This window comes from Cellulomonas humilata, assembly GCF_030814415.1.
Taxonomy (GTDB): Bacteria; Actinomycetota; Actinomycetes; order Actinomycetales; family Cellulomonadaceae; genus Cellulomonas; species Cellulomonas humilata_A.
In genome coordinates this window covers 513810-629152 of record NZ_JAUSVB010000003.1, presented here as the reverse complement: position 1 = coordinate 629152, position 115343 = coordinate 513810, and the positions used below count along the sequence as shown (strand labels likewise).

The 115343-nt window shown below is 73.2% G+C and carries 106 protein-coding genes (2 of these 106 cut by a window edge); 29 read left to right on the top strand and 77 right to left on the bottom strand.

All coding sequences use genetic code 11. From position 1 onward, the window contains the following. Together argJ and argC are read right to left on the bottom strand one after the other, a co-directional pair. Positions 1–362: the 5' portion of a bifunctional glutamate N-acetyltransferase/amino-acid acetyltransferase ArgJ gene (argJ, locus tag J2X26_RS13945; protein WP_307493141.1), read on the bottom strand. Its footprint begins 844 nt before the window's first position; only the first 362 of its 1206 coding nucleotides appear in the window; its start codon is at positions 360–362; its stop codon lies beyond the left edge, outside the window. Next, complete coding sequence (gene argC / locus J2X26_RS13940; protein WP_307493139.1) at positions 359–1423, bottom strand: N-acetyl-gamma-glutamyl-phosphate reductase; 1065 nt, start codon at positions 1421–1423, stop codon at positions 359–361. The genes argJ and argC overlap by 4 nt, the downstream gene beginning before the upstream one ends. An 84-nt stretch (positions 1424–1507) precedes the next feature. Between argC and J2X26_RS13935 the strand changes: the two genes are divergently transcribed. The 3 genes from J2X26_RS13935 to J2X26_RS13925 all read left to right on the top strand — a co-directional run bounded on the left by J2X26_RS13935 (position 1508) and on the right by J2X26_RS13925 (position 4591). Continuing rightward, the gene (locus tag J2X26_RS13935; protein ID WP_307493137.1) at positions 1508–2491 is read left to right on the top strand and encodes a quinone oxidoreductase family protein; all 984 of its coding nucleotides are present in this window, start codon (positions 1508–1510) and stop codon (positions 2489–2491) included. Further along, a complete protein-coding gene (locus J2X26_RS13930; protein ID WP_307493135.1) occupies positions 2488–3228 on the top strand; it encodes a DsbA family oxidoreductase in 741 nt (246 codons plus the stop codon). The genes J2X26_RS13935 and J2X26_RS13930 overlap by 4 nt, the downstream gene beginning before the upstream one ends. Before the next feature lie 76 nt (positions 3229–3304). Continuing rightward, positions 3305–4591 carry a TrpB-like pyridoxal phosphate-dependent enzyme gene (locus tag J2X26_RS13925; RefSeq protein ID WP_307493133.1) on the top strand — a complete coding sequence of 429 codons (1287 nt, stop codon included), beginning with the start codon at positions 3305–3307 and terminating at the stop codon, positions 4589–4591. Between the two features lie 55 nt (positions 4592–4646). On the opposite strand, the gene J2X26_RS13920 is transcribed toward J2X26_RS13925, so the two are convergent. From J2X26_RS13920 to infC, 8 genes are all read right to left on the bottom strand, one after another. Then, on the bottom strand, positions 4647–9590 hold the full coding sequence (locus J2X26_RS13920; protein ID WP_307493131.1) for an ExeM/NucH family extracellular endonuclease: 4944 nt from the start codon (positions 9588–9590) through the stop codon (positions 4647–4649). A 196-nt stretch (positions 9591–9786) separates the two neighbouring features. After that, positions 9787–12345 carry a phenylalanine--tRNA ligase subunit beta gene (gene pheT / locus J2X26_RS13915; protein ID WP_307493129.1) on the bottom strand — a complete coding sequence of 853 codons (2559 nt, stop codon included), beginning with the start codon at positions 12343–12345 and terminating at the stop codon, positions 9787–9789. Further along, the gene (gene pheS, locus J2X26_RS13910) at positions 12345–13388 is read right to left on the bottom strand and encodes a phenylalanine--tRNA ligase subunit alpha (protein ID WP_307493127.1); all 1044 of its coding nucleotides are present in this window, start codon (positions 13386–13388) and stop codon (positions 12345–12347) included. Before pheS ends, pheT begins: the two co-directional genes overlap by 1 nt. A 246-nt stretch (positions 13389–13634) precedes the next feature. After that, positions 13635–14276 carry an RNA 2',3'-cyclic phosphodiesterase gene (gene thpR, locus J2X26_RS13905; protein WP_307493125.1) on the bottom strand — a complete coding sequence of 214 codons (642 nt, stop codon included), beginning with the start codon at positions 14274–14276 and terminating at the stop codon, positions 13635–13637. Continuing rightward, positions 14273–15091 carry a TrmH family RNA methyltransferase gene (locus J2X26_RS13900; RefSeq protein ID WP_307493123.1) on the bottom strand — a complete coding sequence of 273 codons (819 nt, stop codon included), beginning with the start codon at positions 15089–15091 and terminating at the stop codon, positions 14273–14275. The genes thpR and J2X26_RS13900 overlap by 4 nt, the downstream gene beginning before the upstream one ends. A gap of 132 nt (positions 15092–15223) precedes the next feature. After that, positions 15224–15607 carry a 50S ribosomal protein L20 gene (gene rplT / locus J2X26_RS13895; protein WP_055921876.1) on the bottom strand — a complete coding sequence of 128 codons (384 nt, stop codon included), beginning with the start codon at positions 15605–15607 and terminating at the stop codon, positions 15224–15226. Positions 15608–15670: 63 nt separating this feature from the next. Next, complete coding sequence (gene rpmI / locus J2X26_RS13890) at positions 15671–15865, bottom strand: 50S ribosomal protein L35 (RefSeq protein ID WP_028046910.1); 195 nt, start codon at positions 15863–15865, stop codon at positions 15671–15673. Positions 15866–15959: 94 nt separating this feature from the next. Continuing rightward, positions 15960–17201 carry a translation initiation factor IF-3 gene (gene infC, locus J2X26_RS13885; RefSeq protein ID WP_307493119.1) on the bottom strand — a complete coding sequence of 414 codons (1242 nt, stop codon included), beginning with the start codon at positions 17199–17201 and terminating at the stop codon, positions 15960–15962. A 259-nt stretch (positions 17202–17460) separates the two neighbouring features. Between infC and J2X26_RS13880 the strand changes: the two genes are divergently transcribed. Beyond that, positions 17461–17829, top strand: coding sequence for a DUF1844 domain-containing protein (locus J2X26_RS13880; protein ID WP_055921878.1), 369 nt, complete (start codon positions 17461–17463; stop codon positions 17827–17829). Here the strand turns inward: J2X26_RS13880 and J2X26_RS13875 are convergent. Continuing rightward, complete coding sequence (locus J2X26_RS13875) at positions 17810–19099, bottom strand: MFS transporter (RefSeq protein ID WP_307493116.1); 1290 nt, start codon at positions 19097–19099, stop codon at positions 17810–17812. The genes J2X26_RS13880 and J2X26_RS13875 overlap by 20 nt on opposite strands. Positions 19100–19217: 118 nt before the next feature. On the opposite strand from J2X26_RS13875, the gene J2X26_RS13870 reads away from it, so the two are divergent. From J2X26_RS13870 to J2X26_RS13860, 3 genes are read left to right on the top strand one after another with little or no spacing between them, the layout of a single operon-like run. Then, complete coding sequence (locus J2X26_RS13870) at positions 19218–19931, top strand: hypothetical protein (protein WP_307493114.1); 714 nt, start codon at positions 19218–19220, stop codon at positions 19929–19931. Beyond that, on the top strand, positions 19928–20662 hold the full coding sequence (locus tag J2X26_RS13865; RefSeq protein WP_307493112.1) for a S1 family peptidase: 735 nt from the start codon (positions 19928–19930) through the stop codon (positions 20660–20662). Before J2X26_RS13870 ends, J2X26_RS13865 begins: the two co-directional genes overlap by 4 nt. 20 nt (positions 20663–20682) lie before the next feature. Continuing rightward, complete coding sequence (locus J2X26_RS13860) at positions 20683–21087, top strand: spore germination protein GerW family protein (protein WP_307493110.1); 405 nt, start codon at positions 20683–20685, stop codon at positions 21085–21087. Between the two features lie 27 nt (positions 21088–21114). On the opposite strand, the gene J2X26_RS13855 is transcribed toward J2X26_RS13860, so the two are convergent. The 11 genes from J2X26_RS13855 to hisD all read right to left on the bottom strand — a co-directional run bounded on the left by J2X26_RS13855 (position 21115) and on the right by hisD (position 32747). Continuing rightward, positions 21115–21846 carry an SseB family protein gene (locus J2X26_RS13855; protein WP_307493108.1) on the bottom strand — a complete coding sequence of 244 codons (732 nt, stop codon included), beginning with the start codon at positions 21844–21846 and terminating at the stop codon, positions 21115–21117. Then, positions 21843–22583, bottom strand: a complete 741-nt coding sequence (priA, locus tag J2X26_RS13850) for a bifunctional 1-(5-phosphoribosyl)-5-((5-phosphoribosylamino)methylideneamino)imidazole-4-carboxamide isomerase/phosphoribosylanthranilate isomerase PriA (protein WP_307493106.1) — start codon at positions 22581–22583, stop codon at positions 21843–21845. The genes J2X26_RS13855 and priA overlap by 4 nt, the downstream gene beginning before the upstream one ends. Further along, positions 22580–23251, bottom strand: a complete 672-nt coding sequence (locus tag J2X26_RS13845) for an imidazole glycerol phosphate synthase subunit HisH (RefSeq protein ID WP_307493104.1) — start codon at positions 23249–23251, stop codon at positions 22580–22582. Before J2X26_RS13845 ends, priA begins: the two co-directional genes overlap by 4 nt. A 70-nt stretch (positions 23252–23321) precedes the next feature. Next, positions 23322–24494 (bottom strand): GH12 family glycosyl hydrolase domain-containing protein, encoded by a 1173-nt coding sequence (locus J2X26_RS13840; RefSeq protein WP_307493102.1) that lies wholly within the window; start codon positions 24492–24494, stop codon positions 23322–23324. A 72-nt stretch (positions 24495–24566) separates the two neighbouring features. Further along, positions 24567–25055 carry a hypothetical protein gene (locus J2X26_RS13835; protein WP_307493100.1) on the bottom strand — a complete coding sequence of 163 codons (489 nt, stop codon included), beginning with the start codon at positions 25053–25055 and terminating at the stop codon, positions 24567–24569. Further along, entirely contained in the window at positions 25052–25666 is a 615-nt protein-coding gene (hisB, locus tag J2X26_RS13830; RefSeq protein ID WP_307493099.1) for an imidazoleglycerol-phosphate dehydratase HisB, read from the bottom strand. The genes J2X26_RS13835 and hisB overlap by 4 nt, the downstream gene beginning before the upstream one ends. Further along, complete coding sequence (locus tag J2X26_RS13825; RefSeq protein ID WP_307493097.1) at positions 25663–26775, bottom strand: histidinol-phosphate transaminase; 1113 nt, start codon at positions 26773–26775, stop codon at positions 25663–25665. Before J2X26_RS13825 ends, hisB begins: the two co-directional genes overlap by 4 nt. A gap of 9 nt (positions 26776–26784) precedes the next feature. Next, positions 26785–27780: an NAD-dependent epimerase/dehydratase family protein gene (locus tag J2X26_RS13820; protein ID WP_307493095.1), complete on the bottom strand. Its 996-nt coding sequence runs from the start codon at positions 27778–27780 to the stop codon at positions 26785–26787. Continuing rightward, on the bottom strand, positions 27777–30329 hold the full coding sequence (locus tag J2X26_RS13815; protein ID WP_307493093.1) for an alpha/beta fold hydrolase: 2553 nt from the start codon (positions 30327–30329) through the stop codon (positions 27777–27779). Before J2X26_RS13815 ends, J2X26_RS13820 begins: the two co-directional genes overlap by 4 nt. Next, positions 30326–31348, bottom strand: coding sequence for a 3-oxoacyl-ACP synthase III (locus tag J2X26_RS13810; RefSeq protein WP_307493091.1), 1023 nt, complete (start codon positions 31346–31348; stop codon positions 30326–30328). Before J2X26_RS13810 ends, J2X26_RS13815 begins: the two co-directional genes overlap by 4 nt. A 76-nt stretch (positions 31349–31424) precedes the next feature. Beyond that, on the bottom strand, positions 31425–32747 hold the full coding sequence (hisD, locus tag J2X26_RS13805; RefSeq protein WP_307493090.1) for a histidinol dehydrogenase: 1323 nt from the start codon (positions 32745–32747) through the stop codon (positions 31425–31427). Between the two features lie 99 nt (positions 32748–32846). Between hisD and J2X26_RS13800 the strand changes: the two genes are divergently transcribed. Then, positions 32847–33065 (top strand): RNA-binding S4 domain-containing protein, encoded by a 219-nt coding sequence (locus J2X26_RS13800; RefSeq protein ID WP_307493088.1) that lies wholly within the window; start codon positions 32847–32849, stop codon positions 33063–33065. A 4-nt stretch (positions 33066–33069) separates the two neighbouring features. Here the strand turns inward: J2X26_RS13800 and J2X26_RS13795 are convergent, their stop codons facing one another. Both J2X26_RS13795 and J2X26_RS13790 read right to left on the bottom strand, forming a co-directional pair. Continuing rightward, positions 33070–33567 (bottom strand): SRPBCC family protein, encoded by a 498-nt coding sequence (locus tag J2X26_RS13795; RefSeq protein WP_307493086.1) that lies wholly within the window; start codon positions 33565–33567, stop codon positions 33070–33072. Continuing rightward, positions 33557–33889 carry an ArsR/SmtB family transcription factor gene (locus J2X26_RS13790; protein WP_307493084.1) on the bottom strand — a complete coding sequence of 111 codons (333 nt, stop codon included), beginning with the start codon at positions 33887–33889 and terminating at the stop codon, positions 33557–33559. Before J2X26_RS13790 ends, J2X26_RS13795 begins: the two co-directional genes overlap by 11 nt. A gap of 65 nt (positions 33890–33954) precedes the next feature. Between J2X26_RS13790 and J2X26_RS13785 the strand changes: the two genes are divergently transcribed. Further along, entirely contained in the window at positions 33955–34521 is a 567-nt protein-coding gene (locus J2X26_RS13785; RefSeq protein ID WP_307493082.1) for a peroxiredoxin, read from the top strand. Here the strand turns inward: J2X26_RS13785 and dnaE are convergent. The 22 genes from dnaE to mraZ all read right to left on the bottom strand — a co-directional run bounded on the left by dnaE (position 34502) and on the right by mraZ (position 59197). Then, positions 34502–38041: a DNA polymerase III subunit alpha gene (dnaE, locus tag J2X26_RS13780; RefSeq protein ID WP_307493080.1), complete on the bottom strand. Its 3540-nt coding sequence runs from the start codon at positions 38039–38041 to the stop codon at positions 34502–34504. The genes J2X26_RS13785 and dnaE overlap by 20 nt on opposite strands. An 83-nt stretch (positions 38042–38124) precedes the next feature. Further along, positions 38125–38607 (bottom strand): GNAT family N-acetyltransferase, encoded by a 483-nt coding sequence (locus tag J2X26_RS13775; protein ID WP_307493078.1) that lies wholly within the window; start codon positions 38605–38607, stop codon positions 38125–38127. Then, positions 38604–39542: an RluA family pseudouridine synthase gene (locus tag J2X26_RS13770; protein ID WP_307493076.1), complete on the bottom strand. Its 939-nt coding sequence runs from the start codon at positions 39540–39542 to the stop codon at positions 38604–38606. Before J2X26_RS13770 ends, J2X26_RS13775 begins: the two co-directional genes overlap by 4 nt. After that, on the bottom strand, positions 39535–40173 hold the full coding sequence (locus J2X26_RS13765) for a signal peptidase II (protein ID WP_307493074.1): 639 nt from the start codon (positions 40171–40173) through the stop codon (positions 39535–39537). Before J2X26_RS13765 ends, J2X26_RS13770 begins: the two co-directional genes overlap by 8 nt. A 20-nt stretch (positions 40174–40193) precedes the next feature. After that, positions 40194–40655 (bottom strand): TraR/DksA family transcriptional regulator, encoded by a 462-nt coding sequence (locus J2X26_RS13760; protein WP_307493073.1) that lies wholly within the window; start codon positions 40653–40655, stop codon positions 40194–40196. 170 nt (positions 40656–40825) lie between these two features. Then, the gene (locus J2X26_RS13755; protein WP_307493071.1) at positions 40826–41509 is read right to left on the bottom strand and encodes a DivIVA domain-containing protein; all 684 of its coding nucleotides are present in this window, start codon (positions 41507–41509) and stop codon (positions 40826–40828) included. A gap of 129 nt (positions 41510–41638) precedes the next feature. Further along, on the bottom strand, positions 41639–41923 hold the full coding sequence (locus tag J2X26_RS13750; protein WP_307493069.1) for a YggT family protein: 285 nt from the start codon (positions 41921–41923) through the stop codon (positions 41639–41641). Positions 41924–41926: 3 nt separating this feature from the next. Then, the gene (locus J2X26_RS13745; RefSeq protein WP_146926146.1) at positions 41927–42421 is read right to left on the bottom strand and encodes a cell division protein SepF; all 495 of its coding nucleotides are present in this window, start codon (positions 42419–42421) and stop codon (positions 41927–41929) included. Positions 42422–42563: 142 nt separating this feature from the next. Next, positions 42564–43340 carry a peptidoglycan editing factor PgeF gene (gene pgeF, locus J2X26_RS13740; RefSeq protein WP_307493068.1) on the bottom strand — a complete coding sequence of 259 codons (777 nt, stop codon included), beginning with the start codon at positions 43338–43340 and terminating at the stop codon, positions 42564–42566. A gap of 7 nt (positions 43341–43347) precedes the next feature. Beyond that, entirely contained in the window at positions 43348–44610 is a 1263-nt protein-coding gene (gene ftsZ, locus J2X26_RS13735; RefSeq protein WP_307493066.1) for a cell division protein FtsZ, read from the bottom strand. 222 nt (positions 44611–44832) lie between these two features. Continuing rightward, complete coding sequence (locus tag J2X26_RS13730) at positions 44833–45834, bottom strand: cell division protein FtsQ/DivIB (protein ID WP_307493064.1); 1002 nt, start codon at positions 45832–45834, stop codon at positions 44833–44835. Then, complete coding sequence (murC, locus tag J2X26_RS13725; RefSeq protein WP_307493062.1) at positions 45831–47252, bottom strand: UDP-N-acetylmuramate--L-alanine ligase; 1422 nt, start codon at positions 47250–47252, stop codon at positions 45831–45833. Before murC ends, J2X26_RS13730 begins: the two co-directional genes overlap by 4 nt. Further along, positions 47249–48385: an undecaprenyldiphospho-muramoylpentapeptide beta-N-acetylglucosaminyltransferase gene (gene murG / locus J2X26_RS13720; protein ID WP_307493060.1), complete on the bottom strand. Its 1137-nt coding sequence runs from the start codon at positions 48383–48385 to the stop codon at positions 47249–47251. The genes murC and murG overlap by 4 nt, the downstream gene beginning before the upstream one ends. Beyond that, positions 48378–49622, bottom strand: coding sequence for a putative lipid II flippase FtsW (gene ftsW, locus J2X26_RS13715; RefSeq protein WP_307493059.1), 1245 nt, complete (start codon positions 49620–49622; stop codon positions 48378–48380). The genes murG and ftsW overlap by 8 nt, the downstream gene beginning before the upstream one ends. Before the next feature lie 19 nt (positions 49623–49641). Further along, the gene (gene murD / locus J2X26_RS13710) at positions 49642–51090 is read right to left on the bottom strand and encodes a UDP-N-acetylmuramoyl-L-alanine--D-glutamate ligase (RefSeq protein WP_307493056.1); all 1449 of its coding nucleotides are present in this window, start codon (positions 51088–51090) and stop codon (positions 49642–49644) included. Further along, positions 51091–52173, bottom strand: coding sequence for a phospho-N-acetylmuramoyl-pentapeptide-transferase (gene mraY, locus J2X26_RS13705; protein WP_307493054.1), 1083 nt, complete (start codon positions 52171–52173; stop codon positions 51091–51093). Further along, positions 52170–53621 (bottom strand): UDP-N-acetylmuramoyl-tripeptide--D-alanyl-D-alanine ligase, encoded by a 1452-nt coding sequence (locus J2X26_RS13700; protein ID WP_307493052.1) that lies wholly within the window; start codon positions 53619–53621, stop codon positions 52170–52172. The genes mraY and J2X26_RS13700 overlap by 4 nt, the downstream gene beginning before the upstream one ends. After that, a complete protein-coding gene (locus J2X26_RS13695; RefSeq protein WP_307493051.1) occupies positions 53618–55195 on the bottom strand; it encodes a UDP-N-acetylmuramoyl-L-alanyl-D-glutamate--2,6-diaminopimelate ligase in 1578 nt (525 codons plus the stop codon). Before J2X26_RS13695 ends, J2X26_RS13700 begins: the two co-directional genes overlap by 4 nt. 49 nt (positions 55196–55244) lie before the next feature. Further along, positions 55245–57143, bottom strand: coding sequence for a peptidoglycan D,D-transpeptidase FtsI family protein (locus tag J2X26_RS13690; protein ID WP_307493049.1), 1899 nt, complete (start codon positions 57141–57143; stop codon positions 55245–55247). Beyond that, positions 57140–57562, bottom strand: coding sequence for a hypothetical protein (locus tag J2X26_RS13685; RefSeq protein ID WP_307493048.1), 423 nt, complete (start codon positions 57560–57562; stop codon positions 57140–57142). The genes J2X26_RS13690 and J2X26_RS13685 overlap by 4 nt, the downstream gene beginning before the upstream one ends. Further along, entirely contained in the window at positions 57559–58566 is a 1008-nt protein-coding gene (gene rsmH / locus J2X26_RS13680; RefSeq protein WP_307493046.1) for a 16S rRNA (cytosine(1402)-N(4))-methyltransferase RsmH, read from the bottom strand. The genes J2X26_RS13685 and rsmH overlap by 4 nt, the downstream gene beginning before the upstream one ends. A gap of 154 nt (positions 58567–58720) precedes the next feature. Then, positions 58721–59197, bottom strand: a complete 477-nt coding sequence (mraZ, locus tag J2X26_RS13675; RefSeq protein WP_055921977.1) for a division/cell wall cluster transcriptional repressor MraZ — start codon at positions 59195–59197, stop codon at positions 58721–58723. A gap of 381 nt (positions 59198–59578) precedes the next feature. On the opposite strand from mraZ, the gene J2X26_RS13670 reads away from it, so the two are divergent. The 3 genes from J2X26_RS13670 to J2X26_RS13660 are packed head-to-tail and all read left to right on the top strand — an operon-like array spanning position 59579 to position 64109. After that, positions 59579–60580 (top strand): AAA family ATPase, encoded by a 1002-nt coding sequence (locus J2X26_RS13670; RefSeq protein WP_307493045.1) that lies wholly within the window; start codon positions 59579–59581, stop codon positions 60578–60580. Then, a complete protein-coding gene (locus J2X26_RS13665) occupies positions 60580–61827 on the top strand; it encodes a DUF58 domain-containing protein (protein WP_307493044.1) in 1248 nt (415 codons plus the stop codon). Before J2X26_RS13670 ends, J2X26_RS13665 begins: the two co-directional genes overlap by 1 nt. Beyond that, the gene (locus tag J2X26_RS13660; protein WP_307493042.1) at positions 61824–64109 is read left to right on the top strand and encodes a transglutaminase family protein; all 2286 of its coding nucleotides are present in this window, start codon (positions 61824–61826) and stop codon (positions 64107–64109) included. The genes J2X26_RS13665 and J2X26_RS13660 overlap by 4 nt, the downstream gene beginning before the upstream one ends. On the opposite strand, the gene J2X26_RS13655 is transcribed toward J2X26_RS13660, so the two are convergent. The 3 genes from J2X26_RS13655 to J2X26_RS13645 are packed head-to-tail and all read right to left on the bottom strand — an operon-like array spanning position 64054 to position 66290. Next, entirely contained in the window at positions 64054–64458 is a 405-nt protein-coding gene (locus tag J2X26_RS13655) for a DUF3040 domain-containing protein (protein ID WP_307493041.1), read from the bottom strand. The genes J2X26_RS13660 and J2X26_RS13655 overlap by 56 nt on opposite strands. Positions 64459–64498: 40 nt before the next feature. Beyond that, complete coding sequence (dinB, locus tag J2X26_RS13650; RefSeq protein ID WP_307493040.1) at positions 64499–65773, bottom strand: DNA polymerase IV; 1275 nt, start codon at positions 65771–65773, stop codon at positions 64499–64501. Between the two features lie 46 nt (positions 65774–65819). After that, the gene (locus J2X26_RS13645) at positions 65820–66290 is read right to left on the bottom strand and encodes an SAV_6107 family HEPN domain-containing protein (protein WP_307493039.1); all 471 of its coding nucleotides are present in this window, start codon (positions 66288–66290) and stop codon (positions 65820–65822) included. A gap of 104 nt (positions 66291–66394) precedes the next feature. Here J2X26_RS13645 and J2X26_RS13640 point away from each other — a divergent pair, with 104 nt between their 5' ends. Continuing rightward, complete coding sequence (locus J2X26_RS13640) at positions 66395–67273, top strand: spermidine synthase (protein WP_307493038.1); 879 nt, start codon at positions 66395–66397, stop codon at positions 67271–67273. 47 nt (positions 67274–67320) lie between these two features. Here the strand turns inward: J2X26_RS13640 and J2X26_RS13635 are convergent, their stop codons facing one another. From J2X26_RS13635 to J2X26_RS13615, 5 genes are all read right to left on the bottom strand, one after another. Next, entirely contained in the window at positions 67321–67524 is a 204-nt protein-coding gene (locus tag J2X26_RS13635; RefSeq protein ID WP_055921997.1) for a cold-shock protein, read from the bottom strand. Positions 67525–67796: 272 nt separating this feature from the next. Next, positions 67797–68732, bottom strand: a complete 936-nt coding sequence (locus J2X26_RS13630; protein ID WP_307493036.1) for a PAC2 family protein — start codon at positions 68730–68732, stop codon at positions 67797–67799. 80 nt (positions 68733–68812) lie between these two features. Continuing rightward, positions 68813–69253 (bottom strand): response regulator, encoded by a 441-nt coding sequence (locus J2X26_RS13625; RefSeq protein WP_307493034.1) that lies wholly within the window; start codon positions 69251–69253, stop codon positions 68813–68815. A gap of 20 nt (positions 69254–69273) precedes the next feature. Further along, positions 69274–70836, bottom strand: coding sequence for a sensor histidine kinase (locus J2X26_RS13620; RefSeq protein WP_307493032.1), 1563 nt, complete (start codon positions 70834–70836; stop codon positions 69274–69276). Further along, a complete protein-coding gene (locus J2X26_RS13615) occupies positions 70833–72014 on the bottom strand; it encodes a PP2C family protein-serine/threonine phosphatase (RefSeq protein ID WP_307493031.1) in 1182 nt (393 codons plus the stop codon). Before J2X26_RS13615 ends, J2X26_RS13620 begins: the two co-directional genes overlap by 4 nt. A 251-nt stretch (positions 72015–72265) precedes the next feature. Between J2X26_RS13615 and J2X26_RS13610 the strand changes: the two genes are divergently transcribed. Together J2X26_RS13610 and serA are read left to right on the top strand one after the other, a co-directional pair. Beyond that, entirely contained in the window at positions 72266–74503 is a 2238-nt protein-coding gene (locus J2X26_RS13610; protein ID WP_307493029.1) for a HelD family protein, read from the top strand. Positions 74504–74584: 81 nt separating this feature from the next. Next, positions 74585–75784: a phosphoglycerate dehydrogenase gene (gene serA / locus J2X26_RS13605; protein WP_307493028.1), complete on the top strand. Its 1200-nt coding sequence runs from the start codon at positions 74585–74587 to the stop codon at positions 75782–75784. A gap of 60 nt (positions 75785–75844) precedes the next feature. Here serA and J2X26_RS13600 read toward each other — a convergent pair whose 3' ends face one another. Then, the gene (locus tag J2X26_RS13600) at positions 75845–76045 is read right to left on the bottom strand and encodes a DUF5302 domain-containing protein (RefSeq protein WP_055922009.1); all 201 of its coding nucleotides are present in this window, start codon (positions 76043–76045) and stop codon (positions 75845–75847) included. Between the two features lie 113 nt (positions 76046–76158). Between J2X26_RS13600 and J2X26_RS13595 the strand changes: the two genes are divergently transcribed. After that, on the top strand, positions 76159–77181 hold the full coding sequence (locus J2X26_RS13595) for an aldo/keto reductase (protein WP_307493025.1): 1023 nt from the start codon (positions 76159–76161) through the stop codon (positions 77179–77181). A gap of 1 nt (position 77182) precedes the next feature. On the opposite strand, the gene J2X26_RS13590 is transcribed toward J2X26_RS13595, so the two are convergent. From J2X26_RS13590 to J2X26_RS13580, 3 genes are all read right to left on the bottom strand, one after another. Continuing rightward, complete coding sequence (locus tag J2X26_RS13590) at positions 77183–79102, bottom strand: S9 family peptidase (RefSeq protein WP_307493023.1); 1920 nt, start codon at positions 79100–79102, stop codon at positions 77183–77185. Positions 79103–79232: 130 nt separating this feature from the next. Beyond that, complete coding sequence (nrdR, locus tag J2X26_RS13585; RefSeq protein WP_307493021.1) at positions 79233–79757, bottom strand: transcriptional regulator NrdR; 525 nt, start codon at positions 79755–79757, stop codon at positions 79233–79235. 415 nt (positions 79758–80172) lie between these two features. Then, on the bottom strand, positions 80173–80571 hold the full coding sequence (locus tag J2X26_RS13580; RefSeq protein ID WP_307493020.1) for a LysM peptidoglycan-binding domain-containing protein: 399 nt from the start codon (positions 80569–80571) through the stop codon (positions 80173–80175). Here J2X26_RS13580 and J2X26_RS13575 point away from each other — a divergent pair. Together J2X26_RS13575 and lexA are read left to right on the top strand one after the other, a co-directional pair. Then, a complete protein-coding gene (locus J2X26_RS13575) occupies positions 80555–80716 on the top strand; it encodes a hypothetical protein (RefSeq protein ID WP_307493018.1) in 162 nt (53 codons plus the stop codon). The genes J2X26_RS13580 and J2X26_RS13575 overlap by 17 nt on opposite strands. A 172-nt stretch (positions 80717–80888) precedes the next feature. Next, positions 80889–81641 (top strand): transcriptional repressor LexA, encoded by a 753-nt coding sequence (lexA, locus tag J2X26_RS13570; protein ID WP_439897855.1) that lies wholly within the window; start codon positions 80889–80891, stop codon positions 81639–81641. A gap of 68 nt (positions 81642–81709) precedes the next feature. On the opposite strand, the gene J2X26_RS13565 is transcribed toward lexA, so the two are convergent. From J2X26_RS13565 to hflX, 3 genes are read right to left on the bottom strand one after another with little or no spacing between them, the layout of a single operon-like run. Continuing rightward, complete coding sequence (locus J2X26_RS13565; RefSeq protein ID WP_307493017.1) at positions 81710–82711, bottom strand: L-lactate dehydrogenase; 1002 nt, start codon at positions 82709–82711, stop codon at positions 81710–81712. 9 nt (positions 82712–82720) lie between these two features. Continuing rightward, entirely contained in the window at positions 82721–84793 is a 2073-nt protein-coding gene (locus tag J2X26_RS13560) for an ATP-dependent DNA helicase (RefSeq protein WP_307493016.1), read from the bottom strand. Positions 84794–84822: 29 nt separating this feature from the next. Further along, positions 84823–86343, bottom strand: coding sequence for a GTPase HflX (gene hflX / locus J2X26_RS13555; protein ID WP_307493014.1), 1521 nt, complete (start codon positions 86341–86343; stop codon positions 84823–84825). A gap of 106 nt (positions 86344–86449) precedes the next feature. On the opposite strand from hflX, the gene J2X26_RS13550 reads away from it, so the two are divergent. Together J2X26_RS13550 and J2X26_RS13545 are read left to right on the top strand one after the other, a co-directional pair. After that, positions 86450–87055, top strand: a complete 606-nt coding sequence (locus tag J2X26_RS13550) for a class I SAM-dependent methyltransferase (RefSeq protein ID WP_307493012.1) — start codon at positions 86450–86452, stop codon at positions 87053–87055. Next, the gene (locus J2X26_RS13545) at positions 87052–88431 is read left to right on the top strand and encodes an MFS transporter (protein WP_307493011.1); all 1380 of its coding nucleotides are present in this window, start codon (positions 87052–87054) and stop codon (positions 88429–88431) included. Before J2X26_RS13550 ends, J2X26_RS13545 begins: the two co-directional genes overlap by 4 nt. Here J2X26_RS13545 and J2X26_RS13540 read toward each other — a convergent pair. From J2X26_RS13540 to J2X26_RS13520, 5 genes are read right to left on the bottom strand one after another with little or no spacing between them, the layout of a single operon-like run. After that, complete coding sequence (locus J2X26_RS13540; protein ID WP_307493009.1) at positions 88380–88703, bottom strand: thioredoxin family protein; 324 nt, start codon at positions 88701–88703, stop codon at positions 88380–88382. The two genes, J2X26_RS13545 and J2X26_RS13540, sit on opposite strands and share 52 nt — an antisense overlap. Before the next feature lie 5 nt (positions 88704–88708). Further along, positions 88709–89665 (bottom strand): diaminopimelate epimerase, encoded by a 957-nt coding sequence (gene dapF, locus J2X26_RS13535; protein ID WP_307493008.1) that lies wholly within the window; start codon positions 89663–89665, stop codon positions 88709–88711. Next, entirely contained in the window at positions 89662–90618 is a 957-nt protein-coding gene (gene miaA, locus J2X26_RS13530) for a tRNA (adenosine(37)-N6)-dimethylallyltransferase MiaA (RefSeq protein ID WP_307493007.1), read from the bottom strand. The genes dapF and miaA overlap by 4 nt, the downstream gene beginning before the upstream one ends. Before the next feature lie 5 nt (positions 90619–90623). Beyond that, positions 90624–91139, bottom strand: a complete 516-nt coding sequence (locus J2X26_RS13525) for a YbjN domain-containing protein (RefSeq protein WP_307493006.1) — start codon at positions 91137–91139, stop codon at positions 90624–90626. 38 nt (positions 91140–91177) lie between these two features. Then, positions 91178–91903, bottom strand: coding sequence for a hypothetical protein (locus J2X26_RS13520; protein ID WP_307493005.1), 726 nt, complete (start codon positions 91901–91903; stop codon positions 91178–91180). A 77-nt stretch (positions 91904–91980) separates the two neighbouring features. Here J2X26_RS13520 and J2X26_RS13515 point away from each other — a divergent pair, with 77 nt between their 5' ends. Both J2X26_RS13515 and J2X26_RS13510 read left to right on the top strand, forming a co-directional pair. Next, positions 91981–92577, top strand: coding sequence for a YbjN domain-containing protein (locus J2X26_RS13515; RefSeq protein WP_307493004.1), 597 nt, complete (start codon positions 91981–91983; stop codon positions 92575–92577). Further along, the gene (locus J2X26_RS13510) at positions 92574–93095 is read left to right on the top strand and encodes a YbjN domain-containing protein (protein ID WP_055922050.1); all 522 of its coding nucleotides are present in this window, start codon (positions 92574–92576) and stop codon (positions 93093–93095) included. The genes J2X26_RS13515 and J2X26_RS13510 overlap by 4 nt, the downstream gene beginning before the upstream one ends. Before the next feature lie 3 nt (positions 93096–93098). On the opposite strand, the gene miaB is transcribed toward J2X26_RS13510, so the two are convergent. Then, positions 93099–94676, bottom strand: a complete 1578-nt coding sequence (gene miaB, locus J2X26_RS13505; RefSeq protein WP_307493003.1) for a tRNA (N6-isopentenyl adenosine(37)-C2)-methylthiotransferase MiaB — start codon at positions 94674–94676, stop codon at positions 93099–93101. Positions 94677–94799: 123 nt separating this feature from the next. Here miaB and J2X26_RS13500 point away from each other — a divergent pair, with 123 nt between their 5' ends. From J2X26_RS13500 to J2X26_RS13485, 4 genes are all read left to right on the top strand, one after another. Continuing rightward, positions 94800–95582, top strand: coding sequence for an amino acid ABC transporter ATP-binding protein (locus J2X26_RS13500; protein WP_307493001.1), 783 nt, complete (start codon positions 94800–94802; stop codon positions 95580–95582). Positions 95583–95634: 52 nt separating this feature from the next. Further along, complete coding sequence (locus J2X26_RS13495) at positions 95635–96510, top strand: glutamate ABC transporter substrate-binding protein (RefSeq protein ID WP_307493000.1); 876 nt, start codon at positions 95635–95637, stop codon at positions 96508–96510. A gap of 80 nt (positions 96511–96590) precedes the next feature. After that, positions 96591–97280, top strand: a complete 690-nt coding sequence (locus J2X26_RS13490; RefSeq protein WP_055922060.1) for an amino acid ABC transporter permease — start codon at positions 96591–96593, stop codon at positions 97278–97280. Further along, positions 97277–98137 carry an amino acid ABC transporter permease gene (locus J2X26_RS13485; RefSeq protein ID WP_307492997.1) on the top strand — a complete coding sequence of 287 codons (861 nt, stop codon included), beginning with the start codon at positions 97277–97279 and terminating at the stop codon, positions 98135–98137. The genes J2X26_RS13490 and J2X26_RS13485 overlap by 4 nt, the downstream gene beginning before the upstream one ends. A 3-nt stretch (positions 98138–98140) precedes the next feature. Here J2X26_RS13485 and rny read toward each other — a convergent pair whose 3' ends face one another. The 6 genes from rny to J2X26_RS13455 all read right to left on the bottom strand — a co-directional run bounded on the left by rny (position 98141) and on the right by J2X26_RS13455 (position 104714). Continuing rightward, positions 98141–99640: a ribonuclease Y gene (gene rny / locus J2X26_RS13480; RefSeq protein ID WP_307492996.1), complete on the bottom strand. Its 1500-nt coding sequence runs from the start codon at positions 99638–99640 to the stop codon at positions 98141–98143. A gap of 136 nt (positions 99641–99776) precedes the next feature. Next, the gene (locus J2X26_RS13475) at positions 99777–100364 is read right to left on the bottom strand and encodes a regulatory protein RecX (protein ID WP_307492994.1); all 588 of its coding nucleotides are present in this window, start codon (positions 100362–100364) and stop codon (positions 99777–99779) included. Between the two features lie 8 nt (positions 100365–100372). After that, complete coding sequence (gene recA / locus J2X26_RS13470; protein ID WP_055922070.1) at positions 100373–101413, bottom strand: recombinase RecA; 1041 nt, start codon at positions 101411–101413, stop codon at positions 100373–100375. A gap of 206 nt (positions 101414–101619) precedes the next feature. Continuing rightward, positions 101620–102396 (bottom strand): MBL fold metallo-hydrolase, encoded by a 777-nt coding sequence (locus J2X26_RS13465; RefSeq protein ID WP_307492993.1) that lies wholly within the window; start codon positions 102394–102396, stop codon positions 101620–101622. Beyond that, on the bottom strand, positions 102393–104468 hold the full coding sequence (locus J2X26_RS13460) for an alkaline phosphatase family protein (protein WP_307492992.1): 2076 nt from the start codon (positions 104466–104468) through the stop codon (positions 102393–102395). Before J2X26_RS13460 ends, J2X26_RS13465 begins: the two co-directional genes overlap by 4 nt. Positions 104469–104480: 12 nt before the next feature. Continuing rightward, positions 104481–104714 carry a DUF3046 domain-containing protein gene (locus J2X26_RS13455; RefSeq protein WP_307492991.1) on the bottom strand — a complete coding sequence of 78 codons (234 nt, stop codon included), beginning with the start codon at positions 104712–104714 and terminating at the stop codon, positions 104481–104483. Positions 104715–104775: 61 nt separating this feature from the next. On the opposite strand from J2X26_RS13455, the gene J2X26_RS13450 reads away from it, so the two are divergent. Next, positions 104776–109647 (top strand): ATP-dependent helicase, encoded by a 4872-nt coding sequence (locus J2X26_RS13450; protein WP_307492990.1) that lies wholly within the window; start codon positions 104776–104778, stop codon positions 109645–109647. A gap of 6 nt (positions 109648–109653) precedes the next feature. Then, entirely contained in the window at positions 109654–110421 is a 768-nt protein-coding gene (locus J2X26_RS13445) for a DNA-formamidopyrimidine glycosylase family protein (RefSeq protein WP_307492988.1), read from the top strand. A 156-nt stretch (positions 110422–110577) separates the two neighbouring features. Here J2X26_RS13445 and J2X26_RS13440 read toward each other — a convergent pair whose 3' ends face one another. The 3 genes from J2X26_RS13440 to pgsA form a co-directional block, all read right to left on the bottom strand. Further along, a complete protein-coding gene (locus J2X26_RS13440) occupies positions 110578–110919 on the bottom strand; it encodes a helix-turn-helix domain-containing protein (RefSeq protein ID WP_307492987.1) in 342 nt (113 codons plus the stop codon). A 276-nt stretch (positions 110920–111195) separates the two neighbouring features. Further along, entirely contained in the window at positions 111196–111669 is a 474-nt protein-coding gene (locus tag J2X26_RS13435) for a CinA family protein (RefSeq protein WP_307492985.1), read from the bottom strand. A gap of 1 nt (position 111670) precedes the next feature. Then, positions 111671–112264, bottom strand: coding sequence for a CDP-diacylglycerol--glycerol-3-phosphate 3-phosphatidyltransferase (gene pgsA, locus J2X26_RS13430; protein WP_307492984.1), 594 nt, complete (start codon positions 112262–112264; stop codon positions 111671–111673). Positions 112265–112319: 55 nt separating this feature from the next. Here pgsA and J2X26_RS13425 point away from each other — a divergent pair, with 55 nt between their 5' ends. Continuing rightward, positions 112320–113642, top strand: a complete 1323-nt coding sequence (locus tag J2X26_RS13425) for a CapA family protein (RefSeq protein WP_307492982.1) — start codon at positions 112320–112322, stop codon at positions 113640–113642. Here J2X26_RS13425 and J2X26_RS13420 read toward each other — a convergent pair. Next, positions 113632–115343 carry the 3' portion of a putative bifunctional diguanylate cyclase/phosphodiesterase gene (locus tag J2X26_RS13420; protein ID WP_307492980.1) on the bottom strand. The gene runs 487 nt beyond the window's last position, so only the last 1712 of its 2199 coding nucleotides appear in the window; the start codon falls outside the window, past its right edge — the gene reads right to left on this strand; its stop codon occupies positions 113632–113634. The genes J2X26_RS13425 and J2X26_RS13420 overlap by 11 nt on opposite strands.

Sequence of the window (115343 nt, the reverse complement as noted above, 5' to 3'; positions counted from 1 at the left end):
AGACCGGTGGAGCAGACCACGACGTCTCCCGCGGAGATCTCCAGGGCGGCGCCGACCGTCTCGGCGGTGAGGTGCACGTCGAGGAAGCCCTCGGACCCGGTGCACACGTTGGCCCCACCCGAGTTCAGCACGACCGCGCTGACGACCCCGTCGGAGACCGCCTGGCGGGACCAGACGACGGGTGCGCCCACCACGCGGTTGGTGGTGAACACCGCCGCCGCAGCCTGCGAGGGCCCGTCGTTGACGACGAGGGCGAGGTCCGGGCGGCCCGAGGCCTTGAGGCCCGCGGTGATGCCGGAGGCGCGGAAGCCGGCCGCCGCGGTGACACCGGGTGAGGGCAGGGCGCGGGTCTCGATGCTCACGGTGCGACTCCGTCCAGAGGAAGGCCGAGCGTCTCGGGGAGCCCGAGCGCGAGGTTGAGGGACTGCAGGGCGCCACCGGCCGTGCCCTTGACCAGGTTGTCGATCGCCGTGACCGTCACGACGCGTCCGGCGCGCTCGTCGACCGCGACCTGCACGAGCGCGGTGTTGGCACCGAGTGTGGCAGCCGTCGTCGGCCACAGGCCCTCCGGCAGGAGGTGCACGAACGGCTCGTCGGCGTAGGTCTGCTCCCAGGCGGCCCGGACCGTCGACGGGTCGACCCCCGCGGCGAGGCGTGCTGTGGCCGTCGCGAGGATGCCGCGGGCCATGGGCACGAGGGTCGGGGTGAACGAGATCGTGACGTCCGCGGCGCCGGCGGAGCGCAGGTTCTGCGCGATCTCCGGGATGTGCCGGTGCGTGCCGCCGACGGCGTACGGCTGGGCGGCGCCGAGCGCCTCGCTGGCGAGCAGGTGCGTCTTGAGGGACTTCCCGGCGCCGGAGTAGCCGTTGGCGAGCACCGCGACGAGGTCCGTCGGCTCGATCAGCCCGGCGGCGATGCCCGGCTGGAGACCGAGGGAGACGGCGGTGACGTTGCAGCCCGGGACGGCGATCCGCCGCGCGCCGGCGAGGACCGACCGCTGCTCGCTCGCGGTCCGCTCCCCCGGGTGCAGCAGCTCCGGGAGGCCGTACGGCCAGGTGCCGGCGTGCGGGCTGCCGTAGAACTGCTCCCAGTCGGCGGCGTCGACGAGCCGGTGGTCGGCGCCGAGGTCGACGACGATCGCGCCGTCTCCGCGCGCCTCGAGCTCGGCGGCGATCGCGCCGCTGGCGCCGTGCGGCAGGGCGAGGACGACGACGTCGTGCCCGGCGAGCTCGTCGACCCCCGTCGGGGCGAGCACCCGGTCCGCGAGCGTGCGCAGGTGCGGCTGGTGCGCACCCAGCAGCGTGCCGGCGTTGGAGTGCGCGGTGAGGGTGCCGATCCGGGCCTCGGGGTGCGCGAGGAGCACGCGGAGCATCTCGCCTCCGGCGTACCCGCTGGCACCCGCGACTGCGACCGTGAACGTCATGTGCATGAACATACACAAGGCTGCACGAAGATACGAACCACTGACCGGGGAATGTTCCTTGCCCGCGGCAGCGTTTGCGGAACCGTGCGCGCCATCAGAGCCACCGCCGCCGGCGGTCCCGACGTCCTCGAGCTCGTCGAGCTCCCCGACCCCGAGCCCGCCGCGGACGAGGTCCTGGTCCGCGTCGCCGCCGCCGGGGTCAACTTCATCGACACGTACCGCCGGTCCGGCGTCTACACGATGACGTTCCCGCACGTCGTGGGCTCGGAGGGCGCCGGGACGGTCGTCGCCGTCGGCTCCGACGTCAGCGAGATCGCCGTCGGTGACCGGGTCGCCTGGTCGTCGGCACCCGGCTCCTACGCCGAGCTGGTGAGCGTCCGGGAGTCGAAGGCGCTGCTGGTCCCCGACGGCATCTCCGACCAGGTCGCCGCGGCGCTCCCCCTCCAAGGCCTCACCGCGCACTACCTCGTGACCTCGACGTTCCCCGTCCAGGCCGGGCACGACCTGCTCGTGCACGCGGCCGCCGGGGGCGTCGGCCTGCTGCTCACGCAGCTCGCGGCGCAGCGGGGTGCCCGGGTCATCGCGACCGTGGGCAGCGCCGAGAAGGAGCGCCTGGCGCGCGAGGCGGGCGCCGCCGACGTGATCCGGTACCGCGAGCTCGACGACCTGACCCGCGACCTGCCGGCCGAGGTGCGGTCGCTGACCGACGGCCGAGGCGTGCACGCCGTCTTCGACTCCGTCGGCAAGGACACGTTCGACGCGTCGCTGGCCAGCCTGCGCCCCCGCGGGACGCTCGTCCTGTTCGGCGGCTCGTCCGGTCCGGTCCCCCCGGTCGACCCCCAGCGCCTCAACGCGGCCGGCTCGCTCTACCTGACCCGCCCCACGCTCGACCACTACATCGCCACCCGCGACGAGCTCGACTGGCGCGCGCGCGAGCTGTTCGACGCGGTGCGAGCGGGCGGCCTCGACGTGCGCGTCGGCGCCACGTTCCGCCTGGCCGGCGCGGCCGACGCCCACCGCGCGCTCGAGTCGCGCTCCACCACCGGAAAGGTCCTGCTGCTCCCGTGAGCATCCCCACCCTGAATGCCGTCCGTACGCTGCAGGTCGAGGTCTGGTCCGACATCGCCTGCCCCTGGTGCTACATCGGTAAGCGTCGCTTCGCCGCTGCGCTGGCCGACTTCCCGCACCGGGAGCACGTCGAGGTGACCTGGCGGGCGTACGAGCTGTCGCCGAGCACCCCCGTCGGCCCCGGCATCCCGGAGATCGACGCGCTCGCCCGGCACAAGGGCATCCCGCGGGACCAGGTCACGCGCATGTTCGCGCAGGTCACGGCCGTGGCCGCGGGCGAGGGTCTCGCCTACAACTTCGACCGGGCGATCGCCGCCAACACGTTCGCGGCGCACCGCCTGGTCCACCTGGCGCGCACGACGGGCGGGTCGGAGCTGGCGGAGCGGGTGCTCGAGGGTCTGTTCTCGGCGCACTTCGAGCACGGCGCCGACCTGGGCGACGACGACACGCTCGTGCGGATCGTCGCTGCCGCAGGCGTCGACGCCGAGGCCGCACGGACGGCGCTGGCCGGCGACGCCGGGGCGGACGAGGTCCGAGCCGACGAGGACGAGGCGCGCGCGCTCGGCGTGACCGGCGTCCCGTTCTTCGTCGTCGACCGCCGCATCGCCGTCTCCGGCGCCCAGCCGGCCGACGTGTTCACGCAGCTTCTCGAGACGGCGTGGCGCGACGCGAACCCGGTCCAGGTGCTGGCGACGGCCGACGGGGCGGCCTGCGTCGACGACTCCTGCGCCATCTGACGCCTCGACAGCCCGGACGAACCGGGCGATACGGTGACGCTGCGCACTGACGCGCGCCGCCCACCCGGAGGCTCTGATGACGACGTCGCTCCTCGACACCCTCGGCGTGACCGTCCCCTCGACGGTCCCCACGCACTGGTACAACCTGGCGGCGGACCTGCCGTCGCCCTGCCCGCCGGCCCTGCACCCGGGGACCCGGGAACCGCTGACGCCCCCCGACCTGGCGCCGCTGTTCCCGATGGCCCTGATCATGCAGGAGGTCAGCACCGAGCGGTGGATCGAGATCCCCGAACCGGTCCGGGAGATCTACGCCCTGTGGCGCCCGTCGCCGCTCATCCGTGCGCGCCGCCTCGAGCGCGCGCTCGGCACCCGGGCGCGGATCTACTACAAGTACGAGGGCGTGAGCCCGGTCGGGTCGCACAAGCCGAACACCGCCGTCGCGCAGGCGTACTACAACGCGGCCGAGGGCATCACGAAGCTCACCACCGAGACCGGCGCCGGGCAGTGGGGTGCGTCGCTGGCCATGGCGTGCGCTCTGCTGGGACTGACCTGCGAGGTGTGGCAGGTCCGCGCCTCGTACGACTCAAAGCCGTACCGCCGGATGCAGATGGAGACGTACGGGAGCATCTGCCACCCGTCGCCGTCGGACCTCACCAACGCCGGCCGCGCGATGCTCGAGGCCGATCCCGAGACCACCGGCTCGCTCGGCATGGCGATCAGCGAGGCGGTCGAGGCCGCCGCGACCGACCCTGACGCGCACTACTCGCTGGGGAGCGTGCTCAACCACGTGCTGCTGCACCAGAGCGTCATCGGCCAGGAGGCACTGGCGCAGCTCGACGCGATCGAGGAGAGCGCCGACGTCGTGTTCGCGTGCGCCGGAGGCGGTTCGAACCTCGGCGGGCTCTCGTTCCCGTTCCTCGGCCGCAACCTCCGCGACGGCGCGACGACGCGGGTGGTCGCCTGCGAGCCGGCCGCGTGCCCGTCGCTGACGCAGGGCGAGTACCGGTACGACTTCGGCGACGTCGCCGGCCTGACTCCCCTGCTGAAGATGCACACGCTCGGCAAGGACTTCGTCCCTCCGCCCATCCACGCCGGTGGCCTGCGGTACCACGGGATGGCGCCGATGGTGTCGCACGCGGTCGAGCTCGGGCTGATCGACGCGATCGCCGTCGACCAGGAGACCGCGTTCGCCGCCGGGATCGAGTTCGCGCGGGCCGAGGGCATCATCCCCGCGCCGGAGTCGACGCACGCCGTCGCCGGGGCCATCGCGCACGCCCGCGCAGCCACCGGGCCCGAGACCATCGTCATCGGCCTGTCCGGCAACGGCGTTCTGGACCTGCCCGCCTACCACGACTTCGTGTAGCGACGACGAAGGCCCGCACCCCTTTCATCAAGGGGTGCGGGCCTTCGTCGTGAGATCAGCGGGTGCTGACCGGGGCGCTCGTGCTCGGGTTGACGTTCGCCAGATCGCTCGGGACGAACGTCGCCGTGTACGTGTGCCTGCCCGAGGGGACCGTCCCGACAGCGATGCCCAGCACCACGTTCAGGCGCTTGACCACCGTGGTCCCCTCCCGGATCTCGACCGTGCCGGACGGCACCCGACCGTTGTTGGTCGCGACCGTCACGAACGCGACCGACGGGATGAACAGGAACCCGCGGGTGACCGACAGCCCGGTCGTCGTCGTGACCTTCTCGACGACCACCGTGACCGGGGCCGACTCCGAGCCGGTCACGGTGTCGCCGCCGGCGAACCGGGCGACGACGTCGTAGCTGCCCGCCGGCGTGGACGCCGGGAGGCGCAGGGTGGCGGTGCCGCCCCGCAGGGTCGCCGTGCCGAGCACGGTGTCCCCGGCCACGAACTCCACCGAACCGGCCACGGCCACGTCGGAGGTGACCGTCGCGGTGAGCGTGACCCGCGACGACGAGCCGAACACCTGGCTCGACGGCGAGGCCGTCAGCGCGGTGGTCGACGACGGGATGTTCGCCTCGACGGTGAGCGGGAGCGTCACGGTGGTGAGGCTCGGGCTCGCCACGAGCGTGAGCGTGTGGGCGCCCGCGCTCGTGTCCGCCGGGATCGTCACCGAGACGTCGGCCGCGCCGTTGGTGACGGTCGCCGTCCCGATGGACTCGCCGTCCAGCCGGACGTCCAGGCTGGTGTTCAGCGGCGAACCGAGGCTGGTCAGGTCCAGCTTGGTCACCGGGAACGCCAGCGTGTCGCCGGCGGTGACCGTCGACGGGACCGTCGGCACGCCGACCGACTGGCGGGCGAAGTCCGGGGCGAGCCCCGGGTGCGCCTGCAGGTAGGCGATCCAGCCGTCCCGGTCGACGAGCCCGGAGTCGCGAGCGTCCGTGCTGTCGTTGAAGATCCGGAAGTTGTCACCGCCGGTGATCAGGAACGAGAACGTGCCGATCCGGTAGCTCGCCGCCGGGTCGATCGGTGCACCGTTCACCGTGATGGACGTGATGTGCGACCCCGCCGGAGCGGCGGCGTCGAACGTGTACGTCACGTTGTCCGACAGGCCCAGCTGCAGGTAGGACCTGCTCGGGACCGTGCCGTCCGGGAGGGTCTGCCACTGCTGCTCGAGCATCGTCTTGAACTGCGCGCCCGTGAGCGACGTGGTCCAGAGGTTGTTCACGAACGGCAGCACACCGTTCGCCTCGGCCGTCGTGATGACACCGTCCGGGGCGTAGTACAGCTCGGCGCGCAGACCGCCAGGGTTGACGACACCGATCTCAGCGCCGCCCAGGTTCTCCGGGGCGAGCGTGTCCCGCAGCGAGTTGGCGACGAGGTCACCCAGGGTGGACTCGCTGGCCCGGTCGTCCCGGGCGGTCACCGGTGCCGTGTACCCGTTCGGCCCGTACGTGCCACCTGTGAAGGCGGTCGTGATGTCCGCCGTGACCGACCCCACGGGGACCGAGCCGACGACGTTCGCGTAGGCCAGCGCCGCCGTGACGATGGTGTTGACCTGCGCGACGCGCGGATACGTCGCGACGAGCTGCGCCGCGAACGCCGCCTCGTTCTGCGCCGGGGTGTTGCCGGGGATGACCGGCGCGACCAGGCGCGGGACGTTCTGCTGGGTGTGCGCGACGACCTCGTCGCTGGCCGGGTCGAACGTCAGCACGACCTTGCCGATGAACTCGCCGTAGCTACCGGTCTGCACGATCGGCCGGGTCTTGTCCGTCGCGCCCGGAACCGGAGCCTCCCACGCGTACTGCTGGTGGGTGTGGCCGGTGAAGATCACGTCGACAGCCCCGGAGGTCTGCTCGACGATGTCCTTGAACGCGCCGCCCTCGGCGAGCTCCTTCTCGAGGGTGCCGTTCGGCAGACCCTCGCCCGCGCCCTCGTGGAAGCTGGCGACGAGCACCTCGGCCTCGCCGTTGGAGGCGTCCCCGTCGCTCAGCTGCGCGGCGACGCGGTTCACGGCGTCGACCGGGTTGCCGAACTCGAGCTCGGTGATGCCGCCGGGGGTGACCAGCGAGGGGGTCTCCTCGGTGACGGCACCGATGACACCGACCGAGACGCCGTCCATGTCGAGGATCGCGTACTCCGGCAGCGCCGGGGTCGTCGTCCCCTTGAGGTAGACGTTCGCGCCGAGGTAGTCCCACTTCGCGTTGGTGCCGCCCGCGATCACGCGGTCGGTGAGGTCCTGGAACCCCTTGTCGAACTCGTGGTTGCCCACGGCCGACGCGTTGAGCTCCAGGGCGTTCAGCACGTCGATCGTCGGCTGGTCCTGCTGGACCGCCGAGGCGAACAGCGACGCGCTGATGTTGTCACCGGCCGACACGAACGCGACCGGACCGCCCGCCGCGATGGCAGCCGCCTTCTCCTTCTCGACGGTGCCCGCGAACTTCACGGTGTTGGTGTCGATCCGGCCGTGGAAGTCGTTGATGTCGAGCAGCGTCAGCGTGACCGGCTTGGCCGCGCCCTCGACCAGCCCGACGATCACTGGGTCGTGGTCGGAGGAGCGGTAGAAGTCGTCGTCGTAGAAGAGCGTGCCGTGGTAGTTGTACCGGTCGTACTCGAGCGCGATGGACTCCTCGGCGTTGATCTCCCAGATGTCCGCGCCCGTGGCCCGCTGCATCGCGGCGTCGTTGAGCAGCACGTGGTCCAGCGAGCCCGACAGGCCGCTGAACGAGTACGAGAACTGGCCGTCGGCGAGCGCCGTCGCGGCGTCGGTGTACCCGGCGTCGAACAGCGTCTGCAGCGGGTCCTCGAGCGTGTACGCGTTGAAGTCACCGATGAGCGCGACCGCCTGGGCGTCGCCCTGGACCGTCGGGACCCAGTCGCGCAGGGCCGTCGCCTGGCGGACACGCGACTCGTTCGAGGCGCCCTGCCCGTCGCCCGCGTCGGCGTCGCCCGGCCACGGGCCGGCCGAACCCTTGGACTTGAAGTGGTTCACCGCGACGAAGAACGGCGCACCGCCACCGACCGGCGTGAACACCTGGCCGATGGGCTCACGCGCGTTGCCGAACGCCTCGTTGTCGTCGCTCTGGTCGCCCAGCGCGCGCGACTCCCCCGTCCGCTCGACGGCGGCGGGCTTGTAGATGAGGGCGTTCGTGATGACGTCCTGGCCGGCGGCCGGCGGGAGCTCGGTGGACGACGGGACGAACGCCCAGACGGTGGAGCCGGCGGCCGCGTTCAGGGCGGTGACCAGCGTGCCGAGCGCCTCGTCGGCGATCCCGTCCACCCGTGCCGAGTTCTCGATCTCGAGCAGGCCGACGACGTCGGCGTCGAGCGCGTTGATCGCGGCGACGATCTTGTCCTGCTGCCGCTGGAGGTCGTCCGGGTCCCACGCGCCGCGCGGGTCGCAGCCGCCGTTGACCGTGACGGGGTCACCAGTGCGGTCGTTGAAGGACGTGCACCCGGCCGTGTCGGCGCCGAGGGTGGTGAAGTAGTTGAGGACGTTGAACGACGCGACCTTGAGGTCGCCACCGACCGCGGTCGGCGCCGCGGTGCGGTCGTTCTCGAACGTCACCGCCGCCGGCCCGGGGGCCGTCGGGTTGAGCTTCCAGACGTTGTTGCGGAAGTCGACCACGACAGGCGCAGTGATGTTCGCGGCGGCGCCGACCCGGACCGGGTTGGTCAGGGACACGTACGGCGGCGTGAGGCCGGAGTTGGCCGCGGACAGGAAGTTGGTGGAGGACCCGTCGTCGAGCACGACGCCACGAGCGGCGTTGTCCGCAGCGGCGGCGAGCGCCTCGGCCGAGCCGGGACGGCCGACCTCGGTGGGCTGCAGCAGCGGGAGCGTGCCGGCCGCGAGACCGACCTCGCCGTACTGGTTGGTGGAGAACGTGTTGGTGATCGTGAGGTCACCCGTCGGCTGGAACAGCATCGACTCCAGCGCCTCGCGCGCGGCGTTCGTCGTCGGCCACGACGCGGAGACCGGGGTGACCGGGTCGGCGGCGGGCAGGTCGACCAGGTCGGCAGCGGCGGCGACGGTGATCTCGGTGAGGCCGTTGAACTCGGAGACGGCACCGGTCACCTGCACGTGGTCACCGATCGCGACCGAGCCGGCGGTGGCCGACGAGAACACGAACACGGCGTCGGACGCGCCCGGTGTCGCGTCGGTCGCCCCGCCGGTGCCCGGCGTCTGGATCACGTAGCCGTTGAAGCCGCCCGTGGGGTACGTCGCCGTCACGACACCGTCCGTGGTGACGGTCTGCCCGGCGAGCGGAGACGTCGCGCCCGTTCCCTGGACCTCGGCGATCGTGGCGGTGACCGGGGTCGGGTCCACGGGCCCGCTGCCGGCGACGCCCGGGGTCGGGGTCGCGGCGGTGAAGTCGGCCGCGTTGTTCGCGGTGTTGGTCAGCGTGGCGTTGCGCGTGACCGACTGGGTGTTCGAGGCACCGAGAGCCGGGCCGCTGCCTGCGTACCCTGCCGCGGCCGCGCCGTAGCCCACGAAGTCGACGACGGGATCGAGCGCCGTGCACTCGACGCCACCGCACGCCAGGGCCGTCGTCGAGGACACGAGGGCGACCTTGCCCGCCGTCCCGCTCATCGGGATCGTGCCCGTCGCGCTGCCGGTCACCGGCGTGCTCCCGCCCGCACCCGCCGCCTCGACGACGACGTAGGCGGCGCCGGGAGCGATCACCCCGGTCAGCGGCGTCGTCTGCCAGGTCACGCCCGCCGAGGACGCGTACTGGACCGACCAGCCCGTCACGTCGACCGCGGCGGGGCTCGCGTTCACCAGCTCGATGAAGTCGTTGGTGAACGTGGCGCCGCTGTTGCCGCCACCGCCGTACACCTCGTTGATCAGGACCCGTGGCGTGGTGCCGACCGCGGCCTGCGCAGCGCCGGCCGTGATCACCCCGCCCGTCAACGCCAGAGCGAGGGCGGCGATGCCCCCGCTGATCGACTTCATCGCAGGACGCACGTCGAGCTCGCTTTCGTCGGGAACGCAAAAGTGGCCGCTCGTGACGGCCTGGACAACTGTCGCTGTTCGTCCGATTCGTGGCAACTACTCGCCGGTAACTATTGAGTGAACACATCCGATGATTTGTCCGGGTACGACGCAGCCCTCGTCGACGGGGTCGTCGACGAGGGCTGCAGACGGATTCTCAGGCGCGCAGCGACGCCCCGAACCGGCGGTGCGCCTCGGCCACGATCGCGTCCCGGACCGCCGCCGACTCACTCGCGGTCAACGTCCGGTCGGCGGCACGCAGCCGGAGCGAGAACGCCAGCGACTTGTGGTCGTCGCCCACCTGAGGTCCCGTGTACACGTCGAACAGCCGGACCTCCTCGACGACGTCGCCGACGGGGCTCGCGGCCGCGCCGACCCGGACCGCGTCGAGCACGTCCGCGGCCGGCACCGACGACCCGACCACCAGCGCGACGTCCTCCTTGTTGACGGGGAACGTCGAGACGGGAACCGCCTGGACCGGGTCGGGCGACGCCGCCGCCAGCACCACGTCGAGGTCCAGCTCGAACGCGGCCGCCCGGGCCGGCAGGCCCAGCGCGGTCACGACGTTCGGGTGCAGCTCGCCCGCGTGGCCCACGAGGGTGCCGTCCGCCGTCGTCAGGCGCGCGCACCGACCCGGGTGCCACGGTGCGTGGTCGGCGTCGGCCGACGCGACGAGCTCCACCCCGACGACCTCCGCGACCAGGCGCGCGGCCGCGATCGCGTCGGTGTGATCGGCCCGGCGACCGGGCCCCCACCAGCCGGCCGGCTCTCGAAGACCCGCGATGACGCCCGCGACCCGGCGCGGCTGCGGCGGCACGGCGGCGTCGATCGCCGCGAGGTCCTCGTCGGACGGTCGGACCCCTCCCGGCAGCCGCGGAGCTGCGGGCGCACCCTCGACCGGCCGGGTGACCAGCCCGAGCTCGAAGATCGCGACGTCGCTCTCGCCCCGGCTCACGTTGCGCCGCGCGGTGTCGAGCAACGTGACCAGCAGGTTGGTGCGCAGGTACGGCTGCTCGTCGGAGAGCGGGTTGACCAACCGCACGGCGCGACGACGGGCGTCGTCCGCGGGCAGGTTCAGAGCGTCGAGCTGGTCGGTCCCGACGAACGGGTAGCTGAGCACCTCGACGAGACCGGCCTCGGCCAGCGCCCGCGCGACCGAGCGCCGGGCCCGCTGGCCCGCCGTCAGGCCCGCGCCGGCCGGGGCGACGGGGAGCGTCGACGGGATCGCGTCGTACCCGCGCAGGCGCGCGACCTCCTCGACCAGGTCGACGCCGGCCACGAGGTCGGGCCGCCACGACGGCGCCGTCACCGTGACCGCGTCTGCGCCGGCGTCCGTCACCTCGCAGCCGATCGACCGCAGCGTCTCGCGCACCTCGTCGGCCGAGAACGGCAGGCCGACCAGCCGTGCGGGCAGGTCGAGCGCCAGCTCGAACGACGGCACGGGCACGCGACGGTCGACGTCCGTGAGCGGACCCGCGACACCGCCACCGTGCTCGACCAGGAGCGCGACCGTCCGCGCGACCGCCACCGGCGGCAGCTCGGGGTCGGCACCGCGCTCGAACCGCTTCGCCGCCTCGCTGGGCAGCTTGTGCCGACGCGCGGCACGGGCAACCGTGATCGGGTCGAAGTGCGCGGCCTCGATGAGCAGGTCGGTCGTCGTCGCGCTGACCTCGCTGTCCCCGCCGCCCATGACGGCCGCGAGACCGATGGGCCGAGCACCGCGCACCCCGCCGGGGCTGTCGGTGATGAGCAGGTCCTCGGGGTCGAGCACGCGGTCGACGTCGTCGAGGGTCCGGATCCGCTCGCCCGGGTTCGCGCGCCGGACCACGATCGGCTCGGACAGGTGCGCCAGGTCGTAGGCGTGCAGCGGCTGCCCGAGGTCGAGCATCACGTAGTTGGTGACATCGACGGCCAGGCTGATCGGCCGCATGCCGGCCTGCTGGAGCCGGCGCTGCATCCAGGCGGGCGACGGGTCGTTCGCGCGCACGCCCCGCACGATCTGCGCGACGAAGCGATCGGCGCCCGGGACCCCGTGGATCGGTGCCGCGTCGTCGATCTCGACCGCGAAGCCGCCGCCGGGCGGACGCTCGTCGCCGGTGGGCAGGCCACGGTCCGTGAACACCGCACCGGTCGACAGGCCGTACTCGCGAGCGACCCCACGCATCGAGAAGCAGTACCCGCGGTCGGGGGTCACGTTGATCTCGAGGACCTCCTCGCCGAGGCCGAGCAGCTCGCGCGCGTCCGTGCCGACGGGCGCGTCGAGCCCGAGCTGGGACAGCACGATGATCCCGGCGTGGTCGTCGCCGAGGCCCAGCTCGCGCGCCGAGCAGATCATGCCGTCGGACACGTGCCCGTACGTCTTGCGCGACGCGATGGCGAACGGTCCGGGGAGGACCGCTCCCGGCAGCGCGACGACGACGCGGTCCCCGACGACGAAGTTGTGCGCACCGCACACGATGCCCCGCGGGTCTCCACCGGGCTCGTTGTGCTCCGGACCGACGTCCACGCGGCACCAGTTGATGGTCTTGCCGTTCTTCTGCGGCTCCGGCGTCAGCTCCACGACCTCGCCGACGACCAGCGGACCGGTCACCGCGGCGCCGTGGATCGCCTCCTCCTCCAGCCCGACGCGGACGAGGTCCGCCGCCAGCTGCTCGGCGGTCAGGCCCGCAGGGAGCTTGACGTGCTCGGCGAGCCACGACAGGGGGATGCGCGGCATCAGATCTCCGTCCCGAACTGCAGGGAGAAGCGGACGTCGCCCTCCACCATGTCGTGCATGTCAGCGATGCCGTGGCGCAGCATCAGGGTGCGCTCGATGCCCATGCCGAACGCGAAGCCGGAGTAGACCTCGGGGTCCACGCCGACGGCCCGCAGGACGTGCGGGTTGACCATCCCGCAGCCGCCCCACTCGATCCAGCCCGGTCCGCCCTTCTTCTGCGGGAACCAGAGGTCCATCTCCGCGCTGGGCTCGGTGAACGGGAAGAACGACGGCCGCAGACGCGTCCGCGCCTCGGGGCCGAAGATCGCCTGCGCGAAGTGGTCGAGCGTCCCCTTGAGGTGCGCCATGGTCAGGCCCTTGTCGATCGCGAGGCCCTCGACCTGGTGGAACACCGGGGTGTGCGTCGCGTCGAGCTCGTCGGTGCGGAACACCTTGCCCGGGCACGCGATGTACACCGGAAGCTCGCGCTCCAGGAGAGTGCGCGCCTGGACCGGCGACGTGTGCGTCCGCAGCACGAGCCCCGGCTGGTCCACGAAGAACGTGTCCTGCATCTGCCGAGCGGGGTGGTCCACGCCGAAGTTCAGCGCGTCGAAGTTGAACCACTCCGCCTCGAGCTCCGGCCCCTCCGCGATCTCCCAGCCCATGGCGACGAAGAAGTCGGCGATGCGCTCGGACAGCGCCTCCAGCGGGTGCCGCGCGCCGCGCGGGTGCCGGTCGGTGGGCAGCGTCACGTCGACGGACTCCTCGACGAGGACGCGCTGGTCGCGCTCGGTCTCGAGCTCGGCCTGCCGGTCGGCCAGCGCGCGGGCGAGCCGGCCCTTGGCCTGACCGAGCAGCTTGCCCGCGGTCGCCTTGTCGGCGGGCGCGAGGCCCCCGATGGCACGGTTGGCGAGCGCGATCGGGCTGCGCTCCCCCACGTGCTCGAGGCGTGCGGACTTCAGGGCGTCGAGGTCGGCCGCGGCCGCGAGGGCCTTCAGCGCGTCCTCGACGGCGGACTCGATGCCGTCGGCGTCGAGCGGGGACAGGGCGGTGTCGTCGGACATCCTGACCTTCCGGTGCGTTCTGGGGCGGCCAGCACGCGAGGGCGCGCGGCCATGGCGCACGCACGAGGGCGCGGCCAGCGGACAAGTCTAGAGGCGCCCGATCCAGGTCGTAGCGGCCGGTCCAGCGGTGGACGGCCTGCTCACGTGCGCGTCAGTGGCGCAGCCCGGGAACGGGCCCGGGAAATCGGCGACCACCAGCCGCCTGCGCACGCGCTGTCATGGTCGCCATGATGCCACGACCCTCGCCTAACGACCGAGCACAAAGGTCTCGACCCGCTCGTACAGCGGTCCCCCGCCCCGACCGGCACCCGGCCGCGACGAGACGAGGGTCAGCTGGTCGACGAGCCAGCGCGGACCCTCGTAGACGGCGAGCGCGCGCACGAGGCTCGCCGCGACGTCCTCGTCGTCCGGCCCGTTCATGTCCGGCCGCTGCCCCGGCCGGTCGGGTCGCGACGAGCGCCGCCGCGGCGGTCGGCTCCCCGGACGTACCCGTCCGACGGTCAGGTGCGGGCGGTCGCGGGGGCGGTTGTCGGTCGCCCCGCTCGCCGACTCCCCCGCCTCGACGCACCCGCGCGTCACCGCGCGCTGCGACTCCAGGTCACCGCCGACCCCCACCCAGAGCGTCCGGTGCGAGAACACTCCCGCGCCCCGCAGGGCCAGCTCGTAGGGCTCGATCCCCGCGGCGAGCTCGGCCAGGTCGGTCGTCAGACCCGGCACGACGCCCTCGGGAACCTCGCCGTAGAAGGCCACGGTCAGGTGCCACGTCTCGCGCGCCGACCAGCGCACCGCTGACGAGAGGCCCGCCGGGGCACCCCGCACCGAGGCGAGCGCCAGGTCCAGGTGGTCGAGGACGTCCGTCGGCGGCCACACCGCGGCGAAGAGCCTCACCGCTGCGCCCGCGCGCTGGCGTACAGGCAGACCGTCGCCGCGGTCGCGAGGTTGAGCGACTCCGCCCGGCCCCGGATCGGCACCCGCACGACGGCGTCCGCGAGTGCACGGTCCTCGTCGCGCAGCCCCCACGCCTCGTTCCCGAACAGCCAGGCCGTCGGGCGCGCGAGGTCGGGGACGCCCTCCGGTGCGTTCCCGGCCACGTCGAGCAGGTCGTCGAGGTCGTGCTCACCGGCGCCGTCGGCCGCGAGGACCGTCAGTCCTGCGGATCGCAGGGAGGCGACCGCGTCCGCCAGGTCCGCACCGGTGATGACCGGTAGGTGGAAGAGGGACCCGGCCGTGGACCGGACGACCTTCGGGTTGTGCACGTCGACGCTCTCGGCGGTGAGCAGTGCCGCGTCGGCCCCGGCCGCGTCGGCGGCCCGGATGACCGTCCCGGCGTTCCCGGGGTCCCGGACGTTCGCCAGCACCGCGACGAGCCTCGGGCCGACGAGGTCCGCCAGCGCGTGCGACGTGAGCGACGCGACCGCGACGACGTGCTGCGCGTCGGGGCTCATGGCGTCGAGCACCTCGGCCGTACCCGTGTGCACCCGGATCCCCCGGTCGCGCGCGGCGTCGACGATCTCCGGGTACCGCTGGGCCGTCGCCGCCGTGACGTAGACGTCGTGCACGTCGCCCACGAGCACCGCCTCGCGCACCGCCTGCGGCCCCTCGACCACGAACCGGCCGGCGCGCTTGCGGACCGACTGCCCGGAGAGCGCCCGCACGGCCTTCACGCGCTCGGCACGGGGGTTGGTCAGGATCTCGTCAGCCACGGGGACATCATGCCTGGGGACGGCGAAGCCCCCGTGAGTCGGGCTCGACTCCGGGGGCTTCGGGTGCACCGAGCCACCGCCCAGCCCCGCGGCGAGGCGGGTCGGGCGGTCGGGCTCAGCAGCGAACGAGCGTCACGCAGCCTTCGGCGCGTTGACGTCCTCGGGCAGGGCGGCCTTGGCGGCGGCCACGAGCGTGTTGAACGTCGCGGCGTCGTTGACGGCGAGGTCGGCCAGCACGCGGCGGTCCACCTCGATGCCGGCGAGCTTGAGGCCCTGGATCAGGCGGTTGTAGGTCAGGCCCTGCTCGCGGGACGCAGCGTTGATGCGCTGGATCCACAGCTTGCGGAAGTCCTGCTTGCGCACCTTGCGGTCGCGGTACGCGTAGACGAGGGAGTGGGTGACCTGCTCCTTCGCCTTCCGGTACAGGCGCGACCGCTGACCGCGGTAGCCCGCAGCGCGCTCGAGGGTTGTACGGCGCTTCTTCTGGGCGTTGACCGCCCGCTTCACGCGTGCCACGTGATGCTCCTTGCTTGTCTCAGGCTCGGACCGAGTGACCGGGGCGCAGGTGCGCCCGCGGGATCACTTCCCGAGCAGCTTCTTGATACGGGGGGCGTCGGCAGGGGAGACGACGAGGTCGCCGGCGATGCGGCGGGTGCGGCGGCTCGACTTGTGCTCGAGCAGGTGGCGACCGCCGGCCTGCTCGCGCATGACCTTGCCGGTCCCGGTGACCCGGAAGCGCTTCTTGGCACCGGAGTGCGTCTTGTTCTTCGGCATGGCTGCCGTGTCTCCTTGTCCTTCACATCGCACGGGTTCGTACGACTCGTCTGGTGCGGTCCGACCGGGGGGCCGGGCCGTCCGTTCGTGCTGGCTAGCTGGCCTCTTCCGAGGCCGTCGTGCTGGTCTGTGCCTTGGCCGGGGCGGCCGGGCCAGGTCGCGGCGCGGGCCGCGGCGTGGCGGTCGGCCGGGGTGTGGCCGGCTTCGGTGTGGCCGGCTTCGGCGTCGCCGTCTTCGGTGCGACCGACGACGCCGCGGGCTGTGGCGTCGTGGGGGCCGCGGCCGGCGCGGCTGCGGCTGCCGGTCGTGCAGCGGCCGCGGGACGCGGTGCTGCGGCGGGTCGCGCTGCTGCGGCCGGACGCGGTGCCGACGTCGCACGAGGTGCGGCGGCGGGTGCGGGCGGACGCGGGGCGCTGGGACGAGAGGCAGCCGGACGCGGGGCGGCGGCGGGCTTCTCGACCGGAGCAGCGGCCTCGACCGGGGCGGGCGCCTCGACCGGTGCCTCGACCTCGACCGGAGCCTCGACCACGGGTGCGGTCTCGGCGACGACCGGCGTCTCGGCGACGACCGGAACCTCGGCAGCTGCCGGGGCGACGGGCTCGGCCTGCTCGACCGGGTTGGCCGCAGCCGCAGCGGCAGCGGCGGCAGCCGCGGCGTTCTGCTCACGGGCCGCAGCAGCCTGCGCCGCACGGCGCTGCTCCTGCTTCTGGTCGGCCTTCTTCTTCATCGGACCGAGCACCATGATCATGTTGCGCCCGTCCTGCTTGGGCATGCTCTCGATGAAGCCGAGCTCGGACACGTCGTCCGCCAGCCGCTGCAGCAGGCGCACGCCCATCTCGGGGCGCGACTGCTCACGGCCGCGGAACATGATCATGACCTTGACCTTGTCGCCGGCGGTGAGGAACCGCTCGACGTGGCCCTTCTTGGTGCCGTAGTCGTGCGGGTCGATCTTCAGCCGGAAACGGATCTCCTTGAGGACCGTGTTGGTCTGGTTCCGCCGGGCCTCACGGGCCTTCATGTCTGCTTCGTACTTGAACTTGCCGTAGTCCATGATCTTGCAGACGGGCGGACGAGCGTCAGGTGCCACCTCGACGAGGTCGAGGTCGGCGTCCTGGGCCAGGCGCAAGGCGTCCTCCACGCGGACGATGCCGACCTGCTCGCCGTTGGGGCCGACCAGGCGGACCTCGGCGACGCGGATCCGATCGTTGATGCGGGGCTCGCTGATGTGGTGCTCCTCAGGTTCGTCGTGGGTGGACCGCCGGGAACGAGGAAGGCCCCCGTCCTGGTCACAGGAGGAGGCCTCGAGGTCCGCGCGGTGCGCATGGCCGGGAGCCATGCTCACGCGACCGGGACCGGCTTGCGCCGTCCGGTGCGGACTGTGAACCCGGTCTCTGTCGACGATGCGCATCCAACGCACCGAACAGTCGAGGCCCAGGTGGGAGGAACTCCACTTGTGCGCCTGGGCCACGTGCGCCGGGTCTCTCTCGAGATCGGCACAGCACAACCCAGGTCAGTCGACTGCCTAGGTTACCAGAGGAGACCCGACAACCCGAATCGGCGCCGGAGCGCTCGCCGGCCGGTGAGAGGATCGGCGCATGAGCGAGACCAGCCCGGGCACCGACCCCACCACGACCGCCACCCGCGACATCGCGGACGTCGCCGCCGTCGAGGTCATCACGACCGCCGCCGTCCACCTGATGAGCGCCGCGGCGGTGAAGTGCGGGCTCGCCGAGGACGGGCCGACCGGCGCCGGCGCCGACTTCCTGGACCTCGACGAGGCCCGCAAGCTCATCACCGCGCTCGCCGCGCTGGTCACGGCCTCGGCCCCCGACATCGGCAACCAGCACGCCCGCTCGCTGCGGGACGGGCTGCGCTCGCTCCAGCTCGCGTTCCGGGAGGCCTCGCCCTTCCCCGACGCCCCCGGGGACGGACCGGGCGAGAAGTTCACCGGCTCGGTCGTCTGACCCGGACGCGTCGGGTCGGCGCGGCACCGCGTCGGCGGACCGCACGCACCGTCGGCACGTGCCGCGGTGCGGGACGCGCCTCGACGACCTCGGCAGCGACCCGCCCACGACCGCGGCCCAGCGCGAGCACGACGAGCCCGACGACGGCCAGCCCGCCGCCGACCACCGCGGCCGTCATGAAGCCCGCTCCGGGCGTCGCGCGGTCGATCACCGCACCGCACAACGGGGCTCCGAGCGCGTTGCCGACCGTCGACATCGTGCCGCTCCACCCCATGACCTCGCCTCGCCGGTGCTCCGGTACCAGTCGGACGAGCGTCGCGTTGATGGAGGAGAGCGCCGGCGCGCACGGCAGCCCCGCCACGACGACCGCGACGGCGAGCCACACCTGGCCGCTCGCGAACGCCGCAGGGACGGTGGCGAGCGCCAGCAGGGCGACGAGCAGCAGCGGTGACGGGTTGCGGTGGCTGGCCCCGTGGACCAGTCCCCCGATGACCGACCCGCCCGCCCACAGCGCGATCATCCAGCCGACGTCGGCCGAGCGGCCGGAGTCGTTCAGCGTCGCGACGAGGGACACGTCCGTCCCGACGAGGACGAACGACGCCGCCACCCCCGCGAGCAGCAGGACCACGAGCGCGGGGCTGATCAGCCGCTGCCTGGGAGGCTCCGCGACCGGTTCGGTGGTGGAGCGCGCGCTCCGGGTCGGCGGGTTCGCCCACATGAGGAGCACGCCGCCGGCGACCGTCAGCGCACCGACGACCGTGAGCGCGACCGAGGTCGACGCCTGCGTGGCCAGCAGCACCCCGACCACCGGCGAGAGCATGAACGTCAGCTCGACGGCGACCGAGTCCAGGGAGAACGCGGCCTTCTGGTGCGCGAGCGGGACGAGGACCGAGAGCGACTGCCGGCTGACGGAGAAGACCGGGACGAGGAACAGCCCGGCGACGACGGCGGCGACGATGAGCAGCTCGTAGGTGAGGTGGGGCGCGAGCAGCCACACAGCCGACTCGACGACGACCGAGGGCGCGATCGCGCGCCGGAGCCCGAGCTTGTCGACCAGGCGCCCCCGCCAGGGCGCACCGAGGGCCATGCCGATCGTGGCAGCCCCCACGACGACACCCGCCTGGCCGTAGCCGCGGTCGAGCGTCGACACGACGTGCAGGGTCAGGACGACACCCACCATCGCGGCGGGGATCCGGGCGAGGAAGGAGACGACGAAGAGGCGCGCCACGCCGGGCAGGCGCAGCACAGCTCCGTAGGTCGTCGAGGGCATCCGACGATTGTCACCGCTGCCCCTGTGTGCCTCCGCACTGATTTCTCACCCGAGCACCGGGGCCGGAGGGCGCACACACCGCGCCGGAACGCACAGACGTGCCTCGTATCCTGGGCCGATGCAGCCCGACGAGCCGCACCCACGCGACGTCCCGCCCTCCCGCGCGGAGCCGCCGGTGACCGAGATCACGCGCGTGAGCCCACCCGCACCGGCCGCCGCATCGTGGTACCCGGGCGCGACCGCGGTCCAGCCTGCGCTCCCTCCCGCACTGCCCCCCGCGCCGACGGAGCCGACGGAGCCCCCGCAGGATCGCCGGCGCCGACCGGGTACCGCCACGATCGTGCTCACCGTCCTGCTCGTCGCCACCCTCGTCGGCGCAGGACTCGTCCTGGGCCGCATGCTCACGACGAACGAGGCGTGGCAGGACTCCACGCAGGAGTGGGAGACGCTCGCGCGCTCCACGGGCGAGGAGCTGGCGGCATCGCAGGCCGACCTCGCCGCGACGCAGGCGGAGCTCGACGCCACGACGGCCCAGCTGGCGACGGCGCAGGAGCGGATCACGCAGCTGGCCGACGAGAAGGCGCAGCTCGGGGACACCAGCGCCTCGCAGCAGCAGCTGGCCGACTACCAGTCCCGCGTATCCCAGGCGGCCGGTCAGGTGGCCACGGCGCTGGCCAGCTGCGTGGACGGCCAGCAGCGGCTCATCGGCTACCTGCAGAACTCCGACCAGTACGACCAGGACGACCTCGCGCGCTTCACGACCGACGTGCAGACGGTGTGCGCCGAGGCGACGGACGCCAACGCGGCACTCCAGCGCGAGCTCGAACGGTGAGGGTGCGCACCGGACCGGTGGTGCTCGTCGCCGCCGTGCTGCTCCTGACGGGCGGCTGCAGCGCGCTGCCCGGCATGCCGGCGCCGGTGCCCACGGACGTCGTCCCCACCGACCTGCCGCAGCAGACGCCGACGTCGAGCGGGAACCTGTCCCCCGACGGCTTCGACTCGGCCCAGCGGATGGCGGTGCGGATCCGCAACATCGGCTGCGGCACCCTGTCGACCGGCTCCGGGTTCGCGCTCGACGACCACACGCTGGTGACCAACCGGCACGTCGTGAGCGACTCGTCGACGCTCCAGCTCAGCACCTACGACGGCCGGGACATCGCCGCCGCGGCGGCCAGCACGGCGGGTCTGGCCGACCTGGCGATCGTGCGCACCGACGACGCGCTGCCGGCCGCACCCGAGCTCGCGGCGGCCGACCCTGCCATCGGTGACGTGGTCACGGTGGTCGGGTACCCGCTCGGGCGCGCGCTCACCGTGACCACCGGGCAGGTGCTCGCCCTCCAGACCGACCCGCTCCACGCGAACCTGGGGGCCGTACTCGTCACCGACGCCCCCGTCGAGCACGGCAGCTCGGGGTCGGCCGTGCTCGACAGCGACGGCCGGGTGGTCGGGGTCGTCTACGCGAAGGACTCGAACGGGCACAGTTTTGTGGTGCCCGTGAGCACGCTGCGGTCCATGCTGGACGACGAGGCGTCGTTCACGCCCACCGAGCCCTGCGCCGGCTGACCCGATCCCGGGAGGACCCCATGGCTGTACCGCACTTCGACCCCGCCACCCTGACCCACGCGGCGAACGACACGTTCACCGTGCGCCGCGTCTTCGGCGAGGCGTACGAACGCAACGGCACCCTGGCCATCCCCGTCGCGCGGCTCTGGGGCGGGACCGGGTCCGGATCGGGCGGGGGCGAGGCCGGGATCCCGTCCTCCGGCGCCGAGGGCGAGCCCGCGCGTTCCGGAGGCCAGGAGGGCCACGGCGGTGGCGGTGGCTACGGCGTGCACGTCAAGGCCGTGGGGGTCTTCGTCGTCGACGAGACCGGTGCTCACTGGCAGCCGGCGCTGGACCTCAACCGGGTCATCCTCGGCGGTCAGCTGGTGGGCGCGGTCGTCCTGAGCGTGTTCGCGCTGGCGTGGGCGGTCAAGCGGCGCCACTAGCCGGCCGGCTTCTGCCCGCCGCGCTCGCTAGCCGGCAGCGCGCGGGCGGAGCTCGAGCGAGTCGACGCGCGTCGCCACCAGGTCGGCACCCGCCAGCGCGGCGTTGACCTGAGCCAGCACGGCGTCGAGCCCTGCCCGGTCCAGGCCGCCGACCAGCCCGACGACGACTGCGACCTCCGCGCGCGTACCGGGGACCGCGTCCACGATCACCACGCCCGCCACCGGCGTCACGGCGGCGACGATCGCATCGCGGATCTCGGGGTCGACGCCCTCGGCGGTGACCGCGGGACGCCATCGCTCCTGCTGCGCGAGGGCCCAGACGGCGGGCCGCGGGACGAGCACCGTGGTGGGGCCGCCGGGATCGACGACGAGCACCTCCCAGCCCTCGGTCACCGCCGACAGCGCAGCGCGTGCGACGTCGGACGGCACCGGCCGGGCGTCCGCCCGCCACGCGGCCATCGTCGCGACGGACGTGAACACCGGCAGGGCCGTCCGACCGTCGGGAGCCTGGAGCGCGACGATGCCCGCCGACGCCTCCTTGTCCACGGTGTGCTCGTGACCGCCGTGCACCACGACGTCCTCGACCTCGAGCTCCGCGAGGACCGGGACGAGCACCCGGGTGCCGGCCAGCGCGTCGACCAGCGCGGCGACCGTCCCCGAGCCGTCCTGGAGCGCGGCGAGTGCGGCGGCGACCGCGGGATCGGCGGTGCCGTCGTCGCCTGCGAACGGGGACGACGGCGGGAGCTCGCGTCCCGTCACGGGCGGCCGGCGACGTCCAGCGCCTCGGGCAGCGTGAACGCGCCTGCGTAGAGCGCCTTGCCGACGATCGCGCCCTCGACGCCGAGCGGCACGAGCGTCCGGAGCACGCGCAGGTCCTCCAGGCTCGACACGCCGCCGGACGCGATCACGGGAGCGCTGGTGCGGGCGCACATCTGCTGCAACAGCTCGACGTTCGGGCCGTTGAGCATGCCGTCCTTGTTGACGTCCGTGACGACGTAGCGGGCGCAGCCGGCGTCCTCGAGCCGGGCCAGGACCTCCCAGAGGTCCCCGCCGTCCTTCGTCCACCCCCGCGCGGCGAGCGTCGTGCCGCGCACGTCCAGGCCCACCGCGACCTGCTCGCCGTACGACCCGATGAGCCGGGCGGTCCACTCCGGGTTCTCCAGGGCGGCCGTGCCGAGGTTGATCCGCGTCGCACCCGTGCCGAGCGCTCGCTCGACGGAGGCGTCGTCGCGGATCCCGCCCGACAGCTCGACCTTGACGCCCTTGCCGACGAGCTCGGCGGTCACCTCGGCGAGCAGGTCCGCGTTGGACCCGCGGCCGAACGCCGCGTCGAGGTCGACGAGGTGGATCCACTCCGCACCACCCGCGTACCAGTCGAGCGCTGCGGACAGCGGGTCGCCGTAGCCCGTCTCGGTGCCGGCGGCCCCCTGGGTCAGGCGGACGGCCTGGCCGTCGGCGACGTCGACGGCGGGCAGCAGCTCGAGGCGGTCGGTCATGCGGTCACTCCGGTGATCTCGGGGGCTGTGGAAGGCAGGGAGGAGACCCAGCGGGCCAGCACCGTGGCGCCGGCCTCACCGGACGACTCCGGACGGAGCTGGAGGGCGACGAGCGGGCCGTTCTCGACGGCGACGACGACGCGCTCGTCCCCGGTCGACCAGGCGACGAGCGGCACGACGAGACGGGTGTCCGCGGGCCAGTCGTCCAGCAGGGGGAACGTGCGGGCGGCGTGCGCGTGGGGAACGTCGAAGCGGGCGTCCTCGAGACCGGCGAACAGCGCGGACCCCTCCGACGCCGCGACGGCGACCTCACCACGCGCTGCACCGACGGAGTCGACGACGCCCGCCCACTCCCCCAGCCCCTCGGTGGTCGCGCCGTCCTGGACGACCTCGGTGAACATCACGTGCATGCCGACGCCGATCGCAAGAACCGCGCGGCCACCGGCGAGCCGGCGGTCGACCACCTGGTCGGCGCCGATCGCGCGCAGGGCGGGCATCACGTCCGCTGCTGGAGCGCTGCCGGCGATCACCAGGCCGTCGGCGACGAGGGCGGTCCGCTTGTCGGCGGTGACGACGACCCGCGCACCGGCGTCGGTCAGCGCCTGGGCCAGCGTTGCGTGGTCGTCGGCGCCGTGGTCGAGCACGACGACGAGGGGCTGAGCAGGCACCGGGCCACGGTACCCGCGGCCGCGGACCGGCACGCACGGGTGCCGGTCCGCGAGACGAGGTGGCTGAGGGTCAGGATGCGGTGCACGTCAGGGTCGGCGACCCCGGCGCGGAGCCGTTGCCCACGAACCCGAAGCTCGTCGACGCACCCGCTCCGAGGAGCCCGTTGTACGGCGCGTTGGCCACCGTGACCGCCGACCCGCTCTGCGACGCGACCCCGTTCCAGAGGCTGTTGATGGTCTGACCGGACGGGAACGTCCAGCCGACCGACCAGCGGCTCAGCATCGACGAGCCCGTGTTCTTCACGGTCACCGCGCCCTGGAAGCCGCCCTGCCACGACCCGGTGACGGCGAGGGTCGCCGTGCAGCCGGCCGGGCCCGAGGTGGGGTTCGACGTGGGCGTCGGCGTCGGGGTGCTCGTCCGCGTCGGGGTCGGGGTCGGCGTCTGGGTCGGCTGCGTGCCGTCCGTGGTCACCGAGAAGCTGTTCAGCGTCAGGCCGGTGCCGCCGATCCACGGCTCGAAGCCCGCCTGGATGCTCGTCAGGTACCAGCTGGTGGAGCCGAGCCCGCGGCTGACGACGTCCTTCCAGAAGTCGTTGACCAGGAACGTCGCCGAGGCCGTCGGCGTCTGGCGGACGTAGGAGATGACGTTCCAGCCGCTGTTCCCGGACCAGACGTCCCACGTCGCGCCGGCGATGCTCGCGGTGCCGATCTTCGAGCCGATCGGCTGGATCGGGCCCGCGTGGTTGAGCCAGACCATGAGCTCGGCGCCGTCGTTCTGCTGCGTCGTCGTCGTCGGCCGGGACTTGTGGAACCAGATGTCGTACGCGGCGTCGTACGTCCCGCTGCTCGGGTAGGTCATGCTCACGCTGGTCGAGATCGTCGCGAACCGGGGGTCGGACGCCTGCAGGCCGTTGGGGCTGAGGATGTTCCCGTTGGTGGTGCAGCTGGAGTAGTGGCAGCCGTAGTACGCCGCGGGGTAGGACTTGGGCGCGCCGTTGGTCGCCGCCGAGCCGTCGGCCCGCGTGACGGTGAAGCCGGTGGACGAGACGTCGATGCACTGCGTGGCGCTGGTGCCCCAGCGGTTGTTCATGACCGTGTACCGGCCGCCCTGGATCGGGGCGCTCCCCCACTGCTCGCAGAGCACGGGTGCCGCGGTCGCGACCTGGGCGGCGGCGACCCCCGACATCCCGAGCAGCGAGCAGAGCAGGGCGATCAGGACGGCGGAGCGGTGTCGACGGGTCATGTCCGCGATGCAACCACCGGCCCAGGCGGGCGGCGAGCGACGAAACGATTCCGTCTTTACCGCTACAACCGCCTACTTGCGCTTCGCCGAGCTCGCGATCGTGCGCATGGCCTGCCACCGGGACATGCCGACGCTCGTGACAACGCCCTCGACCTCTCCCGCCTGCACGGAGCCCAGGAGCAGGTCCTCCAGGACCGGCGGCGCGTCGGACAGCACCAGCCCGGCGGGAAGGTCACCGTCGCGCTCCCCGTTGGCCCAGCGCGACGCGGTGATCTGCCCCTCGCGCCGCTCCAGCAGGATCACCGGGACGGCTCGCAGCAGCTTCGAGATCGCCGCGGCACCGTCGGCAGCCGCGCGCGGGTCCCGCAGCGCGGCGATGGCGCCGATCGACGTCGGCACGACGTCGACCTCGACCTTCGCGATCGCGCACGCGGCCGCGAGCGGTGCCGGCGCGGCCACCTGCGTGATCACCAGGACGACCGACGGGTCCTCCGCCGGTCCGTCCAGGAGCGAGGAGAGGTCGTCGGGGACCTCGAAGTCGTCGGGCAGGTCGTCGCTCACAGCGCCCCCTTGGTCGACGGGATCCCGTCCACCCGCGGGTCGAGCGCGACGGCGAACCGCAACGCCCGGGCGAGCGCCTTGAACTGCGCCTCGACGATGTGGTGCGGGTCCCGGCCGGCGAGCACGCGGACGTGGATGCTGAACGCGGCGTGGTGCGCGATGGACTCGAGCACGTGCCGGGTGAGCGAGCCCGTGAAGTGGCCCCCGATCAGGTGGTACTCCTGACCGGGAGGCTCGCCGGTGTGCACCAGGTAGGGGCGGCCGGACACGTCGACGACCGCTTGGGCGAGCGCCTCGTCGAGCGGCACCGTGGCGTCGCCGAACCGCGAGATGCCGCGCTTGTCGCCCAGCGCCTCGCGCAGCGCCTCACCGATCGTGATCGCGACGTCCTCGACGGTGTGGTGCGCGTCGATGTGGGTGTCGCCCGTGGCCTTGACCGTGAGGTCGATGAGCGAGTGCTTGCCCAGGGCCGTGAGCATGTGGTCGTAGAACGGCACGGTGGTCGAGATGTCCGTGCGGCCGGTGCCGTCGAGGTCGAGCTCGACCAGCACGCTCGACTCGCTCGTCGCGCGCTCGATCCGAGCGGTACGCCCGGTGTTCTTGGGGCTCACAGTCCTGCCACCTCGCTCAGGGCGTCCGTGAACGCCGTCATGTCCTGCGGTGTGCCGACCGACACCCGCAGCCAACCGTCCGGTCCGACCTCGCGGATCAGGACCCCGCGGTCGAGCAGACCCTGCCAGATCGCGTGGCGGTCGTCGAACAGGCCGAACAGCACGAAGTTCGCGTCGGACTCCGCGACCGTCAGGCCGCGCTCCCGCAACCAGACCACGAGGGCGTCGCGCTCCTCGCGCAGGGACCCGATCTGGGCCATCAGCGCGGGCGCGTGCCGGAGCGCCGCGCGGGCGACCGCCTGGGTCACGGCCGACAGGTGGTACGGCAGCCGGACCACGCGGAGTGCGTCGACCAGGGCCGGCGCCGCGGCCAGGTAGCCGACGCGAGCACCGGCCAGGCCGAACGCCTTCGACATGGTCCGGCTGACCGCGAGGTGCGGGTGGTCGGGCAGCAGCTCGAGGGCGGACGGCACGCCGGCGCGGCGGAACTCGCCGTAGGCCTCGTCGACGACGACCACGCAGCCGCCCGGCACCTGCGCCGCCGCGTCGAGCACCGCGAGAACCGTCTCGGCCGGCAGCGCCGTCCCCGTCGGGTTGTTGGGGCTGGCCAGGAGCACGACCGAGGGCGTGTGCTCGGCGATCGCGGCCCGGGCGACGTCGGGGTCGAGACCGAAGTCCGCCTCCCGACGGCCCGCGACCCACCCCGTGAACGTGTCGCGGGCGTACTCGGGGTACATCGAGTACGTGGGGGCGAAGGACAGCACCGTGCGACCCGGACCGCCGAACGCCTGCAGGACGTGCAGCATGATCTCGTTCGAGCCGTTGGCGGCCCAGACCTGCTCTGTCGCCAGCTCGACGCCGGACTCCACCCGCAGGTAGCCGGCGAGGTCGGCGCGCAGGGCCTCGAAGTCGCGGTCGGGGTACCGGTTCAGCCCTGCGGCGGCCTGCGCGACGGCGTCCGCGATGTCGGCGACGACATCCGGCGCCGGCGCGTACGGGTTCTCGTTGACGTTGAGCAGGTGCGGCACGTCCAGCTGCGGGGCGCCGTAGGGCTCGAGTCCGACGAGGTCCGGGCGCAGCGGCAGGATGCCGTTGTCGAGATCAGTCACCCGCCGAGTCTAGGGAGCGGTCGCGGACGCCTGTCGCGCTGTCCACGTCGCCAGCCGGGCCAGCCCCTCGTCCAGCCCGACCCGGGGCGTCCAGCCGAGCGCCTCGCGGGTCCTGCGCTGGTCGAACCAGTGCGCGGTCGAGAGCTGCTCGGCGACGAACCGGGTCAGCGGAGGCTCCCCCGGCAGCGGGAGCGTGCGCCAGGCGGCGTCCAGGAGCGACCCCGCACCACGGGCGAGGACCGCGGGGACGTGCCGTCGGGGCATCGGCACCCCGCTGGCGGCGCAGATGCCCGCGAGCAGCTCGACGACCGGACGCGGTTCCCCGTTGGTGACCACGTACGGCTCCCCGTAGACGGCCGCGTCGGCGTGCAGGGCCGCGACCAGGGCGTCCACGGCGTTGTCGATGTAGGTCGTGTCGATGAGCGCGGCACCGTCGCCCAGCACCGGCAGCCGGCCCGCGCGCGCCCGGTCCACGATCCGGCCGACCAGCTGGGTGTCGCCCGGACCCCACACGACGTGCGGTCGGACGACGATCACGCGCAGGCCGTCGGGTTCGTGCGCCGCGAGCGCGAGGAGCTCGGCGGCGGCCTTGGTCCGCGCGTAGTGCCCGCGCGCGTGCTCCGGGTCGGCGGGACCGGCACCCGCACCCGTCAAGGAGCGACCCTGGTGCGCGACGGACGGCGACGAGACGTGCACGAACGGTCCGACGCCCGCCGCGCGCGCCTCGTCGAGCAGCAGCCGGGTCCCACCGACGTTGACCTCCTCGAACTGCGCGAACGGTCCGGTGATCGTCACCTTGGCCGCCAGGTGCACGACCGCCTCCCGGTCCCGCACGGCGGACCGCACGGTGTCCGGGTCGGTGACCGACCCGGCGACGTCCTGCACCCCGGCGACGCGCGACGGGCTGCGCTGCAGGGTGCGGACGTCGTGGCCGTCCGCGACGAGCCGCTCGGCGACCCCACGGCCGAGCATGCCGCTCGCGCCCGTGACCAGCACGCGGGTCACAGGCGCGCCCGCTCTCCCGCCAGCACGCGCTCCGCCCACGCCGCGACGCGGGACCGGTCGACCTTCGAGCTGTGCCGGACGTCGGTCGGCAGCTGCTCCACCACCAGCACAGCGGCGACGGTGGTGCCGTCCAGCGCGGCGCGGACCGCAGCGGCCAGGCCGGGTTCCGCGACCACGGGTCCGTGCGAGTACACCTCGGGCTGGACGACGACGACGACCTGCTGCGCGCCGCGCGGCCCCACCCCGACCACCGCCGCTGACACGACGGAGTCGACGGTCTGCGCCCGCTGCTCCAGCCCGACCGGGGTGCGCACGCCGTCGGCGGTCACCAGCACGTGCGCGAGCCTGCCCTCGATCCACAGCCGACCGTCGTCGTCGAGGTGCCCGACGTCGCCGGTCCGGTGCCAGCCGGCGTCCCGGGTCGACGCCTGCTGCGTGAGCCAGAGCCCGTCGTACCGCTCCTTGACGTGCGGCGCGGCCACGAGCACCTCGCCCGTGATGCCGGGGAGGTCCTGGGGTGCCCCGGTCGGCTCGCCGTCTTCGTCGAGCGCGCTGAGCGCGACCCGCACCCCGGCGACGGGCTTCCCGACGCAGACGCCGTCGCCGGTGCCGACGGCCCGGAGCTCGTCGAGCGACACGTCGGCGACGACGAGCGCCTCGGTCATCCCGTAGGGCGTGTGCGCCTCGGCGGCGGGCATCAGCGTCGCCGCGGCCTCGAGCAGGTCGACACCGACCGGTGCGCCGGCCGAGAGGAACAGGCGGACGCCCGCGAGCGCCGCGAGCTCTGACCCGTCGGTGGTGCGGACGACGGACCGCAGCGCGGCGGGTGACGCGAAGACGACCGCCGCGTCGACCGCCCGGACGGCTTCGGCCAGCGCGTGAGCCGTGAGGGTGCCGGGCGCGGTGACATCCATGTCCGGGCTCGCGCTCGTCGCGCCCAGCGCGGGGCCGAGCAGGACGAACGGCGCGAAGGCCGCGACGAGCGGGCTGTCCGGGCCGATGTCGTACGTGCGGGCGACCGCGTCGCGCATCGCGGCCAGCTGGCGGTGCGTGTAGACGACGCCCTTGGCCGGACCGGTCGAGCCGGAGGTGAACAGGACCGCCGCGTCGGCGTCGGGATCGGGCCACGGGAGGTCGTCGGTGGAGGCGCGGCCAAGGGCGGCGAGGTCGTCCAGCGACGCGTCGACGCGCAGGGTGCGGGCCACCCCCGCGCGCAGGGGCCCGGCGCTGACCAGCGTCGGCGCCCAGCGCAGCCACCGCGCGGCCACCAGCGCCCGCTCGATCCCGATGACGACCGTCGGATCGGCTGCGCGCACCGCCCGGGTGAGCCCTTGGACACCGAGGCCCGCGTCGGCGACGACGACGACCGCTCCGAGCCGCAGGCACGCATAGAGCACGGCGGTGAGATCCGCCCCTGGCGGCACCAGGAGGGCGACCCGGTCCCCCGGCCGGACGCCGCTCGCCGCGAGGCCGCGGGCCAGCTGATCGGTCCGGGCTGCGAGCGCCGCCCACGACACCCGGCGCGACCTCGGGCCCGCCAGCTCGATCAACGCGGTGCCGTCGTCGTCGGCCCGCTCGTCCAGGGTGGCGCCGAGGGCGCGGTACGGCTCGTCGGACACCGCGGACGGCTCCGGGACGTCGCGACCGTCCAGCCAGCGCAGGACCGCCCCGGCGACGTCCTCGTCCTCGACCACCAGGTGGCCGGCGCCCTCGAAGCGGTGCACGTCCGCGTGCGGCAGCCGCTCGCGCAGGTCCCGCAGGTAGCGCGCGGAGAACACCGGGTCGCGAGGACCCCAGAGCAGCAGGGCCGGCACGTCGAGACCTCGAACCCCGGCGGCGATCCGGTCGAGCTCCGGCCGGCTCGGATGGTCGGCGGTGGCGGGGATGTCGGCGACGAACCCACCGATCCCGGCCCGGCGGTCGGCCGTGTGGTACGGCGCGCGGAAGCCGTCGGCGACCACCGGGTCCAGGCGGGGGTGCGCGAGCGCGAGCGTGGTCTCGAGGAACGCGGGCGTGGTGACCGTGCCCACCGGCAGGACGCCGCGGGCCGTCGCCACGCGCAGCGCGGCCGGCATGGCGTCGTCGACCTCGTGGTGGACGGCCGTGTTGGTGAGCACGACGCCGGCCAGCTGGTCCGGGTGGTCGAGCGCCCAGCCGAGGCTCACGAGCCCGCCCCAGTCGTGCCCGACCGTGACGACGGGCCCGACGAGCCCGAGGTGCTCGGTCAGCGCACCGAGGTCGGCGACGCGGTCGGCCAGGCGGTGCTGCTCCCCCGTCCGCTCGGAGAACCCCATCTCGAGCTGGTCGACGGCGATCACGCGCCACGGACGCGTCTCGCGGGCGCCCGCCGCGACGAGGCGGCGCCACAGGAACGACCACGTCGGGTTGCCGTGCACGCACAGCAGGGTGCCGACGGGCTCGGCCTCGAGCGTCGGCCCGTTGTCGAGCAGGTGCCACGACCGCGGTCCCACCTCGACCGTCCGCGACCAGCGCGGGTCGATCTCGCCGGCCGCGAACACGTCGACGGGCGGGCGCGACGCCGCGGTCACCAGACGATCTCGGCCATCGCGGTGTGCAGACCGGAGCCGACGCCCATGCACAGCACGCGGTCGCCGGTGCGCAGCGAGTCCGCCTGGTCCGCCAGGGTCATCGGCAGCGCGGCCGGCCCGACGTTGCCCCAGCGCGGGAAGGTCGTCGGCACCTTGTCGACGTCCAGGCCCAGCGCCTCCACGATCGAGCGGGTGTGCACGGACGAGACCTGGTGCGTGACGATCCGGTCGACGCCCGCCCAGTCCCACTCCGGCTGCGCCTCGTTCCAGGCGTCGACCACCAGCTCGAGGCCGCCGGCGAGGAGCCCCGCGGGATCCGTCTTCATGCCCTCGACGCCTCCCACGCACAGCTCGTGGTGCTGCGTGGCCGAGCGGGCGACCCCACCGACCAAGCGGTGGGCCCCCGGATGCTGGTGCGCGGGGCCGAGGACGGCGGCGGCGGCGCCCGCACCGAGCGTGAGGGTCGCGAACTCCTCGAGGAACTGCTCGCGGGTGGTCTCCGGCGAGGTCAGCCGGTCCAGCGTGGTCTCCTGCGTCGGGCGCGGGTCCTCGCCGTTGACGATGACGGCGTACCGGATCTGCCCCGAGTCGATCAGCTGCGCCGCGAGCGTCATGCCGTTGACGAAGCCGAGGCACGCGTTGGTCAGGTCGAAGCCGAGCGCGCTCGACGGCAGGGACAGGCCGGAGTGGATGCGGGAGGCGACCGACGGCTCGAGGAACGTCCTGGTCACGGACGTGTTGATGAGCAGCCCGACGTCGCCCGCGTCGATCCCGGCCTCGGCCAGCGCCTTCGCCCCGGCCGCGGTGGCCGCGTCGTCGAACGTCATCTCCTCGTCCCACCAGCGACGCTCGTGCACGCCGGCCACCCGGGACAGCAGGCCCTGCGGGAGGCGCAGACGCGTCAGGGTGGGCGCCAGTCGCTCGTCGAACACCGTCGAGGGCACCACGACCGGCGCCTCGATGCCGACGACGGCCAGGAGCGCGACGTCTCGGTGGCGGAACGTCGCGTTGCCTGTCACAGGCTGTCCTCTCGACGGGGGCGTAGGTCGCAGGCTCGCGCGTCGGCGCGGTCGCAGGGTGTGCGCACGTGGTGGTTCAGAATCTGGCCCGCACCGCCTCGCCGTGCGCGGGGAGTCCTTCGGCGTCCGCGAGCGCGACGACCTTGTCCGCCACCTCCGCGAGCGCGTCGGCGTCGTACTCGATCACCTGCACGGCGCGCAGGAACGAGTGCACCCCGAGGCCGCTGGCGAAGTGCGCGCAGCCACCCGTCGGGAGCACGTGGTTGGACCCGGCCATGTAGTCGCCGAGCGAGACCGGCGAGTAGGCGCCGACGAAGATCGCGCCGGCGCTGGTCACGCGCTCGGCCAGCGCGGCCGCGTCGACCGTCTGGATCTCCAGGTGCTCCGCTCCGTACGCGTTGACCACCTCGAGTCCCTGCTCCAGGTCGTCGACGAGCACGATGGCGGACTGCTCGCCGCGCAGCGCGATCGTCACGCGACTCCGGTGCATCGTGGCGTCCACCCGGTCGATGAGCTTGGCCTCGACCGCGCCCGCCAGCTCGACCGACGGCGTCACCAGGACGGCGGCGGCGAGGGGGTCGTGCTCGGCCTGGGAGACGAGGTCGGCGGCGACGTGGTTGGGGTCCGCCGTGCCGTCGGCCAGTATCGCGATCTCGGTCGGTCCCGCCTCGGCGTCGATGCCGACGATCCCGCGGACCAGCCGCTTGGCCGCCGCGACGTAGACGTTGCCCGGACCGGTGACGACGTCGACCGGCTCGCAGAGCGTCTCGCCGTCCACGTCGTCGCTGCCGGCAGCACCGTAGGCGAACATCCCGATCGCCTGGGCGCCGCCGACGGCGTACACCTCGTCGATGTCGAGGAGCGCGCACGTGGCCAGCACCACCGGGTCGGGCAGGCCGTCCTGGTCCTTCTGCGGGGGCGACGCCACGGCCAGCGACCCGACGCCGGCCGCCTGCGCGGCGACGACGTTCATGATGACCGACGACGGGTAGACCGCCAGCCCGCCCGGGACGTAGAGGCCGACGCGACGGACGGGCACCCACCGCTGGCGCACCTGCGCACCGGGGCCGAGCTCGACGGTGAAGTCGGCGGGCCGCTGAGCACCGTGCACCTGCCGGACGCGCCGGATGGTCTCCTCGAGCGCTGACCGGACCTCCGGGTCGAGCACCCGGACGGCGGCGGCGATCACGTCCGCGGGGACGCGCAGGTACTCCGGACGGACCCCGTCGAACCGCTCGGCGAGGTCGCGCAGCTCCGCGGCACCGCGCGTGCGGACGGCAGCCAGGAGGGGCGCGACGATCTCGGCGGCGTGCTCGACGTCGACCTCCGCACGAGGGAGTTCCTCCAGGAGCTCACGACGCGACAGGGTGCGACCGCGCAGGTCGATGCGGGTGATCACGTTCCCGAGCATAGGACGGAGACCTGCAGGCGGCCTGACCACGACCAGTGGGCGAACCGTGCGCTGCACCACAGTCCCGGAGGGAGGCAGACTGCTCCCATGACCCAGGTCCCGATCTCCGACGACTCGATCCGCCTCGGCCAGTTCCTCAAGCTGGCCGACCTCGCCGACTCCGGGGCGCACGCCCGCGCGCTGCTCGAGGACGGGGCGGTCACCGTGAACGGTGAGGACGAGGCCCGCCGCGGTCGTCAGCTGGTCAAGGGCGACGTGGTCGAGGTGGACCTGCCGACGGGCTACAAGGAGGCCACGGTCGGCTGACCGGTCACGCCGACCGGTAGCGCGGCAGGGCCGCCGCGAACAGGTCGTCCCACGCCCGGACCGGGCGTCCGGCGACGTGGTCGTCGAGCTGGTCGAGGGATGCGTGCCAGCCGCCGCCGTAGCCGCGGGCCGCTGCCTCCTCCAGGTCCAGGTGCTCGAGCACGAGGACCGCACCGTCGCCGTCCGCGCGGATGTCGACGGTCACCCGGCTCTCGGGCTCCCCGGGGAACTGCCACCGGATCGCCAGCCGGCGCGGTGCGTCGCACTCGAGGACGTCACCGACCGCGTTCTGCGGTGACCCGGCGACGTCGTCGCCCATCCGAAACTCGTACCTGCCGCCAACGACCAGGTCGCCGTACACCGGCCCCAGCCAGCGGGCGAGCCGGGCGGGCTCGGTCACGGACGACCACAGGTCCTCCGGCGTCGTCGCGTACCGCCGCTCGAAGCGGACCGTCACGCCGTTCGGGGTCGGTACCAGCACGCCCCACACGTCAGTCGTCATCTCGGCTCCTCCGCCCGCGGGCGATCTCGGTCTCCAACGCGTCCAGGTGCCCGACCCAGAACCGGCGGATGCGGCGCGCCCAGACCTCGACCTCGTCGAACGCCTCGGGACGGACCGAGTACAGCCGCACCGCACCCTGCGGCACCGAGTCCACGACGCCCGCCTCCCGCAGCACCCGCAGGTGGCGCGACGCGGCCGGCTGGCTGATGCCGAACTCGGCCCCGACAGCGGTCGCCAGCTGACCGGCGCTGCGTTCGCCGTCGGCGAGCAGCTCGACCAGCCGCCTCCGGACCGGGTCCCCCAGCGCATCCATCACCTGCATGCACTCATACTTCCACCATGGGTTATATAACGCAAGTGGTATATGCGCCCGCTACCCTCGGGGTCGTGGACCTCACGCGACTTCCCGACGACCTCCCCGCACCCGCCGACGACGGTGCGGCCGACCACCTGGCGGGCACACCGCTCCCCGCGATCTCGCTGCCCGCGACCGACGGCTCCGTCGTCGCGCTGGACCGGCTCGGCTCCGGGCGCACGATCGTCTACGCCTACCCGCTCACCGGCCGGCCGGGCACGGACCTGCCCGACGACTGGGACACCATCCCCGGCGCACGCGGCTGCACCGCCGAGGCGTGCGCGTTCCGCGACCACCACGCCGACCTGCTCGCCGCCGGTGCGTCCACGGTGTACGGCCTGTCGACCCAGGACACGCCTTACCAGCGCGAGGCGGTCGACCGCCTGCACCTGCCGTTCCCCATGCTCAGCGACGGGGCCTTCGAGCTCACGCGCGCGATGGGTCTGCCGACGTTCGAGGTCGCCGGCCGCACCCTGCTGCGACGCCTGACGATGGTGGTCCGGAACGGCGTCGTCGAGAAGGTCTTCTACCCCGTCTTCCCGCCCGACCAGCACGCGGCCGAGGTGCTCGCGTGGCTGGTCAGGACGCCAGGCAGCTAGGCCCGAGGAGCGCCTTCAGGTCGCCGAACAGGGACGGCGACCGCTCCACGCGCAGCCCGTGGTCGAGCCGCATCACGGTCGCGCGACCCGGACTGGTGAGCCGCAGGTGGACCTCCGTCACGCCCGGGTGCGTGGAGAGCACCTCACGGAGCCGCTCCACCACCGGCGGCGTGCACCGGGAGACCGCCATCGAGACCACGACCGGCGCGTCCGCCGCCTGGGACACGTCCGGCAGCGACACCTCCATGGCCTGCAGCTGCATGGTCTCGTCGCGCCGCCGCACGCGCCCGCGGATCACCACGACCGCGTCCTCGGCGAGCGCGGTGGAGTAGGCCAGGTAGGTCTCGCCGAAGAACATGATCTCGACCGAGGCCTCCATGTCCTCGATGGTGACCGCGGCCCACGGGTTGCCCTGCTTCGACATCTTGCGCTGGAGCGAGGTGATGAGGCCGGCGATGACCACCGTCGACCCGTCCGGGCGCTGCTCGTCCTGCAACAGCGTCGCGATCGACACGTCCGCCGCGGCGGCGAGCACGTGCTCCAGCCCGGACAGCGGGTGGTCCGACACGTACAGGCCGAGCATCTCCCGCTCGAACGCGAGTCGCTGCTTCTTGTCCCAGTCCGGCAGGTCCGGCACGACCACCGCGAAGCCCTGCGCGCCGTCGTCCCCGCCCATGAGGTCGGCGAACAGGTCGAACTGCCCCTCCGCCTCCTTGCGCTTGACGCCGATCACCGAGTCGACCGCCTGCTCGTGCACCAGCAGCAGCGCGCGCCGCGCATGACCGAGCGAGTCGAACGCCCCGGCCTTGATCAGCGACTCGATGGTCCGCTTGTTGCAGACGACCGCCGGCACCTTGTCGAGGAAGTCGGTGAAGGACGTGAACGCGCCCTTCTCCTCGCGCGCCCGCACGATCGCGTCGACCACGTTGGCGCCGACGTTGCGGATGGCGGTCAGACCGAACCGGATGTCCTTGCCGACGGCCGTGAAGTTCGCCGACGACGAGTTGACGTCCGGTGCGAGCACCGTGATGCCCATGTGCCGGCACTCGCCCAGGTACAGCGCCGACTTGTCCTTGTCGTCGCGCACGCTGGTGAGCAGACCGGCCATGTACTCGGTCGGGTAGTTCGCCTTGAGGTAGGCGGTCCAGTAGGAGATGACCCCGTAGGCGGCCGAGTGGGCCTTGTTGAAGGCGTACCCGGCGAACGGCACCAGCACGTCCCAGACGGCCTGGATGGAGGCGTCCGAGTAGCCGCGCTCGCGCATGCCGGCCTGGAACGGGACGAACTCCTTGTCCAGGACCTCCTTCTTCTTCTTGCCCATCGCGCGGCGCAGCAGGTCGGCCTGGCCGAGCGTGTAGCCGGCCAGCTTCTGCGCGGCGCGCTGCACCTGCTCCTGGTAGACGATCAGGCCGTGGGTGATGCCCACGACCTCCTCGAGCGGCGCCTCCAGCTCGGGGTGGATGGGTTCCACCTTCTGCAGGCCGTTCTTGCGCAGCGCGTAGTTGATGTGGGAGTTCATCCCCATCGGGCCCGGCCGGTACAGCGCGATGACGGCCGAGATGTCCTCGAAGTTGTCCGGGCGCATCTGGCGCAGCAGCGACCGCATGGGCCCGCCGTCGAGCTGGAACACGCCCAGGGTGTCGCCGCGACCGAGGAGCTCGTACGTCGCCGGGTCGTCGAGCGGCACCTCTTCGATCTTGATGGCCGGCTTGCCGTTCATCTCGATGTTCTCGAGGGCGTCGTCGAGGATCGTGAGGTTGCGCAGGCCGAGGAAGTCCATCTTGATCAGGCCCAGGGCCTCGGACCCCGGCTGGTCGAACTGCGTGATGATCGCGCCGTCCTGCGGGCGCCGCATGATCGGGACGATGTCCACCAGCGGCTCGCTCGACATGATGACGCCGGCCGCGTGCACACCCCACTGCCGCTTGAGGTTCTCCAGCCCCTTGGCGGTCTCCAGCACGCGCTGCGCCTCGGGGTCGGCCTGCACCACCTGGCGGAACTCGTCGGCCTCCGCGTAGCGCGGGTCCTGCGGGTTGTAGATGCCCGACAGCGTGATGTCCTTGCCCATCACGGCCGGCGGCATCGCCTTGGTGAGCTTCTCCCCCATCGCGAACGGGAAGCCCAGGACGCGGGAGGCATCCTTGAGGGCCTGCTTGGCCTTGATGGTGCCGTAGGTGACGATCTGGGCGACGCGGTCCTCGCCGTACTTGTCCGTCACGTACCGGATGACCTCGCCGCGCCGACGCTCGTCGAAGTCGACGTCGACGTCGGGCCAGGACACGCGCTCCGGGTTGAGGAACCGCTCGAAGATCAGGCCGTGCTCCAGCGGGTCCAGCTCCGTGATGCCCATCGCGTACGACGCCATCGAGCCGGCCGCGGACCCGCGGCCGGGACCCACGCGGATGCCCTGGTCCTTGGCCCAGTTGATGAAGTCGGCGACCACGAGGAAGTAGCCCGAGAACCCGAGCTGGGTGATGACGCCCGTCTCGTACTCCGCCTGCGTGCGGACGTCCGACGGGATCTCCCCGTGGTACCGCTTCTGCAGACCGGTCTCGACCTCCTTGATGAACCAGGAGTCCTCGCTCTCCCCCACCGGCACGGGGAAGTTCGGCATGAAGTTGGCGTCGGTGTTGAACTCCACCTCGCACTGCTCCGCGATGAGGACGGTGTTGTCGCACGCCTCCGGGATCTCCGCCCAGGTGCGCCGCATCTCCTCCGCGGACTTCAGGTAGAACTGGTCGGTGTCGAACTTGAACCGGTCGGGGTCGGCCAGGGTCGAGCCCGACTGGACGCACAGCAGCACCTCGTGCGCGTGGCTGTCCTCGTGCTTGGTGTAGTGCAGGTCGTTCGTCGCGACGACGGGAGCGCCGATCGACTCGGCCAGGCGCCGCAGGTCCTTGATGACCCGCGTCTCGATCTCGAGCCCGTGGTCCATCAGCTCGACGTAGTAGTTCTCCTTGCCGAACAGGTCCTGCATCTCGCCGGCGGCCCGCACGGCCTCGTCGAACTGGCCCAGCCGGATGCGGGTCTGCACCTCGCCCGACGGGCAGCCGGTGGTCGCGATGAGCCCGTCGCTGTACGTGCTGAGCAGGTCGCGGTCCATGCGCGGCCACTTGCCCATCTGGCCCTCGAGCGACGCCAGCGACGACATCCGGAAGAGGTTGTGCATCCCCTTGGTGGACTTCGCCAGCAGGGTCATGTGCGTGTACGCGCCGCGCGCCGAGACGTCGTCGGACGCCTGGTGCGCCTCGCCCCACCGCACCCGGTTCTGGTCGAACCGGCTGGTGCCCGGCGTGACGTACGCCTCGACGCCGATGATCGGCTTGATCCCGTGGTTCTTGGCCTTCTGCCAGAAGTCGAACGCCCCGAACAGGTACCCGTGGTCGGTGATGGCGACGGCCGTCTGACCGAGCCGGTTGGCCTCGGTGAAGAGGTCGTCCAGGCGAGCCGCGCCGTCGAGCATCGAGTACTCGGTGTGCACGTGGAGGTGGACGAAGTCGGAGCCCCCAGCTGATGCCATGCGGGCGATCCTACGTCGCGGCGCCGACACTCCTGGGCGCCGACCGGCTGTGTCGGCGAGGTGCCCGGCGTGTCGCGGCGCGCCTAGGCCGGAGCAGTGACGACCTTCACCGCGTCGCGGTGCCAGATGGCCTCGTCGAGGTACCGCTCGGGCCGCGCGACGTAGCCCAGCCGGGCGTAGAAGCCCAGCGCCTGCTCCTGCGCGCTGAGCTCGACGGACACGCTCCGGACACCGTCCGTCACGTCCCCGAACCGCTCCAGCGCCTCGTCCTCGAGCGCGGCCATCAGCAGCGCGCCGACGCCCAGCCCGCGCGCCGCGCCGTCGACCGCGACCCGTCCGATGTGCGCAGGCTCACCCGCGTGGTGGGGCGGCAGGAGGCGGGCGGTTCCCAGCGCCGAGCCGTCGTCGCCGACCGCGAGGACGTGCAGGGTCGCCGGGTCGTCGTCGAGCGCGTCCATCTCGTTCTCCGCTACCACGTTCTGCTCGTGCACGAACACGGCCATCCGGATCGACGTCATCGCCGCGCGCTGCTCGGGCGTCTCGACCCGGACGACGCGCACGCTCACGCGTACCCGTCCTGCAGCACCGCCAGCGACCGCGACAGGTCCTCCGGGTACTCGCTGGTCAGCTCCAGCCACTCCCCCGTGCTCGGGTGGTGGAAGCCGAGCCGCATGGCGTGCAGCCACTGCCGCGTCAGCCCCACGCGCGCGGCGAGAGCCGGGTCCGCGCCGTACATGAGGTCGCCGACGCAGGGGTGTCGCGTCGCCGCGAAGTGCACGCGGATCTGGTGCGTGCGACCGGTCTCCAGGTGCACCTCGACCAGGGAGGCCGCGGGCAGCATCTCGAGCACCTCGTAGTGCGTGATCGACGGCTTGCCGTCCGCGACCACCGCGAACTTCCAGTCCGAGCTGGGGTGCCGGCCGATGGGGGCGTCGATGGTGCCCGTCGTCGGCTCCGGGTGGCCCTGCACGAGCGCGTGGTAGACCTTCTCGACCGTGCGCTCCTTGAACGCCCGCTTGAGCACCGTGTAGGCGTGCTCGGACTTGGCGACGACCATCAGGCCGGACGTCCCCGCGTCCAGGCGGTGCACGATCCCCTGCCGCTCCGCCGCCCCCGACGTGGAGATCCGGTAGCCGACGGCCATGAGCGCGCCGACGACGGTCGGACCGGACCAGCCGGGCGACGGGTGCGCCGCGACACCGACGGGCTTGTCGATGACCACCAGGTCGTCGTCGTCGTACACGATCCGCATGCCGGGCACCGGCTCGGCGACGATCTCGATGCTCTCCGCGGGGACGACGTCCGGGATCTGGACCTCGAGCCAGCCGCCCGCGGACAACCGGTCGGACTTGCCGAGCTCCTTGCCGTCGAGCTGCACGCCCCCGGCCTCGGCGATCTCCGCCGCCCGCGTGCGGGACAGCCCCAGCAGCCGCGCCAGCGCCGCGTCGACCCGCTCGCCGACGAGCCCGTCCGGCACGGGCATCGCGCGCGTGTCAGGCATTCTGCTCGGTGGTCGTCGTGGAGGTCTCGCCCTGCTGCTCGTCGAGGGCGGCATCGTCGAGCTGGTCACCCTCGACCTCGGTGTCGGGCTCGGCCTCGCCGTGACCGTCACGCGTCCCGTCGATGTGGATACCCAGCCCGGCCAGGACCACGACGAGGACGGCCGCGGAGACGATCGCGATGTCCGCGATGTTGCCGACGAACCAGTTCGCGTACGCGATGAAGTCGATCACCTCGCCGCGCGCGAGACCGGGCTCGCGGACCAGCCGGTCGACCAGGTTGCCGAGCGCGCCGCCCAGCAGCAGGCCGAGCGCGACCGCCCAGGCCCAGGACCCGATCCGGCGGCTGGCCCGGACGACGACCACGATGACGACGGCCGCGACGATGGTCAGCACCCACGTCATCCCGGTGGCGATGGACAGCGCCGCGCCCGGGTTGAAGACGAGCTGCAGCCCGAGCAGGCTCCCCAGCAGGTCGTGGCGCTCACCCTCGACCAGCGAGCTGATCGCCCACGCCTTCGACACCTGGTCGAGGACCAGCACGACGGCGGAGATCGAGAAGAGCGCGATCAGCAGGGCACGCCGACGAGTGCTCGGAGGCGCGTCAGGCTGGTCGTCCGTGGTGGTGGGCACCGCAGGAGTCTACGTGCGCGTCAGCGACGCTCCTCGCGCTGCTTGCACTCCACGCAGAGGGTCGCGCGCGGGAACGCCTGGACGCGCGCCTTGCCGACGGCCTTGCCGCACGACTCGCAGGTGGCGAACGTGCCGACGGAGATGCGCGCGAGGGCACGGGTGGTCTGCGCGAGCAGGTCCCGCGTGTTGTTCACGAGCGTGAGCTCCTGCTCGCGCTCGAGCGCCGACGAACCGGAGTCCGCCTGGTCGTCCCCTGCCCCGTCGCCCGAGTTGCGCAGCAGGTCCGACAGCTCGGCGTCGGCTGCCGCGAGCTCGCTCGTGAGTCGGTCGATGTCGCTGGTGAGCTCTTCCGCGATGTCCTTGACCTCCCGCGCGGTCCACGGCTTCTCGCCGTCCCGCACCGGGAACTGCTTGACCAGCTTGCTCAGGTCCTTGATGTCAGTACTGACGTCAACCGCGCTGAGCGCGTCGTTGATGGCCACGAGCGGGCCCCCCTTGCCTCGAAGTCACGCGACTGTATGCGGGCGGCAGTCAGGGACACAACACGCCACGCCGGGTGAAACCCGGCGTGGCGGTGTAAAAGTGTCGACCTGACCTGTGGTGATGCAGGCGAGTGTCCCCCGGCGGGTGGTCGCCGGAGCGTCGGTGCTCGTCAGAGGTTCTGGCCGTCTCCGACCGTCTGCGGCTGACCCGAGCGCGGCGGCAACGCGTTGCCCCGGTTGTCCAGGTCGCCGAGCAGGTTCTCCAGGTAGCTCTTCAGACGCGTGCGGTAGTCGCGCTCGAACACCCGCAGCTCGTCGATCTTGCGCTCGAGGAGCGACCGCTCCTGCTCCAGCTGGCCGAGCGTGCGCTGCGACGTCTCCTCGGCCTCACGGACGATGCGGTTGGCCTGGCTCTTGGCCTCGCCGACCAGACGGTCCGACTCCTCCTGGCCGCTGCGCACGTAGTCGTCGTGCAGCTTCTGGGCCAGGGCGAGCATCCCGGTGGCCGACTCCGGCTCGCTGGTGCGCGGTCCGCTCTGCACCGGCGCGACGATCGGCGCCTGCTGGGCGACCGGCGCGGCGATCACTGGGGCGGGTGCCGGGACGGGCTCGGGCGTGGGCTCCGGCTTCGGGGCCGGCGCGGCCTGCTGGGCGCCCGCCCTGCTCAGCTCGGCGATGCGGCGCTCGGCCGCGGCGAGCTTCGTCTTCAGGTCGTCGTTCTCACCCTGCAGGTCGCGCAGCGTGTTGACGACCTCGTCCAGGAAGTCGTCGACCTCGTCCTGGTCGTAGCCCTCGCGGAACTTCGTGGCCTGGAACTTCTTGTTCAAGACCTCGTCTGCGGTCAGCAGAGCCATCGTCATCACCTCAGTCGGTAGTGCTCGGTCGGGCCGGCGGCAGTCCACCGACCGCCTCGGGCCACGGTAGCGGAGAATGCGGCGCGCGCACGTCCCCACGACACGCGTCAAGACGCGCGGTGGGTCGGATCAGATGCTGCTGAGGATGCTCATCAGGATCGAGCAGGCCAGCACCAGCACCAGGAAAGCCAGGTCCAGACGGACGGACCCGATGGCCAGCGGGGGCAGGACCCGCCGCAACGCCTTGAGCGGTGGATCGGTCACCGTGTACGTCGCCTCGGCGATCACGAGCGCGATCCCCGACGGGTGCCAGTCCCGCGCGAAGAACTGCACCCAGTCCAGCACCAGCCGGATCAGCAGCAGGATGAAGAAGACGAGGACGACGTAGAACAGCAGGGCTGCGACGAGTTGCACGCGTCAGCTCTGGTTGTAGAAGCCCGCGCGTGTCGGCGGCTCGGCGACGGGTCCGGCGGCCTCACCGGCGACCTCGACGTGGGCCGGCGAGAGCAGGAACACCTTGCTCGTCACCCGCTCGATCGCGCCGTGCAGCCCGAAGATCAGGCCCGCAGAGAAGTCGACGAGACGCTTGGCGTCCGCGTCGTCCATGTCCGTGAGGTTCATGATCACGGGGGTGCCCTCGCGGAACGCCTCACCGATCTTGCGGGCGTCGTTGTAGGACCGAGGGTGGATCGTCGTGATCCGGCGCAGCTCACCGGCGACGGGGGCGGCCTGCGGCGCGGCCTGCGTGGGCAGGGTGGTGCGCGTCGGCCGGTGCAGCGGCGTGACCTGGGCCTCGTACTCCTGCGGCACCGCGACCTCCTGGTCGTCGAACTCCTCGAGGTACTCCTCGTGCTCCGACCGGTCGTCGGCCAGGCCGAGGTACAGCATCGTCTTGCGCAGCGCTCCGGCCATCGCGTTGGCTCCCTCCCCGGATCTCTCCGGACCATCCCGGAGCCCGTGCCGGTCCAGCCGGCGACGGTGGGCTCCCTCTGCCGGTCACGCTAGCAACGCCCCCGTTCCGGCCGCCTCGCGACACGCCCGACAACCTCGTCGTTCACCTCCGATTGCCCTGCTCGACAGGCCGGACGACACCGGCGAACCGGCCCGTGCGCTGCGAGCGTCGGAACGAGAACAGCGTTGGGTCCGTCCAGGTGTCCCTCGCCAGGTGGGTGACGAGCTCGACCCCTGCGCCCTCCAGCACCGCGGCGACCCCGGCGGGCAGGTCCAGCGCCGGCGTCCCCCACGACGTCGTCGCCCGCGTCTGCGGGATCACGGACGCGACCTCGTCCTGCAGCTCGGCGGGCACCTCGTAGGACTGTCCGGCGATCGCCGGTCCGATGGCGGCGCGCATCCGCTGGACGGACGCGCCCTGCTCGACCATCACCGCGACGGCCGCCTCGACCACTCCCGCGACGAGTCCGCGGCGGCCGGCGTGCACGGCGGCCACGACGCCCGCCTCGGGGTCGGCCAGCAGGACCGGGACGCAGTCGGCCACGAGCACCGCGACCGCGACCCGGGGCGACACGGACACCAGCGCGTCGGCCTCGCCCACGGACGTGGACCCGTTCGCGGGCGGCTCCGACAGGACCACGACCCGGGAGCCGTGCACCTGCGTCGCGTACGCCACCGGTGCGCCGGCCCAGCGCTCGAGCCCCGCCCGGTTGCGGTCCACGGCCGACGGGTCGTCGCCGACCGCGTAGCCGAGGTTCAGCGCGTCGTACGGAGGGCGGCTCACCCCGCCGGCCCGCGTGCTGAACCCCGCGCGGACGCCCGCCCCCAGGTCGACCTCGACGACGGGCGGGACGGCCGACCCGGGCTGCGCAGCGCTCACGGCCCGGCTACTTGAGGAAGTCGGGCACGTCCAGCTCGTCGCGGTCACGGTCACGACGGGGAGCGTCCTCGGTGAAGATCCGGGGCACCTCCAGCGCGCCGGTGATGGGCGTCGGCTCGGCGTCGGTGGACAGGAAGGCCGGGACGTCGGGCTGCGTCGGGGCGGCGTGGTTCTGGGTGCTGTACGCGCCGACGGGCACCAGCTGCTCCTCCGGGTCGAGCACCGGACGCGGCGTGGGGACGCGCGGGGCGACCGACGGCACCTGCCGGGCGGAGTTGCCACTGACCTGACCCAGCGCGCGCGCGTCGCGGCGGACCGTCGGCGAGCCCGAGTCGAAGCCGGCGGCGATCACCGTCACCCGCACCTCGTCGCCGAGGGCGTCGTCGATGACCGCGCCGAAGATGATGTTGGCCTCGGGGTGCGCGGCCTCCTGGACCAGTCGCGCCGCCTCGTTGATCTCGAAGAGGCCGAGGTCGGAGCCGCCCTGGATGGACAGCAGCACCCCGTGGGCGCCGTCGATGCTGGCCTCGAGCAGCGGCGACGAGATCGCCATCTCCGCCGCCTGCACCGCGCGGTCGTCGCCGCGGGCGAAGCCGATGCCCATGAGGGCCGAGCCGGCACCCTGCATGACCGACTTCACGTCGGCGAAGTCGAGGTTGATGAGGCCCGGCGTGGTGATCAGGTCCGTGATGCCCTGGACACCCGACAGCAGCACCTGGTCGGCCGAGTGGAACGCGTCGAGCACCGAGACGGAGCGGTCGGAGATCTGCAGCAGCCGGTCGTTCGGGATGACGATGAGCGTGTCGACCTCGGCGCGCAGCGCCTCGATGCCCGAGTCGGCCTGCACCGAGCGGCGGCGTCCCTCGAACGTGAACGGCCGCGTGACCACACCGATGGTCAGGGCGCCGAGCGAGCGCGCGATCCGCGCGACGACCGGCGCGCCACCGGTGCCGGTGCCACCACCCTCGCCCGCGGTGACGAAGACCATGTCGGCGCCCCGCAGGACGTCCTCGATCTCGTCCTTGTGGTCCTCGGCGGCCTTCTTGCCGACCTCGGGGTCGGCGCCGGCGCCGAGACCCCGGGTGAGCTCACGGCCGACGTCGAGCTTGACGTCCGCGTCCGACATGAGCAGGGCCTGGGCGTCGGTGTTGACGGCGATGAACTCGACACCCTTGAGGCCGACCTCGATCATGCGGTTCACGGCGTTGACGCCGCCGCCGCCGATGCCGACGACCTTGATGACCGCCAGGTAGTTCTGCGGAGCTGCCACGGTGGGTGCCTCTCGTTCTGTGCCGGTCGCGGCCGGGGCCACGGGGTCCGTCCGCGGCCCGCACGGCGGCGGACGAGCGTCGGGGTGAAACCTTCACCCTCTACTTGAGGGTTATAGTTATGTCAGGTGCGTTGTCAGTGCGTGACGCTAGGTGCCACCCGGACCTCGATCAACGACCGCGCCGCGCGTGTCGGGAGTTGACGAAGAATCTCGCCCGGCTGATCACTTCGTGATGGGCAGGCGCGGTGCGGACACGTCGATGACCGTCGCCCCTGCGGCCGCCGGCGACGCCCGCAGCGCCGAGAGCACCGCGATCTTCAGCGGCGTCTCGCTCGCACTCCCCCAGTCGACCCGCACCCCGTCGCGCAGGTTCATCGTCACCGTGTCCTGCGTGCGGGCCGAGACGTCACCCACCTGGGCGAGCAGGTCCGCGGGCAGCTGCTGGAGAACCGTCAGGACGGCGCTGAGGGTCCGCTTGTCCCCCACCGGGACGTCGACGACGGGCAGTCCCTCGGGTGCGGCATCCACCCGGCCCACCTGCACGCCGTCCATGTCGAGGAGCGCGAAGCCCGCCTGCCCGGGCGTGGCCCCGGGCGTCGCAGCACCTGGCTGCTCGGGGACCGCGGCCACGGGTTCCCGGGCGACGAGCACCACGGCGAGGCCCTGCGGCCACTCGCGCGTGACCCGCGCCTCCCGGACCCCGGGCACCTCCAGCACCTCGTCACGCAGCCGGACCGTGTCGAGGCGCGGCAGCGGCGTCGTGGCGTGCGCGCCGACGACGTCGAGGACCTGGTCGACCGCGACCACGGTCCCCGCACCCTCGATGTGCACCTGGGCCGGGTCCAGGGCGAGCACCGGCGAGAAGAACAGCAACCACCCGAGCGCGCCGACGAGGACCGTCGAGCCCGCGACCATCAGGACCTGGCGCCGCGCGAGGTTGCGACGGGCGCGGGAGCGCTCGGCGAAGCGCTCGACCGAGCTGGTGGACACGACCGGCGGCGTCACCGGGCCCGCGTACCGGCGCGCGCCGCCGGCGCTGTAGGTGGTCACGGCGCGGCCGAAGGGCGTCGGGTCGTCCTGCGGCACGGTGGCTGTCGGAGCGGTGACGGGCTTGCCGCGGGATGCCGGCGTCGCGGCCGACGGCGGGGTGGGGGCAGTGCGGCGCGGGGCGGTCGGTCGGCCCGGCGCCGGGTTGCGGGGTCCGGCCGGGCGGGACGGGCTCATGCGCCCGGTCGCTCGTCGCCGGCGAGCGCGTCGAGCACCACCGCGGCCAGCAGGGTCACGTCGCCTGCGCCGACCGTGAGCACGAGGTCGCCCGGGCGTGCCGCAGCGGCAGCGGCACGGGCGGCCTCGAACCGGTCCGGCACGAACGACGCCTTGCCGGGCGTCGGGACGTTGTCCACGATCAGCGCGCCCGTGACCGTCGGGTCCGGGTCCTCGCGGGCGCCGTAGACGTCCGTGACGACGACGACGTCCGCGAGGTCGAACGCGGCGCCGAACTCGACGGCGAAGGTGCGGGTGCGCGAGTACAGGTGCGGCTGGAACAGGGCGACGACGCGGCCGTCGCCGACGACCGACCGGGCGCCGCGCAGCAGCGCCGCGACCTCGGTCGGGTGGTGCGAGTAGTCGTCGACCACGCGGACGCCGCCGACCGTCCCGCGGTCCTCGAAACGTCGCCCGGTGCCGCGGAACTCGGCGAGACCGTCCGCGGCGTCGGGCACACCGAGGCGCCGGGCGGCGGCCCAGGCCGCCGCGGCGTTCAGCGCGTTGTGGGCGCCCGGGAAGGCGAGGCGGACCGTGGTGGTGAGGTCACCGGCCGTGAGCTCGAACGCCCACCGCCCGGCGTCGGCGCGCAGCTCGCCCACGACGACGTCGGCGTCCGGTGACGTGCCGTAGGTGACGACGGAGACGTCCCGCGCCGCGAGCTCGTCGCGCACCCGGGTGACGAGCCGTGCCGCGCCAGGGTCGTCGGCGCAGACGACGAGGGTGCCACCGGGCCGGATGCGGCCGGCGAACTGCACGAACACGTCCTCGAACGCCTCGGTGGAGCCGTAGTGGTCGAGGTGGTCCGGCTCGACGTTGGTCACGACGGCGACCAGGGGCGCGTACGCGAGGAACGAGCCATCGGACTCGTCGGCCTCCGCGACGAACGCCCGGCCGGCACCGTCCCGGCCACCGCCGAGCGGTCCGTCGGCCGAGAACACGGTCCCCCCGATCGCGAAGGACGGGTCGGCGCCCGCGTGCAGCAGTGCGGTGGCGATCATCGCCGACGTCGTGGTCTTGCCGTGGGCACCGGCCACCGCGACCGCGTCCCGGTCGACCATGAGCGACGCGAGCGCCTCGGACCGGTGCAGGACCCGCAGCCCTCGCTCCCGGGCACGGGCGAGCTCCGGGTTGGACTCCCGGACCGCCGACGAGATCACGACGGTGTCGACGTCGTCGACGAGCGAGGCCTCGTGGCCGACGTGCACCGCGACGCCGGCCGCTCGCAGAGCCGGCAGCGCGGGACCGTCGGCGGCGTCCGAACCGCTGACCACCACGCCGCGGGCGGCGAGCAGCGCCGCGATCGCGGACATGCCGGCGCCGCCGACGCCGACGAGGTGGACGCGGCCGAGGTCGGCGGGCCGCAGCTCGCCCGTCACGGCAGCTCCTTCTCGACCAACCGGGCGACCCGTGCCGCAGCGTCCCGGACCCCGACGCTCGCAGCGGCCTGACCCATGCGCTCGCGTGTCTCCGCGGCCGCGTCGCCGACCAGCAGGACGGGCAGGTGCGCGCGGATCCAGGCGGGGTCGAGGTCGGCGTCGTCGACCAGGAGCCCGCCGCCGGCCGCGACCACGGCGGCGGCGTTCAGCCGCTGCTCGCCGTTGCCGATGGGCAGCGGGACGTAGACAGCGGGGATGCCCAGCGCGGCCTGCTCGCACACCGTGCCGGCGCCGGAGCGCCCGACGACGACGTCGGCCACGGCCAGCGCCAGCTGCATCTCCGTCAGGTACTCCCGCACGTGGTACCGCTCGGCGCCGGGGACCCCGACCAGCGCGGTGCGGACCGCGTCGGCCTTGCCGGCACCGGTCAGGTGCAGCACCTGGACGCCCGCCGCCAGCAGGTCCGCGGCGGCGCCCGCGACCGCGGTGTTGACGCTCACGGCGCCGAGCGACCCGCCGGACACCAGGAGCGTCGCGAGGTCGGGGTCGAGACCGAGCTCCGCGGCGGCGGCGGTGCGCGTCCCGACGCGGTCGTCGAGGCGCTGCTGGACCAGCCGGGCGATCGGCGCGCGCAGCGGCAGGCCGGTGACCTGCGCACCCCGCAGCGCCGTGCCGGGGAACGTCACGGCGACGGAACGGGCCCACCGGGCACCCAGCCGGTTGGCCAGGCCCGCGCGCGCGTTCTGCTCGTGGATGACGACGGGGATCTTCCGGCGGCGGGCCGCGAGGTAGGCCGGCGTCGCGACGTAGCCGCCGAAGCCGACCACCACCTGCGCACCGGAGTCGTCGATCGCGGCGCCCGCGGCACGGACCGCGTCCCGCAGGCGCAGCGGCAGCCGGAACCAGTCGAGCGTGGGTCGGCGCGGCAGCGGGACGCGCGGGACGACGGCCAGCGGGAGGCCGTGCTCCGGGACCAGCCGCGACTCGAGGCCCTCGGCGGTGCCGAGGACCGTCAGCCGGGCGTTCGGGTGGCGCCGCTGGAGCTCGTCGGCCACCGCGAGCAGCGGGTTGACGTGCCCCGCGGTGCCGCCACCAGCCAGCAGTACCGACGGCGCACGATGTGCGTCAGCCACGGGACCGCCCGATCACGGCGAGGGACCGCCGGACCACGCCGGGCCGCGCGGCGAGGGCCTCCGCCGCGCCCGGTTCCGAGCGCGCGAACGAGATGAGCACGCCGAGGGCGGCCATCGTCATGATCAGCGCCGAGCCGCCCGCCGAGACCAGCGGCAGCGGGATCCCGATCACCGGCGCCAGGCCGATGACCACGGCGACGTTGACCAGCGCCTGGCCGATGATCCAGCACAGGATCGCGCCCGTGGTGATCTGGACGAACGGGTCCGGGTGCCGACGGATCACGCGGATCATGGCGAACGCGAGCAGCCCGAACAGGCCGAGGACGAGCAGGGTGCCGATGAGACCGAGCTCCTCACCGAGGATCGCGAAGATGAAGTCGTTGTGCGCGGCCGGCAGGTAGGACCACTTCTCCCGGCTCTCGCCGAGCCCCAGCCCGCCCCAGCCCCCGCTGGCCAGCCCCCAGCCGCCGTGCAGCGTCTGGTAGCAGGACGACGCCGCGTCGCACTCGTCCGAGAGCCAGGACGTGATCCGGTCGGTGCGGTTGGTGCTCGTCATCGTCAGGAGGGCCGTCAGGCCCGCGGCGAGCAGCGCGGCGAACCCGAACATGCGCATCGGGACCCCGGCGACGAACAGCGCACCGGCGACCAGCAGGATGAGGACCAGCGCGGTCCCGAGGTCGTGCCCGGCGAGGACCACGAGGACCGCGATGCCCGCGACGGGCACCGCGGGGATCATGGCGTGCTTCCACTCCCGCAGCAGCGACAGCTTGCGGGTCAGGACGGCGCCCAGCCAGATGGCCAGCGCGAGCTTGATGGTCTCCGACGGCTGAGCGGAGAAGCCGCCGATGCAGACCCAGTTCTGGTTGCCGCCGGCGCCGCAGCCGAGCGGGGTGAACACGGTCAGCTGGAACGCGATCGAGAAGGCGAGCGCCGGCCAGGCGATCGCCTGGAAGAACCGCACAGGTGCCCGGGACAGCCCGAACAGCAGCGGCAGACCGATGAGCGCGTACTTCGCCTGGTCGAGGAACACCGCGTACGGCGAGTGCCCGTCGTCGAGCGACTCCACGCTCGAGCTGGACAGGACCATGACCAGCCCGATGACGAGCAGGAGCGCGGTCGCACCGATGAGCACGTAGTAGCTGGTGACCGCGCTGTTCCACTGGCCGAGCAGCGAGCTGGTGGACGGTGCAGGCTCCGCCGACCGACGCGCGCCGGGGCGGGGGGTGGTCGTCGTCATCGCTCCCCCTCCTGGCGCGTCACTCGTCCCCACCGAGCGCACGCACGGCGGCGGCGAACGCCTCGCCCCGGGCGGCGTACGACGTGAACTGGTCCATCGACGCGCAGGCGGGCGCGAGCAGGACGGTGACTGTGCCTGGCTCGCCCGGCGCGCTGCTCGGCTGGGCAGCGAGCCGCCTGGCCTCGTCCACGGCGCGGGTCATCACCGGGCCAGTCTCACCGGCGTCGACCTCGACGACGGGGACCTCGGGTGCGTGTCGGGCGAGAGCGTCCCGCAACGGCGCGCGGTCGACGCCGATCAGCACGACGGCCCGGAGGCGGTCGTGCCGGGCCGCGACGAGCTCGTCGAACTGCGCGCCCTTGGCCAGACCACCCGCGATCCACACGACGCTGCCCGTGGGGAACGCGCCCAGGGCTGCTGCGGCTGCGTGGGCGTTCGTCGCCTTGGAGTCGTCCACGTAGGCGGCGCCGTCGACCACGGCGACGCCTGCGAGGCGGTGCTCCCCCGGTCCGTAGGCGCGCAGGCCCTCGCGGATCGCCGCCGGCGAGACACCGTGCGCGAGGGCGAGCGCGGCCGCGGCCAGCGCGTTCGCCACGACGTGCGGCGGCACCGTGCCGTCCGGCCCGGCCAGCTGCATCAGGTCGTCGAGCGTGCCCAGCTCGGCCGCGTGCGTGTGCCGCAGCCGGGAGAACCCGCGGTCGACCAGCACGTCCTCGACCAGGCCGACCTGGCCGACCAGCGGCGTCCCGATCGTGAAGCCGACCGCCACGCAGCCGTCGACGACGTCCGCCTCCCGGGCCAGGTCCTCGGTGGCGGGGTCGCTGAGGTTGTACACGCACGCCACCTGGGCGCGCTCGAAGATGCGGCCCTTGTCGGCCGCGTAGGCGTCGAGCGACCCGTGCCAGTCCAGGTGGTCGGGTGCGACGTTGAGCACCGCGGCCGCCTGCGCGGACATCGACGACGTGTGGTGCAGCTGGAAGCTCGAGAGCTCGACCGCGAGGACGTCGAGCGTCGGGTCGGTCGCCGCGAGCACCACGGGGGTGCCGACGTTGCCGACCGCCACGGCGTTCTCCCCGGCGGCCCGCAGGATCGACTCCAGCATGCCGACGGTCGTCGTCTTGCCGTTGGTCCCGGTGACCGCGAGCCACGGCGCCGGCCCACCACCGTCCGCACGGTCCACGCGCACGTGCCAGGCGAGCTCGACCTCGCTCCACACCGGCACGCCGTGCTCGCGGGCGGCGACGAGGAGCGGGTGGTGCGGCGCCAGCCCGGGCGACGCGACGACGAGGTCCGCTCGGTCCAGCACCGTCCCCTCGAGCAGCTCCGCGGAGCCGATGACGTCGTCGGCGTGGTCGTCGACCGGCACCACGCGCGCACCGCGGGACGCCAGCACCTCGGCCGCGGCGCGACCGGAGACCCCGAGCCCGGCGACGACCACCAGGGCGCCCTCCAGCACGAGATCGGCCACCTACCCGGCCACCCACTCGGCGTAGAAGATCCCGACGCCGAGCGCGACGAACAACCCGGCGATGATCCAGAACCGGATCACGATGGTCACCTCGCCCCACCCCGACAGCTCGAAGTGGTGGTGCAGCGGTGCCATCTTGAAGACCCGTCTGCCGGTCATCTTGAAGAAGCCGATCTGGATGACGTCCGACAGGACGACGAGCACGAACAGTCCGCCGATGATGGCGGCGAGGATCTCGGTCCGGGAGAGGATCGAGAGTCCGGCGAGCGCCCCGCCGAGCGCGAGCGAGCCGGTGTCCCCCATGAAGATCTTGGCGGGGCTGGCGTTCCACCACAGGAACCCGAAGCACGCGCCCGTGATGGCCGCTGCGACGACCGCGAGGTCCAGCGGGTCCCGCGTCTCGTAGCACCGTGGTCCGGCGCTGGCCAGGAACTGGCAGCTCTGGTTGAACTGCCAGACGCCGACGATGACGTAGGCGCCGAAGACGATGAGCGAGACGCCGGTCGCCAGACCGTCGAGGCCGTCGGTGAGGTTCACCGCGTTGGACCACGCCGTGATCAGGAAGTTCGCCCAGATCACGAACAGGATGGTGCCGACGGTCACGCCCCAGAACGCGAGGTCCAGGTTGGTGTCGCGGATGAAGGAGATCCGCGTGGACGCGGGCGTGCGGAACTTGTCGTTGGGGAACTGCAGGGCCGCCACCGCGAACGTGATGCCCACGATGCCCTGGCCGATGATCTTCCAGCGCGCGTTGAGCCCGAGGCTGCGCTGCCGGGAGATCTTGATGAAGTCGTCGAGGAACCCGACGACGCCCAGGCCGGTCATGAGGAAGAGCACGAGGATGGCCGACGCGCTGGGCGGGGTCCCGGTCGCGATCAGGCCGCTGACCCAGCCCGCGAGCGTCGCGCCGATGATGACGACGCCGCCCATGGTCGGGGTGCCGCGCTTGGTGAAGTGCGCGGTCGGTCCGTCCTGCCGGATGAACTGTCCGTACTGCTTGTGGATCAGGAACCGGATGAACAGGGGTGTCCCCAGCAGCGCGATGAGCATCGCGAGCCCGCCGGAGATCAGGACCGCCCTCATCGGACGCCCCCCTCGACCAGGGTGTCGCCCAGCTTCCACAGTCCGGCGCCGTACGACGACTTCACCAGCACCACGTCGCCGGGCCGCAGCTCGCTCTCGAGGAACGCGGTCGCCACGGCCAGGTCGTCCGCGAGCACCACCTCGTCGCCCCACGAGCCCTCGTGGTTGGCGCCGTCACGGATGGCACGCGCGCCCTCACCGACCACGATCGTCAGGCCGATGTTCAGCCGGACGCACAGGCGGCCGATGGCGTCGTGGGCCTCGCGGGCACCGGGCCCCAGCTCGAGCATCTCGCCGAGCACCGCGATCGAGCGACGGTCCCGTCCGGCCAGGACGGCCAGCGCCTTGAGCGCAGCACGCATGGAGTCCGGGTTGGCGTTGTAGGAGTCGTCGACGACGGTGACCCCGTCGGGGCGGTCGACCACGTGCATGCGGTGCGGGCTGAGGGCGTCGGCGGCGCTGAGGCCTGCGGCCACCTGGTCCAGGTCGAGCCCGACGGCGAGCGCCGCGGCCGCGGCACCGAGGGCGTTGTGCACGTGGTGCTCGCCGACCAGCCGCAGGGACACCTCGGCGGTCTGCTCGGTCTCGCCCCGCCGCACCAGGGTGAACGTCGCCCGCCCGCTGCGGTCGAGACGCACGTCGCGCACACCGACCGTCGCGTCGGGTGCGGCACCGAACGTCACGACGTCCCCGGGGGCGAGCGCCGCCATCGCGGACACGCGCGGGTCGTCGGCGTTGAGCACAGCCACCCCGTCCGCGACGAGGCCCTGCACGATCTCGGACTTGGCGACGGCGACCGCGTCGATACCCCCGAAGCCACCGAGGTGCGCGTGGCCGACGATCAGGACGACCGCGACGTCGGGCGGCGCGATGTCGGTGAGGTAGGTGAGGTGTCCCGGACCGCTGGCGCCCATCTCGAGCACCAGGAAGCGCGTCGACTCGTCGGCGCGCAGCACCGTCAGCGGCAGGCCGATCTCGTTGTTGAACGAGCGAACCGGCGCGATCGTCGGCCCGACGCTCCCGCACAGCTGGGCGAGCAGGTCCTTGGTCGTGGTCTTGCCGACCGACCCCGTGATGCCGACGACGCGCAGGTCGCTCCCGCCGGGCTCGAGCGCGACCTCGCGCAGCCGCTCGAGGACGACGCGGGCGAGGTCACCGAGGGCCTTCTCGACGTCGGTGACGACGACGCTCGGCAGCACGTCCCCACCGGCGCCGACGACGTCACGCGCGGCCAGCACGAGCGCAGCGCCGGCGGCGACCGCCACGGCGGCGTAGTCGTGGCCGTCCGCGTGCTCGCCCGGCAGCGCGACGAACAGCCCACCGGTGACGTCGTCGCGGGAGTCGACCACGACGGGTCCGCTCACGACGAGGGCCGGCCGGGTGGCGGCGGCGCCGCGCAGCACACCGCCGGTCGCGGCCGCGATCTCGGCCGCCGTCAGGGCGATCACGCGTGCTGCTCCTGCCGGCTGGTGCGCGCTGCGATCAGCACGTCGCGGTCGTTGTACCGGTGGAACACGCCGGCGATCTCCTGGGTCGGCTCGTGGCCCTTGCCCGTGATGATCACGGTGTCCTGCTCGGAGGCGAGTGCGAGGGCGTCGCGGATGGCCTGCGCGCGGCTGGTGGCCTCGTGCACGTCGACCAGGTCCGGCCGCTGGAGCCGGACACCGTCGAGGATGGCGGACCGGATGGTTGCCGGCTCCTCGGAACGGGGATTCTCGTCCGTGACGACGATCACGTCCGCGAGCCGTGCGGCGATCTCCCCCATGATCGGGCGCTTGCCCTGGTCCCGGTCGCCGTCCGAGCCGAACACGAGCACGAGCCGGCCCGGCGTGATCGGGCGGACGGCGTCGAGGGCCAGGACGAGCGCGTCGGGGGTGTGGGCGTAGTCGACGATCGCCAGCGGGAAGCCGTCGCCACGCTCGATGACTCGCTCCATGCGCCCGGGGATCTCGTGCGCGACCGCCACCGCAGCGATCGCCCGGTCGAGGTCCACGCCGGCCGCGTGCGCCAGCACGATGGCCAGCGCCGCGTTCGAGACGTTGACCTTCCCCGGCAGCGGGCTCACGGCCTCGTGCAGCGCACCGTCCGGACCGCGCAGCGTGAACGTCGAGCCGACGCCGTCGAGGCCGATGTCGGCGGCGACCACCGCCCAGTCCGCGTCGACGCCCTCGGGTGCGTCCACGTGCGTCGCCACGGACTCGACGGGGATCGGCGACTCGGCCACCAGCCGGCGCCCCCACTCGTCGTCCACGACGACCACGCCACGACGCGCCTGACCGACGGCGAACAGCCGCGACTTGTCCCGGAAGTACCCGTCCATGTCGCCGTGGAAGTCGAGGTGGTCCCGCTGCAGGTTGGTGAAGCCGACGACGTCGAACGTCAGCCCACCGACCCGGCCGAGCGCGAGCGCGTGCGAGGACACCTCCATGGCGAGGGCCGTCGCCCCCCGCTCCACCGCCAGCGCGAGGATCGCCTGCAGGGCGGGCGCCTCGACCGTGGTCCGCGGGCTCTCGACGGCGTCCTCGCCGATCCGCAGCTCGACGGTGCCGAGCACGGCCGTCGTCGCGTGCGCGGCCCGCAGCGCGGCGTCGAGGAAGTAGGCCGTGGTGGTCTTGCCGTTGGTGCCCGTGACGCCGACCGCGACCAACCGCTCGCCCGGCGCGTCGTGCGCCCACGCGGCGACCGGTCCGGCGACCGCGCGCGGGTCTTCGGCGACCAGGACGGGGATCCGTCGGGCCAGGCCGGAGTCCTCCAGCAGCGCGGCACCGGCCTCGTCCGTCAGGACCGCCACGGCGCCGGCGTCGACCGCCTGTGCGGCGTACGTGGCACCGTGCACCTGGAACCCCGCCACGGCGACGAACACGTCACCTGCGACCACGTCGCCGCTGGCCAGGCTCACGCCGGTCAGCACGGCGCCGGCCGGCAGCGGTGCACCTCGTGCGACCAGGCCGAACGTCGAGACAAGGTCGGCGACCACGTGGGCCGCGGGATGCAGCGGACGCATCCGAGCGGGGGTCGTCATGGGGAGAATCTACCCCGCCGGCCGTCCCCCCACGCCCGGTGCGGGTCGCTCACCACGTCGTCGGGAACAGCGTCCCGGTGGTGCCCGACGGTGCCACTCCGAGCTCGCTGAGCGTGTAGCCGGCGACGTCGCTGAACACCGGCGCCGCGACCGTGCCGCCGTAGACCGAGGTCTGCGGGTTGTGCAGGATCACGGCGACCGCGATGCGCGGGTCGTCGGCGGGCGCGACGCCGATGAACGACGACGTGATGCCCTGGATGCCGCCCACCCAGTTCTGCGCCGTGCCGGTCTTCCCGGCCACCTGGTAGCCGGGGATCGCCGCGTGGGCACCGGTCCCGTCGTCGACGACGCTCTGCATCATGGTGAGCACCGTCTTGGCGGTCTCCGCCGACACGACCTGGGTCGTCGGCGCTGCGGGGGTCGGGGTGTAGGTGCCGTCCGGCGACGTCCAGCCCTTGATGATGTGCGGCTGCACGCGCACCCCGCCGTTGGCGATCGTCGCGAAGACCTGCGTGGCCTGCAGCGCGGTCACGGACACGGCCTGGCCGAAGAGCACGGCGAACTTGTCGCGCCGCTGCCACGTGTCGACCGGGTGCAGGATGCCCTTCGACTCCCCCGACAGCTCGATCCCGGTCTGGGCACCGAAGCCGAACTTCGCCAGGTAGTCGTACCGGGTCTGGACGGGCAGGTTCTGACCGATCATGACCGTGCCGGTGTTCGAGGACTCCGCCAGCACCCCGGTCGTCGTGAGCCGCAGGACCCCGTGCTCGTGCGAGTCCTTGAACGTCTCCTTGCCGTCGGGCGAGTACGTGTAGGGGACCTCCCACTGCGAGAGCGGGTCGGCGATCTTGTTGTCGAGGATGGCCGCCATCGTGATGACCTTGCCGGTCGAGCCGGGCTCGAACACGTCCGACACGGCGCTGGACAGCGAGCCCGACGCCTCACCGGGGTGGTTCGGGTCGACAGCCCCGGAGTCGGCGAGCGCGTAGATCTCACCGGTCTTGACGTCCATCACGATCAGCGAGCCGGACGACGAGCCGGTGGCCGCGACCTGCGCGTCGAGCGCCGACTGGGCCTTCCACTGCACGTCGGACAGCAGCGTGAGCTGCACCGAGTCGCCCTGCGTCGCCGGGGTGTCCTCGGAGTACCCGCCGGGGATGGCCTGCCCCTTGCGCCCGCGCTCGTAGGTCTCGCTCCCGGCCGTGCCCGTGAGGCGGTCGTCGAGCGACGCCTCGAGGCCGGCGAGCCCGACACCGTTGGAGTTCACGAAGCCGACGACGTTCCCGGCGAGCGAGCTGTTCGGGTACACCCGCTCGGCCACCCGGTCGACGTTGACACCGCTGAGTCCGAGCTTGCGGACCTCGCGCGCCACCTCGGGCAGCACGCCCTTGCGGATGTAGACGAACTGCCGGTCGCCGACGAGCGCTCCCCCGAGCTCCGCGGCGTTCATGCCGAGCAGCGGGGCCAGCGTCGCGGCGACACCGGCGGCACCGTCCGGGACAGCCGGGTTCTCCGAGCCCTTGAAGTTCGCGACGAGCCGCTGGTTGACCGAGATCTCGTACCGCTCGACCGACGTGGCCAGCGGCGCGCCCTCGGCGTCGGTGATCTCGCCACGGCCGCCGAGCAGCGTGATCGACGTGAGGCGGGCATCCCGTGCCTGCTCGGCGATGCTCGCCCCCCGCAGGCCCTGGACATACACCAGGCGCCCGCCGAACACGGCGAGCGCCACGATGACCAGAGCGGCGAGGAACGCCATCCGACGGCGGGACCCCGGCTCGACCGGAGCGACGGGAGGCCTCCCGCCGCGGGTGCGCGGAGGCACCACGACCGTGCGGGGAGCACTCCCGGGCCGTTGACGCGGGACCGTCGTACCGGCGGCACGGTTGCCCGCCGCCGGACGACGCGTCTGCTCGGTGCGGGCGCGCGGGCGCGCGACCGGTGTCGTCATCCCCCGGCTCCCGCAGGCTCCGGGACGCCCTGCACGCTGCCGTCCGACAGCCGCAGCCAGCCGGTGCCGTTGGTCGGGACCATGCCGAGCGCGGCCGCGGCCGCGGCGAGCTGGGTGGGCGACGCCTTCGCGTCGAGCTGCGCCGTGAGGTCCTGCTGGTCCTGGTTCAGCCGGCCCAGCTCGTTGGAGAGGTCGTACTTGGCGTACGCGGTGGCGGCCATCGAGGTGTTGAGGAGCAGCGCGGACAGCAGCGCTCCGGCGAGGACGGCCATGCAGGCAAGGATGAACGGAACTCGCGTCCGGGCGTGCTCCGGCGCGCGGACGACACGAAGTCGGGGTGCGGGCGCGGGCGCCGTCGTCGGGCGCGGACGGGACGGTGCCGGGTAGGCAGTTGCTCGGGCAGCGGTCTGGGCGCTCATGCTGCCCTCCTTCCGGTCTGGCGTGGCTTGAGGTGGTCAGGCGTGGGACGGACGCGCTCGGCGGCGCGGAGCCGGACCGACTGCGAACGCGGGTTGTGCGCGAGCTCGGCCTCGTCGGCCTCCTCGGCACCGCGGGTCACGAGGCGAAGGAACGGGGCGTGCGTCTCGGGCTCGACGGGCAGGTCCGGCGGGGCGCTGGACGTCGCTCCGACGGCGAGCGCCCGCTTGACCGCGCGGTCCTCGAGCGAGTGGTACGCCTCGACGACGATCCGGCCGCCCACGGCGAGCGCCTCGATCGACTGCGGGAGCGCGCGCTCCAGCACCTCGATCTCGCCGTTCACCTCGATCCGCAGGGCCTGGAACGTGCGCTTGGCCGGGTTGCCGCCGGTCTTGCGCGTCGCCGCGGGGATGTTGGCGCGCACGATGCTGACCAGCTCACCCGTGCGCTCCAGCGGCCGCCGCGCCCGCTGCGCGACGATCGCCCGGGCGATGCGCGGCGCGAACCGCTCCTCGCCGTACACCCGCAGGATCCGCGCGAGCTCGCGCTCGTCGTAGGTGTTGAGCACGTCCGCCGCGGTCTGGCCGGTCGTGGCGTCCATGCGCATGTCGAGCGGAGCGTCGGCCGAGTAGGAGAAGCCGCGCTCGCGCTCGTCGAGCTGCAGCGACGAGACGCCGAGGTCCATGAGCACGCCCTGGACGCCCCTGATGCCGAGACGGTCGAGCACGTCGTTGATCTCGTCGTACACCGCGTGCACGCCCGTGAAGCGGTCACCGAACGGCGCCAGCCGCCGGCCCGCGAGCTCGAGCGCCTGCGTGTCGCGGTCCAGGCCGACGATCCGGACGTGCGGGAACGCCTTCAGGACGCCCTCGGTGTGGCCGCCCATGCCGAGCGTCGAGTCCACCATCACGGGGTTCTCGACGTCGAACGCCGGTGCCAGCAGGTCGAGGCAGCGCTGCAACAGCACCGGGGTGTGCCGGGAGGCTGCGTCGTCGGTCGTGCTCATCGCTGCTCCCCTCCCCAGGTGGCACGGATGCGTGTGGTCAGGCGGCCCCTCCGCCGTCCGACCAGATCCCCCACCGACCCTCTGACACCGGGGAAGTGCGTCAGAGATTCGGGAGGAGGTCTTACCGGGCGGCGATGCTGTGGAGCCTGATCTGTCAGAACGGGCCGTTCGGGAAGACCTCCTCCGCGGTGTCGGCGTACCCGGCCTCCTGCTCGGCCAGGTACGTCTCCCACGCGGTGAGGTCCCAGATCTCGACCCGGGTACCGGTGCCGATGACGGCGACGTCGCGCTCGAGGCCCGCGTACTTGCGGAGCATCGGCGGGATGGAGATGCGTCCCTGCTTGTCGGGCAGCTCGTCGCTGGCACCGGACAGGAAGACGCGCAGGTAGTCGCGGGCCTGGCGGCTGGTCACCGGGGCCTGCCGGAGCTGGTCGTGCATGCGCTGGAACTCCTGCATCGGGAGCAGGAAGAGGCAGCGCTCCTGACCGCGGGTCATGACGAGACCCGGGGCGAGCTGACCGCGGAACTTCGCCGGAAGGATGAGCCGGCCCTTCTCGTCGAGACGCGGCGTGTACGTGCCCAGGAAGGGCGCGAAGGAGCCGAAGACGCCGGCGGACGACTCATGCGTCACCCCGCCTCCTCCCGGTCTCACGCTGCGGCTCGTGCTGCTGTCCGTGGTGCAGGTTTCCCCTCCTCACCACGTGCCTCCACGCTACTCCACTTCACTCCACCAGCAACCGGAGATACGCAGTATTCACCCGATCGAAGGGCTATAACTGCAGGTCACAGCGGTGGTGCTAAGTGGAGGGAATCTCGGCGCCCGACTCGTCCCGGGGCGTGTCGGGGTGCAGATCAGAGGCCTGATTCCGGAGGGATCGGACGAATGCCCCAGGTCGCTGCGCCGGTCGACGCTCCGCCGGGCGGGTGGTGGAGCGAAGTGGGGGGCCGATGGGCGATGAACTCCTGCCGCCCGACCTTTACGATCGGACCCAGATCCGCCAAAGGAGGCGTCATGCTGCAGGCCGTCCCGTCCTCGAGCGAGCTCGAGGACGTCGTCGACATCACCCACCGGATGCGCGCGGCCGTGGAGGGCGTCGTCACCGGTCGGCCCGAGCTCGTCCGGGTCACCGTCGCCGTCCTGCTCGCCGAGGGGCACCTGCTCCTCGAGGACGTGCCCGGGGTCGGCAAGACCACGCTCGCCAAGGCGCTGGCCAAGACCATCGACTGCACGGTCGGCCGGATCCAGTTCACCCCCGACCTGCTCCCGTCGGACCTCACGGGCGTCAACATCTTCCGGTCGCAGACGCACGAGTTCGAGTTCCGGCCCGGGCCCGTCTTCGCGCACGTCGTCATCGGCGACGAGATCAACCGCGCCTCGCCCAAGACGCAGTCGGCGCTGCTCGAGTGCATGCAGGAGGCGCAGGCGACCGTCGACGGCCGCACCTACCCGCTGCCGCGACCGTTCCTGGTGGTGGCCACCCAGAACCCCGTCGAGATGGAGGGCACCTACCCGCTCCCCGAGGCGCAGCGGGACCGGTTCATGGCCCGCCTGACGGTCGGCTACCCGAGCATCGAGTCCGAGCTCGACATGCTCGACCTGCAGGAGACGTCCGACCCCCTCGACACCCTGCGGCCCGTGACCGACGCCGCCCAGGTGAAGGCCCTCATCGAGACCGCGCGCCGGCTGTTCGCGGCACCGGGCATCAAGCGGTACGTCGTCGACCTCGTGACCGCGACACGCGAGGACCAGGGCCTGCGCCTCGGCGCGTCCCCCCGCGCGGCGATCCAGCTGCTGCGGGCCGCCAAGGCCCTGGCCGCGATGGACGGCCGCGACCACGTGCTGCCCGACGACGTCCAGCAGCTCGGCGTGCCGGTCCTCGCGCACCGGCTGCTGCCCAGCACCGAGTCCCGCCTGTCCGGGCGCAGCACGTCCGACATCGTCACCGACATCCTCGACCGGGTCCCGCTCCCGTCCGCGGCGGCCACCGCGCGCTCTCGTCGCGCTATCGGCTGATGCGCCTTCGTCCGACGCCCCGCGGACTCGCGCTCGGGATCGCGGGCATCGTCGCCCTGCAGCTGGGCGTGGCGCTCGGTGCTGTCGACCTCGTCCGGATCGGCACCCTGGCGCTGCTGCTCGTCGTCGGGGCGGCCGTCGCCGTGGGGGTGCTCGACCCGGGCCGGGGCAAACACCGGCTCAGCGTGCAGCGGCACGCGGTCCCCAACCCGGTCCATGCCGGCGAGGAGGCGCAGATCGAGGTCGTGATCACCGCGACGGACCCCGCCGCCCGCGTCCGGCTGGCCGGGCTGAAGTTCGCCGAGCAGGCGGCCACCGAGCTGTCCGGCGGCCGGCCGTTGCGCGCCCGGGTGACCCGCGCACCGCGCCGCGTCACCGTGACGTACTCGGTGCAGGCGGCCCGCCGTGGCCGGTGGCCGCTCGGTCCGCTCGTGGTGACCCGCGGCGACCCGTTCGGGGTGATGCGCACCTCCGCGACGCTGGGCGAGCAGGCCGAGGTCTCCGTGTGGCCGGCCGTCGTCCCGCTGCCGACGCCGAGCGACGTGCTGGTCGGCGAGCCCGACCGCGTCGCCCTGGGCGCGCGGAGCCCGTCGACCGACGACGCCTCGCTGCGCGACTACCGCGAGGGCGACGACCTGCGGCGCGTGCACTGGAGCAGCAGCGCCCGCAAGGGTGCGCTCATGGTCCGGTCCGACGAGCGCGCCGGGATGCGCCCCGTCTCGGTGCTCCTGGACCTGCCCGCCCGCGCCACGAGCCTGGAGTGGTCGATCTCCCTGGCCGCGTCCATGTCGCTGGCGATGCTCGACGGCGGCCACCCGGTGCGCCTGGTCAGCGGGAGGCCGGACGCTGCGGCGGCGAACCCGCTCGCCTTCGTGCACGACCGGTCCGGCCCCGGCGCACGCAGCGCCCTGCTCGACCGCACCATCGACCTCGAGGCGCCGCGCTCGGCCGTGCAGGGCGAGGCCGCGCTCGTGTCGGCGGCGCACCTCCTGCACACCACGGAGGCGGGCGGCGAGATCGTGCTGGCCGTGCTCGGCCCGCTCGGCGCCTCCGCCCGCGCCGCTCTCGCCCACGTCGCGGACGCCGCCCTCGCCTGGGCCGTCGTCCGCGCCGACACGCCCGCTCAGGAGGCGGAGGCGGAGCACACCATCAAGGCGCTGCGCCGCGCCGGCTGGCGGGCGTGCCGGGTCACGCCCGGCGAACCGGTCGTCGACTGCTGGCTGCGCCTCCTGGGGTCCGCCCAGTGACCGGCCGCCTGCAACGCATCCCCCGGGGCCCGCGGTCGGCCCTCGGTTCGGCCCTGTGCGCCGCCGCGACCTGCGCCAGCCTCTTCGCGCTCACCGGTCTGATCGTGCGCGGCGGCTGGCTCGTCGCGACGTGGCTGATCGTGCTGGTCGTCGCCGCGGTCGTGATCGGCGTCCGCGCCGTGACCCGGTCCTGGTGGGCCCCGACGCTCGCCGGCACCATCGTCGCCGTCGGCATCGTCCTCGTCCGGTACGGGGCACCTCCCGGGCGGCTCCAGGTCCTGCCGGACGGCGACTCGCTGGACCGGACCCTGTCCACCGCACGCGAGGGCGTCGCCGTCATCAACGCGTCGCTCGTGCCGATGGTCGGCGTGCGGCCCACCGAGCTCCTGGTCGTCGTCGGCGCCGTCGCCGTCTTCCTGCTGTCCGACCTGGTCGCGATCGGCCTCGGCGCGCCCGCGCTGTCCGGGCTCGCGTTCGCCGGCCTGTGGGCTCCCGCGATCATCCTCGGCTTCCCCGCGAGCGGCTGGTCGATCGCCTGGACCAGCCTGTTCTACCTGCTCCTGCTGGCCCTGAGCGCCGCGCCACCGTCGGCGCACAGCGACCGGGGGCGGAGGGCTGGCGTCGCGGTCCTGTGCTCGGTCGGGCTGATCGTGGCCACCCTCGTCGCCGGTCCCGCGGTCGCCGCGTTCCCCGGCTGGGCGACCATGCGCATGCCCAGCTTCGGCACCGGCCCCGTCGGGCCCATGTCGTTCAGCGACGACCTCGACCTGCGCGAGAGCCTGGGCACCCGGTCCGGGCAGGTTGTGCTGCGGTACTCCGTCACTCCCGTGGAGGCCGAACCGGACGCCGACCCCACACCGTCCCCCAGCGCGTCGAGCGACACCACCGTCTCCGCCGGCGAGGTGGGGCCGCTGCGCGCCTTCACGATGACGGCGTTCGACGGCGCCGAGTGGGACCGGACCGACTCGTTCGAACTGACCACCTGGGACCCCGCCACCCTCCTGTCGTCCGACCCGGAGATCCGCGGCACCGCGCCGGACCCCGAGCGTGGCACCCTGGCGAACGTCCAGGTCGAGGTGGCCAACATGCGCGAACGACGCCTCCCCGTGAGCACCTTCCCGCGGACCGTGGACGTGAGCGGCGGATGGGAGTACGACGTCGCCCGCGACGAGATCGTCGGCCGGCGCGGCACGTTCGACGGCATGACCTACGCGATGCAGGTCGAGATCCCCTCGCTCACCAAGGAGGACCTCGCCGACGCGGAGGTCGGCGACCCGGACGACGACGGCGCGTCCCTCGAGGTGCCGCAGACCAGCCGCTCGCAGGACGTCGCCGCGCTGGCCAGCGAGATCACCGCCGACGCCACGACCCCGTACGAGCAGGCGATGGCGCTCCAGACGTTCTTCCGCGCCACGACGAACTTCACCTACGACACGCGCGTGGCACCCTCGCGGTCCGACGACGCCGTGTGGGACTTCCTGCAGTCGACCCGCGGGTACTGCGTGCAGTTCGCCACCTCGATGGTGATCATGGCCCGCACCCTCGACATCCCCGCCCGCGTGGCTGTCGGATTCCTGCCCGGCGAGTCCGACCGCAACGGCAGCTTCGTGGTCTCCGGCCAGCGGACGCACGCCTGGCCGGAGCTGTACTTCGAGGGCTACGGCTGGGTGCGGTTCGAGCCCACCCCCGCCGTGCAGACGAGCGCTCCGCCGCGCTGGGCCGACCCGTTCACCGGAGTGTCCGCGCCCGACAGCCAGCCCGACGAGATCGTCCCGCTGCCGGCGGCCAGCTCCTCGTCGTCGACCGCCCCGGGCGGGCAGTCCTCGTCGACCGGCACGCAGGACGAGGACCAGGCCTGGCTGCCGGTCGCGATCACCGTCGCGATCGTGCTGGTCGTCGCCTCCCTCGCCCTGGCACTCGTCCGGCGCCGCAGCCTCCTGCGCGCCGACCTGACACCTGAGCGTGCGTGGCTGCGCGCCCGGCGTCGGCTCGGCGCCCGAGGGGTGACCTGGACGGACGCCGACTCACCGCGCACCGTCGTCGTGTCCGTGCACGAGCAGCTGCGCCAGGCGGCGGGGGCTCCCCTGACGGGCACGTCCGCCGAGGCGCTGGAGTCGTTGGCCAGGACCGTCGAGCGCGAGCGCTACGCGCCGGTCCAGCCCGACGTGGACCCGGCCGTCCTGGCCGGGTGGGTCGACGACATCATGAGCGGCGTCGAGACGCTGCTCAGCGACCGCTCTCGCCGCGGCGCCGTTCCCAGCGCTCCTCGAGACGAGACATGAAGCTCGACTTCTGACGCGTGGCCGGAGCGGCCGGCTTCACCTGCCCGTCGCTCTGCACGACCCCGCGCGGCCCGGACCGGTGCCCGGACGAGCGGTGCGGGGCGGCGAACGCGAAGGCCACGGCAGCGAACATCACGACGAAGCCGATGACACCGAGCCACGGAAGGCTGTTCGCGGCGCCGAGCACGAGCAGTAGCAGACCGACGGACGCACCGACTCCCGCGATGACGTATCGGCCGAACGGGCGGTGCCCGCGCTGGGTCAGCGTGTTCGCGAGCCGAGGATCGTCAGAGGTCAACTGCCGTTCCATCTGCTCGAGCACGCGCTGCTCGTACTCGGAGAGAGGCATCCTGACCCCCGTTGTCAGCTATGTGGACCTGTCTTCCGGCTCAGGATAGATCCGCCGGAACGATGGTGGTAGTCGAGCCGGAGGATACTCCACCTGACTGGGAGGCTCCGGCCCGGATGGATCCGCTCCCAAACCGCCCGCGCACCTGATCCATGGCGCGCTCCGCCTCCCGCCGGGCCCGCACGGGTGCGTCCGAGGCCTCGTCGAGGGTCGGCTGCCGGATGCTCGTCGCCGCCCGGGACAGCCCCTCGGCGCGCACGCCGACGAGCCGCACGGGCAGACCACGCAGGTCGACGCCCGCGACCAGCTCGCGGGCGGCGAGGAACAGCTCCCGGCCGACGTCCGTGGGAGTCGCCAGGGTGCGGGAACGCGTGAGCGTGCGGAAGTCGCTGGTGCGGATCTTCACCGTGATCGTGCGGCTGACCAGCCCGTTCGTCCGCAACCGGACCGCGCAACGGTCCGCCAGCTCACGGGCCTTCTCCTCCACCACGGCAAGGTCCGCGACGTCGGCCGGGAAGGTCTCCTCGGCCCCGATCGACTTCTCCTCACGACCCGGGCTGACCGGCCGCGGGTCCCGTCCCCATGCCAGGTCGACCAGGTGCGCGCCCGCCACCCTGCCGACCGCGTGCTGGACCGTGGACACGTCGGTGTCGGCCAGCTCCCCGACCGTCCTGATCCCCCACCGCGCCAAGGCGGTCTCCGTCTTTTCACCCACGCCCGAGAGTGCGCCAACGGGCAGGATCCGCAGGAAGTCGATGGTCGCAGCGCGTGGGACCAGCAGGACGCCGTCCGGCTTGGCGTGACCGGACGCGAGCTTGGCGACGAGCTTGGTGGATCCGATCCCGACGGAGCACGTGATGCCGAACTGCTCCCGGACCTGCCGACGGATGAGCTGGGCGATCACCGTGGGTGGACCCAGCCGCCGGCGCGCGCCCGCCACGTCCAGGAACGCCTCGTCGACGCTCACCTGCTCGACCAGCGCCGTGATGTCGCCGAGCACCCGCATGACCCCCGCGGACACCTCGCGGTACGCGTGATGGTCGGGCGGGACGACGACCGCCTGCGGGCACTGCCGCAGGGCGGTCGCCATCGGCATCGCCGAGTGCACGCCGAACGCCCGGGCCTCGTACGTCGCCGCCAGCACGACACCACGCGTCGCCCCGCCCACGATCACGGGCAGTCCGCGCAGCTGCGGTCGACGGGCGAGCTCGACCGAGGCGAAGAAGGCGTCCATGTCGACGTGCAGGATCGAGCAGCCCGCCTCCTCCTGACCCCAGTCCCGCTTGGCCTGCGCCGACCGGGGACCGCGGCTCATGGCGATGCAGGGCCGTCGGGCCCGACGCCTGACCCGCGGTCTGTGCTCACGACGCCCGCTGGACGCGCATGCTCAGCGTGCGGCCCGCGACGGCACCCACCCCGCCGAGCACCAGGTCGCGTGCCGCGTCGACGAAGTCCTCGGCCGCGCACACCGCCTCCTCGGCCCGCGCGGGGCCGACCAGCTCGAACCGGCCGGCATCCACCGCCGACCGCAGCGCCGCGGCCTCCGCGAAGTAGGTCGACCACGAGCCCAGCTCCGGGGCGACGACGCCGAGCATGCTCCAGACCGTGCGCGGTGCGCGGCGCCCCGACGGCGTCCCGCGGGCGGCGACCACCGCCGCCCCGGCGCGCAGTGCGGCGAGGTGGGCGTGGGAGAGCTGCTCCCACGGCTCGGGGGAGAACTGCGCGGCCACGAGCTCCGCGTCGGCCCGGCCGAGCAGCTCGAGGGCACGCGCCGGCACGGGTGCTCCGGTTGTCGACTCACCAGGAGCCTGCTGCTCGAGCTGCTGCTGCATCTCGCCGTCCCTTCGCCGTGCCGTGCTGTGGACCCGTCTGCATCCATTATCGAACACCTGTTCGATGCCGTCAAGCCCGGCGGAGGCGCCGTAGCGTGGGAGCCATGGCCGCCCGCGACCGCTCCGCCCGACGCACCCCAGCCTCGCACCGACCACCCACACGCAGCGCTGCCCGCGGGCTCTGGCCGACCGGCCCGGTGCCCATCCCCACCGGCACCGTCGAGCTGGTCCGGGACCTCGACGATCCCGACGGCGTGACGGTCCTGGTCAACGGGGTGCCCAGCTCCTACCTCGACCTCGTCGACCCGACGCGCCTGGTGTTCGAGTACATGCAGCAGATGGCAGCCGTCATCGATCGGGTCGGCGATGCGGGTGGGCCTCTGGACGTCGTCCACCTCGGTGCGGCGGGCTGCGCGCTGGCACGGGCGGTCGACGCGGAGCACCCCGGGTCGCGCCAGCTGGCCGTCGAGCTCGACACCGTGCTGCCGGAGCTGGTGCGCGGCTGGTTCGACCTGCCGCGCTCCCCCGCCCTGCGGATCCGCGCAGGCGACGCCCGCGCCGAGCTGTCCACGCTGCCCGACGCGTCCGCGGACGTCGTCGTGCGGGACGTCTTCGCCGGCGACGTCACCCCCGACCACGTCCGCACGCGCGAGATGGTCGCGCAGGTGGCGCGGGTGCTGCGACCGGGCGGCCTGTACCTGGCCAATTGCGCGGACCGCCCGCCGCTGGCGGGCGCGAAGGCCGAGGGCGCCACGCTGCGCGCCACGTTCGCCGACGTCGCGGTGATCGCCGAGCCGGGGCTCCTGCGCGGCCGCGGGTACGGCAACGTCGTGCTGGCGGCCACCGACGACCCCGACCTGCTGGGCTCGGCGACCCTCGCCCGCGCCGTCCGCAGCCTGCCCGCGCCGGCGCGCCTGCTGCACGGCGACGAGGTCACCGCGTTCGTGGGGAACGCCGTGCCCCTGACGGACCCGCCGGCATGACGACAGGGCCGCACCCGGGAACGGGTACGGCCCTGTCGGACGTCAGGTCAGATCGGGCGGACGCTCTCGGCCTGCGGCCCCTTGGCGCCCTGCGTGATCTCGAACTCGACGCGCTGGCCCTCGTCGAGGCTGCGGTAGCCCGAGGAGTCGATCGCGGAGTAGTGGACGAAGACGTCGGCACCGCCGCCGTCCTGGGCGATGAACCCGAAGCCCTTCTCAGCGTTGAACCACTTGACAGCACCCTGTGCCATGTTCGTTTTCCTTCTGTCCCACCGGTGACGGCGCGGACCTTCTGCCTACGCCGTGCCGCAATGCCTCACGTCCTGCACCGGGTGGCCAGCCGAAGACGACTGGTCGGAACCGACTTCCGAGCCGCGGCCCGGATGACGATGCCTGTCGAGCAAGCCGGTCAAGCGAGTACGTCACTGCAACGTGTGCATCCTTCCATCGGCCCTGCGGGCGGCGCCATGCTTTCGCCCTGTCGGCTCACACGCTTTGACAACGATCTGGTAAAGGTCGGGCCTCAGGCGGGACCGCTGTCGTCGCCCTGCTGGGCCAGGAACCGCTCGAACTCGGCCCCCAGCTCGTCGGCGGTCGGCAGGTCCGTGGAGCCGGCCAGCAGGCTGGTGCGCCCGATGTTGCGCGTGAACGAGTCGTACTGCTCCTCGAGCGCGTGCACGACGGCGGCGACGTCCTCCGACCCGGTCACCTGCCGGTCGATCTCCGCCATGGCCTCGTCCGCGGCCGACGTGAGCGCCGCGACCTGCAGGTCGAGCCCGGTGGCGCGCTCGACGTTGGTCAGCGCCGCCTGGCTGGCCTGCGGGAACGCCGACTGCGCGAGGTAGTGCGGCACGTGCACGGCGAACCCCACGGCGTCGTGCCCCGACTGGCCCAGGCGCAGCTCGAGCAGGGCGCTGGCGCTGGCGGGGACCTGGACCGTGCCGAACCACGACGTGTGGTCGGCGACGAGCTCGGGCCGCGTCGCGTGTGCCGTGACCGACAGGGGGCGCGTGTGCGGGATGCCCATCGGGATGCCGTGCAGCCCGACGGTCAGCGGCACGTCGAAACGCTCGACGATCTGCCGGACGGCGGCCACGTACCGCTCCCACTGCACGTCGGGCTCGACGCCGTGCAGCAGCAGGAACGGGACGCCCGCAGCGTCCTGGACCAGGTCGACGACCAGCTCGGGCTCGGCGTACGACGCCCACGTCGTCTGGTCGAACGTCATGACCGGCCGTCGCGACCGGTAGTCCAGCAGCTGGTCGACGTCGAACGTCGCCAGGCGCGTCGTCGGCAGCTCGTCGACCAGGTGCTCGGCGGCCAGCTGGCCGGCGTTGCCCGCGTCCACGAACCCGCGCACGGCGTGCACGAGGACGGGACCGGCGCCGTTCACCGTCCGCGCCTCGACCTGGGCGGCGACCTCGGGGTCGACGTCGTAGATCTCGCTCGGGTTCAGCATGGGTGTGCGCTCACTTCCGTCCGGGTTACCGGGACAACGCCCACCCGCCACCAGTTCTTCCCGCGGCGGTCTCTTTCCGGTCAACGACCGGGGAGCCGGACCACCTCGACGAAGAACTCGTCGATCTGACGCACCACCTCGATGAACCGGTCGAAGTCCACGGGCTTGGTGACGTAGGCGTTCGCGTGCAGCGAGTAGCTGCGGACCACGTCCTCCTCCGCCTCCGAGGTGGTCAGCACGACGACCGGGATGGAGCGCAGGTTGGCGTCCGCCTTGAGGGCCTGCAGGACCTCGCGGCCGTCCATGCGCGGCAGGTTCAGGTCGAGCAGGACCAGGTCCGGCGTCGGGGCGTCGACGTGCTCGCCCTCCTTGCGCAGGAACTCCAGCGCGCTCACACCGTCGGAGACCACGGAGAGGCGGTTGCGGAGCTTGTTGTCCTCGAACGCCTCCCGGGTCATGAGGACGTCGCCCGGGTCGTCCTCCACGAGGAGGACGTCGATGATCTTGGTGCTGGTGGGCACGTGGGCTCTCCGTTCGGGGCTCAGTCGACTTCGGCGGGAAGGGTCCAGCGGATGCTGGTGCCCTCGCCGTCGGGCTGCTCGATCCAGATGCGACCGCCGTGGAACTCGACGATCTTCTTGCACAACGAGAGGCCGATGCCGGTGCCCTCGTAGATGTCCTTGGCGTGCAGACGCTGGAAGATGACGAACACCCGTTCCGCGTACTGCTGGTCGATTCCGATGCCGTTGTCTCGACACTCGAGCTCCCAGGATTCTGCCACGCGGCGCGCCGACAGGTGGACCGTCGGGGGCCGGGCCGGGTCGCGGAACTTGATCGCGTTGCCGACGAGGTTCTGGAAGAGCTGCACGAGCAGAGGGCGCTCGCCGCGGACGACGGGAAGCTCGTCGTGCGTCACGACGACCCCGGACTCCGCGACGGACTCGCTGAGGTTGTCCAGCGCGTCGGCGAGCACCTCGGCGAGGTCGACGTCGCTGACCTCACCGCCGACGCGGCCCACCCGGGAGAAGCCGAGCAGGTCCTGGATGAGCGCCTGCATGCGCTTGGCCCCGTCGACCGCGAAGGCGATGTACTGGTCGGCACGCTCGTCCATCTGCCCGCCGTAGCGCTTCTGCAGGAGCTGGGTGAAGCTGGCGATCTTGCGCAGCGGCTCCTGCAGGTCGTGCGACGCGACGTAGGCGAACTGCTCGAGGTCGCGGTTGGACCGTCGTAGCTCTTCGGCCTGCTCCGTGAGGAGCTCGTGGGCGAGGGCGATCTCGGCGCGCGACGCCTCGAGGACCTGGACCTGGTCGACGAGCGCGACGCGCATCCGTTCCACGTCGCCCGCGAGCGCGGCGATCTCACCGGGGCCGACGGTCGCGACGGGGTGTCGCAGCTCGCCCGACGAGACCGCCCGGGCGTCCGCCGCGAGAGCGTCGAGCGGCTCGAGGATCCAGCGGCGGAGCGTGACCCAGAGCGCGATGCCGAGGGCGACCGCCGCGAGGACGAGCAGCGCGACGGTGCACGCGGCCACGATGGTCCACAACCCGAGCTCGTCGACCGCGTCCGCGCGTCGGTCACGCAGCAGGTCGACGTAGTCCTCCGCGGTGGCCCGCGCCTCGTCGAAGAGCACGCGGCCCTGCTCGATCTCCTCCGTGGTCACCGCCCCGACGCCGTTGGTGCGGACCTCCTCCATCACCGGGACCGCGAACTCCTCGATCCAGCGGCGGGCGGCGTCCGCGGCTGCCTGTGCCGCGGAGGCGACCTCCTCGTCCTCGCCCTGGGCCGCCCGCGCCGCGAGCGTGCGGAACGACAGGTCGTCGGCGATAGACCGCTCGTAGGGCTCGAGCGTGACGGGGTCACCGGTGAGCGCGAACCCGCGCACCGCGGTCTCGGCGTCGACCAGCTGGATGAACGCGCCGTCCGCCTGGGCGATCGCCGTGAAGTACGTCTCGGTGACGGCCTCCTGGCGGTCGAACAGCCGGACCAGCACGAACACGGTGCCCAGGGAGACGACGAGGAGCGCGAGGCCGGCAGCGACGATCACGGTCCGCAGCCGTCGGCGCAGCGTCGACGAACGCCTCGCGGGCGTCGGGGAAGCGCTCACGCACGCCACCCGAGGACGACGACGGCCGCGTCGTCGACCAGGTCGCCGCCGTGCAGCGCGCGGACGTCGTGCAGCACCCGCTCGACGAGGTCGCCCTGAGCCGCGACGGCACCGTCCACGATGCGCAGCAGCCCGGTCTTGCCGACGCGGTCGGTGCCGCCGGCGATGGTCGCCTCGAGGACGCCGTCGGTGTAGAGCAGGATCCGCCACGAGGGGTCGAGCTCCAGCCGGACCGGCGACCAGCCGCCGGAGACCGGGATGCCGAGGGCGCGACCCCGCCCGTGCGTCGGCAGGAGGGTCGAGGGTGCGCCGAGGAGCAGGGGCACGGGGTGCCCGGCGAGGTAGAGGTCGACCGAGGCGCGGTCCGCGGCGACGTCCAGCATCGAGACCGTGGTGAACACCTCCGGCCGCGCACGCTCGGAGATCAGGACGCGTTCGAGCAGCCCCAGGATGTCGACCGTCGGCACCTCGGCGAGCACCAGCGTCCGCCACGCCGTGCGCAGCGTCGCACCGAGCGCCGCCTCGTCGGGACCGTGCCCGCAGACGTCGCCCACGAGCGCGAGGACGGAGCCGTCGGGCCGTTCGACGACGTCGTAGAAGTCGCCACCGAGCACGCCGTCACGGCCTGCGCGGTAGCCGACCCGCACCTCGAGCCGCTGGTCGACCACGGACGGGGTCGGCAGCAGCGCCCGCTCCAGCCGGTTGACCTCCTCGGCGCGCACCAGGCTGCGGTACAGGGCGCGGTCGGTGTCCTCGAGGCGGCGGCGCTGGATGGCGTAGCGCACCGAGCGGCCCAGCGTCTCGCCGTCGACCTCGCCCTTGACGAGGTAGTCCTGGGCGCCGGCCGCCACGGCCGCCAGCCCGATGTCGGTGCCGGCCAGACCCGTGAGCACGACGACCGCGGGTGCGCCGGCGGCCAGCAGCCGCTCGAGGGCGGCGATCCCCATCGCGTCCGGCAGGCCGAGGTCCAGCAGGACGATGTCGACGTGGAGCCGGTCGATGGCCTCGTCGAGGGTGCGGACCCACAACAGGTCGACGTGCAGCCCGGCGTCGGCCAGGTGCTCACGGACGAGTATCGCGTCGCCCTCGTCGTCCTCGACGAGCAGCAGCCTGATCGGTGCCGGGTTCGTCACCGTGCCACGACGGATGTCGCCGGGGGCGGTGCGTGCGTCGCTCAACGGGCCTCTCCTCCCGACGGTTCACCTGCCTCTTCTCGACAGGACACCCGAAGCGTAGGGGTCGCATACCGCTCCCGCGCGCCATCTCACCCGCCCGCTGACAGACCCCACCCGGTCGGCTGCGTGCGACAGGGCCGCGAAGGTCGGATAATGGACGGCCGCTCCGGGCGTCGCGTCCCTCGACGTGCGCAGGGGCGGAGGTACGCGCGGCCGGTGTCCCCGGCGGAACGGAGATCGCCCAGGTGGCAGGCATGGACAACGAGCTGGCCGTCGAGCAACGCGTCGTCGACCAGCTGTACGGCCGGCTCGACGACCTGCGCGCGCAGACGCGGGCGCGTCTGGCCGACGTCCGGCGGGAGGGCCCGTCGGGCTCCCCCCAGAACCGCAGCGAGCGGGACGCGTTCGCGACGCTGTACGAGGACCGCATCGCGCAGCTCGAGGCCGTCGAGGAGCGTCTCGTCTTCGGACGGCTCGACCTCGACGACGACAGCCGTCGGTACATCGGCCGCCTCGGCCTCACGGACACCGAGCAGACCCAGCTCCTCACCGACTGGCGCGCACCGGCCGCCCAGGCGTTCTACCGGGCCACCGCCGCGCACCCCGACGGCGTCGTGCGCCGTCGGCACGTGGTCACCCGCGGGCGGTCCGTCACGAGCGTCGAGGACGAGGTGCTCGACCTCGACCTCCTGACCGGGGACTCCGACGCACGGCTGAGCGGGCTGTCCGGTGAGGGCGCCCTGCTGGCCGGGCTGGCCGCGGGCCGGACCGGCCGGATGGGCGACATCGTCGCGACGATCCAGGGCGAGCAGGACGCGATCATCCGCTCGGAGCTGGGCGGTGCGCTCGTCGTCCAGGGCGGCCCGGGCACCGGCAAGACGGCCGTGGCCCTGCACCGGGCGGCCTTCCTGCTGTACGCCCACCGGCGCCTCCTCGAGCGCTCGGGTGTCCTGCTGGTCGGCCCGAGCCGCACGTTCCTGCGCTACATCGACCAGGTCCTGCCGTCCCTCGGCGAGACGGGCGTCGTCACGACGACCGTCGCGGAGCTCTACCCCGGGATCCAGGCGACGGCCACGGAGGACGAGGCCGTCGCCGAGCTCAAGGGCCGCGCGCTGTGGGGCAGCGTGATCGCGCGCGCTGTCCGCGACCGCGAGCGGATCCCGGCGCAGCCCGTGCACGTGCGGGTCGAGGGCCACGACCTGGTCATCCGGCCGAACGACATCGCCTCCGCGATGGCCCGCGCGCGGCGCAACCACAAGCCGCACAACCAGGCGCGGGTCTCGTTCGTGCGCGACATGCTCGGCCGCCTGGCCGAGCAGTACGTCCAGCAGCTCGGCCAGGAGGTCCCGGCCGACGAGCGCGGCGAGATCATCGAGGAGCTGCGCTCCACCCGGGAGATCCGGATCGCGCTCAACCTGGCGTGGATGCCGATCACGCCGCAGAAGCTGGTGTCCGACCTGTGGTCCAAGCCGCACCGGCTCGCGTCCGCGGCACCGCAGCTCAGCCCGCAGCAGCGCGCGATGCTCGTGCGGGAGGCCGATGCGCCCTGGACGCCCGCGGACGTCCCGATCCTCGACGAGGCCGCCGAGCTGCTCGGGGAGGACGACCAGGCCGCCCGGGCCGAGGCGCGCGCCGCCACGGAGCGACGGGCCTCCGAGCTGGCGTACGCCCGGCAGGTGCTCGAGTCCACGGGCAGCGGCGGGATGGTGTCGGCGGAGATGCTGGCGGACCGGTTCGCGACGACCGGTCCGACCCTGACGACGGCCGAGCGCGCGGCCGCCGACCGTTCGTGGACCTACGGGCACGTGGTCGTCGACGAGGCGCAGGAGCTCTCGGCGATGGCCTGGCGGTCCCTGCTGCGTCGTGTCCCGACGAGGTCGCTGACGATCGTCGGCGACGTCGCGCAGACCACCGCGACCGCGGGTGCGCGCAGCTGGGCGGCTCAGCTGGACCCGGTGCTGCGCTCGTCGTGGCGCCTCAACGAGCTGACCGTGAACTACCGGACCCCGGCGGAGGTCGCCGACACCGCCCGCAGGGTGGCCGTGGCGGCGAACCTGCCCGTGAGCCCGCTGACGTCGGCCCGGGACGTGGACGACTCGTTGGTCGTGACCAGGGTCACCGGCAGCTCGGCCTTCCTGTCCGCGATCTCGGAGCGGACGGAGAAGCTCGTCGCCGAGGTCACGGACGCCGAGGGTGCCGGGCGGATCGCGGTGATCGCCGTGAACGCTCGTCTCGACGCGATCGGAGCCGCGCTGCGCGACGCCGGGCTGCGCCCCGCTCTCGGCACGGGGTCGAGCGCGGCGGACCTCGACGCGCCGCTCGTGGTGCTCAGCCCGCGCGAGGCCAAGGGCCTGGAGTTCGACGTCGTCGTGCTCGTCGAACCGGCCGAGGTGATCGACGCGAGCGCGGGCGACCTGTACGTCGCGATGACCCGTCCGACGCGGGCGCTGCACGTCCTGCACGACCGCCCGCTGCCCCGCGGCTGGGTCTGACCGCCCGTCGCGTGCGTCTCACGCGTGTCCGAGGGCCGGACCGCTGTAGGCCCCGGGGTCCGTGGGGCGCACCATAGGGGCGTGCTGAAGGCCCTGCTGCTCGAGAACCTCCACCCCCAGGCTCGCTCGATCCTCGAGACGGCCGGCTTCGACGTGACGACCCGCACCGGGGCGCTCGACGAGACCGAGCTGATCGAGGCGCTCGACGGCGTGCACCTGCTGGGCATCCGCTCCAAGACGCACGTCACCGCGGAGGTGCTCGCGGCGTCGCCCTCCCTGGTCGCCATCGGCGCGTACTGCATCGGCACCAACCAGATCGACCTCGCCGAGGCCGCAGCGCGGGGCGTCGCGACGTTCAACGCGCCGTTCTCCAACACCCGCTCGGTGGTGGAGATCGCGATCGCGGACATCATCTCGCTGACGCGTCGCCAGACCGAGCTCGACCGGGCCATGCACGACGGCATCTGGAACAAGTCGGCGACGGGTGCGCACGAGATCCGTGGCCGCACGCTCGGCATCATCGGGTACGGCAACATCGGCACCCAGCTGTCGGTGCTGGCGGAGAACCTCGGCATGTCCGTCGTCTTCTACGACACCGCCGAGAAGCTCGCCCTGGGCAACGCCCGCCGCATGAGCACGCTCGACGAGCTGCTCGAGACGGCGGACATCGTCACGCTGCACGTCGACGGCCGCAGCGGGAACGCCGGGCTGTTCGGCGCCAAGCAGTTCGCGCGCATGCGCCCGGGGGCCGTGTTCCTCAACCTCTCGCGCGGGTTCGTCGTCGACTACGCCGCCCTGCGGGACGCGATCGTCGCCGGGCACGTGGCCGGCGCCGCGGTCGACGTGTTCCCCGTCGAGCCGAAGCGCAAGGGCGACCCGTTCGAGTCGGAGCTGCGCGGTCTGGCCAACGTCATCCTGACGCCGCACACCGGCGGGTCCACGGAGGAGGCGCAGGAGGCCATCGGCCAGTTCGTCTCCAACAAGGTCCGCGACTACCTGGCCACGGGGTCGACGACCCTGAGCGTCAACCTGCCGAACCTCGCGCTCGAGCAGCAGCCCGGTGTGCACCGCCTCGCCTACCTGCACCGCAACGTGCCCGGCGTGCTGGCCGCGGTCAACGCGACGCTCGCCGAGCACGGCGTGAACATCGAGGGCCAGCTGCTCGCGACCCGCGGCGAGCTCGGCTACGTGGTCACCGACGCCGGTGCGCGGGTCGACCCCGCCGTGATCGACGCGCTCTCGACCCGCCCGGAGTCCGTGCGGCTGCGCCTGCTGTCCTGAGGTCCTGAGCACGACGGAGGGGCCCGACCAGACGATGGTCGGGCCCCTCGGTCGTGCGGCTCAGGCGGAGCCGGACTTGCGCTGGAAGCGACGCTGCGACGGACCCGCGGTCTCCGAACCGTGCACCTGACCGGTGTTGGTCGAGCCGTCCGCGGTGCGGTGCTGGTTCGACTTCTTGCGCTCGAGCGCCTCGCGGAACTTCGCCTTCGTGTCGTCGCTCACCGCCGCCTCCGTGGTCGCCTTGTCGTCGTCCTGGGCCATGGGCGTCTCCTTCGATGCTGTGTGTCGGCGGACGTCTGCGCCCGCGACCTGCCCAGCCTGACCGACTCACGCGTGCGGCGCCACCTCTTCTCACGCCAGGTAGCGTCGGGCAGGTGCTCCCGGCCACCCCGCTCCCCCATCGGCGCGCCGGCGGGGTGTCCTGGCCCGTCGTCTCCCTGGGCCTCTGGCAGAACTTCGGCGCGACGACACCGTTCGCGGACCAGCGCACGCTCGTCCTGCACGCCGTCGAGCGCGGGGTCGTGCACCTCGACCTCGCCAACAACTACGGTCCGCCGCCGTTCGCCGCCGAGGAGTCGGTCGGCCGCCTGCTCGCCCGCGACCTGCGCGGGCACCGCGAGGAGCTGCTCATCACCACCAAGGCCGGCTACCGCGCGTGGCCGGGGCCGTACGGGGAGCACGGGTCGGCCAAGTACCTGCGCGCCTCTCTGGACGAGTCGCTGCGCCGCCTGGGCGTCGACTGCGTCGACGTGTTCTACAGCCACCGGTTCGACCCGGCCACCCCGCTCGAGGAGACGCTCCGTGCGCTCGACCGGGCCGTCCGCTCGGGCAAGGCGCGGCACACCGGCATCTCGTCGTACTCGGCCGACCGCACGGTCGAGGCGCTCGCCGTCGCCCGGTCGCTCGGGCTGCGCCTCGCCGTCCACCAGCCGGCCTACTCGATGCTCAACCGGTGGGTCGAGCAGCCCGGTGCCGACGGCCGGTCGCTGCTCGACGTCGCCGGCGACGCGGCGATGGCCGTCGTGGCGTTCTCCCCGCTCGCCCAGGGCATGCTCAGCACGCGCTACCTGCACGGCGTGCCGGCCGACTCCCGAGCGGCTCGCGGAGGACCTTTGCGGCCCGAGTGGCTTACCGACGAGGCCCTCGACCACGTGCGCGCGCTCGACGCGATCGCCCGGGCCGGCGGTCGGACGCTGCCTCAGCTGGCGCTCGCCTGGGTGCTCCGGGACCCGCGCGTGACGTCCGTGCTCGTCGGGGCGCGCACCACGGCGCAGCTCGACGAGAACCTGGCCGCAGTCGCCCTCCCGCCTCTGACGGACGACGAGCTCGCCGAGATCGAGCCGCACGCCGTCGACGCCGGCATCAACCTGTGGGGCGTGCGGTCGAGCGACCGCTGACTCAGCTCTCGACGGGCAGGTGCGTCGACCACCACCGCAGCACGTGCTCGAACCGGACCGCGCGGTGCTTCGGGTTGCCCGACCGGGTGAGCTCGTGGCCCTCCCCGGGGAACAGCAGCAGCTCCGCGTGGACCCCTCGCCGCTTCAGCTCGACGAACCAGCGTTGACCCTGCTCGACCGGGCACCGCCAGTCCTGCTCCGAGTGGATGACCAGCGTGGGCGTCCGGACCCGGCCGACGTGCGCCATCGGCGACTGTGCGGCCAGCGCGGCGGCACCGGCCTCGTCGCCGGTGTCCCCGAGGTACTCCAGGCCGAAGAACCAGCCGATGTCGCTGGACCCGACGAAGCTGATCGGGTCCAGGAACCCGCGCTCGACGACCGCCGCGACGAACCGGTCCGTGCGCGTGGTCAGCCACGCGGTGAGGTAGCCGCCGTACGAGCCGCCCATGACACCGACCCGCTCGCCGTCCAGCGCGGGGTCCTCCAGGGCCGCGCCGAGCAGAGCGAGCACGTCGTCGGTGTCGACGGTCCCGAAGCCCTGGCGGATCGCGAGCCCGTGCGCACGCCCGTACCCGGAGGACCCGCGGGGGTTGCCCAGGACGACCGCGTACCCGGCCTCGGCCAGCACCTGCACCTCGTCGAAGAGCCCGTGCGTGTACTGCGCGAACGGACCGCCGTGGATCATCAGGATCGTCGGGTGCGGTCCGGCGCCGTACCGCTCCTCGTCGGGCGTCACCGCCCAGCCGTGGACCTCGTAGCCGTCCGGCGCGGTGGCGACGAGCTCGACCGGGACACGGGTCCGCCCGGTGGCACGCAGCGCGGCGCCCAGGTCCGTACGCGCCTCGACCGTCCCCGCAGCGACATCGACCAGGAGGACCTCGCCCGCGGACGTGGGCGTCGCCGCCGTGGCGACGACGCGCCCCGACGACCCGGCGACAGCGGCGCCGGACACGACGTGGGTGCCGCCGACGAGCGTCGTGGCCGTGCCGTCGGCCGCCACCCGGACCAGGTGCGCGGCGCCGCGCCGCTCGACGACCACCAACGGGTCGCCGTCGAGCTCCGCGACGACCGCGGTGACCTGGTCCTGCTCCGGGTCCGTGAGCCGTACGGGCACCGCGCCGGTGCCGTCGAGCGCCAGCCGGTAGAGGCCTGACTGGGTCGCAACGAAGTCACGTCCCGACGGCCCGAGGTCGCCCGCGAGGAGCCAGAGGGTGCTCCCGTCGGCGGACGGGAGGACGGCGTCGACGCCGAGGGTGCTCCCGGCGTCCGCGTCGGTGAGCGGCACGGGGGCCCCGGGCGCGCCGCTCGGCGAGGCGTCGACACGCACCGCGTCGGAGCGCAGGTCCGACTCCCGCGACCCGTGCCGTGCCGAGACGCCGACCAGTGCGTCCCCCGACGGCAGCCAGCGCACCCCGCTCACGCCGACGTCGCCGGCCGTCAGTGCCACCGGCTCGGAGAGCTCCGCCGGGCGCTCGCCGTCGACCGGGACGTCGACGACGAAGACGTGCTGGGGGCGGTCGCGGAAGAAGCCCACGCCGTCCGACCGATACTTCAGCTCGGTGATGTGCCGCGGGTCCTCGTTGCCGGGCTTGCCGTCAGCGGCATACCTGCCCTCCTCGGGGACGCGGGCCACGTACGCGATGCGCGTACCGTCCGGGGAGAACCGCGGCTCCGACGCGCCCAGCGGTGCGTCCGTGAGGCGGATCGGCTCGCCGCCGGTCGCCTCGACGACGTGCACCTGCGGCTTGCCCTCCGGCTCGGCCCGCAGGAATGCGACCCACCGGCCGTCCGGGCTCACCTCCGGCGACGTGTCGCGGTGCCCTCGCGTCAGTGCGCGTGGGGCGTTAGCACCCTCGAGGTCGACCGACCAGAGGTGACCGACGTACTCGTCGGCGGTCAGGTCGGGGCGGACGACCGACACGACGGCTAGGGTGCCGTCCGCCAGGACGGCCGGGCCACCGGGGACATGGAGGAGCTGCAGATCAGAAGGAATCACCCGAGAAACCTACGTGGTGCCGCTGACACCTGCAGTCGTCGGACGACGGTGCCGCTCAGGTGGAGCGGACGTCCTCGTCGGTCGACGTGCTCTCGCCGTCGGGCTCGGTTCCCAGCGTCGAATCCTGCTCGGAGTCACGCTCCGCGCGGAGCACCGTGATCGCCGCCTCGAAGTCCTCGAGGGAGTCGAACGCCTGGTAGACGCTGGCGAACCGCAGGTAGGCGACCTCGTCCAGCTCGCGCAGCGGGCCGAGGATCGCGAGACCGATCTCGTACGCGTCGATCTCCGCCGAGCCTGCGCTGCGGAGCGTCTCCTCGACCTTCTGGGCGAGCAGCGCGAGGTCGTCCTCGCTCACCGGTCGACCCTGGCAGGCCTTGCGCACGCCGCCGGCGATCTTCTCCCGGCTGAACGGCTCGGTGGCGCCGGAGCGCTTGACGACCGACAGGCTCGCGGTCTCCACGGTGGTGAAGCGGCGGTTGCAGTGCGGGCACTGCCGGCGTCGCCGGATGGTGGACCCGTCGTCCGAGGTCCGCGAGTCGACGACCCGGGAGTCCGGGTGGCGGCAGAACGGACAGTGCACGGTGGCCCCCTTCTCGTGCTGGCGAGTCGACGCCGCGACATCTGGCCAGACGTCTGTCGGCGGCGATCGCGTCGTGAACGCCTCCGTGACGCTAGGCCACGGGCTGCGGTGTCGCAAGGCGCCTGGCCGGGCGCTACGGACCGGTCGAGCGCGGCGTCCGGCGGTGGCGTCGGCACCGCCGTCGCGGGCCCCGACGCACGAGAGCGGCCACCCGAAGATGGCCGCTCTCGCGGGGACGCCCCCGTCCCAGGTCACGGACCGACTCGCCTCGGTGCCGCGCTGCACTGCGGTGAGCTCACGAGCTCACACTCCTGAGTCTCACACCTCCGGCAAGCCCCCCAGCTCGCCTTGTGAGGTAAGGCTAACCTAGCCGCCGGGCGATCGGATGGCAACCGCGGCGTCCCTCGATCGAGGCTCAGCTCGCGGGGACGACGATCACCTGACCGGCCATGAGGCCGGCCTCGGGGAGCTCGTTCAGACGGACGAGGTCGACCACCACGTCACGGACGTCCTGCGACGGCGCGGCCACCGACTCGGCGATCTGCCACAGGGTCTCCCCCGGCTGCACGACGTGCCGGACGACCTCCTGGGCGGCGACGGGACCGTCCGCGGACGCCTGGCTCGCGATCAGGGTCACGAGCGCGACAGCGACGGCGGCGAGGATCCACAGCACGGCACGACCGCGCGCGGTGAGCCGCAGGTGTGCGGCGGAGGGAGCCGAGGGACGTGCAGCTGGCGTGGCGGAACCCGACGCCGGGTTCACGCGGAACGACGCCCGCTCGGACACTGCCGGCCCCATGACCATCGCGCTCATGACGTCCCTCGTTCCTGCTCGGCCCGGCTTCCCGGGGTACCGCTCCATCACCTTCATCGCCCTCGAACGTCTGTTCGTCGAACGTCTGTACGATGTCTACCAGCATCCGGTGACACTGTCGAGACACGATCGAACAGATGTTTGATCTTCAGCCTCGACTTCCCTAGGCTGGCGATGCAGCACAAGAGCACCACGAGCCACTGACACGCCCGCCGGATCGCCCGTCGCCGCAGGTCAGGACCTCGGGGTCGTGAGGCGGTACAGGCGGAGAAGGCCGGGCGTGCTGCACGGCGGCCGCCGGACGGAGGAGGAGCGCAGTGACGGACTCAGGGGACACGTCCCAGCCCGAGAAGGACCTGGCGACGGTTCACACGCTCCCGGACGGAGCGCCGGGAGCCGACGGCCTCACGGCGCGCCAGCGGCTCGTGCTGGACACCATCCGGTCCTCCGTGGAGTCCCGGGGCTACCCGCCGAGCATGCGCGAGATCGGGGAGGCCGTCGGCCTCACCAGCCCGTCGAGCGTCAAGCACCAGCTCATGGCGCTCGAGCGCAAGGGCTACCTGCGCCGCGACCCCAACCGTCCGCGGGCCATCGAGGTCGTGCACGCGGACGACTCGCGCGGTGTCGGCACCTGGAGGGCTCCGGACGGCACCCGCTCCGCGTTCCCGGACGAGGGCGACGGCGAGCGTCTCCCCGCACCGTCCTACGTGCCGGTCGTCGGCCGGATCGCGGCCGGCGGACCGATCCTGGCGGAGCAGGTCGTCGAGGACGTCTTCCCGCTCCCCCGCCAGCTGGTCGGCGACGGTGACCTGTTCCTGCTGAAGGTCAGCGGCGACTCCATGATCGACGCGGCCATCTGCGACGGCGACTGGGTCGTGGTCCGGCGTCAGCCGGTGGCCGAGAACGGCGAGATCGTGGCGGCCATGATCGACGGCGAGGCCACGGTCAAGACCTTCAAGCGCATCGACGGCCACGTCTGGCTCATGCCGCACAACCCCGCGTACTCGCCCATCCCGGGCGACGAGTCCACGATCCTCGGGCGCGTCGTGAGCGTCCTGCGCAGCCTCTGACACGCGGCGCGCGGGGCCGCACCCGTCTCGGGGTGCGGCCCCGCGTGCGTCATCCGAGCAGGGTCGGCTCAGAACCCGAAGCTTCTCGCCACCGACCGGACCGCCTCGGCGGACGACCGGAGCCCGGCGAGCTCCTCGTCCGACAGCGGGACCTTCAGCCGCTCACCGACCCCGTGCGCACCGACGATCGCGGGCACCGACAGGCAGACATCGCTGATCCCGTGGAAGTCGTCGAGCAGCGACGAGACCGGGAGCACGCGCCCCTCGTCCTTGACGATCGCCTCGATGATCCGGGACCCGGCCAGGGCGACCGCGTAGTTGGTCGCCCCCTTGCCCTCGATGATCCGGTACGCGGAGTCGACGACCTCGCGCGCGATCCGTTCCCGCACGTCCGGGGTCAGCGGGCCGCTGCCGCCCGCGCCGGTCCACTCCAGCAGCGGCACGGACCCGATGCTCGCCGACCCCCACAGCGGCAGCTCGGTGTCGCCGTGCTCCCCCGCGATGTACGCGTGCACGTTCTGCACCGCGACCCCCGTGTGCTGCGCGATGAGATAGCGCAGCCGCGAGGAGTCGAGGACGGTGCCGGACCCGAACAGCTGCGACGGCGGCAGCCCGGAGATCTGGAGCGCGGCATAGGTCACCACGTCGACGGGGTTGGTGACCATCACGTAGACGGCGTCCGGCGCCACCTCCACCACGGCGGGGAGCACCGTGCGGACGAGCCCGATGGTCGCCTCCGCCAGGTCGAGGCGTGACTGACCGGGCTTCTGCTTGGCGCCGGCCGTGAACATCACGACGTCGGCGTCGGCGCACACCGCGATGTCGTCGGACCCGACCACCTCGGCCATCGGCATGAACTGGATGCCGTGCCCGAGGTCCAGCGCCTCGGCCTCGACCTTCGCCGCGTTGACGTCGTAGAGAGCCACGGACCGGGCCGCACCGCGCAGGAGCGCCGCGTAGGCCATCGTCGACCCGACGGCCCCCGCCCCGACGATCGCCAGCTTGGACGTACGACGGCCGCTGCGGAACGGGGCCATGCCCACGTCCTCCATGTCTAGGCTCTCGGTCATCTGACGAGGCTAACCGGCCTCAGCGAGCCTCTGCAGCGCGGAGATGGCCACAGCACGGTCCGTGGTGCGCCAGAACGCCGGCAGCGATCGCGTGAGGAAGCTGCCGTACCCCGCGGTCGCCAGCCGGGGGTCGAGCACGGCCACGACTCCCCGGTCCTCGCTGGTCCGGATCAGCCGGCCGGCGCCCTGCGCGAGGAGCAGCGCCGCGTGCGTGGCGGACACGGCCAGGAACCCGTTGCCACCGGCCTTCTCGATCGCGTCGGACCGCGCGGAGCTCACCGGGTCGTCCGGCCGGGGGAAGGGGATGCGGTCGATGATGACCAGTCGGCACGTCGAGCCCGGGACGTCGACGCCCTGCCAGAGCGACAGCGTCCCGAACAGGCACGTGGCCTCGTCGGCGATGAACTGCGAGACGAGGGTCGGCAGCTGGTCGTCGCCCTGCGCGAGGATCGGGACGTCGAGCCGCTCCCGCATCGCGGCCGCCACCGCGTTGGCCGCGCGGCGCGACGAGAACAGTCCGAGCGTCCGCCCGCCCGCCGCCGTGATGAGGTCCGCGATCTCGTCGAGCTGTGCGTCCGTCGCGGGTTCACGACCCGGCTTCGGCAGGTGCCGGGCGAGATAGAGGATCCCCTGCCGGGGGTAGTCGAACGGGCTGCCGACGTCGAGCCCGCGCCACGGCACCCCCGTCGGCGTGGCGGGCGCCTCGCCGGCCAGCGACGTGGGGCCGACGGGTTCGGCGTCCGGGCGGACCTCGAGGCCGACGGCCCGGGCGATCGGGTCGAACGAGCCGCCGAGCTCGAGCGTCGCGGAGGTGAGCACCCCCGAACGCCCGGCGAGCAGGTTGGTGCGGATGAGGCCGTTGACCGCGAGCGGCGCGGCGTAGAGGCGGGTGAGCACCGAGCCCCGGCGGTCCTCGCTGCGGCTGCACCACAGGACGGTGTGCCGGTGGTCCTCCGGGTCCGCCGCCATCCGGTCCGCCACCTCGTACAGCGCGAGCATCGTGGCCTGCGCGACCTTGCGACCACCCTCGGGGGGAGCGTTCGGGCCGGTCTCCGGCTTGAGCACCGTCAGCAGCGCGCGGGTGGCGTCGCGCACGCTGGCGACGGCGTCCCGGGCGGCCGGGGGCAGCCCGTCGCGGAACCGGGTCTCCGGCAGCCCGACGAGCACGGACGCCAGCGCCTGGCTGGCCGAGTCGAGGTCCGTCGTCGGGACCCCGCCGTGCCGACGCGCGAGCCGGGCCGCGTGCTCGATGGTGGCGACGGACAGCTCGGAGGTCGCCTGCGCCGTCACCCGGTCCGTCAGCTCGTGCGCCTCGTCGACGATGATCACCTGGTGCTCCGGCAGCACGCCGGGCGAGCCGGAGGCGGCGATGCCGAGCATCGCGTGGTTGGTGACGACGACGTCGGCCTCCCGCGACGCCGCCTTCGCCTTCTCCGGGAAGCACTCGGCGAGCATCGGGCACTTGCCGCCCAGGCACTCCAGCGAGGTGATGGACACCTGCCGCCAGGCACGGTCCGTGACGCCGGGCACGAGGTCGTCGCGGTCCCCGGTGTCGGTCTCGTCGGCCCACTCCCGCAGGCGCAGGACCTGCTCGCCGAGGCTCTCCGACAACGCGGACGCCCCGGTGCGCGCCGGTGCGGGGTGCTCCGCCGCGCCGGCGTGGTCCCCCAGGTCGAACAGCGTGCCCGTGTCGTCGTCGGGGTACCCACCGGCGACCTTGTGCACGCACACGTAGTTGTGCCAGCCCTTGAGCAGGGCGATCGCGGGCGTGCGTGGCAGGTGCGGCTCGAGGGCCTTCGCGACGAGCGGGAGGTCGCGCGTGATGATCTGGCGCTGCAGCGCGAGCGTCGCGGTGGAGACGACGACGTGCTCGTTCTCGAGGACCGCGTGCCGCAGCGCGGGCACCAGGTAGCCGAGCGACTTGCCCGTACCCGTCCCCGCCTGCACGAGCAGGTGCTCGCCCTTGTCGATGGTCTCCGCGACGGCGACCGCCATCTGGTGCTGGCCGTCACGACGGACCCCGCCGAGCGCGGTGACCGCGACGTCGAGGAGGTTCTCGACGGAGGGGTCGGCGTCTGGCACCGCGTCAGCCTAGTGGCGGCCGGCCGCGCTCAAGACCGGTGCTGTGCAGCTTCCAGCTCGGCAGCCAGTCCCGCGTCGACCCGCGCGCGCAGGGCGGTGCCGTCGGCGGTGTGCTCCTCGGTCTCGATGTCGCCGTGCTCGTGCACGCGGCTGACCAGGTCGCCACGGTCGTACGGGATGACCAGGTCGACGCTGACGCCGGGGCGCGGCAGCTGGTCGGCGACGAGCGCCTGCAGCTCGTCGATGCCCTCGCCGCTGTGCGCCGAGACGACGATCGAGTGCACCTCGCGCGAGCGCAGTCGGGCGATCGCCTCGGGCGTCGCGAGGTCGGCCTTGTTCAGCACGATGATCTCGGGCACGTCCATGGCGCCGGGGATGTCCGCGAACACGTGCCGGACCGCAGCGATCTGCCCCTCGGGGTCGGGGTGCGACGCGTCCACGACGTGCAGGATCAGGTCCGCGTCCGCGACCTCCTCCAGGGTGGAGCGGAACGCCTCGACCAGCTGGTGCGGCAGCGCTCGGACGAAGCCGACCGTGTCCGCGAGCGTGTAGATCCGCCCGTCCACCGTCTCAGCGCGCCGGACGGTGGGGTCGAGCGTCGCGAACAGCGCGTTCTCGACGAGGACGCCGGCGTGCGTCAGCCGGTTGAGCAGCGACGACTTGCCCGCGTTGGTGTAGCCGGCGATGGCGACCGACGGGATCGCGTGTTTCTTGCGCGACGCCCGCTTGGTGACGCGGCCCGGCTCCATCGCGGCGATCTCGCGGCGCAGCTTGGCCATGCGGTTGCGGATGCGCCGCCGGTCGAGCTCGATCTTGGTCTCACCGGGGCCACGCGAGCCCATGCCCGCGGCCGCGCCGCCGACCTGGCCACCTGCCTGCCGGGACATCGAGTCGCCCCAGCCGCGCAGGCGCGGGAGCAGGTACTCCAGCTGCGCGAGCTCGACCTGCGCCTTGCCCTCCCGGGACTTGGCGTGCTGGGCGAAGATGTCGAGGATCAGCGCGGTCCGGTCGATGACCTTGACGCGGACGATGTCCTCCAGCGCGCGGCGCTGCGACGGTGCGAGGTCGCCGTCGACGACCACGGTGTCCGCGCCGACGGCCGCGACGAGGGTGGCCAGCTCGGCTGCCTTGCCCGAGCCGAGGTACGTGCCCGGGTCCGGCTTCTGGCGGCGCTGGAGCAGCCCGTCGAGGACCTGGGAGCCGGCGGTCTCGGCGAGCTGGGCGAGCTCGCGCAGGGAGATCTCGGCGTCGGTGACGGTGCCGGAGCCCCAGACACCGACGAGGACGACCTTCTCCAGCCGCAGCTGGCGGTACTCGACCTCGGTGACGTCCTCGAGCTCGGTCGACAGCCCTGCGACCCGGCGGAGCGACGTGCGCTCCTCGAGCTCGAGCTGGTCCCCGTCGTACGACGAGTGCACCGTGGCGCCGGCGTGCAGCGTGGCCCCTGCCCTGGCGAGCACACGGGCCACGACGTCGTCGGCCACCTCCTGCGCGGAGCGCGTCGGCGGGGCGTCCTCGGTCTGGCTGGTGGTGTGCTGCGCGTCGGTCAAGGGGTTCCTCGTCTCGTCGGGTGCCTCCAGAGTCCCACGGGGTGCCGACAGTGCACGAGGTATTTCGCTGCGGGCCGAGCGGCTGCGCGTGGGTATCGTCGGCGCCGTGAGCGAGCAGGACCACTACTTCACGGCACAGCCGGCCTCCCCCGACGAGCGCCGGCTGCTGCGCGTGCACCTGGCCGGCCGCGAGGTCGAGGTCGAGACCGCCGGAGGGATCTTCTCCCCGGACCACGTCGACCTCGGGACGCGGGTGCTCCTCGACCAGGTCCCCGCGCCACCGGCCACCGGGGACCTGCTCGACCTCGGCTGCGGGTGGGGCCCGATCGCGCTCACGCTGGCCCTGGAGTCCCCCGCCGCGCGCGTCTGGGCGGTCGACGTCAACGAGCGTGCGCTCGACCTGACGCGTCGCAACGCGGAACGCCTCGGCGCGACCAACCTGCGCGCCGTGCGTCCCGACGAGGTGCCCGACGACGTGCTCTTCGCGGCGATCTGGTCCAACCCGCCGATCCGCGTCGGGAAGGTCGCGCTGCACGCGATGCTGACGCACTGGCTCGGTCGTCGCACCCCCGGCGGCGAGGCGCACCTGGTGGTGGGCAAGAACCTCGGCGCGGACTCGCTGCAGCGGTGGATCGCGACCGAGCTCGGCGTCGCCGTGGACCGGACCGCGAGCGCTAAGGGGTTCCGCGTGCTCGCCGTGCACGACCGATGAGCGACTGGCGGGAGCTGCGCACCACCACCTGGAGCATGGTCGCGCTGATCTTCATGGTCGCGTTCGAGTCGCTGGCCGTGACGACCGTGATGCCGACCGTCTCCGACGCGCTCGACGGCGCCTCCCTGTACGCGTTCGCGTTCGCCGGCCCGCTGGCGACCGGCGTCGTCGGCATGGTGCTGGCCGGTCCGTGGAGCGACCGCAGCGGGCCCCGGACGCCCCTGCTGGTGGCGGTCGGGCTGTTCACCGCGGGCATCCTCGTCGCCGGCGCTGCACCGTCGATGGAGGTCCTCGTCGCGGGGCGCCTGCTCCAGGGGTTCGGCGGCGGCGCGATGACGGTGGCGCTGTACGTCGTCGTCGCCCGGCTCTACCCGGCGATGCTGCACCCGCGGGTGTTCGCGTGGTTCGCGGCGGCCTGGATCATCCCGTCGCTCGTCGGCCCGGCGGGAGCCGGTGCGGTCGCCCAGCACGCCGGGTGGCGCTGGGTGTTCCTCGGGGTTGCCCTGCTCGTCATCCCGACGACGCTGATGCTGGTCCCGGCGCTGCGCCGGATCGGGCCGCCCGAGACCCAAGGCGAGGCGGCACCGCGCGGCCGGCTCGCCTGGGCCGCGCTCGCCGCCGCGGCCGTCCTCGGCCTCAACCTGGCCGCGCAGGTCCCGCTGCCGTGGTCCGTCGTCGTGGCCGTCGGCACCGGGCTGGGCGCCCTCGTCGCGCTCCGCGCCGTGGTCCCCTCCGGCACCATGCGTGCGGCCCGCGGCCTGCCGAGCGTCATCGCGACCCGCGGCCTGGTCTCGGGGGCGTTCCTGGGCGCCGAGGTGTACCTGCCGTACCTGCTCACCGAGCGGTACGCGTTCTCGCCGACCACCGCGGGGATCGCCCTGACGTTCGCAGGTGTCGCCTGGGCCGGGACGTCCTGGCTGCAGGGGCGCCTCGGGGACCGGCTCCCCCACCGGACGGCCGTCGTCGTCGGCTCCGCGCTCGTCGTCGTCTCGGTCGCCGGGGTGCTGGTCACCGCCGCCGCCCACCTCCCGCCCGGGGTCGCGATCGCGTCCTGGACCCTGGCCGGCGCCGGGATGGGGCTCGTGTACTCCCGCCTGACCGTGCTCGTGCTCGCCTACTCCGCCCCCGGCACGCAGGGCGTCAACAGCTCGGCCCTGTCGATCGCCGACTCGATCGGCGCAGCCCTCGCCCTGGCGCTCACGGGCCTCGCGTTCGCCGCGGCCGACCGCAGCCCGGACGCGCCGTTCACCGCTGCCCTGGCGGTCGCCGCCGTCTTCGCGGCCGGCGCCGCACTCGTCGGACCCCGGGTGGGCGAGGGACGCCGTCAGCTGGAGGGCACCGCCGACGACGCCACGTCGAGCGCGCTGCGCAGCTGAGCGAGCGTCGGTACCCCGGTCGCGCGACGGATCACGTCACCGCGGGCGTCGAGCACGAGGACCGTCGGCGTGACGTCGATGCCGAGCCGCTCGCCGAGCGCCAGGTGGTCGGCGATGTCGAGGTCGGCGTACGCGACCCCGTCCGTCGTCGCCACGGCGCGCTCGACGACGTAGCGGGTCGAGCGGCACGGCGCGCAGAACGTGCTCGAGAACTGGACCACGGTGGCGCGCTCGCCGAGGGGCACGCCGAGGTCTACGGGGGCCAGGCGCACGACCGTCAGTGTCCGGCGACCAGGGCCGCGAGGTCGACGTCGGCCGCGGCCACGAGCACCGCGGGGCCGGCCAGCTCGACGTGCCCGTCCGGCAGGACGCTCACGCGGACGGTGCCACCGGGCACGTCGACCAACCAGACGTCGGGCGCTCCTGCTCCGGCCCACGTGCGGACCGCCAGGGCGGCCGCGCACGCGCCCGTCCCGCAGGACCGGGTCTCCCCCACGCCACGCTCGTGCACGCGCATCCGGACCCGGCCGACCAGCGACCCGTCCGCTGCCTCGTGCTCACCGAGCGGGACCACGAGCTCGACGTTCGTGCCGTGCGGAGGCACCGGTGTGACCTCGGGCGCCCGCGTGAGGTCGGCTGCGCCGAGCTCGTCCTCGTCACCGAGCGCGAGGACCACGTGCGGGTTGCCGACGTCGACGCTCAGTCCCGCGCGCGCGACCTCGAGACCCGCGACGACGACCTCCGCGTCGGCGCCGTCGCGCACCGCCTGCGACCCGCCGGGCAGGTGCCAGCGGCCCATGTCCACGGCGTACCAGACGTCGTCGCCGACCTCGGCGGGTACCGGAACGCGGCGGACTCGGCGCACCCCCGCGCGCGTGCCGAGCGCGAGCTCGCCGTCGGCCGCGTCCCACAGCCCGAGGCGCTCCAGGTAGGCGGCGAACACCCGGACCCCGTTGCCGCACATCTCCGCGACCGAGCCGTCGGCGTTGCGGTAGTCCATGAACCAGCGGGCGTCGGGGTCCTCCGCCAGCGCTGCGGCACCCTCGGGCAGGTGCTCGCTGGCGACGACCCGGATGACCCCGTCGCCACCGACGCCGGCCCGGCGGTCGGCCAGCCCGCGGACCAGCGCGGCCGACAGGTCGACGCGCGCGTCCCGGTCGTCGAGCAGCACGAAGTCGTTCTGGGTGCCGTGACCCTTGGTCACGTGCAGCGTCGGGGCGGCCACCACGGTCATGAGCCCAGGCTACGTCGTGGGGCCGGGTCGTCCGTGGCGAGCCCCAGGTCACCGGCGTCCGCGGAGGCGACGAGCGCGAGCGCACGCTCGACGAGGTCCGGGTCCTGCGCGTCCAGCCAGTGCACCCGCGGGTCCCGGCCGAACCAGCCCATCTGCTTGCGCGCGAGACGACGGGTGCCGGCGGCGACCGCGGCCCGCGCCTCCTCCGGCGTGAGCTCGTCGCGGAGCATCGCGAGGACCTCGGCGTAGCCCACGGCCCGCGACGCCGTGCGACCCAGCCCGTGCTCGCGCAGGTGCTCGACCTCGTCGACGAGCCCGCGCGACCACATCCGCTCGACGCGCTCCGTGATCCGCGCGTCCAGCACCGCCCGGTCGCAGTCCAGGCCGATCTGCACCGCCGGCACCTCGTAGACGTGCTGCGGGAGGCTCGCGGAGTACGGGCGGCCGGTGATCTCGATGACCTCCAGCGCGCGCACGATCCGCCGTGCGTTGCGCGGGCCGATCCCGTCGGCCGCCACCGGGTCCGCTGCCGCGAGCTCGGCGTGCAGCGCCCGGGCGCCCTCGGCCTCGACGCGGTCCTCGAGCCGTTCCCGGATCTCGGCGTCGGTCCCGGGGAACTCCATGTGGTCCAGGAGTGCCCGGACGTACAGGCCCGAGCCGCCGACGGCGACGGACCGGTGGCCGCGTCCCTCGATCTCCTCGAGCGCCGAGCGGGCGCGTGCCTGGTAGTCGGCGACCGAGGCGTCCTCGTGCACGTCCAGGACGTCCAGGAGGTGGTGCGGGACGCCCTGCCGCTCGTCGGGGGAGAGCTTGGCGGTGCCGATGTCCATGCCGCGGTAGAGCTGCATGGCGTCGGCGTTCACGACCTCGCCGCCCAGTGCGTGCGCGAGCGCCAGCCCGAGGTCGGACTTGCCGGTCGCCGTCGGGCCGACGAGCGCGACCACGAGGGTCATCGGCGTCAGTCCAGGGTCGGTCGGGCGGGGTCGGTGTAGGCGACTGGGTCCTGAGACGCGGGCGCGAGGGGCACGGTCAAGACCGCGTCGGGGTACTTCTCATCGAGCCCGGCGAAGAAGCGCAGCGCGCTGGCGATCCCGACGGTCAGGTGCAGGTCCAGCTGCTCGTCGGTGAGGCCGTGCTCGTAGTCCACGGTGTGCTCGGTGTAGACGGCCACCTGCTCGCCCTCGATCCGCACGAAGATCTTGGGCCAGACCATCGTCTCGGACCACGCGTTCGCGCCCAGGAGCACGTTGCCGAACTCGGTGCCGGGGACCTGGCGCGCCCAGCGACCACGGACCTGCAGGTACTCCTTCGCGCGGCCCAGCGTGATGAACCAGAACGGGTGACCGTCCCAGCGGCCCACGAGGTCGCCGTCCTTGTCCGTGCCGTAGACCGACCCGCGCGCGTCGAGCCTCTCGGCGATCCGTGCGGTCGTCAGCGGCGGCAGGGTGGTGGGCTCGTGCTCGGCGGGTGACATCAGGACCTCGGGGGCTCGTGGACGGACAGCGAGAGACCCTACCGGGCGTCCCAGACCAGGACAGCGTGATGTGCCCCGAGCTCGGTCGACTCGGCGAGCACGCGAGACCGCACCGGCCGCTCTCCTGCTGCACCCAGGAGCACCTGCCACGGCGCCCAGCCCCGGACCGCCAGCTCGGCGGCGAGGTCGGCGTCGTCGGCCGCGAGCCGCGCCCGGGCCTCCGGACCGGCGTCCGCGAGGTCGGCCAGCACGCGCGCGTCGTGGCCGGGAGCCCGCTCGTCGTCCGCGAGCGGGGCGTCGGGTCCGTGCCGGCCGCTGCCGGAACCCACGACGACCAGCCCGGTCGGCCCGTCGCCCACGAGCGCACGTCCGAGGTCCGCCAGGGCCTCCGCGCTCTGCCGCCCGGACACCTCGACCACCCGCAGACCGGTGTGCCGCCGCGCCCGCGCGAGCAGGTGGAGACCGACCGCGCTCGGGACGGCCGGCGCGTCCTGACCGTGCCCCGGGAGCTCCACGGTCTCGGGCGGCCACCAGAGCGACTCGTCGGGCACCCCCGCGGCCCCGAGGGACGGACGGACCGTCCCGGCGAGCTCGCGCGCGACCGGGCCGGGCGCCACCACGACGATCGTGGCGACGTCGGCGTCGACGACCTCGGTCACCGCCTCGACGGCCGCGGTACGCAGCCCGACGAGCACGTCCGCGTCGCCGGCGGTGCCCGGGACGAGGAGCGCGGTGTCCGGGACGAGGGCGGCGACGACGAGCATGCCCCGAACCTACGGGAGACCTCCGCCACCCGAATGACGGCACCCCGGTGTGGCCGACCGCCGGTACTGTCGTGCGCATGGGGTCGCTCGGGGATCGTGCACGACGCTGGTGGCTGGGGCGTCCGCGGCCTGCGGCTGCCTCGGACGCGGGTTCTGCGCTCGAGCCTGCCGACGACGAGCTGCACGACCGCGTCGCCGAGCTGCTCGCCCGTGAGCTGGGGGTCGCCGAGCCCGCCGCGGACCTCCCGTCCGACGTGACGCCGGCCCGGATCGCCGCGTGGATGACCAACAACCAGTTCAGCTACTTCGTCGACAACGACGGTGACCTGGGCGGCCTGTGGCGCGGCCGGCTCTTCTACTTCTTCCTGTTCGGCGAGAAGTCGGAGATCCTCCAGGTGCGCGGCCAGTGGCACCGGGAGGTGGCGATCGAGCGGCTCGAGGAGGTGCTCGACGTCTGCAACGAGTGGAACGCCGACCGGATCTGGCCCAAGGCGTACGTCCGCGTCCGGGACAACGGCCGCGTGCACGTGGTCTCCGAGGTGGCGACCGACCTCGAGCACGGCGCCACGGACGCCCAGCTGAGCCAGATGCTCTTCTGCGGCCTGTCCACCGGGAGCATGTTCTTCGACGCCCTCGACGAGCGGTACCCCGACCCGGCAGGAGTCGCCCCGTGAGCGGGCCGGGCTGGCTGCTGCGGGTGCTCGGCGGGCTGCCCAAGCCGACCAAGCGACCCACGCCCGACGACGAGCCGCCCGCTCCGCTGACCCGGGAACGGATCGCGGACTACCTGGTCGCCCGCGGCTACCGGTTCGTGGTCGACGACGACGGCGACCTGACGGGCACGTGGGACGGGAGCCGCTTCTGGTTCCTGCTCCTCGGCGAGCAGCAGGAGATCCTCCAGGTCCGCGGCCGCTGGCACCGGAGCCTCCAGCTCGACCAGCGCGAGATCGCGTCCCTGGCCGTCAACGACTGGAACCGCGAGCGGATCTGGCCCAAGGCGTACCTGCGCGAGGAGGAGGGCGTGCTCGCCCTCTACAGCGAGGTGTCGGCCGACTTCGAGCCCGGGGTCACCGAGCCGCAGCTGGCGCAGCTGCTCGCCTGCGGGCTGGGCACGGGTGTGCAGATGTTCTCGTCGCTCGAGGCCGTGCTCCCCCGCGACGACGCGCCGCCACCGGACGTGCCGGACAACTGAGCGTCAGCGGCGCGCGAGCCCGATCGTCGGCAGGCCCAGTACGACCGGTCCGGCCGGACCGCCTGTACCGCAGGAGTCGCCCGCGCCACCATGGCTGTGCTCGTCCTGACCGTTCTGCCGCCGGTCCCACGCGTCGCCGGCCGCCGTGCGTCGCACGGTGAACGTGCCGCCCGTCAGCGCGGAGTCGGCCACCAGGTGGTACGGCGCGGCGTGCGTGACGGTCACGGACACCAGGTCACCCGGACGAGGCACGTCGCCGCCGCCGGCCGGCAGGGCCAGGTGCACCAGGCGGTTGTCGGCGGCGCGTCCGGTGACGCGGTGCGTGGCGTCGTCCTTGCGACCCTCCGCCTCGGCGACCAGCACCTCCACCGTCCGACCCACCTGCGCCAGGTTCTCCTCGTGCGCGATGCGGTCCTGCAGGGCCGTGAGCCGCAGGAAGCGCTCCTGCACGACCGCCTTGGGAACCTCGTCGGTGAGGTCGAACGCCGGGGTCCCCGGACGGGGCGAGTACTGGAACGTGAAGGCGGAGGCGAACCGGGACGCCTCCACGACGCGCAGGGTCTCGGCGAAGTCCTCCTCGGTCTCCCCCGGGAAGCCCACGATGATGTCGGTGGTGATCGCCGCGTCCGGCATCGCGGCCCGCACGCGGTCGAGGATGCCGAGGAACTTCTCCGACCGGTACGAGCGGCGCATGGCCCGCAGGATGCGGTCGGAGCCCGACTGCAGCGGCATGTGCAGCTGCGGCATGACGGTCGGTGTCTGGGCCATCGCCTCGATCACGTCGTCGGTGAACGCGGCCGGGTGCGGGGACGTGAAGCGCACCCGCTCGAGGCCCTCGATCGCACCGGCGGCACGCAGCAGCCGCGCGAACGCGCCGCGGTCCCCGAACTCGACGCCGTAGGAGTTCACGTTCTGCCCCAGCAGCGTCACCTCGATGGCGCCCTGGGACACGAGCGCCTCGACCTCGGCGAGGATCTCCCCCGGCCGGCGGTCCCGCTCCTTGCCGCGCAGGTGCGGGACGATGCAGAAGGTGCACGTGTTGTTGCAGCCGACGCTGATGGACACCCAGCCCGCGTAGACCGACTCGCGACGCGTGGGCAGCGTGCTGGGGAAGACCTTGAGCGACTCCTCGATCTCGACCTGCGCCTCGGCGTTGTGGCGCGCGCGCTCCAGCAGCACCGGCAGGACGTCGAGGTTGTGCGTGCCGAACACGACGTCGACCCACGGCGCCCGCTCGACGATGCCCGCGCGGTCCTTCTGCGCGAGACAGCCACCGACCGCGATCTGCATACCGGGCCGCGCCCGCTTGGAGGCGGCGAGCCGGCCGAGGTTGCCGTAGAGCTTGTCGGCCGCGTTCTCGCGGACCGCGCACGTGTTGATGACGATGACGTCCGCGTCCTCCGCGGCGGCCTGCACCGGGCTGGCCGCGACGTAGCCGGCCTGCTCCAGCATCCCGGCCATGTGCTCCGAGTCGTGCACGTTCATCTGGCAGCCGAGGGTCTTGACCAGATAGGTGCGCGCAGCGCCGTCGCGCTCAGGGGTCGAGGCGTCGGGCAGGACGGCGGGCAGGGTCGTGGACATCACCGACAAGGGTACGGCCGCTCGTCATGCGCCCCTCACCTGGGCTCATGCTTGACGGGTACGTTGCCGAACCGTGACCGTCGCGGCTCGCCAGATCGGGCAAACCACCCGTAGGTTCATCCAATGGTGGACACCTCAGCCGCACCGCCCGCCCCGACCGACCAGACGACCGACGCCCTCGTGGAGCTCCGCGGCGTCGACAAGCACTTCGGCTCTCTGCACGTGCTCCAGCACATCGACCTGACCGTCCGTCGCGGCGAGGTCGTGGTCATCATCGGGCCGTCCGGCAGCGGGAAGTCGACGCTGTGCCGCACGATCAACCGGCTGGAGACCATCGACTCGGGCACGATCATCCTCGACGGGCAGCCGCTCCCCGCGGAGGGTCGAGCGCTCGCCCGGCTGCGGGCGGACGTCGGGATGGTCTTCCAGTCGTTCAACCTCTTCGCGCACAAGACCGTCCTGGAGAACGTCACGCTGGGCCAGATCAAGGCCAAGGGCATCAAGCCGGCGAAGGCCAAGGAGATCGCCCTCGCCCTGCTCGACCGCGTCGGCGTGCGGAACCAGGCCGACAAGCTCCCCGCGCAGCTCTCCGGCGGTCAGCAGCAGCGCGTCGCCATCGCCCGCGCGCTCGCGATGCAGCCGAAGGTCATGCTCTTCGACGAGCCGACGTCCGCGCTGGACCCCGAGATGATCAACGAGGTGCTCGACGTCATGGTCGGCCTCGCCCGGGACGGCATGACGATGATCGTCGTCACCCACGAGATGGGCTTCGCGCGCAAGGCCGCGAACCGCGTCGTGTTCATGGACGGCGGCCAGATCGTCGAGGAAGCCGACCCGGAGACGTTCTTCACCGCACCGAAGAGCCACCGCGCCCAGGACTTCCTCTCGAAGATCCTGACCCACTGACACCCCACGGCAACCGAACCGACACTGCACACCACACGAAGGGGACGACACGATGCGTAGAGGACGACTGGTACTGGCACTCGCTGCGGCTGCCACGCTGACGCTTGCCGGCTGTTCGAGCGGCGACGGCGGAGACGACGCCGACGCCGACGCCGGTGCGACGAGCGAGGCGACCGAGGAGACCGGCGGCGCCGAGGGCACCATCAAGATCGGCATCAAGTTCGACCAGCCCGGGCTGGGCTACCAGGACGGCAGCGAGTACACCGGGTTCGACGTCGACGTCGCGAAGTTCGTCGCCGGCGAGCTGGGCTACGGCGAGGACCAGATCGAGTGGGTCCAGGCGCCCTCCGCACAGCGCGAGACGCTCCTGCAGAACGGCCAGGTCGACATGATCTTCGCGACCTACTCGATCACCGACAAGCGCAAGGAGGTCGTCTCCTTCGGTGGACCGTACTTCGTCGCCGGCCAGGACCTCCTGGTCGCCGCGGACGACGACTCGATCAGTGGCCCGGAGGACCTCGAGGGAAAGAACCTCTGCTCGGTCACCGGCTCCACGTCCGCGCAGCGCATCAAGGACGAGTACGCGGCCGGCACCAACCTGCTCGAGCAGCCCGGGTACGCCGAGTGCGTCACCGCGCTGACGGCCGGCACGGTCGACGCGGTCACGACCGACGACATCATCCTGGCCGGACTCGCGGCCGTGCCCGCCAACGAGGGCAAGGTCAAGGTCGTCGGCAACCCGTTCTCCGAGGAGAACTACGGCGTGGGCATCGCGAAGGACAGCGACAAGTGCGAGGCCATCAACGAGGCCATCACCAAGATGATCGACGACGGCACCTGGCAGGAGCTGCTCGACAAGAACGTCGGCGCCTCCGGCTACGTGGCGAACGACGAGCTCAACCCTCCGACGCCCGCCGCCTGCGCCTGACCCTCTGACGGACCGGGGGCTCGCGCACACCGCGCGGGCCCCCTGTCCTGCCGAGAGCCCTCCGAGAGCAAGGAGCGTCGGTGGACGACGGCTTCCTCCAGCAGTACCTGTCGCTGTTCGACGAGTTCGACGTGCTCGCCGCGTTCTGGGTCAACATCCAGCTGACGTTCTTCGCGGGGATCCTCGCCCTGATCCTCGGCACGGTCCTGGCGACGATGCGGATCTCGCCCGTGCCGAGCCTGCAGTGGGCGGGCTCGACCTACGTGACGCTCCTGCGCAACACCCCGCTGACGATCATCATGGTCTTCTGCGTGCTCGGGCTCTGGGGGCAGCTGGGCATCACGCTCTCCCCCGACTTCACGACGAACTTCTTCCGCCTCGCCGTCGTCGGACTGACCGTCTACCACGCGGCGTTCGTCTGCGAGGCGCTGCGGTCCGGCGTCAACACCGTGCCCGTCGGCCAGGCCGAGGCCGCCCGCGCCATCGGCCTGTCGTTCTGGCCGGCCGCCCGGCTGATCATCCTGCCGCAGGCGTTCCGCGGCTCCGTCGCCCCGCTGGGCAACGTGCTCATCGCGCTGACCAAGAACTCGACCGTCGCCGCTGCCGCGTCCGTCGCCGAGGCCTCGAGCCTCATGCGCACGATGATCGAGTTCCGGCCCGACGTGATCGTCGCCATCTTCCTCACCTTCGCCCTCGGGTTCGTCCTCATCGTCGTGCCGATCGGCCTGGCGACCACCGCACTCTCGCGACGACTGGCGGTGGCCCGATGAGCGCCCTGTTCGACGTCCCCGGCCCCGTCGCCCGCCGACGGATGGTGTGGGTCAACATCGCCGCGACGATCGTCGTCGCCGGCATCGCCGTGTGGGTGCTGCTCCGGCTCAACGCCAAGGGCCAGCTCGACGCCGCCCTGTGGAAGCCGTTCCTGACGGCCAGCCCCTGGGTCGACTACCTGATCCCCGGACTGATCGACACGCTCCGGGCCGCCGGCATCTCGATCGTGACCGCCGGCCTGTTCGGGTTCGTGTTCGGGCTCGGGCGGCTCTCGCCGTCCGGGGCGGTGCGTGCCGTCAGCGGCACGATCGTCGAGTTCTTCCGCGCCGTCCCCGTGCTGCTGATGATGATCTTCTTCTACCTCGGCCTCGGGAAGCTCCAGATCCTCGACCCGTCCGACGTCCCGCTGGTCGCGGTCGTCCTCGGCCTGACGTTCTACAACGGCTCGGTGTTCGCCGAGCTCGTCCGGTCCGGAGTCCACGGCCTGCCGCGCGGTCAGCGGGAGGCGGCGCTGGCCGTCGGATTGCGCGGCGGCCAGTCGTTGCGGCTGATCGAGGTCCCGCAGGCACTCATCGCGATGCTCCCGGCGATCGCCAGCCAGCTCGTCGTCATCCTCAAGGACACCGCGCTCGGCCTCATCGTCACGTACCCCGAGCTGCTGGACGCGGCGCGGCGGTTCGGCTCCGGCAACGGCAACATCCTGCAGGCGCTGGTGGTCGCGGCACTGATCTTCATCGTCATCAACTACGGGCTGACCCGGCTGGCCGACCTGCTCGCCGGACGCGTCGGCAACCGCACCGCGGGCAAGCCGCGCACCGAGGCGCCGAGCCTGGTGGTCGCGACCGGGAAGGACTAGCCGTCAGCCCGCGGTCGCGCTGGCGCGCATCTCGCGCACGACCGTCACCGTGATCTCGCCCGGGTACGCCAGGTCGGCCTCGATGTGGCGGGCGATCGCGACCGCGAGCTGCGGAAGAGCGAAGTCGTCGACCTCGGACGGCTCCACGATGACGCGCACCTCACGGCCCGCCGACATGGCCAGCGCGCGTCGCACCCCGGCGTGCGCGGCGACGAGCTGCTCCAGCTTGTCGATGCGCTCGACGTACTGACCCAGCTCCTCCCGACGCGCCCCGGGGCGGGACGCCGAGATCGCGTCCGCGACCTGCACGAGCACGGCCTCGACCGTCTCCGGCGGCACCTCGTCGTGGTGCGCGGCGATGGCGTTCACGATCGCGGCGGACTCCCCGTGCCGCCGGGCGAGGTCCGCGCCGAGCTTCGCGTGCGTCCCGGACAGCTCCGCCGTCAGGGCCTTGCCGAGGTCGTGCAGGAACGCGCCGCGACGGGTGACCTCGACGTCCGCGCCGATCTCCGCGGCGAGCGCGGCGGCGAGCTGCGCGGTCTCCACCAGGTGCTCCAGCACGTTCTGCCCGTAGGACGTGCGCAGGCGCAGCCGGCCGAGCGTGCGCACCAGGGTCGGGTGGAGGCCGCTCACCCCGGCTCGCTCGGCGGCGTCGTGCCCGGCGGAGTCGGTGCGCTCGTCGGCGCCGGCGAGCGCCTCCGCGTAGGCCTGCTCGATCCGCTGCGGGTGGATCCGACCGTCCGCCATGAGGGCCTCGAGGGCGACCTGGGCGACCTCGCGGCGCTCTGTGTCGAAGCAGGACAGGACGACGGCGTCGGGCTGGTCGTCGACGAGCACGTTCACGCCCGTCAGCGCCTCGAAGGACCGGATGTTGCGGCCCTCCTTGCCGATGATCCGGCCCTTCATCTCGTCGGACGGCAGCGGCAGGACGGTGAGGGGCGACTGCGTGCTCGTCGGGACGGCGAGCCGCTGGACCGCCGTGGTGACGATGCGCCGTGCCCGGGACTCCGCGGTCCGGCGCGACTGCGCCTCGGCACGACGGACCTGGGCGGCGGCATCGTTCTGCGCCTGCTCGACGAGCCGACGGGTCAGCTCGGCGCGGGCATCGTCCGCGGTGAGGCCGGTCACCGACTCGAGCTCGGCGAGCGCGGCCCGCTCCGCCGCTGCCGCGCGGGCTGCTGCGGCACGCTCCGACTCCTCCAGGACCCGGGCGCTCGCCCGGTGCGCCTCGGCGGCCGCCTCTGCCTCCACGCGGGCCCGGCGCTCGAGCTGCTCGATCTCGACCCGCTCGGCCGCGACGGACTGCTCACGCTCGGTCAGCCGCTTCTCGCGCCGTTCGACGTCGTCGCGCATCGCGCGTGCCGCGTCCTTGATGGAGGCGACGTCCGCCTCCGCGCGGGACCGCTGCAGACCGGCCTCGCGACGGGCGACGAGGACGAGCACGAGGGCCACGAGGCAGGCGCCGAGCAGCCCGACGATCGTGCCGATGGCGCCTGCGTCCACAACGTCCTCCTGGTCAGACCGCACGACGCGCAGCGGTGCCGGTGCGCGGGTAGCGGCCATTGTCGCGCACACCAACCGCCGTTCGGGTACGCGGGCACCCGGGGTGCGACCGGTGTGTCCCGAGCCGTCCGAAAGGTCATGCCTCCCCGTGGAGTCCGTCCAGGTCGCCGTCGGCCGTCGAGCCCTGCGCAGCGAGCTCCTCGCGCACGAGGCGCGCCACGAGTCCGGGTGGGTATCCCCGGCGTCCGAGCGCCGCGAACGTCCGCCGCGATCGCGTCGGTGCGTCCAGCCCCGAGGTCGAGGCGAGCTTGCGCCGGACGAGGGCCCGCGCCGCGGCCTCCTCGTCGTCCGCGTCGACCTGCTCGAGCGCGTCACCGGCCAGCTCGTCGTCGATCCCGCGGCGGCGGAGCTCGACGGCGATCGCCCGGCGCGAGAGCCCGCGCTCCGCGTGCCGGGTCCGGACGATCATCCGGGCGTACTCGGCGTCGTCGATCAGCCCGACCTCGGTGAACCGGTCGAGCACCCGCTCCGCGACCTCGTCGGGAACGTCCTTGCGCGCCATCGCCTCGGCGAGCTGCGCGCGGCTGCGCGGCGAGGAGGTCAGGAGCCGCAGCGCGATCGCCCGCGCCACCGACTCCTGGTCCGGCTCTGTGTCCTGTGCTGCGGCGCCCGTCGGGGGCGGTTCGGTGCCGAACCGCCCCCGACGTCGGGTACTGCCGGTCATCCGACTGCTCAGAAGTCCACGGCCGGCACGGCGTCGGCAGGCGCGTCGACCCGTGCTCCGATGCCGAGCTTCTCCTTGATCTTCTTGTCCAGCTCGATGGCCAGGTCCGGGTTGTCCCGCAGGAAGCTGCGGGCGTTCTCCTTGCCCTGACCCAGCTGGTCGCCCTCGTACGTGTACCAGGCACCGGACTTGCGCACGAAGCCGTGCTCCACGCCCATGTCGATGAGGCTGCCCTCGCGGGAGATGCCGACCCCGTAGAGGATGTCGAACTCCGCCTGCTTGAAGGGCGGGGCCATCTTGTTCTTGACGATCTTCACGCGGGTCCGGTTGCCGACGGCCTCCGTGCCCTCCTTGAGCGTCTCGATGCGGCGGATGTCCAGGCGCACCGACGCGTAGAACTTGAGCGCCTTGCCACCGGTGGTCGTCTCGGGCGACCCGAACATCACGCCGATCTTCTCGCGGAGCTGGTTGATGAAGATGGCCGTGGTGCCGGACGAGTTGAGCGCACCGGTGATCTTGCGCAGCGCCTGGGACATGAGCCGGGCCTGGAGGCCGACGTGGCTGTCACCCATCTCGCCCTCGATCTCGGCCTTGGGCACGAGCGCGGCGACCGAGTCGACGACGATGACGTCGATGGCGCCGGAGCGGATCAGCATGTCCATGATCTCGAGCGCCTGCTCACCGGTGTCCGGCTGGGAGACGAGGAGCGCGTCGGTGTCGACGCCGAGCTTCTTGGCGTACTCGGGGTCCAGTGCGTGCTCCGCGTCGATGAACGCGGCGATGCCGCCGGCCTTCTGCGCGTTGGCGACCGCGTGCAGCGCGAGCGTGGTCTTGCCGGAGGACTCCGGGCCGTAGATCTCGACGACCCTGCCGCGCGGCAGCCCGCCGATGCCGAGAGCGACGTCCAGGGCGATGGAGCCGGTGGGGATGACCTCGACCGGCGCGCGGCCGTCGTCCCCGAGCCGCATGATCGACCCCTTGCCGAACTGGCGGTCGATCTGGCTGAGCGCGGCCTCGAGGGCCTTCTCGCGATCCTTCGGTGCGGGCATGTCGACCTCGTCTGTCTCGAGCAGCGTCTGCTGCGGTACGGGGGCTGGTCTTGTTGCGAGCGACGCTATGTCCGACCACCGACATCCCGGCCGCACCGCCCTCGTCCCCGGGATCCGGCTGCTGCCGGCGGGGCTGTGGGCGGGTCGGTCGTGCACCCGCATCCACCACCCTAGACGAACAGGTGTTCGATGTACGCGACACGCCGTCAGCGTGTCGGCACCAGCTCGATCTGCTCCCCCGGCTCCACCACGTGCACCTGCACGGACGGCGCGACCCGCGCGGCGGCGTGCGCGAACGCGGGTCCCGCGCGGTCCATCCAGCCCGGCGGCAGCCGTCGCGACACCGGGGCGTGCAACGTCCCCCAGTGCACCGGCACCGCGGTCCGCGCGCCGACGATCGCGCACGCCCGGGCCGCCTGGACCGCGTCCATGTGCCCCCCGGACAGCCGCGGACCCCATCCGCCGACGGGCACCAGCGCGAGGTCGATCGGTCCGCCCGCGAGCGCCGGGATGTCCGCCATCGCCGCGAACGGCGCGGTGTCCCCCGCGAACCAGATCCGGAACGACTCGGTCGCGACCACGAACCCGTGCGTCGCGTTCGGCCGGTGCGGCATCGGCCGGTGGACGTGCACGGCGGGTACCAGCCGGAGCCGGACGTCGGACCCCGGGACCTGCCACCAGTGCGTGTCCGCGAGCCCGACGGCCGCGCCGATGCCCCGCCCGCGCAGCCAGCGGGCGTTCGCGGGGGCGGTCAGCACCGGGACGTCGTCGAGCAGGCGCAGCGAGCCGAGCTCGGCGTGGTCGTGGTGCAGGTGGGACAGCAGGACCGCCTGGGCGCCCTGCCAGTCCGCGGGACGAGGGGCGGCGCCCCGGCGGCGCAGCAGCCCGGCGTGCCGCAGCAGGAGCGGGTCGGTGAGCAGGCGGACGCCGTCGACGTCGAGCACGGTGCTCGCGTGCCCCAGCCAGCGCAGCCGCAGGGTCATGGGCGCAGGCCGGCGGCGTCCGCCCAGCGCACCAGCTGTTCGTGCACCGCTTCGGCGCCCACCAGGATCTCGTCGTCGCCGACGGGCTCGCGCAGCTCGTCGGCCATCGCCCACCGCGTCGGGTGCAGGAGGAAGGCGTGGTTCTGCGCGCCGCCGATGCCACCGTGCGACCCGACCTGCCCCTCGAACGCGTGCACGTGCCCGCGATCGGTGACGGTCGAGATCAGGAGCAGGTCGCCCGTGTGCGGGAGGCGTGCCGCGCGCAGGAGGTCCGCGTGCCCGCGCGGGCCGTACCGCAGCAGAGGATCCTCCCCCTCGGGCACGGCGCCGTCCTGCTCCAGCAGGACCAGCCCGCGGGGGCCGATCGCGACGAGGCCCTGCTCCTCCGTGTCGACCACGACGACCCCGACCCCCGGGCGGGCCGCGAGACCTGTCACGAGCCCGGGCCAGCGCTCCTGGAAGTCCTCGAGCGTCAACCGGTGCGGCACCTGCGGGAACCAGACGAGCCCGAGGTTCCCGGAGCCGACGGTGACCACGTCGGGCAGGTCCCCCGCCGCGGCCGCCTGCTTGGGCCGTCCCTGGTCGGGGCCGAGGACGGTCGACCCGCGCGAGAGGTTCAGCGCGCTGTTCACCAGGGCGTTGAGCAGCCCCCAGTCCTCCCCGGTGTCGCTCGTGACGCCGTCGGCGGCGGGCTCGGCCATGAGCGCGCGCACCGAGTCGAGCAGCGTCTCGCCCCCGAGCTGCTCGTAGGTGGCACCGAGCGCCTGGCCGTGGTCGGAGACCACGACGATCTCGTAGTCCCGGGGCGCGACGGCGACGACGCGCTCGAACGTGCCGAGCACGCGGTCCAGGCCCTCGAGCGACCGCAGCGACTCGGGGCGCGTCGGTCCCGCGTGGTGCGCGATCTCGTCGTAGTCCACGAGGTCGACGTAGATCGTGGGAGAGCCGCGCAGGAGCGCCTCCGCCACCAGGGAGGTGTTCAGGTCCCGCAGGAGGACGTTGGTGATCCCCCGGAGCACCACGTACCAGCCGCCGCGGGAGATGCGCGGCTGCACGTCGCGGATCCGCTGGCGGTGCGCCTGGTAGAGCTCCTTGAACATCTCGCCCACGGACACGCTCACGGCGCGGGCCAGCACGAACGGGCTTGCGAAGAAGCGCACGTAGGCCGGACCCGGGCCGAGGCCGCCGTCGGGTCCCTTGGTGCGCGACCGGCTCATGACCACGAAGCTCGTGGCGGCGTCCCCGGAGAACATCGTCGAGACGGCCGTCCCGCCGCCCGCGAGCAGTCCCTTGCCCGTGGTCAGGCGCTGCTCGACGAGCGCGGCGTCCTCCGGGTGGTTGGTCACGACGAGCCGGCCGAGGTCCCGGTCCCACCAGCGGAACGCGGGGATCTGGGACGAGTCGCCGTGCAGCAGGCCGGCCTGGCTGGCGGGCGTCGTCGACGGGATCCGCGCCCACCAGTCCTCGAGCGTGTGGGTGCCCGTGCTCATCCAGCGCTGCACGTTGGGCGCCAGCCCCGCCTCGATGGCCTCACGCAGCACCGGTGCGGCGACACCGTCGAGCTGCACCACGAGCATCCCCGCCGGGCGCGGCTCACCCGCCGACGGCGCACGGACGCCCTCGCGCCGGGCCTGCCGGCCCGCGCGCCGCACGAGGTCGGAGACCACGTAGTCGCTGTTGCTCGAGCCGATCACCCACCGGCCGATCGCCATCACGATCGCGGTGAGCACGAGGACGCCGAGGACGGACCAGAGGTTGTCGGCTCCGATGCCGGGCACGACCGAGAGCGCCAGCCACAGCACAGCCACCTGGGCGAGCAGCCCGAGGCCCAGGGCGAGCGCGGCGCTCCCCCGGCGTGCGAGGAACCGCAGCGGGGCACGCAGGAGCAGGTCGCCGGCCGCGACCACGGCCGCCGCGAGCACGATGGCCCACGGGGTGTCGGACCGCACGCCGTCGATCACCGCGACGGCGACCGCGAGGCCGACGGTCGTGGTCAGGAGCGTCAGCACCGCCTCGCCGATGTCGCGCAGCGTGGGCATCCAGGACGGTGTGCGCGGTCGGCTCGACGTCATCGGTGCTCTTTCCTAGGCCCGTGGGGGCGCCGGTCGGCGGGCGTCGGCGCCCCAGCGTGCGGTCTCCGGGATCTCGAGCTCGTCGCACAGGGCGTGCCACACCGTACGGGGTTCGACGTTGTCGTCGAGCGCCTGCATCGCGGTGCGCTGGTCCAGTCCCCGGAGCACGAGCTCACGCGTGAGCTCCCGGCCGTGCGCGCTGCCGAGGACCTCGTCCACCAGCAGCCAGAACTCTCGTAACCTCACGACGACAGCCTGCCACCCTCCGGGGGGCGCGGGTGTCAGTCACGACCTACACAATGGCCGGGTGGTGCTCGAGCGCTTCTCCGACCCGACCAGGACCTGGTTCGCGGGTGCGTTCGCCGAGCCCACGACCGCGCAGCTGGGTGCGTGGACCGCGGTCTCCGGCGGGGAGCACGCACTCGTCGTCGCACCCACCGGCTCCGGCAAGACGCTCGCCGCGTTCCTCTGGGCGCTCGACGGTCTGCTGACGGGCGAGCGGCCCGACGATCCCGTCGAGCGCTGCCGCGTCGTGTACGTCTCTCCCCTCAAGGCGCTCGCGACGGACGTCGAGCGCAACCTGCGCTCGCCCCTCGTCGGCATCCGGCAGGCGGCGACCCGCCTGGGGCTGGAGCTGCCGGACGTCACCGTCGGGATCCGCACCGGCGACACCCCGCCGAACGAGCGGCGCGCCTTCGCGACGAAGCCTCCGGACATCCTCATCACGACGCCGGAGTCGCTCTACCTGGTCCTGACGTCCGGCGCCCGGGCGGGGCTGGCCGGGGTCCGGACGGTGATCGTCGACGAGATCCACGCGGTCGCCGGCACCAAGCGCGGCGCCCACCTCGCCGTGTCGCTCGAACGGCTCGACGCCCTGCTCGACCACCCCGGCGGCCCGGGCCCCGCCCAGCGGATCGGGCTGTCCGCCACCGTCCGGCCGGTCGACGCGGTCGCCGCGTTCCTGGGCGGCGCCCGGAGCCCGGAGGACCGCGGGCGTGCCGTCACGATCGTCCAGCCGCCGTCGACCAAGAAGATCGTGGTCGACGTCGTCGTGCCGGTGCCGGACCTGTCGGACCTGCGCGGCACGGAGGTCACTCCGGACGACCTCGACCTGTCCGGCGCCGCGGCCGGCCCGCTGCCCCGGCCGTCGATCTGGCCGCACGTCGAGGAGCGCGTCGTCGACCTGGTCGCCGAGCACCGGTCCACGCTGGTGTTCACCAACTCCCGGCGCGGCGCGGAACGCCTCACCGCACGGATGAACGAGGTCTGGGCCGAGCGCTCGGGCGAGGACGTGCCGGATCCCGCGACCCTGCGCGCAGCGGCGGTCCCGGCGCAGTCGGGCACGGCCGTCGGCATCGACACCCGGCACGCGGCGACCATCCTGGCGCGGGCGCACCACGGCTCGATGAGCCGCGCGGAGCGCACCCGGACGGAGTCGGAGCTCAAGGCCGGGCTGCTGCCCGCGGTGGTGGCCACCAGCTCCCTGGAGCTCGGCATCGACATGGGGGCCATCGACCTGGTGGTGCAGGTCGGGTCTCCGCCGTCGGTCGCCAGCGGCCTGCAGCGCGTCGGCCGCGCCGGGCACCAGGTGGGCGCCGTGTCCCGCGGGATCGTGTTCCCGACGTTCCGGGGCGAGCTGGTGCCCGCGGCGGTCACCGCGCAGCGCATGCGCGACGGCGCGCTCGAGGCCATGCGGATCCCGCGCAACCCGCTCGACGTCCTCGCGCAGCAGATCGTGGCGATGGTCGCGGTGGAGGACTGGTCCCTCGACGAGCTCTCGGCCGTCGTCCGGCGCGCGTCCCCGTTCGCCGGGCTCGGCGAGGCGACCCTGCGCGCGGTGCTCGACATGCTGGCGGGCCGGTACCCGAGCGAGGAGTTCGCGGAGCTGCGACCCCGGATCGTGTGGGACCGGGTGCGGGACGTGCTCAGCGGGCGGCCCGGCGCGCTCCGGCTCGCGGTGACCAGCGGCGGCACCATCCCCGACCGTGGCCTGTTCGGCGTCTTCCTGGCCGGCAGTGCGACCACCAGCGACGTCCCGGTCGACGCCGAGCGGTCGGGCGGGACGGTCCGGGGCGGCAAGCGCGTCGGCGAGCTCGACGAGGAGATGGTCTACGAGTCGCGGGTCGGCGACATGTTCACGCTCGGCTCCAGCACGTGGCGCATCGACGACATCACGCCCGACCGCGTCCTGGTGACGCCCGCCCCGGGGGTGCCGGGCCGGCTGCCCTTCTGGAAGGGCGACTCCCCCGGGCGGCCCGCGGAGCTCGGTCAGGCGATGGGCGCCTGGGTCCGCGAGCTCAGCGCGCTGCCCGACGACGACGCCCGCAGCCGTGTCGAGGCAGCCGGGCTGGACCCGTGGGCGGCCGACAACCTGCTCACGTACCTGCGCGAGCAGCGCGAGGCGACCGGTGAGCTCCCGTCGGACACGGTGCTGGTGGTCGAGCGGTTCCGGGACGAGCTCGGCGACTGGCGGGTGGTCCTGCACTCCCCCTACGGGGCACGCGTGCACGCCCCGTGGGCGATCGTCATCGGCGCGCGCCTGCGCGAGCGGTACGGCGTCGACGCCGCGGCCATGCACTCCGACGACGGGATCGTCCTGCGGCTGCCGGACATGCTCGACGCCGGCGATGGCTCGCTGGTCGACGACCCGTGGGCCGAGTCCAGCGGACCGGCGATCGACCTGGCGGACCTCCTGGTCGACCCCGACGAGGTCCTCGACGCGGTCAAGGCCGAGCTCGGCTCGTCGGCGATGTTCGGCGCCCGGTTCCGCGAGGCCGCGAGCCGCGCCCTGCTGCTCCCCCGCCGCCGGCCGGACCGCCGCCAGCCGCTCTGGCAGCAGCGGCAGCGGTCCGCGCAGCTGCTGTCCGTGGCGTCGGAGTACCCCGACTTCCCGATCCTGCTCGAGGCCGTGCGCGAGTGCCTCCAGGACGACTTCGACACCGACGCGCTCACCACCCTCATGCGGGACGTCGTGGCCCGCCGGGTCCGGGTCGTCGAGGTCACGACCACCCAGCCGTCCCCCTTCGCGCAGTCATTGCTGTTCGGCTACACGGCGCAGTTCCTCTACGACGGCGACGCCCCGCTGGCCGAGCGCCGTGCCGCTGCTCTGACGCTCGACCCGACCCTGCTGGCCGAGCTGCTCGGTCAGGGTGGCGAGTCCCAGCTGGCCGACCTGCTCGACCCCGAGGCCGTGGTGCGCACCGAGGCGGAGCTCAGCGGACGGGCGCCCGAACGGCAGGCCGGCACGCTCGAGCAGCTGGCCGACGCCGTCCGGCGGCACGGACCGCTCACCGCGTCGCAGGTCGCGGAGCGGACGAGACCCGAGGTGCGCGACGAGGTCCCGGGCTGGCTGGTCGAGCTCGAGAGTGCGCGCCGCCTGATCCGCGTCCGGCTCGGCGGGGTGGCACCCGAGCGCGCCGAGCAGTGGGCGGCGATCGAGGATGCCGGGCGGCTGCGGGATGCGCTGGGGGTCGCTCTGCCGGTCGGCGTGCCCGAGGTGTTCACCGAGGTCGTCCCCGATCCCGTGGGCGACCTCCTGCGCCGCTACGCCCGGACGCACGGGCCGTTCACCGCCGCGCAGGCCGCCGCGCGCTACGGCTGGGGCGTCGCGGTCGTGACCGAGACCCTGCGCCGGCTCGAGGGCCGCGGCGTTCTCGTGCAGGGTCGGCTGCGTCCGGACGTGCTCGGCGGCACCGGCGACGAGTTCTGCGACGCCGACGTGCTGCGGACGCTTCGCCGACGGTCGCTCGCGGCGCTGCGGGCCGAGGTGGAGCCGGTCGACCCGCAGGCGCTCGGCGTCTTCCTGCCGCGCTGGCAGGGCGTGCAACCGGTCGGTCGGACGGGACGCAGCTCCGCCACGGGCACCCTGCGCGGGGTGGACGGCGTCGCGCGCGTCGTCGAGCAGCTGGCCGGCGCGGTCATGCCGGCGTCGGCGCTCGAGACGCACGTCCTGCCCGCCCGTGTCGTCGACTACAGCCCCGCGATGCTCGACGAGCTGACCGCCGCGGGCGAGGTGGTCTGGGCGGGTCACGGCGCGCTCGCCGGGCACGACGGGTTGGTCTCGGTGCACCCCACCGCCGTCGCGGACCTCACGCTCCGCGCGGCGGAGGCGTCTCCGGACACGCCGCTGCACGACGCCCTCCTCGAGGCGCTCGGTGGTGGTGGCGCCTGGTTCCTCGGGGCGCTCACCGACCGGGTCCGCCAGCTGCGCCCGGACGACGCGGCCCCGAGCCAGGCGGAGGTGTCCGCGGCGGTGTGGGACCTCGTCTGGTCGGGGCACGTGACCAACGACGGGCTCGCCCCGCTGCGCGCCTGGCTGGGCAGCGGGAGCACGGCGCACCGGACGCGCGCCGCCACGCCGCGCGGCCGTCCCCTGCGCCCGCGGCTCGGCCTGCGCGCCGCCGTCCAGCTGGCCGGCGACCCGGGGACCCGGTCGAGCGCCCTCGGGCTGAGCGGTGCCGCGAGCGGCGGGCGCTGGTCGTTGCTGCCCGGGCGCGAGCCGGACCCGACGCTGCGCGCGCACGCGCTGGCCGCCCAGCTCCTCGACCGGCACGGCATCCTCACGCGGGCCGTGGCACCGGCGGAGGGCATCGGCGCGCGGTTCACCGACGTGTACCGCGTGCTGTCCGCGCTGGAGCAGGGCGGACAGGTGCGACGCGGCTACTTCGTCGAGCGGCTCGGCGGCTCGCAGTTCGCGCTGCCCGGCGCGGTCGACCGGCTGCGCGTCGACGCCCAGGTGGTCGAGCGGTCCGCCGACGAGGACGGACCGACCGACCTCCAGGTCGTCGTCCTCGCCGCCACCGACCCCGCCAACCCCTACGGCGCGTCGCTGCCGTGGCCGGTCGCGGGCCCCGACCCGACGGATGCCGGAGCGGGACGGCACCGGCCAGGTCGGAAGGCGGGTGCGCTGGTGGTGCTCGTCGACGGCGCGCTCGTGCTCTACCTGGAGCGCGGCGGGCGGACCGTCCTGTCCTTCACCGCCGCCCTCCCCGTCCTGGCGGCCGCCGCCGAAGGGCTCGCGACGACCGCGCGCAGGCGCCACACGGGTCGCCTCACGATCCAGCGTGTCGACGGCGTCGAGGTCCTGGCCGGGGCTCTGCACAGCCCGCTGGGGCAGGCGTTCGTGGCAGCGGGGTTCGCGGCGACCCCCCGCGGCCTGCGCCTGCGGGGTCAGTCGTGACCGCGCGTGCCTGAGGGCGACATCCTGCGGCGGACCGCCGACCGGTTCGAGCTGGCGATCGGCGGACGGGTGCTGGTCCGCTCCGACCTGCGCTGGCCCACGGCCGCCACGGTCGACCTGGTGGGCCGCACCGTCCTGGAGACGCGGTCGTACGGCAAGCACCTGCTCACCCGCTTCGACGACGGCCGGACCCTGCACACGCACCTGCGCATGGAGGGGTACTGGCGGATCGCGCGCACGGGCTCCCCGGAGGCGGCGGCCCGCTCGCCGCAGGTCCGCGCCGTCCTGGCGACCGAGGAGTGGACGACGGTCGGGTACCACCTGGGCATGCTCGACGTCGTGCGCACCCGCGACGAGCGCACGCTCATCGGTCATCTCGGCCCGGACCTGCTGGGCGAGACGGTCGACCTCGACGAGGCGCTGCGGCGCTGGACCGCCCGGGGGTCGACGCCGGTTGCCGAGGTGCTCCTCGACCAGACGGTCGTCGCGGGCATCGGCACGATCTTCGCGGCGGAGTCCCTGTTCGCGGAGCGGCTGTGGCCGTGGACCCCGGCCGACGCGGTTGCGGACCCCGCTCAGCTGCTGGGGGTCGCCCGCCGCCAGCTCCAGCGGTCGGTCGCGGACGGGCGGCCGCCCGGGCACGTGCACGGTCGGCTGCGCCAGCCGTGCCACCGGTGCGGGACCCGGATCGCGGTCGGCCAGGCGCGCAAGCCACCGATGGAGCGGCCGATCTTCTACTGCCCCCGCTGCCAGCAGGAGCCGGCCGGCGGGTGAGCCGCCGGACATGGCAACGGTCCGCGGACAGGAGTCCACGGACCGTGCAGGAGGACGAGCGGACATCGCTGTCCGTCGTCACGGGCGCTGGGCAGCGACCCGTCGACCGGGGCGACAAGACCGCCCGGTCATTCGAGGATGGCCGAGGCCATCCGATCAGCCGATGGCGGCGAGCTCCGACCGCGACCGCGCCCATCCGAAGTCGGAGGCACCGGCCACCGACGCCGCAAGGTCCGCAGGCACCGTGTCGGGGATCAGCAGACCCTCGGCGACAGCGACCCGGTCACTGACCTCACGCAGGACGAGCGACATCGGGACGTCGAGCGCCTCGCAGATGCTGTTGAGCAGCTCCGACGACGCTTCCTTCTGACCCCGCTCCACCTCGCTCAGGTACCCGAGCGAGACACGGGCTGCCGACGACACCTCACGCAGGGTGCGCCCCTGGCGCTGTCGCGCGTCCCGCAGCACATCGCCGATCTCTCGACGGAGTACAACCATTCGGGCTCCCCCTCTCGCGTCACGTGCCACGTCCACTCCGGGAGCCGGAGTCCGTCGCGGACCCGGAACCTCGGAACTCTTCACCTCGGGACTCTTGACCACAGAACCAGAACCCGGCTGTCCCTTCACCGGGAGGATTCCACCGTACCTTGCACCGCCGACACGCGATGTCATGCGTCGTGCCGGAGGTCGAGTGCTCATCACGGTCGTTCCAACGACGTGACCCCTCACAGTGTTCCCGCTCGCGGGGTGGTCCACCCAGCCCCGCCCGCAGATTCACCCCGATCGGCCCAGGATTTCCACCCCCAGCGCCAGGACGGCCTCCGCGGACCGAGCACGGACCTGCGCCCGGTCGCCCGCCAGCAGGAGCGACCGCACGGTCGTGCCGTCCGGCGTGCTCACCGCGACGTGCACGGTGCCGGGCGGCTGCCCGTCCTGGGGGTCCGGGCCGGCGACCCCCGTCGTCGCGAGACCGACGTCCGCTCCGAGCCGGGCCCGGACGCCACGCGCCATCTCCCCGGCGACGTCGGGGTCGACGGCGCCGCGCGCGTCGAGCAGCGCACGGTCCACGTCGAGCAGCGTCGCCTTGAGGTCGGTGGCGTACGCGACGACAGCACCCCGCAGCACGCTCGACGCCCCCGGCACGTCGACCAGCGTGGCCGAGACCAGCCCGCCGGTCAGCGACTCGGCGACCGCCAGCGACCAGCCGCGGGCTGCGAGAGCCGTGAGAAGGTCCGACGCGATCGACACGTCACAGCCCGGCGGCGGGCGGGCGGCTGGCCGTGCGCCGGATCTGCAGGCCGGTGCGTGCGTAGTCGATCCCGGTCACCACCGTCACCACCAGCGCGGCGCCCATGAAGATCACCGCGACCACCGAGACGAAGTCGGGAAGGACGTCGAGCGGCAGGAGGTACAGGCCGATCGCGACCGACTGCAGCACGGTCTTCAGCTTGCCGCCGCGCGAGGCGGGCAGCACCACGTAGCGCAGGAGGAAGAACCTCATCGCCGTGATGCCGAGCTCGCGCACGAGGATGATGACGGTCACCCACCACGCCAGGTCCCCGAGCCACGAGAGCAGGACCAGGGCGGTGCCGATGAGGACCTTGTCGGCGATGGGATCCAGCATCTTGCCGAGGTCGGTGACCTGGCCCGAGCGGCGGGCGAGCCATCCGTCGAGGCGATCCGTCGCGGCAGCGATCACGAAGAGCCCTGTCGCGATCAGGCGGCCGGTCGTCGTGTGTCCGCCGTCGGCGAGGAGGGCCCAGGCGAAGAACGGCACCAGCGCGATGCGCAGCACCGTGAGCACGTTCGCCAGGTTCCAGGCGGAGGGCACGGCGTCGATCACCCGGACAGCCTAGAGCGGCGCAGGAGATGCCCCGTCCACCCCATAGAGTCCGGGCGTGACCCAGCACGCCCGCGCCGGCAGACGTCAGCCCGCGGTCCTCGTCCTCGCGATCCTCCTGCTCGTGGTCACGAGCCTCGCAGCGGCTGCGGCAGCGCTCCGGCCGCGGGACGAACCGGTCGCCGCAGCCGAGCCGACCGTCCTGGGCGCCGCCGCCACGGCGAGCCCGGGCGCGACCCCGACTCCAACCCCCACCCCGACGCCCGACCCGGACGCCGAGTTCTCGCTCGTCGCAGCCGGCGACGTGCTGCCGCACCTCCCGGTGCTCTCCAGTGCGCGGTCCGCCGACGGGGGCTACGACTTCGGGCCGGTGCTCGGTCCGCTGGACCCCTGGGTCCAGGGTGCCGACCTCGCGCTGTGCCACCTCGAGGTGCCCGTCACGCCGCCCGGCACCGCGCCGAGCGGGTACCCGCTGTTCGGTACCCCGCCGGCGATCGCGTCGTCGCTGCGGACGCAGGGCTGGGACGGCTGCTCGACGGCGTCGAACCACTCCGTCGACCGCGGCTTCGCCGGGGTCACGGCGACTCTCGACGCGCTGGACGCGGCGGGCCTCGGGCATGTCGGGACGGCCCGGACCGCGGGCGAGCAGGCACAGCCGCAGCTGTACACGCTCGACCGGGCCGGCCGGACGATCACGGTGGCGCACGTCGCCGCGACCTACGGCACCAACGGGATGCCGGTCGACGCGGACAAGCCGTGGTCGGTGAACCGGATCGACGTCCCGGCGATGGTGGCGCAGGCGACCGCCGCCCGGGCGGGCGGCGCCGACCTCGTGGTCGCCAGCATCCACTGCTGCGTGGAGTACCGGACGGAACCCACCACGGAGCAGGTCGCCATCGACCAGGCGCTGGCCGACTCGGGGGTGTTCGACCTCGTCATCGGGCACCACGCCCACGTCCCCCAGCCCGTCGCGCACCTGAGCGGCGGACCGCGCGGCGAGGGCATGTGGGTGGCCTACGGGCTCGGCAACTACGTCTCGAACCAGGACGGCGCCTGCTGCTCACCGAACACCGACTCGGGGCTGCTGCTCACGGCGCACATCGAGGCGACCGGAGCGTTCGCGGCGCAGCGGCGTCCCGCCGGGCCGGCGCGCGTGACCGGGGTCGAGTGGACTCCGATCACCGTGGACCGCCTCGGCGGGCACCAGGTGCACGCGCTGGTGGACATCCCGGGCGGCACCGGCTCGCTGAGCACCACCCAGGTGGCGGACCGGCTGGCTCGGGTCGTCTCCGCGGCAGGCACGGAAGCGCCGCAGTGCACCGCTCCCCTGACGCCGAGAGGGCCGCCGCCCGTCGTCGTGCCCCGCGCCGTCAGCGGGTGATGTCGCCCGGCTGGGCGCTGCCGTACAACCAGCCCTGCCCGTAGCGCCAGCCGTTGCGGTGCAGGTACTCGGCCTGCTCCTCGTGCTCGATCCCCTCGGCGATGGTCACCATGGCGAGCTCGCGCGCCAGCGCACCGAGCGCCCGTGCGACCTTGCCGGCCGTCGGGTCCTCCGGGATGCCCGACGTGAACGACATGTCGAGCTTCACCCCCGCGACGGGCAGGTCCCGCAGGTAGGACAGCGGCGAGACGCCCGTGCCGAAGTCGTCGAGCAGGATCGGGACGCCCGCCGCGGACAGCTGCGTGAGCTCGTGGCGGATCCGGGTGCCGGACGCGACCAGCGACGACTCGGTCAGCTCCACCACGATCCGGCCGGCCGTGAGCCGGTGCCGGGAGATCTCCGACAGCAGGGTCGTCGCGAACTCCCCGTCCCCGAGCTGGTCGGCGGACACGTTCACCGACACCCACCGGGTCCGGTCGTGGATCGACGCGACGAACTCGACCACGCGCCGGGCGACCAGCTGGCCGAGGGCGACGGACATGCCGGCCTCCTGGATCAGGCTGAGGAACGAGGCGGGCAGCAGGAGCCCCCGGTGCGGGTGCTCCCAGCGCACGAGCGCCTCGTACCCGACCACGCGGGCGTCGGCCAGGTCGACGATCGGCTGGTAGTGGACCACCAGCTGGTCCTCCGCGATGGCCGCGGCGAGCTCGCGGTGCAGGTCCGACGGCGAGCCCATGGCCATCGACGCGTCGTAGACCTCGGTCCGTCCGCGGCCCGCACCCTTGGCCCTGTAGAGGGCTGCGTCGGCGGCGGCCAGCAGGCCCGGTGCGCCGCCCTCGATCGAGTCCGGGTCGGCAAGGGCGATCCCGATGCTGGCCGCGACGTTGAGCCGTCGCCGACCCACGCGGACGGGCTCCTGCAGCCCGGCGTGGATGGCGCCGGCGACCTCGAACACGGCGCGCGGACCGTCGAGGTCCTGCACCACCACGACGAACTCGTCGCCGCCGAGCCGCGCCACCGTGCCCCGGCGCGCGGTCGCCGCCCGCAGGACGCCGGCGACGTGCACGAGCACCTCGTCGCCGGCGGCGTGGCCGTACCGGTCGTTGATCTCCTTGAACCCGTCGAGGTCGCAGGCCAGGACCGCGACGCGGTCGACGACGCCCGGTTGCTCCAGCACCGACTGCAGCACCTCCTGCAGCAGGGTGCGGTTGGCCAGCCCCGTGAGCGGGTCGTGCATCGCCCGGTGCGTGAGCATCTCCGCCTGAAGCCGCGACTCCGTCGAGTCGCGCACCTGGACGACGAAGTGGTCCGGCGCGCCGGTCGGGGTGCGCACGAGCGCGGCGTCGAGCGCGACCCACACCTGGTGGCCGTCGGCTCGCTGGTACCGCTTCTCGAGGGAGAACCGGTGCTGGCCGCCGCCGAGCAGGTGGTCGACCTCGAGCCGCTCCGCGGGCCGCCCCTCCGGGGTGCTGAGGTCCTCCATGCGGTATCCGCGCAGAGCCCCGACGCTGGTGCCCAGCAGCTCGGCGAACGCCGCGTTGGCCTCCACGATCCGCCACTCGAGGTCCACGAGCGCCATGCCGATCGGGGCGTTCTCCATCGCGACCCGGAACTGCATCTCGCTGCGGGTCAGCGCGGCCTCGACCTCCCGGCGCCCGGTGACGTCGACGAGCGTGGTGAGCACGGCCGCGGCGTCCCCGT

Excerpts from the sequence above, each read along its gene's own strand:
- J2X26_RS13580 (WP_307493020.1), bottom strand. The coding sequence starts at position 80,571 with ATGAGCGCGATGGTCATGGGGCCGGCAGTGTCCGAGCGGGCGTCGTTC.
- miaB (WP_307493003.1), bottom strand. The coding sequence starts at position 94,676 with ATGTCCACGACCCTGCCCGCCGTCCTGCCCGACGCCTCGACCCCTGAG.
- J2X26_RS13515 (WP_307493004.1), top strand. The coding sequence starts at position 91,981 with ATGGGGTCGCTCGGGGATCGTGCACGACGCTGGTGGCTGGGGCGTCCG.
- J2X26_RS13880 (WP_055921878.1), top strand. The coding sequence starts at position 17,461 with ATGAGCGAGACCAGCCCGGGCACCGACCCCACCACGACCGCCACCCGC.
- J2X26_RS13665 (WP_307493044.1), top strand. The coding sequence starts at position 60,580 with ATGCGCCTTCGTCCGACGCCCCGCGGACTCGCGCTCGGGATCGCGGGC.
- J2X26_RS13575 (WP_307493018.1), top strand. The coding sequence starts at position 80,555 with ATGACCATCGCGCTCATGACGTCCCTCGTTCCTGCTCGGCCCGGCTTC.
- rsmH (WP_307493046.1), bottom strand. The coding sequence starts at position 58,566 with ATGAGCACGACCGACGACGCAGCCTCCCGGCACACCCCGGTGCTGTTG.
- priA (WP_307493106.1), bottom strand. The coding sequence starts at position 22,583 with ATGACCGACCGCCTCGAGCTGCTGCCCGCCGTCGACGTCGCCGACGGC.
- J2X26_RS13485 (WP_307492997.1), top strand. The coding sequence starts at position 97,277 with ATGAGCGCCCTGTTCGACGTCCCCGGCCCCGTCGCCCGCCGACGGATG.
- J2X26_RS13545 (WP_307493011.1), top strand. The coding sequence starts at position 87,052 with ATGAGCGACTGGCGGGAGCTGCGCACCACCACCTGGAGCATGGTCGCG.
- J2X26_RS13730 (WP_307493064.1), bottom strand. The coding sequence starts at position 45,834 with ATGAGCCCGTCCCGCCCGGCCGGACCCCGCAACCCGGCGCCGGGCCGA.
- ftsW (WP_307493059.1), bottom strand. The coding sequence starts at position 49,622 with ATGACGACGACCACCCCCCGCCCCGGCGCGCGTCGGTCGGCGGAGCCT.
- J2X26_RS13795 (WP_307493086.1), bottom strand. The coding sequence starts at position 33,567 with ATGACGACTGACGTGTGGGGCGTGCTGGTACCGACCCCGAACGGCGTG.
- mraY (WP_307493054.1), bottom strand. The coding sequence starts at position 52,173 with ATGAGGGCGGTCCTGATCTCCGGCGGGCTCGCGATGCTCATCGCGCTG.
- J2X26_RS13630 (WP_307493036.1), bottom strand. The coding sequence starts at position 68,732 with ATGCTGAACCCGAGCGAGATCTACGACGTCGACCCCGAGGTCGCCGCC.
- J2X26_RS13495 (WP_307493000.1), top strand. The coding sequence starts at position 95,635 with ATGCGTAGAGGACGACTGGTACTGGCACTCGCTGCGGCTGCCACGCTG.
- J2X26_RS13610 (WP_307493029.1), top strand. The coding sequence starts at position 72,266 with ATGGACAACGAGCTGGCCGTCGAGCAACGCGTCGTCGACCAGCTGTAC.
- J2X26_RS13800 (WP_307493088.1), top strand. The coding sequence starts at position 32,847 with ATGACCCAGGTCCCGATCTCCGACGACTCGATCCGCCTCGGCCAGTTC.
- miaA (WP_307493007.1), bottom strand. The coding sequence starts at position 90,618 with ATGACCCTCGTGGTCGCGCTCGTCGGCCCGACGGCGACCGGCAAGTCC.
- J2X26_RS13635 (WP_055921997.1), bottom strand. The coding sequence starts at position 67,524 with ATGGCACAGGGTGCTGTCAAGTGGTTCAACGCTGAGAAGGGCTTCGGG.
- J2X26_RS13475 (WP_307492994.1), bottom strand. The coding sequence starts at position 100,364 with ATGACCGGCAGTACCCGACGTCGGGGGCGGTTCGGCACCGAACCGCCC.
- J2X26_RS13925 (WP_307493133.1), top strand. The coding sequence starts at position 3,305 with ATGACGACGTCGCTCCTCGACACCCTCGGCGTGACCGTCCCCTCGACG.
- dinB (WP_307493040.1), bottom strand. The coding sequence starts at position 65,773 with ATGAGCCGCGGTCCCCGGTCGGCGCAGGCCAAGCGGGACTGGGGTCAG.
- dapF (WP_307493008.1), bottom strand. The coding sequence starts at position 89,665 with ATGACCGTGGTGGCCGCCCCGACGCTGCACGTGACCAAGGGTCACGGC.
- pheT (WP_307493129.1), bottom strand. The coding sequence starts at position 12,345 with ATGCCGCGCATCCCCCTGTCGTGGCTCGCCGAGCACGTCAAGCTCCCT.
- J2X26_RS13520 (WP_307493005.1), bottom strand. The coding sequence starts at position 91,903 with ATGCTCGTCGTCGCCGCCCTCGTCCCGGACACCGCGCTCCTCGTCCCG.
- dnaE (WP_307493080.1), bottom strand. The coding sequence starts at position 38,041 with ATGGCATCAGCTGGGGGCTCCGACTTCGTCCACCTCCACGTGCACACC.
- J2X26_RS13770 (WP_307493076.1), bottom strand. The coding sequence starts at position 39,542 with ATGCCTGACACGCGCGCGATGCCCGTGCCGGACGGGCTCGTCGGCGAG.
- pheS (WP_307493127.1), bottom strand. The coding sequence starts at position 13,388 with ATGTCCGACGACACCGCCCTGTCCCCGCTCGACGCCGACGGCATCGAG.
- J2X26_RS13645 (WP_307493039.1), bottom strand. The coding sequence starts at position 66,290 with ATGCAGCAGCAGCTCGAGCAGCAGGCTCCTGGTGAGTCGACAACCGGA.
- J2X26_RS13440 (WP_307492987.1), bottom strand. The coding sequence starts at position 110,919 with ATGGTTGTACTCCGTCGAGAGATCGGCGATGTGCTGCGGGACGCGCGA.
- J2X26_RS13920 (WP_307493131.1), bottom strand. The coding sequence starts at position 9,590 with ATGAAGTCGATCAGCGGGGGCATCGCCGCCCTCGCTCTGGCGTTGACG.
- J2X26_RS13525 (WP_307493006.1), bottom strand. The coding sequence starts at position 91,139 with ATGTCACCCGCCGAGCACGAGCCCACCACCCTGCCGCCGCTGACGACC.
- J2X26_RS13600 (WP_055922009.1), bottom strand. The coding sequence starts at position 76,045 with ATGGCCCAGGACGACGACAAGGCGACCACGGAGGCGGCGGTGAGCGAC.
- J2X26_RS13670 (WP_307493045.1), top strand. The coding sequence starts at position 59,579 with ATGCTGCAGGCCGTCCCGTCCTCGAGCGAGCTCGAGGACGTCGTCGAC.
- J2X26_RS13755 (WP_307493071.1), bottom strand. The coding sequence starts at position 41,509 with ATGGCTCTGCTGACCGCAGACGAGGTCTTGAACAAGAAGTTCCAGGCC.
- infC (WP_307493119.1), bottom strand. The coding sequence starts at position 17,201 with ATGGCTCCCGGCCATGCGCACCGCGCGGACCTCGAGGCCTCCTCCTGT.
- J2X26_RS13860 (WP_307493110.1), top strand. The coding sequence starts at position 20,683 with ATGGCTGTACCGCACTTCGACCCCGCCACCCTGACCCACGCGGCGAAC.
- J2X26_RS13460 (WP_307492992.1), bottom strand. The coding sequence starts at position 104,468 with ATGACGTCGAGCCGACCGCGCACACCGTCCTGGATGCCCACGCTGCGC.
- J2X26_RS13745 (WP_146926146.1), bottom strand. The coding sequence starts at position 42,421 with ATGGCCGGAGCGCTGCGCAAGACGATGCTGTACCTCGGCCTGGCCGAC.
- J2X26_RS13790 (WP_307493084.1), bottom strand. The coding sequence starts at position 33,889 with ATGCAGGTGATGGATGCGCTGGGGGACCCGGTCCGGAGGCGGCTGGTC.
- J2X26_RS13565 (WP_307493017.1), bottom strand. The coding sequence starts at position 82,711 with ATGACCGAGAGCCTAGACATGGAGGACGTGGGCATGGCCCCGTTCCGC.
- J2X26_RS13465 (WP_307492993.1), bottom strand. The coding sequence starts at position 102,396 with ATGACCCTGCGGCTGCGCTGGCTGGGGCACGCGAGCACCGTGCTCGAC.
- J2X26_RS13690 (WP_307493049.1), bottom strand. The coding sequence starts at position 57,143 with ATGACGACACCGGTCGCGCGCCCGCGCGCCCGCACCGAGCAGACGCGT.
- J2X26_RS13655 (WP_307493041.1), bottom strand. The coding sequence starts at position 64,458 with ATGCCTCTCTCCGAGTACGAGCAGCGCGTGCTCGAGCAGATGGAACGG.
- rpmI (WP_028046910.1), bottom strand. The coding sequence starts at position 15,865 with ATGCCGAAGAACAAGACGCACTCCGGTGCCAAGAAGCGCTTCCGGGTC.
- J2X26_RS13500 (WP_307493001.1), top strand. The coding sequence starts at position 94,800 with ATGGTGGACACCTCAGCCGCACCGCCCGCCCCGACCGACCAGACGACC.
- J2X26_RS13695 (WP_307493051.1), bottom strand. The coding sequence starts at position 55,195 with ATGACGACCCCCGCTCGGATGCGTCCGCTGCATCCCGCGGCCCACGTG.
- recA (WP_055922070.1), bottom strand. The coding sequence starts at position 101,413 with ATGCCCGCACCGAAGGATCGCGAGAAGGCCCTCGAGGCCGCGCTCAGC.
- J2X26_RS13685 (WP_307493048.1), bottom strand. The coding sequence starts at position 57,562 with ATGAGCGCCCAGACCGCTGCCCGAGCAACTGCCTACCCGGCACCGTCC.
- J2X26_RS13870 (WP_307493114.1), top strand. The coding sequence starts at position 19,218 with ATGCAGCCCGACGAGCCGCACCCACGCGACGTCCCGCCCTCCCGCGCG.
- J2X26_RS13640 (WP_307493038.1), top strand. The coding sequence starts at position 66,395 with ATGGCCGCCCGCGACCGCTCCGCCCGACGCACCCCAGCCTCGCACCGA.
- J2X26_RS13840 (WP_307493102.1), bottom strand. The coding sequence starts at position 24,494 with ATGACCCGTCGACACCGCTCCGCCGTCCTGATCGCCCTGCTCTGCTCG.
- J2X26_RS13875 (WP_307493116.1), bottom strand. The coding sequence starts at position 19,099 with ATGCCCTCGACGACCTACGGAGCTGTGCTGCGCCTGCCCGGCGTGGCG.
- argC (WP_307493139.1), bottom strand. The coding sequence starts at position 1,423 with ATGACGTTCACGGTCGCAGTCGCGGGTGCCAGCGGGTACGCCGGAGGC.